This window comes from Fictibacillus nanhaiensis (assembly GCF_036213205.1).
GTDB classification, from domain to species: Bacteria; Bacillota; Bacilli; order Bacillales; family Fictibacillaceae; genus Fictibacillus; species Fictibacillus nanhaiensis_E.
The window spans coordinates 513,623-626,147 of sequence record NZ_JARMFC010000006.1; the positions used below are offsets into that span (position 1 = coordinate 513,623).

The following is a 112,525-nucleotide window of genomic DNA, read 5'->3' on the forward strand; positions in this document are numbered from 1 at the left end:
TACGTATAAAGCTCGTCCAGAACTTCCTTTAATCGCGCAGCTTTTACAGTCTGACGCAAGTAAAGCAGGAATTAAAATTAACATTAAGACGGTTGAGAATGCAGATACGCATCTAGCTGAAAACAAAGACTGGGATCTAGCGACGTACAGTAACAATACCTCTCCAAGAGGAGACGGAAGCTACTTCTTTAACACGGCATTTACAGAAACCGGAGCATTAAATGTTGGAAAGATTAACATTCCTGAACTTAACACTCTAATACAAGAGTTAAACCGAACAACAGATTTAGATGAACGTACAAAGCTAACTCAAGAAGCAGCAAAGGTAATCAACAAAGAAGTTGCCCACAGCTATGCAGTTTATCCAAATATCATTATTGGAATGAACAAACGCATTGTGAACTGGGAGCCTACGGCAGAGGAGTATTATATTCTAACACACAATATGGATGTGAAATAATGTGTTTACGATTATAAAGAATAGGGTTATACAGCTGATTGTTGTTTTATTCATTCTATCCCTATTTACGTTTACATTGATGAAGATGGCACCAGGAGATCCTGTTCTTACCATCCTAAATGCCGATGAAATGGTCGTAACAGAAGAAGATCAAGCTGAGCTTAGAAATAAGCTCGGCTTTGATCAGCCTCTGTATATACAATATGGCAGATGGATGCTCAACCTAATGCAGTTTGATCTAGGAAAATCATATATGACGGGCAAACCGGTTGTCGAAGAATTGTTAACGCGACTACCCATTACAGCTGAACTTACTTTTTTCGCTTTGACCCTCATGCTTTGCATCACAGTTCCACTTGGCGTGTGGTCAGCGAAATATGTGAACAGATGGCCAGACCAGTTCAGTCGAATCCTAGCATTAGTTGGGGCATCTATTCCTAGTTTTTGGCTAGGCCTCATTTTAATCTATTTTTTCGCATTTAAGCTTGGTGTTCTACCTTCCTCAGGTATCGGTTCGTATCCTCAAATCATCTTACCTGCTTTCACGTTAGGTTTTACTTATGCTGTTATTTATGCGAGATTGCTACGAGCAGGTCTTCTGCAAAGTTTGTCTGAAGACTATGTTTACGCAGCAAGAGCAAGAGGTGTAAAAGAGTGGAGAATTTTGTGGTTGCACGCGTTTAGAGCAGCTATCCTTCCTGTTCTCACGATATTTGGTTTGAGTTTAGGAAGCTTTCTAGGTGGAGCAGTAGTGGTTGAGATTCTTTTTTCGTGGCCAGGATTAGGTAGTCTAGCTATTGACGCCATACTTAATCGGGATTATCCGGTCATTCAAGGGTACGTCCTATTAACTGGAGTATTTGTAGTTCTAGCAAACTTAATCGTTGACCTATCTTACTATGTGATTGATCCAAGAATGAAACGAAAAGAGGAGGCATTATGATATGAATATTCAGATGCCTAGAATAAATCAAATTCCATTTTTCTTCAAGAAACAAAATTTACTGATTCAGTGTGGTATCATATTTTTTATTATTATCATTTTAATCACATTAATTGGACCATTTATCGTTCCAAATGATCCCTTCACAGCGAATATGTCTGAACGACTTTCCCCACCGAGTAGCGTTTACCCTTTAGGAACTGACCATATGGGAAGATGTATATTTTCAAGACTCATAGTCGGTGCCCAGTCAACACTTGGTATAACGGCTCTTGTTGTAGTGACTGTTGCACTAATCGGAATTCCCATCGGTCTCGTAATCGGTTATATCGGTGGTCGATTGGATACAGTGTTTATGCGTTTAGCAGATGGTATACTTGCTCTTCCGGAATTTATTTTAGCGATTGCAATCGCAGGATTCTTAGGACCAAGTTTAACGAATCTCATGATTTCAATTGTTTTTGTTAAGTGGATTGCTTATACAAGGGTCGTCAGAAGTATTGTCATTTCTGAACGAAATAAAGATTACGTTCTAGCTGCAAAAGTTGGGGGAAGTTCTAGCTGGAAGATTATCCGAAGACATATGTTTCCGCAAGTTGTTTCTCCTGTACTTGTCCTTGCTACCCTTGATATCGGAAAAGTGATCCTTACAATCTCTTCCTTATCCTACCTTGGACTAGGTGCGCAGCCTCCAGCTCCAGAATGGGGAGCGATGTTGAATGATGGAAGACCTTATTTTCAGAGTGCACCAGAATTAATGATCTACCCAGGTTTAGCCATCTTTTTTGTAGTATTAGCTTTTAATTTGATGGGTGAAGGATTGCGAGACAAATGGGATGTTAAAAGTCGATAGAGAGGAGGTTTGCAATGGCTGAGAACAAAACGACAACAACTGGTGAAAATAATCTGCTGCTTGTGGAAAACCTTTCAGTGACTGTGCGCAACAGCGGGAAAAAGCTAATTCAAAATCTGAATTTTTCTATCCCAAAAGGTGAAATATTTGGCTTAGTAGGAGAGAGCGGCAGTGGGAAAAGTTTAACTGCCACTGTGATTTTGGGAATGCTTTCTAAGTCTTTGGAAGTAACAAGCGGAACTGTTAAACTTGGCCAATCAGAGATCACGTCGTTAAGTGAAAAAGAGCTAAGAAATATACGTGGACATGATAGTGCTTACCTCTCACAAAACTATCAAAGTTTTTTCACACCATTTATAAAAGTTGGAAAGCAGTTTATAGAGATTATTAGATGTCACACTAACATGAGTAGAAAAGAAGCAAAGAAAGTGGCGATTCATTGGTTGAACAGAGTTCACTTACCTGCAGAACGTGTATTTAACAGTTATCCCGATGAACTTAGTGGCGGACAGCTGCAGAGAGCTTCTATCGCGTCAGCCATCATGTTTCGCCCAAAACTAATTATTGCAGATGAACCAACAACAGCTCTAGACGTTTTAACCGGAGAAAGAATTCTTGATCTCCTTTGTGAGCTTAAAGAAGAGTTGAATTGCTCTATTCTTCTAATCTCTCATGACCTGAGACATATTATTAACCGAACACAAACAGTGGGTGTCATGTACGGTGGACAAATTGTAGAAATCGGAAAAACCAGTGCTGTAGTAGCGGATCCTATCCATCCTTATACGAATCTATTACTTCAGTCGAGACTTAAACTAAGTAATCAACCTCCCCTTGAATTACAAACTATGCTTGGTGAACCTGGGCTAATAGCTGAAGAGGGGTGTCCTTTTTCTAAAAGGTGTCCAAGTGTTATGAAATCCTGCAGCAACTTAGTGCCAATGAATAGCATTGGAACACACCATTCGGCCGCTTGCCATCTGGTGAAGGCAGAAAGGGAAGAACGATATGTTACACATTAATTCAATCTCTAAGACGTATCACTCAAAACCAGCTTTAAGTGATATTTCACTTACCGTTCAACCTAGTGAAAGTATAGGAATCATTGGAGAGAGCGGTAGCGGTAAAAGTACTCTTGGTAAGATCATTTTAGGGTTAGAGAAACCGGATCAAGGCGATGTTCATTTTAGAGGGAGTAACCTGCACACGCTAAAAGGACAAGCTATAAAAGCACTCAGGCGTCACCTTCAAATCGTGTTTCAAGATCCTGCCGGGTCATTAAACCCTAAACTTCCTGTGTGGAAGTCTGTGGTTGAACCTTTAGAAAATTATCCAGACGTTATCCCTTCATTTTTAAACGAAGTAAGACATGATCGTAAGAAGATGGCGGAAGTCTTGTTTCAAAAAGTGGGCCTGTCACCTGAACTTCTGGAGAGATATCCACACCAACTAAGTGGTGGACAAAAACAAAGAATAGCCGTAGCGAGGGGAATTAGCTTAGAACCAGATCTGCTGGTTTGCGATGAACCTACTTCAAGTCTAGATGTTTCTGTACAAGCACAAGTGCTCAACCTGTTAAAGAAGTTACAGCGAGACTTGAACCTCTCTTTTCTATTCATCTCGCATGATATCGCTGCTGTTCAATTCATGTGCGAACGAATTGTAGTATTAAAAGAAGGACTCGTAGTTGACTCATTTTTAACGAAGGATCTTTTTTCACAGTCTCGTCATCCCTATACCAAACTTTTGGTAGAGATGAGTATGGACCAAGAGTATAAATAGAAGTGAACCAACACTTTTACATGTGAAGTGCTGGTTTATTTATTTTGGAAGGATGAACTTCTTTGAATCATTCAAGATATCTTAGCTTGGCACTACCGCTGATTCTTACAACCATCACGACTCCTCTCCTTGGTGCAGTTGATACGGCTGTTGTTGGACAGCTGGATGATTCCTCTTACATAGCTGGAGTGGCAGTCGGCACGATTATCTTTAATACGATGTATTGGCTGTTTGGATTTTTGAGAGTGAGTACATCTGGATTTGCTGCACAAGCGCATGGAACAAAAAATGAGGAAGATATTTTACGTTCACTCAGTAGACCTTTGCTCCTAGCACTGAGCATAAGCGCAATTTTAGTAGCACTCCAATATCCGATAAAAGAACAGTTTCTACCGCTGTTGACATCTGATCCAGTCGTTCAGTCTCTAGCAATAGATTACTTTGCGATTCGTATATGGGGTGTACCATTCGGACTGCTCAATTATGTAATCATAGGATGGATGATGGGACTGGCAATGATTAAGAAAACCTTGTTCCTTCAAATGTACATGAACGTAACGAACATTGTACTTGATATTCTATTTGTTAAAGTCTTCTCATGGGGTGTGGGAGGGGTTGCAGCGGCTACATTGATTTCGGAGGTCTCTACTTTCGTAATCGGTCTTGTTATTGTTTGGAAAGCTATTCCCGCAAAGCAACGTAAAAAGGTTCTCCAAATAAAATCAATCGATCTATCTTCTTATAAAAAAATGATGAGAATGAACAGGGATTTATTCATTCGAACATTATGCTTATTAATTGTGTTTAATATTTTTACGGCAAAGGGAGGCACGTTCGGTACAGAGATCCTTGCGGCAAACGCAATATTGATACAGATTCATTACATCATGGCATATATGTATGATGGATTCGCCAATGCTTCAAGTATATTAACAGGAAGAGCAATAGGTTCTAACGATAAGACACTTTATCAAACAACGATAAGACTCACTTTTCAATGGGCAGTTATCTCATCACTCATCATTTCAAGTGTATATTACTTATTCAATGATCAGATACACCAAATGTTCACCTCGATACCTGAAGTACTTCATGAAGTAGGTATGTACGAAGCTTGGATGGTATGTTTTCCGCTCGTCTCAAGCTTTGGAGTCGTACTTCATGGAATTTTTGTAGGAGCAACAGAAGCCTCTTCATTACGTAATACTATGATTCTAGCATTACTCGTTTTCTTAATTTCTCTTTTCTTAGCAGCACGTTTAGATAATCATGGATTATGGTTAGCTTTTATTCTTTTCAGTTCCGCTCGATCGTTGTTCTTAATTTTACATGTGCCAAAGTTAACGAGGACACTAGGATTTCGTGAAATTCGCTATAGTGGAGAGAGTGAAGAATTTTAACAAACTAAAGGACAAATAAACAAAACACGGGGCACTAATAAAAAATGCCCTGTTTTTTTGGGGTAACACCCTTGTAATGCGATGTACATCGTATTAAAATGTAATTAGAAAATATTGGAGGTTGATCATGGATAAAGAACTATTGAAGGGGAGCATAGAAATATTGCTTCTTTCACTATTAGTTGATCGAGATAGTTATGGCTACGAAATGACAAGGAATTTACGAATATTAAGTAACGAAGAATTCTCCATGAACGAGGGAACCCTTTATCCTGCTTTAAAAAGGTTAGAGAAAAAAGAGTGTGTGACTTCTTATTGGAAACACGGACCTGATGGTAATCGGCGTAAATATTATTCTTTAACATCAACTGGACGAAAAATCCTAACGGAAAAGCGAAAAGATTGGAAACAAATTAATGAGCTTATGGATAAAACGTTGGAGGGCTTGTTATGAAGAATTTAGATCATTATATCGATGTAATCGTAGCAGGTCTTCCATTAGAAGAAAAAGAGGAGATACTAGAAGAGATAACACAGCACATAAATGAACACATGAATGAGTTGATGATAAAGGGATACTCAGAACAAGAGTCATTACAGATTGCCATAAAGGCATTCGGAAACGAGCAAAAGATGAATTGGGAAATGAAAAAAGCAGTTTATCCCTTTTATAAAATTTCACGTTTTCTTTGGAACACCTTATTCGTTACCTTCATTTTTTGTCTACTTTCTTATTTTATCATGGAGCATTACTATCCAGGCGCCGATAACATAGCACCTTTATCAAGTGTTTTAGGAGTTTTCTTTATTATTTTCTTCATAGCTGGGATGGCTGAACTAGTTTATGAAGCCATACAATTAAGCTCAGTGAAGATGAAATATATAATGAATCCATGGGTATTCTTTTTTACTCCCTCAATTTTTATCGGTGGAATAATGTTTCTTACTTACTTTCAGCAGCCAGAAAACTATCAAAATGGATTGTGGGTTGATCTGTTGGTTGTTCCAATTGGAGCTTTTTTCTACGTGATAGCGAGACAAATATTCAATCAACTTTTTAATCGTTCCATTTAATTTGTAAACGGGAGAGGAGTAGGTGCATGAAAAAGCAATGTCTACATGTGTTAACAGGTTTCTTGTTTATCATTTTATTGACCGCATGTATTGCAGAGGATTATGATGCTGGACCACCAGAATTAAGACTTAGTGTCAAAGAAAATCTATATGCTTTAAAAGAAGCAAATGTTGACTGGAAAACAGAAGAAAAGGAATTTAAGAATAAAGTAAATAACTTCTTAACGCTAGGCAGTGAACAAAAAGAAATCAAACTTTCACCTAATCAACCTGCTGAAATAATCTTACTTGAGAATAAAGAAGATGGCGGAGAATACACGAACGAGACAATGAAAGTATCTCTATGGAAGGGGAATGAGAAGATAGAGTTGACGACGAAATCATCAACTGATTATTCTTTTTCCTTTCCAAGTAATCCTGGTAAATATGTTCTAGAAGTTAATTTTCAAACCAGAAAGGGTAGTTCGCAATATGTAGGTAATATCACATTAAAATAACGTAAGCTAAACCCCCAGAATAGAAGGGGCAACCGCTAAATTGCCCCCTTCACGTCTATTAATGACAATCCCAGTTAAACAATACGCTAGAAAAGTCTTTTTTTCTTAAATCTTCTTTCGTAATAAAAAAGTTGCCTACACCTGCATCTCCCCACATGATGTCGTTTTCACCTTCATCATCTGTATCGATCTGAAGCAACGTAATTCGGTAATCATCAAATTGCGTGCCATAATCACGTGGATCTGTTTGTGAAAAGTATGCGTATCCGCCTATTTTGTGTCCCATGTTCTCAACGTGTTCACAGAAAAGGTCATAAAGTGTTTCTTCTCCCCACATATTCTCTTCACCAGTTGCCTGATCCATATCAATTGATTCATAACTTTCTTCAAACTGAAAATCACTGACACCAAGTGCTTCTTTTGACAAGGAAAAAGATAAACGGTATTCACCATTAAAAGGAAGGTGCTCCTCTAATGAATCTTCCGGAGTAAAAGAGTTTGTTGCATGAGGGTGTTCACTATTCTCATGATAGATGACGCGGAAGTTACTCTGATTAGTAGGATTATTAAAATCCATACCCATCACATCATCATTTTTAGAAAGATAGAACTGTAAAATCCCTGTCGTTGGAAAGTGTTCAAGGTGAGGAATTTCCTCGAAATTAAGTTGGCAGAGAAGAGCCATTGGTATTTCAGAAGAATCTAAGGGATAAGAAAATCCATCAGGCAAGTAAGGAGTCCCTCCAATCTTACTGTCTTTAACAGAGGTGGACTGACGTGTAGCTTGTATTGAAACAAAAGGAACAAGCGTTTCCTCTATGCTACTTCTATAAGGTTCTAACGCTTTTGGAAGTGATAAAGTCATAATGTACTATTCTCCTTTTTTCTTTTAAGTGTAAGTTTCCTGTAATCATATTACAATAAAAAAATAACGTTATATAATGTACATTAAGTACGTGGTAATGAAGCATAAATATGTTTTTACGAGGTGTGAAGATGAGGAGAGTCAAAAAATATCTATTTTATTTTGTACCTATTTATTTAACATTAATTGCTTTCGACTTTTTCAGATATAAAGAACTGCAATTAGTAGAAAATCTCATTATACCCTTGCTTTATGTAATTGTTGTGTACATTTTAGATTGGTCAAAAATAAAGAATCAGGAAACAAAAGCTGAATGACTTAAGGGGATTTTTGCAGGTAATGCCGTTACTTCCTTGAATGTATAGGGTAACTTGTAACTGAAATGGAGGGATTCGTTTGAAAGAGAAGCATTCAGTACTGGCTGACGCTCAACCTTTTTATTTTGAAGGCAACAAGGTGGGAATATTAATTTCTCATGGCTTTACTGGTTCTACACAAAGTATGCGTCCTTTAGGAGAGGCATACAGCAAGGCAGGATATACAGTCTGTGGTCCGAGACTGAAAGGGCATGGTACCCACTATGAGGATATGGAAAAGACTACATATCATGATTGGATCGCTTCCATTGAAGAAGGTTACCAATGGCTAAAAGAACGTTGTGACACGATTTTTGTAACCGGTCTCTCTATGGGAGGAACTCTTACGTTATATGTTGCAGAAACATATCCAGATATTAAAGCAATCATTCCAATTAATGCAGCGATCGACATCCCCGACATGGACACTATGCAACATTCCAATGACCGATTTCTAGACGCAATAGGTTCAGATTTGAAGAATCCGGATGTGAAAGAACTTGCCTATGACAAAACTCCGGTTCAATCTCTTAAAGAAATTGTATTGTTAATGAAAAAAGTAAAAGAAAATCTCCATACTATCACATGCCCCACGTTAATTTTTGTTTCAACAGAAGATCATGTTGTTCCACCTGACAACTCTCAAATTATTTATGATTCCATTTCATCTCGAGATAAACATGTCATACATTTAAAAAACAGCTACCATGTGGCTACACTCGACAACGACCAACAGCTAATTATTGATGAAACACTGCAGTTCATAGACAAAATATGTAATAAAGTTAATGCGTAAGTCAATCAAAAAAAACAAACCGGAACCGCCAGCAACAATTCGGGTTTTCATTGTGTTTATAACCGAGATTCTTTATTCATATAAAGGATTGCAGAATGAGATGGAGAGAAAAGAACGGTGTAGGTGCCTTTGAGCTCTTTCTGTATTTTTGATGAAAGAGATTGACCCATTTGATTATGCTCTGTTTCGAGCTCTAGACCATTTTCACGTAATTTATCGTTATCCCAATCGATCCATTCTCCGTATTGAATAGCCCAATCTCGCAACTTCTTTTTTAGTTCTAAAGAAATAGGTAGTTCATCAAGTTCTAAGTTACAGCCGCACCGATTACACCAAACAGGATCAGTATCAACATCAGCTTCTAATTTTAGTTCATAGATTTTCATATTTTCGCAACAACATTCCATATGCAACACTCCATCTAACGTCTTTTGATAATGTTTCCTAATTTATAATAATCCCTAAATATTATAAAGGAAAGAAACGGAGTAACTAGAATGGATCGAATAGACATAAATGAAAACAGTTAGTCAAATAGGTAGGAGAGTGAAACGTATGGTTCATGTAAAACATCTTTTAGCCGATCAACTGTTAGCCAATGCCAACGATGCTAGCTGGTATCTGCCCTTTAATGAGTCAGTAGAAAATCTTTCGGAAAGTGAAGCTTTTTGGAAACCGAACAATCAATGTCACAGTATCGCTGAAATTGTTCAGCATCTTCTATATTGGAATAAGACGTGGCAAAAGCGTTACGATGAGGCTCATGTACAAGCAGTGCCTTCGATTGGGGATAATGACAAAAGTTTTGTGATTTCAGAACATGAAAGTTTCTCTCATTTAAAAGAAGAGCTGCTGGATGTTCTTTTGAGATGGCAAGGTCTTTTGTCAGAAGAGAAAGCAGAGCTGGAAGTAAATGGTTTTCCTGTCCCTGCAAAATGGTGGGAACTCATCGGGAATGCAGCTACACACAATGCTTACCACATCGGACAGATTATCATGATTCGAAAGCTGCAGAAAAGTTGGAAAGTGGATAAGGTAGAAGTTAAATAGTAAATGAAATCAAGGCTGCATCTCCATCAATAGAAGGGAGGTGCAGTTTTTTTATTCCCTAAAACTTAAGAAATCTTAAGGATTATTCCTCTTAATTCTTTAGGTTTGAATTATAGAATGACTATACATTCAAACAATCGGAGTGAATAATTGTGAAACTTTTGTCCTTTTTAGCACAGTATATAAGTAATCCCCGATCAGTAGGAGCCATTCTTCCAAGTTCAAGTTATCTAGCTGATAAGATGGTAAAGAGTATCAATTTTGAGCAAGCAAGATACATTTTAGAATACGGGCCGGGTACGGGTGTTTTTACCGAAAAGGTGCTACAAAATCGTAAGCCTAAAACGATTATCATCTTATTTGAAAGCAATGAGGAATTCTACAAAATACTTGTACAGAAATACAAAGAGGTTGATAATCTCTACATATACAATGGGTCAGCTGAAAAGGTTGACTGGTACCTTGAAAAATGCGGTATTCCATTTGTAGATTACGTCATATCAGGACTTCCCTTTGCGAGCTTACCAAAGACCGTTTCAAATCGTATCCTGTTTAAAACTTCGAAAGTGTTAAGAAAGAATGGAAAGTTTGTTACGTTTCAATATTCAAATGTAATGAAAGCATATATTGAACAGTTCTTTTCAAAAGTGGATGTAAGTATTGAGATACGAAATGTTCCACCTGCTATGGTATTATGTTGTTCATTAGAAGAAGAAAAGATGGAGGGGACTTATGCAATCTAGAGTCTTAATCGTTGATGATGATAGTGATATTCGGAATTTGATTTCCGTTTATTTAGAAAATGAAGGAATGTATACAGTTCAGTCGGAAAATGCAATAGATGCGTTAGAACAATTGGAGAAGAAGGATTTTGATCTTATCATATTAGATATTATGATGCCTGAGATGGATGGGATCCAAGCGTGTATGAGAATAAGGCAGGAGAGAAATATGCCTATTATTATGCTCTCTGCTAAGTCTGAAGATATGGACAAGATTCAAGGACTGGCTGCTGGTGCAGATGATTACTTATCCAAACCGTTTAATCCTTTAGAATTAATGGCACGTGTTAAATCCCAGCTCAGAAGATATCGAAAATACAATCAAGATACTGATCCAAGTAGGGAATTCATTGAGATTGGAGATCTGAAGATCAATACAGAAACCCGTCAAGTATGGGTGAGAGGGAATGATGTCAGACTCACACCGAAAGAGTTCTCTATTCTAGAGCTGCTTGCCCGTAATAAAGGTATTGTTATGAGCATTGAGAAGATATATGAAGCTGTATGGCAAGAAGATTTCTATAAGTCAGACAGTACTGTCATGGTTCATATAACAAAGATAAGAGAAAAAATTGAAGAAGATCCGAAGAGACCCATCTATATCAAAACGGTTTGGGGAGTCGGCTATAAAATATGAGAATAAAGCGGATTAAAATATCGTTACTTGTAAAACTCCTGGTAGCAGTTGCTGTTAGCTTTATTGTGTCAACTGTGGTTATGATTATCATCTCTCAAATTATTTTGCATCTCTATAATCTTCAATATCTTACTATTGAAGATATTGGTGCAACTACCTATAATTTTATCGTTTTTCTGATTTTTACTTTTGTTATTTTTTCTTTTATTGTTACCTTCTTAGCATTGATACGAAACAAAATCATTTATATAAAGCGTATTACAGAAAGTATTAATGAAATCGCCAACGGAAAATTGGGAATGACGATTGAATTGCAGGGAAACGATGAATTAAGCAAGCTTGCCCAAGATGTTAATAGTATGTCTAAGGAATTATCAAGTAAGTTTGAATATGAAAGACAACTTGAAATAGCGAAAAATGAACTGATTACAAATATATCCCATGATCTGCGCTCCCCTTTAACATCCATTATTGGGTATCTAGACTTGCTGAGAAAGGGGCATTATTCGAGCCAAGATCAACTAAAAGAATATCATGATACGACTTACTCAAAATCAAAGCGGCTTGAAGCACTAATCAATGAGCTTTTTGAATATACTCGTTTAACAAGTCCAGATGTGAAATTAGACATTAATGATGTAGACATGACGGGTTTATTAGAACAATTGATCGGGGAATACGTTCCTATCTTTGAAAAGGAAAACCTAACTGTTATAAAGGAGATACCAAAAGAAGAAGTTCTAACTTCTATGGATATTGAAAAAATGGTACGTGTTTATGACAATCTTTTTATGAATGCCATAAAGTACAGCGCGAAACCTTCTATTGTTAAAGCTACTTTAGACATACAATCCAATTATGCTGAATTTAGGCTGTCCAATCAAACAGAAAGACCAGAAGTACGAGATATTAATCAATTATTTGAGCGTTTTTTAGTAGGAGACAAAGCCCGAAGCGAGCATGAAGGAACGGGACTTGGACTTGCTATTTCAAAAAGGATTGTAGAACTACATGGAGGTCATATACAAGCGGAGTATATGGCTGGCTGGCTCACGATTATTATCAAACTTCCAATTTGATCAAAGCTTATGAAGCAGGCTTCATAAGCTTTTTTAGTTGGAAAAAGTTAAGAATCGTTAAGAATTTTCCTAAGCTTTTCTTAAGATTTGTTTTACATAATAAATGTAACAGTAAGAAAAGAGGTTGGATGTTAAATGAATTTAAAAACACAACGAGGTACGTTATCTTATAAAATCGTTAATCCGTATAGGTATGGCTTTATCATGCATTTAGGAATACTGTTCGCTTCAATATACCTTCTTTCTCAATCACTAGCTACAGTTGAACCATCATATAAAGCATTTTTTCTAATCATCGGGTGTAGTGTTATCTTCCTGTTAATAGCATCTTATAGTTTGAAGTGGGACACATTTTTCGAAAAAATGAAGACGGTCTCGATTGTGTATAGCTTATTAATGGCAGCCATTTTTCTCACATATGGTTTGAGTCGCATGATTGTTACTCTTGATAACAAAGGGTTAGAGACGATCCTAAACGAGAACCTGGAACTTGCCAAACTTATCTATTTTTCTGTATGTTATGCTCAACCCATTATCTTGCCCGTTCCAGAAATAGTAACTGTCGTAGCGGGAAGTGCTGCTCTAGGCCCGTTCACCGCTTTTATCTTAGGATTCATGGGCGCTGTGTTAGGGATTCTTACGATGTTTTATTTATCTCGAACTTTTGGAATGAAAATGGTACAACGTTTAGTAAATGAAAAACAATTAGTTCAATATCATCGTTTTGTTAAGAAGAATGAAATGTGGATCATCGTTTTGTTGTTCATCGTTCCTGTGTTGCCAGATGAAATCATTTGTGTCGGTGCTGGAGTGAGCGGTGTTAAAACAAGACGCTTTATAATGATTGCTGTATTAGCAAAGCTAGTTACTACATTCTCGTTGGCTTATTCTTTACGAGTGACGGATCTATTTTAACTTATGTGGTTATTGCCCGCTCGGCTGAAAGCGAGCTGGATCAATTAAAGTAATAAAGCTCGCATACACCAATAGACCGAGCTTTATTACTATTCGTATCAAACTAGATTTAAACTATCAGACATACATCCAAAGGAAGAATATCTCCTTTACTTCCATAATGGTTTATTCGTAAATATTCTCCCCACACACGCTTTCTTCCTATTTCTGTTTCCATCCAATTGTTTCTGTTCACTTCGGTTCCTTTGTAAACAGTATTGAATGTAAAAGGAATGTACTCAATTTGATTTGGCAAATGCTTTTTTAAGGTCCTTATTTGTCTGCCAGTAGCATGACTTTTACAAACCACCATTAACGATTGAATCTTCGTAAAGTCAAAAACTTCTAGAGCGCATATAACATTTTCAAGAGAGTTAGTAGATTTTTCTTCAGTAAAAATAATGTGTGAAGGTATTCCTGCACTTATTAAAAATGAGACAATAACTTGTGCCTCAGAGACTTCGCGATCTGTATTCACGTCCCAATCGGGATGGGGAATACCAGTTAAGCTTCTTCCTCCAGTTACTATAATCTTGTCTACGTAGTTAAGATTATAAGCTTCAATGACTTTCTCCCAATGCCCACTATGAGTACCACTAAATACAAAAAGTGCATCACATTTTTGAGGACGTAACTCCTTTTCGAAGGTAATAGCGGTTAAAAATTCAACGTCACTTTCGGTAAATTCTGGAATAATGGGTTCTTTAGGAATGATAGGATTCATATTTGGGCTCCTTAATTAGGCTTTAATTCTATATTTAACAATATATTACATATAAGGGTTTTTGCAAGTATTAATTCTTGTTTGTGCGTGTTTTTGCTACTTTATGACCGAATGAGTTTAGTAATGAATTATTAACTGTTGAAAATCAAATAGAGTGGGGAATAAAGGACTATAAAAAGAGCTTTAAAATCAAAAGGCCGATTCAATAAAATGAATCGACCTTTATGTGTACTTTTATAGAGAGTGAATCTTAAGTTTTAGGAAAAGTAAATCCTTCTCCAAATACATCTCTTACATCATGGACTACAACAAATGCTTTTTCGTCAACACGTTGGATCATCTTCTTTAACAGAAATAGCTCTTGTTTATTGATCACAACGTATAAAATATCTTTAGCTTCGTTTGAGTAATGACCTCTTGCATTAATAATGGTAACGCCACGATCCATTTCATCGCTTACTTTCTTAGCAATTTCGTCCGTGTTTTCAGAAATGATCGTAACAGCTTTTCTAGTATCAAAACCATCAATTAAGTAGTCCAAAATCTTTGTGCTAATATAAATGGAAATTCCTGTGTACATCGTATTTTCGATCCCGATGACAAATGCGGAACCAATAACGACCAGAATATCAAAAACAAACATAGTCGTACTTACACCCCAGCCGAAATGCTGATTCAGCATTCGCGCAATGATGGTCGAGCCACCTGTTGTTCCGCCTGAACGCAACACGAGCCCCAACCCGATTCCGATGAATACACCTGCAAAAACAGTGCCAAGCATAATGTCAACAGGGTTACCCATACCTTCTGTTAAATGAATAAATAGAGAGGTAAAGAAGATAGCAACCATCGTATACCATGTCACTCGTTTATTTAAGACTTTATAACCTATGGCTAAAAGGAAACCGTTCATAATAAAGTTTGTAAGACCTGGTGACCAGCCTAATACATAATATAGAGTCATCGAAATACCGGTAACGCCGCCCTCACCTAATTCGTTTGGGATGGCGAACCAATTTACCCCTAGTGCAAAGAACAGGGATCCTATAATAATTAATGTAATTTCTTTTCCTGTATGGTTCATATTATCACTCCGTTCAACCTGAATACCTAGGATAATATATCATAACGAATTCCTTCGAACAAGATTGTTCTACAATTTTGTTCAATTATTTAGATCTATGTTAGAATAAGGCAAAAGAACGGTTAGGCAGGTAATTTTAAAATGCGTAAAGAAACAGTAGAACAAAGAGTTTATCACTTAATAAAGAACGCAATCTTGAATAGACAAATTGCACCAGGTAACCAGTTATTTGAAAGTGCCATTGCTGAGAAGGTCAATGCGAGCAGGACGCCAATTCGAAGTGCAATCATGAAGCTGAAATCAGAAGGGTTAGTGAATGTTATTCCAAACAAAGGAGCATTCATTGTTCAACCAACGATCGAAGAAATGATTCAAGCGTTTGAGATGAGAAAAACGCTTGAGGAAATGTCGATTCAGAAAGGGTTCTCCAATCTTGGCTCGGATGACGTTGAACAACTTAAACAACTTCTTATTGAAATGAGGACCGCTTTTATAGAACGAAAGATCGTTCCGTATCAAGAGAAAAACAATGCTTTTCATCTAGTCTTAGCAACAGCAAGTGGAAACAGGTATTTAATTGAATTTATGAAGAAAATTTTGAGTCAGATAACAATTTATATGGTGCTCTATGATGTCTTTAATGAAGATTCTAGCAATGAAGAACTAGATATCCTTGAACACGAGCGAATGATCCAATACATTGAAAAGGGAGAAGAAGAAAACTTACGAGCTTTACTTCTGCAGCATCTTGATAACAGTTTAACCAAGCTTCAGCAGGATAAACTAAATTATCAGTCTCTTACAACTTTGTTTTAAATAGGGAGCACACCTTGCCTTTGAATGACTTGATCAAAGACAAAAGGAGTTTTAGTATGGATCAAACAGAAATACAGGGTAGGATTATTATCCTAAATGGTACGCCTCGATCAGGGAAATCGAGCATTGCCTCAGTGATTCAAAATGAATTTGAAGGTGTATGGATGAATATTGGGGTGGACCGAATCATGGATATGACACCTGAGAAATTTCAACCAAGCATAGGTTTAAGACCAGGTGGGGAAAGGCCAGATTTGGAACCAATTATACAGAGAATGTATCTTGCTATGTACAAATCAATTGTAGCTTTCAGTCGTGAAGGCTTGAATGTCATAGTGGATGTTGGTCATCATGATGGTTATTCTCTAGAGCGTAATATTATTAAGCAAGCTGCACAGATTCTTAACGGGACACCAGCATGGTTGATTGGTGTGCGCTGTCCAATTGAAACTGTGATGAAACGACGGATAGAAACCTGGCAAAAAGGCTATACATCGGAAGGAAAGATACCAAGACCAATAGAACTCTGGCAGAAACTTGTTCATATTCCTGGTATTTATGATTTAGAGGTGGATACTTCCTTATATACTCCAGAAGAATGTGCAGCAAAAGTTCATCAAAGGGTTTATGAAGGTTCTCCTCCTATAGCTCTTCAAAAAATACGGAGTGATAATTAAGAACAATTACCTAACAAGCCATTTTTAGTAAAAGTTACTTAATTCATCATACGAAAACAGAGAAAAGACTGATCAAAGGGATGTTTTGTAACCTTATGTTTCAGTCTTTTTTTGGTTTTCCTATTCTGTTTATTTAACTTAAAGATTTATCCGATACGGGTGATGAAAGTCTGATTAACGTAGAAGGTTGTCCAAATGACATGGATTCATCTATGAAACTTTCCAAGGATTGTACGGAATGGGTAACGATTTTAATCAGATAGTTATACTGCCCAGCTAGGCGGTGACATTCGATCACATCACGGTGGTCTTTACAGAAATCAACAAACTGCTTGCATTTCGTATTGTCATATAAGATAAAAGCCATAACCGGTTTATTCATTTTTTCAGGATTAATAATTGCCTTATAACCCTCAATAATCTGCTTATCCTCCAGCTTCTTAACTCGTTCATGAACGGCAGGGTTTGAAAGACCAACTTTCTTACCTAAAGCCGTAATCGATACTCGAGCATCTTGCTGCAAATGTAAAAGGATCTCTTTATCAATTTCGTCCATATCTTTCTCCTCGACTTTAAAAATTTAGGAGCATTCATTCTTTTTCCGATGTTTTCAAAGAAATCCATAAGAAATAGCGTTAATATTCCATGTTAAAACAGTTCTGAGGAAAAATATAATATATGTAAGAGATAATTACAACAAAAAGGGGTTAATAAAATGTTAGAGATGAGAAAGCAATGTGAAAAATGTTCTGTAGAGCTTCATGAAAAGTCGGATGCTTACATTTGTGTCCATGAATGTACGTATTGCCCAACATGCACAACAGAGATGAATCATATTTGCATGAACTGTAGCGGGGAACTCGTTAGACGTCCAAAAGCGGGGTCACAAATAATAAGTTGTGTATTAAGTAAATGAGGCATCTTTTATATCACAATCAAGCAAATCAAAAAAATTTACTAAAATGAGTTTAATAGCTTACCAGTTTGGTAATAATACTAATAACAATAAACTCATTTTAGGAGGAACTAAAATGCTAATGACGACTGTGAAACTAAGCGAGTATGCAGGTAGCAAGGATTTTGATTTAAAAGGTTACATAACTCAGCTAATATCTACACCTTCACAAACGAAATAAATGTATGGCAGCCTATATGGCTGTTTTTTTTGTTTTAGAAAAATTCTGCAAATTACATAAATCTGTTAGAGAGGAATCATATGAAAACCTTACAACTTTCATTATTCTTAAAAGAAAGATTTTAATTATAGGAGGGAATATGATTCTAGAAACAGATTATAAGTGGTTTATGTTAATTAACAAAATCGTTTCAAGCTATCCGCTAATCGATAATTTCATGATTTTCTTTGCGGAATACGTTCAGTATGCATTTGTTTTATTATTGATCATGCTGTGGTGGAGAAATAAAAAAACTGACAGGATAATCGTATTTCAAGCGTTGGTTGCATTTTCATTATCTTACTCAATAAATCGATTGATTGAGCAATTCCTTTATCGAGAGAGGCCATTTATTACGCATGACATCGTTCAATTGGTAGAGCATGCTGCTAACTCTTCTTTTCCTAGTGATCATGCATCTGCTGCAATTTCAATTGCTGTAACCTTAATGTTGGTAACATTTAGGTATAGATATATATGGTGCTTTTTCGCAATCTTAATCACATTTTCAAGAGTATGGGTGGGCGTTCATTATCCATTTGATGTGATAGCTGGAGCATTGAACGGAATACTAATCGCACTTATTACCCATTTTCTACTCATTAGAAAGAAACCAATAGATGTACTGCTTAGAAGACCTATTTTTAACTGTAAGATATAGAAAAAAGAATACCAGATGCCAATTTTTTATCTTGACGTCTGTTATAAGCTTTAATGAAAAATGTTTTACACCTTTACACCTTTACACCTTTACACCTTTGATAGAAACTGTATGAAAACCCCGAGAATCAGGTCCTCCTACTAAGGAAACCTTCTCAAATCCAATATCTATCATGAACGGCATCACTTGATTTTCTGAGACTTCCTTCACACTTTCCCAAGTTTCATTATCTTTACCATTAGAAAAAGTAATAACCACCAATCCACCAGGCTTAAGAACTCTATAGATTTCTGAAATGATGGTATTGACCTCACTCCAAAAATATATGGTTTGGATAGTATACAACTTGGTAAACATATCGTTACTAAATGGAAGTTTATTAAAATTTGCTTGAACCAATTTAGCTCTTTTATTATTGATTTCCTTTTTATTACGTGCCGCAGCCGACCGTATCGCAGTTGAAGACAGATCTAAACCTACAATTTCCTGAACACGATATGTTCCTGTGATCATTTGTATGGCATAACCTGCACCACAACCAAGTTCTAACACTTTATCTTGTTCTTGTAGCTCCAATTGTCCTATTGTCCACTCTGTTTCAGGTTTGTGTTGTCTGACCATCTTTTCTACGATATATGTACCAATCAATCCCTTTGGTATGTGATAGTGTTGATCTATATACTCTTTTACTGAATGAAGTAGTTTCATCATATTCTCCTTTACCGCTGTTTTAAAACATTTGAGCTCTCCCTTCTTATTCGCTTTAGTTCTAGGTGAACCCTCTTGATTCTGTTTTAAATCAATTGTTAGCTTTATAATTGGGAAGAGTGATAATGCTTTTTGAAGGGAGAGATTAAATTGAAGGGACTACATTTTAATATCATAACCTATTCATCTGATTATGCTGAACAAACCGTTAAGATGTGGCGTGATAGTAAATTCGAGGCAATAGGTGTAAAAGAGTCTCATAGTTTTGAAAATCATGTGTACTTTCTGAATAGTATTCTAACTAAAGAGTTTGTCGTCGAATTAGCGATTGTTGATGCAATAGTTGTTGGATTGATTGCTTATAATCAAACAGAAATCAGCCAGCTGTATGTTCATAGCGACTATCAAAAAATGGGTATTGGCCAGGCATTGCTTCAACTAGCAAAGAAGCACTCCTGCGGCAGGTTAACGTTGAGGACATTTGAAGTAAACATGAATGCACAACGCTTCTACGAGAAGAACGGGTTTAAGGTTATTGGAAGAGGAAATGAGAATGAAGAGAATTTGCCTGATCTGCTGTATGGGTGGAAGGAAAGTTATTGAAAACTTTTTATTGTTTGGAAAAAGGACAAAGGTTGGAGCGAAGAATAACGCATCACCTTTGGAATTCGCTCCATCTATTATCAAATCATATACGAAACTTATAAAATGGTTGCAATTACTTCCTTTAGAGATCGATAAGTTTTTATACTACTTGATGAAATGATGTCTATATCAATTGAGTTCATTATCATATCTGGTGAGATCCCAGATATAATTAATTCTGATCCAAGTAGCTGTATTATTTGGTATAATTTTACAATATAACTTAAAATCTCCTTATTGAACTTTTCTATACCTGATACATCTATAACAAGTATATCAATTTCGTTTTTGACGATTTCATTTGAGACAGTTTCAATCAGACTAGTTAATCGCTCATGAGTCATCTTGCCTATTAACGGCATGACTGCCATGTTGTGAACAAGTGGAACGATCGGACAAGCTAATCTCTTAACTTCTTCAAGAGCTTCTAAATAATTTAGTTCAACATTCTTTATTTTTGTTATGTCTTTTTGCACGCCAACGAAATATGTTTTGTTATCTTGATCATTAATAATGGGATCTATAGTTAATTTGTTCCAAAACGGGGTTCCGTTTTTTTGGTAGTTCAAAATTTCAACATTCACACTTTCAAATTTCTTGAGCGCACTACTTATTTTCTGCACATCTTTTTGATCTGTATTCTCACCCTGTAGGAAACGACAATTGTGACCTAAAATATCCTCTTGATTGTAAGCGGTCATGTCCAAAAAACCTTGGTTAACGTATACAATTGGATTATCTTCTAAAGTAGGATCAGTTACGACGAGACCCACTCCTGTATGGTTAAGAGCTTTAACGAAAAAATCCCCATCTAAATTATTCATTTATCCTAACCTTTCTTAAATGATTATTACCATAGTCTACACCAACTGATCGTATAAATCGAACTATAAATTGAATTTAACTTCTACAAACATTTTAAATATCTTATATTTTATGAAAAATTAACTTTTAGTAGCGCTCAAATAGAGCGTAGAAAGCAATCTTTAATGAATTATTTATATTTTATAAAAATGTGTTGTATAAAATTCATTTTGACATACTCATTATATAATGCTAATATAGCTAATAATTTCAAAACTTTCAAAAAAATATAACTCTTATTTAGAGAGGTGGAGGGACTGGCCCTATGAAACCCAGCAACCATTCAACAACTATGTTGAAAAGGTGCTAATTCCTGCAAAGCAACAGATTGCTTTGATAGATAAGAGAGGATTACATAAGTAATAAAAGCCTCTCTATATTTTGATAGAGGGGCTTTTTGTATTTTTAAAAAACTGCATATGAAATGCACCAGGTGCTTTGTAAGTAATTTACACAGCTTAAAAGGGAAGACCGGTTAAATGCCGGCACGGTCCCGCCACTGTGATGGGGAGCGATTTATCAATAGCCACTGTTTCATATTGAATGGAATGGGAAGTGGTAAATTGCTGTGAACCTAAGTCAGGAGACCTGCCTGTTGTGTGCGCTTGTACTCTACGGATGTATAGAGGGGGGTGAGGATTCGTGTTGAGAATACCACAAGGTCTCAACTCTAGTTAACTATGGATGAATCTCTCTTTTCCTATTTGAAAAGAGAGATTTTTTGGTAAAAGAAAGAAAATAAAAATATACAAGGAGTGTGTAAATATGGTTAACAAGGTGCAAAGCTCAAATTTAGGATATCCGAGAATTGGTGAAAACCGTGAATGGAAAAAAGCTCTTGAACAGTTTTGGTCAGGTAAAATTGAACAAGAGGAATTTTTAAAACGAATAGAAGAGATTCGTCTGCAGCATCTTCTTAAACAAAAGGAGCAAGGTATTGATCTAATTCCGGTGGGAGACTTTAGTCTGTATGATCATGTACTGGACACAGCTGTTATGTTCGGTCTTGTACCGAAGCGCTTTAAATACGACGGCGGAAAAGTATCACTTAAAACCTATTTCGAAATAGCCCGAGGTACAGAAGGAGCGGTTGCTTCTGAAATGACAAAGTGGTTTAACACAAATTATCACTATATTGTGCCAGAACTAAATGAAACCTTGCCTGCTCTTGTTGAGAACGGTCCACTTCAATTTTATAAAGAGGCTAAACAAAAACTAGATATTGACGGAAAACCTGTTATCTTAGGACCAATAACATTCGTTAAATTATCTAAAGGATATAAAGACAATGAGTTTAAAACAAAAGTTAATCAATTTGTACCCATCTATGCACAAATTTTACGTGAATTGCAAAAAGAAGGCGTAGAGTGGGTGCAAATCGATGAGCCTATTTTGTCTACAACGATCTCAAAAGAAGAAATTGCTTTATTTCAGGATGTTTATCAAACTTTGAATAATGCAGCACCAAACCTAAAAGTCATTTTACAAACCTATTTTGATAGTTTGGAACATTACGAAGATGTCATCTCTCTTCCAGTTCATGGAATCGGACTAGATTTTGTTTATGATCATGGTCAAAACCTTACGTCTCTGAAGAAATCTGGTTTTCCAAAAGATAAAATTCTTGCTGCTGGAGTAATTGACGGGCGTAATATTTGGCGAGCAAACCTAGATCATAAACGATCCTTACTTAAAGAAATTACGGAATTTGTGCCGATAAATCATCTCATTGTACAACCTTCTTCAAGCTTATTGCATGTACCTGTTTCAGTGAAAAATGAAGATTCAATTATTAGGATTTTAAAAGATGCGTTATCATTTGCTGATGAAAAATTACACGAAATAGTACTTTTAACAAAATGCATCCAGGTTGGGGTAGAATCAATAGAGTCAGAAATAGATGCGAGTGTAACAGCTATTTCTGCATTAAATCATTCATCTGATCGAAACAATAAAGAAGTTCAGAAAGCCGTTCAGAGCCTTGATAATTATAAAGCAGAGCGCGAGGCGCCGTTTATAGTTCGTAAACAATTTCAAGCAGACATATTTCAATTACCACTACTCCCAACTACAACTATTGGAAGCTTTCCTCAAACACAGGAATTAAGAAAACAACGGTTAAGTTGGAGAAAAGGGAACTTGACAAATGATGAATATGAAAAATTTATAAAAGCAGAAATTAAAAAATGGATTGACATTCAAGAAGATCTTGGTTTGGATGTGTTTGTCCATGGAGAATTTGAACGTACCGACATGGTTGAATATTTTGGAGAGAAGTTAGCTGGATTTCAGTTCACAAAATTTGGCTGGGTCCAGTCATATGGCTCCCGTTGTGTGAAACCTCCGCTTATTTATGGTGACGTTGCCTTCAAGAAACCAATGACTATTACTGAAACGCTTTATGCTCAATCGTTAACAACTAAACCGGTTAAAGGAATGCTGACCGGTCCCGTTACCATATTAAACTGGTCGTTCGCACGGGATGATATTTCACGCTTTGATGTTGCCAATCAAATTGCACTTGCGCTGAGAAAAGAAGTAGAGTTACTTGAGGAAAATGGAATTCAAATGATTCAAGTTGATGAACCTGCACTTCGTGAGGGGTTGCCATTAAAGCAGGATAAATGGGAGAGCTATCTTGATTCAGCCATTTACGCGTTTAAACTTGCAACATCATCTGTCAAAAACGAAACACAAATTCACACTCACATGTGTTATTCAGATTTTAAAAATATTATCAATGCGATTAAAGCGCTCGATGCGGATGTTATTTCCATTGAAACTTCAAGAAGTCAGGGAGAGTTAATTTATGCCTTTGAAGAAAATACTTATGACAAAAGCATTGGCCTTGGTGTTTATGATATCCACAGCCCACGTGTACCACAACTTGAAGAGCTGACAAGAAATATTGATCGTGCCCTTCAGGTCCTTGACCCAACTTTGTTCTGGATCAATCCTGACTGCGGTTTAAAAACACGTGGAATTGACGAGACCATTGCAGCATTGAAGAAGATGGTTGAAGCAGCAGTAAAAACAAGAGAAAAGCTACTCGTGATTAAAAGTTAAATGCACACGAGGGATTTAAACAATGCAGAATCAATAAGAAGTTTGGATGATTGGATATCTATTATGAAGTATTACTTGAAGATAATCAGCTGGAATGAAGGCTGATTATCTTTTTTATTTTTATTTGTAAATTTTCTAAATATTTGATATGTTTGAAATGAAAACTAAATATGTGTAGAAATAGGTGCAGATGATTTTTTAAAATCAACTGCTTAAAAGGGAAGTTCGGTTTAAGCCCGACGCTGTCCCGCAACTGTATTTGGGAGCGATTCGAAACATCCACTGCCTTCAGCTATATGAAGGTGGGAAGGTTCGAAAAGCGATGATCATAAGCCAGGAGACCTGCCTGTTTCAGCATACATCAATACCTACGAGGATAGGGGGTGTTAAGTGCGAGCGATAGGAACATGTTTTTTAATTAATGAAAAACATGTTTATTTAACCATCGGTTCATCTTAACAACTTCTTTCAGGAAGTTGTTTTTTTATTGGCATTTTTTAAGTAGGAAAGATTAGAGGTGGACTTCTTTGTTTGGAACAGTAGAGTATTTTATGGATTATTTTAAGACGTGTATTATGAACAATTTTAGTGGTAATAATCGCTTTATGCTGCCTTTTTATTATGAGGAGCAGTTGGAAGAAATTGCGATGCGAACAGGATTGAGTGAGGAAAAAGAATTTTTTTCGAGCAATCTTGAAAGGGCTTACAAATTAATAATGGAAGAGCTATTTGGAGATGGGAGGAAGAAGATTGGGAGCGAATGAGAAATTTTTTCCTGGGTTAGATGGTGTCATTGCAGCAGAAACGAAGATTTCGTTTTTAGATACGGTGCAAAGTGAAATTGTCATACAAGGCTATGATCTTATTAAACTATCTCAATCGAAAGAATATCTAGATATTGTCCATCTTCTGCTAGAAGAAAGATTGCCTGATTCTGCAGAAAAAGCAACATTGGAACAGAAGTTAAAAAGTGAATATGAAATTCCTTCAGAGCTTTTGAACATCTTTAAACATCTTCCGGAGAATACTCATCCGATGGATGGACTTCGAACAGGAATTTCAGCACTTGCAGGATATGACAGTAACCTTGATGAGCGCTCGCTATCCGTTAATAAAAATCGAGCGTATCAGCTGCTCGGAAAGGTGCCAAATATAGTGGCGAACAGCTATCGGGTCATTCAGAAATTGGAACCGATCCGCTCTAACGAAAGTCTTTCCTATAGTGCCAATTTCTTTTATATGATCACAGGACGTATCCCTACGCCATTAGAAGAAAAAATATTTGACCGTTCCCTAGTCCTTTACAGTGAACATGAGATGCCGAATTCTACATTTACAGCAAGAGTTATCGCTTCTACACAGTCCGATCTGTACGGTGCGTTAACCGGTGCAGTCGCATCCTTAAAAGGAAACTTACACGGAGGCGCCAATGAGGCTGTCATGTATATGCTCAATGAAGCAGGCAATGTAGAAAAGTTTGAAGAATTGCTGGAAACTAAGCTATTCAAAAAAGAAAAGATCATGGGCTTCGGTCATCGCGTTTACATGAAAAAGATGGATCCACGGGCTTTGATGATGAAGCAAGCATTAAAGGAGCTGTGTGATCTAAAAGGCGATCATACCTTATATGAAATGTGTGAAGCAGGTGAAAGAATTATGGAGAGGGAGAAAGGCATCTATCCGAACCTGGATTATTATGCAGCTCCAGTCTATTGGATGCTGGGGATTCCGATTCCGCTATATACACCGATCTTTTTTAGTGCAAGAACTGTAGGGCTTTCTGCACATGTTATTGAGCAGCATTCAAACAATCGGCTGTTCCGTCCGCGCGTACATTATACAGGTGAGCGACGAGTATTTCATTCAACAACTGGGGAGTTGTGATTGCCGCCCACCGAGCAAAAATGGATATTTTGGCGAATACCCATTTTCATCATAATCAACTTAGAACAGAAAAGGAAGGTATCCCATGCTAAAAACAAACGAAAATACAAAAACAGACGTTTTATTGGAAGAGATTGCAGATTACGTATTGTATAAAGACATCACTAGTACAGAAGCGTATCAAACAGCGCACTATGTATTACTCGATACACTCGGTTGTGGAATTCTTGCATTGAAGTATCCAGAATGCACAAAGTTTTTAGGACCAGTCGTACCTGGTACAGTTGTACCTAATGGAACAAGAGTGCCAGGCACACCATATGTTCTTGATCCTGTAAAAGGTGCATTTAACATTGGGTGCATGATTCGATGGCTAGACTATAACGATACATGGTTAGCCGCTGAATGGGGCCATCCTTCTGATAATCTTGGGGGTATTCTTGCCGTTGCCGATTACTTAAGCCGAGTGCAGATTGCTGAAGGAAAAGAACCACTCTTAGTTCGGGATATTTTAGAGATGATGATTAAGGCACATGAGATTCAAGGTGTTCTCGCATTGGAAAACAGCTTGAACCGTGTAGGTCTCGACCATGTCCTTTTTGTGAAAATCGCAACGACTGCTGTTGTAACAAAGATGTTAGGCGGAACGCGTCAGGAAATTATCAACGCACTTTCAAATGCCTGGATTGACAATTCTAGTTTAAGAACCTATAGACATGCTCCAAATACTGGTTCACGCAAATCATGGGCGGCAGGTGATGCAACGAGCAGAGGCGTCCACTTGGCTATGATGGCGGTAAAAGGAGAGATGGGCTATCCGACTGGACTATCTGCACCAGGTTGGGGCTTTCAGGATGTCCTTTTTAATAAGAAAGAACTAGTACTTGGCCGTGCGCTTGATTCCTATGTGATGGAACACGTTCTATTTAAAGTATCTTATCCAGCTGAATTCCATGCCCAGACAGCAGCGGAATGTGCAGTTAAGCTTCATCCACAAGTTGTGAACCGACTTGATGAGATCGAAGAGATTAAAGTTATAACACATGAATCAGCTATTCGTATCATTGATAAAACTGGCCCGCTACATAACCCGGCGGATCGCGATCATTGTTTGCAGTACATTACCGCTATTGGATTGCTAAAAGGCGATATTAAAGCAGAAGACTACGAGAATGAAGCAGCAGAGGATCCAAGAATTGATGCATTGCGTGAAAAGATGACAGTGGTAGAAAACAAACAATATAGTGAAGATTACCTCAATCCGAGCAAGCGCTCAATCGCCAACAGTGTACAGATTAAATTCACAGATGGAACAGTAACCGAAAACGTGGAATTAGAGTACCCATTGGGTCATCGTTTCCGTCGTGAAGAAGCGATTCCGAAGATTAAGGAAAAATTCATGAACAATATTAAAACACACTATTCAGGCAAACAGCAGCGTCTAATCGAAGAAACTTGCGATAACTTGGAAAAATTAGAAACTGTGAGAGTAAACGAATTTGTTGATTTGTTCATCTAAATAGGAGGTGGCCAAAAGATGGCATGGATTGTAGATCAACCGTTATCACAAAAAGAACTTGCTGTTCAATTTCAGAAGCTGATATCCAATGAATCGATATTGCAGATTCCAGGTACACATGATGCCATGGCTGCATTGGTTGCTAAGCAAGCAGGCTTTTCAGCTCTTTATTTATCCGGTGCAGCCTATACAGCTAGCAAAGGGCTTCCCGATCTCGGTATCATCACTTCAACAGAGGTGGCAGACCGTGCGAGAGATCTTGTGCGAGCTACGAATCTACCAGTGTTAGTAGATATAGATACCGGGTACGGTGGATACTTGAATGTAGCTCGAACAGCTAGAGAAATGATGGAAGCATGTGTTGCAGCTGTTCAATTGGAAGATCAGCAGCTTCCTAAAAAGTGCGGTCATCTCAATGGAAAACAGCTAGTATCGATCGAAGAAATGGTACAAAAGATAAGAGTGATCAAAGAAGTTGCTCCGTCATTGATTGTAGTTGCGAGGACGGATGCTCGCAACAGTGAAGGATTAGAAGGTGCGATCCAAAGAGCATCTGAGTATGTAAAGGCAGGAGCTGACGCAATTTTCCCTGAAGCACTTGAATCAGAAGAAGAATTTCGGGTGTTCCGAAACCGAATTCAAGTACCTCTTCTTGCCAACATGACCGAGTTTGGCAAGACACCTTACTATACAGCGGAAGAATTCCAGGATATGGGCTTTCAAATGGTCATCTACCCAGTAACATCGTTACGAGTGGCTGCCAAAGCATTCGAACGAGCGTTTCAGCTGATTAAAAAGGAAGGTACACAAAAAGAAGCCCTCAAGGATATGCAAACAAGAAGTGAGCTGTATGACACGATATCCTATTATGACTTTGAAAAATTGGATAATGAAATGGCAAAAACGGTCCTTACAGAAGAGCATAAATCGTAAGAACTTTCCATGAGCTAAGAAGGCGATGATTAGTACCCAGAACAAAGAGGTGAGCTAAAATCATCGCCTTTTTTTAAGCTGATTTTTTTAGTGGAAGTGAGGAGGAAAGTAATGGGCGAAGCAGAGTTACGATGGAATGAATCTTTCTTTTCTCATCTGGAATCCGCTGCTGAAGGATTTACTCCAGAAGATTTTAGTGAGGAAGATCAGCTTATTGCAAAAACTACAGAGTTATTTGTTAAAAACGAAGTGACTTCCCTGCTTGAATCAATAGATCAGCACGATCACGAGAGCGTAAGAAAACTATTTAGAGAAGCGGGCGAGCTTGGCTTACTCAGCATAGAAGTTCCAGAAGAATATGGCGGTTTGTCTCTTAGTAAGAAAATTTCAGGGATTGTAGCCGAGAAGATGGGAGCTGGGGGATCGTTCAGTGTCTCTTTTAATATTCATGCAGGTGTAGGGACATTACCTTATATTTATTATGGAACTGAACAACAAAAACAAAAATACTTGCCGAAGCTTGCATCCGGAGAATGGATCGGAGCGTATGCTCTAACAGAGCCTAACGCAGGATCTGATGCATTAAACGCCAAAACATTAGCTGTTTTAAATGAACATGGAACGGCATGGATTTTAAATGGTGAAAAACAATGGATTACTAACGCGCAAGTGGCTGATGTATATGTTGTATTTGCGAAAACCTATGAAGGGATGACCGCATTTATCGTAGAGCGGTCGTTTAAAGGCGTTTCTGTCGGACCCGAAGAAAAAAAGATGGGAATTAAAGGGTCATCCACAGCAACCTTGGTACTTGATGAAGTCAGTATCCCCATAGAAAATGTTCTAGGAAAAGTCGGAAAAGGTCATTACGTGGCATTGAACATATTAAATATGGCCAGATTAAAGCTCGCGTTCTCGAACATCGGAACATCAAAGCAAGCATTAAAGCTTGCCGTAACCTACGCCAAACAGCGTAAACAGTTTAATCGGCCAATTATCAATTATTCAATGATCCAAGAAAAGATTGCAGATATGGCAGTCTCGATTTATGGAGCTGAAAGTGCAGCCTACAGGACGGCAGATAGCTTGGACCATGTTTTTGACTCTGCTGAGTCTATAGACGAAAAACTTCGTAAACTAGCAAATCATGCGTCTGAATGTGCGGTTAATAAAGTAATCTGCTCTGAAGTACTCGATAGGATTGTCGATGAAGCCGTACAGATTCATGGCGGCTATGGATACATGCAGGAATATGAAGTGGAACGATTATATCGGGATGCACGAATCAGCCGAATTTTCGAAGGAACAAACGAGATCAATCGACTGACAATCGCCAAACTATTGATGAAAAACGTGGATCAAATCACAAACACAGGTTATGAAACGATACTTAATAATCAAGGGAATCGTAACCTTCAATTCATACAGCTCTCATACGGGCTTCTTTACAGATCTTTAAAAGCATTGGCATTCTCTCGTATTAACATCCAGCAGGAGCAAGAATATTCGAGATTGCTAGCTGACATGAAGAAAGAAATTTATGTCATGGAATCCTCATATTTAAGAACGGGGAAAGCCATACAGAAAAATAGCAAAGAAAAAGAGAAGCTAAAAGTGATGATGATAAACGTGATTTGTGAAGAAGGCTACCGCAGAGTTGAAGAATTGGCGGTCTCCCTCTTATCGGGTATAGAAACAGAAGATGAAAAAATACTCGTATTGAATGAGGTACGCAATCTTCCTGTCCCACTCTACAGAAACTTGTTTACTCAAAAACGTGAAATTGCTGAAAAAATGGCTGATCAGGAAAAATATATCGTGTGAACGGAGTGAAGTTCTGTGAAAAAGATCGGGTTTATCGGTTTGGGCAATATGGGTCTTCCTATGTCGAAAAATCTACTTATGTCAAACTTTACTGTGTATGGAATGGATCTGAACAAAGAAGCTGAGATGTCCTTTCATCAAGCGGGGGGCACGATAGGCATATCCGTTGAAAAGATGATTGACCTATGTGATGTTATTCTTACTAGCCTTCCTTCATCAAACGCAGTAGAAGAGGTTTTTTTAGGAAAAGAGGGGCTTGTTCACCTGGCTGAAGCTGGCATCCTCCTGATTGATACGAGTACGGTCTCGCCAGAACTAAATTTGCGCATTGAAGAGGAAGCCCAGAAAAAAGGTATTTATTTTCTAGCTGCACCCGTCAGCGGTGGTGTGATAGGGGCGATAAACCGGACACTTACTTTTATGGTAGGAGGTTCAAAGTCCGTTTTCGATAAGGCGATGCCCGTTTTCAAAGCGATGGGCGAGAATATTTTTCACGTGAACGAAAGGGTCGACAGCGGTACGAATACAAAATTAATCAACAACCTCCTGATTGGATTTTATACAGCAGGCGTTAGTGAAGCTTTACACCTTGCTAAGAATAGTAATCTCGATCTTGACCGGTTGTTTGAGATGCTGAACGTCAGTTATGGTCAGAGCCGTATCTATGAGCGGAACTATAAGAGTTTCATAGCCAATGACAACTATGAACCTGGCTTTTCTTTAAAGTTGTTGCGAAAAGATCTTGGCTTTGCAATAGATTTAGCTGAAAAGAACAACGTAGATCTTCCGGTAAGTAAAATTCTCTTCGACTTGTATGAAGATGCTGAAAAGAACGGCTATGCAGAAAATGATATGTCTGTTTTATACAAAAAAATAAGTGGCCAGAAGACAACCATTTTATAAGGAGAGGTGAGAAAGTAGATGATTATTACCAATATAAAAAAGTTGCAGAATAACATTAATGGAGAATGGGTTGATTCCACAGGAACCGAAGTGGAAGAAGTAGTGAATCCAGCAAACGGAAAAGTGATTGCCTATGTCCCTCTTTCTACGAAAGCTGATGTAGATAACGCCGTATTGGCTGCTCATAACGCTTATAAGACTTGGGGAGCAGTACCTGTACCAAACCGTGCAAGACTGTTATACAAATACCTGCACCTCCTTCAAGAACATAAAGAACAGCTGGCTGAAATTATTACAACGGAAAACGGCAAAACGTTAAAGGATGCGCGAGGAGAAGTACAGCGTGGTATCGAAGTGGTTGAGCTTGCAACAGCGGCACCCACTTTGATGATGGGCGAAGCTTTGCCAGGCATTGCTGAAGGAATAGATGGATCAATCTGGCGCTATCCCTTAGGAGTGGTTGCTGGTATCACACCATTTAACTTTCCGATGATGGTGCCTTTGTGGATGTTCCCACTTGCCATTGCATGCGGAAATACGTTCGTATTAAAAGCTTCAGAACGCACTCCTATACTTGCAGAAAAGCTAGTAGAGCTATTCTATGACTCAGGATTTCCGAAAGGTGTCTTGAACCTCGTACATGGAGCTAAAGATGTTGTGAATGGCTTATTGGAGAACGATGACATCAAAGCCATTTCCTTCGTTGGCTCAGAGCCGGTCGCTAAATATGTGTATCAAACCGGAACGGCTAACGGGAAGCGGGTCCAAGCATTGGCAGGAGCAAAAAATCATGCTGTTGTTCTTGCAGATTGCCATCTTAAAAAAACGGTTCAAGGAATTATTGGAGCGGCGTTTGGCAGCAGCGGAGAACGTTGTATGGCATGTTCAGTTGTAGCAGTCGCTGATAAGGTCGCGGATGAATTTATGGAATTGCTCGTTTCTGAAACACGCAAGCTAAAAACAGGAGAAGGTACATCGGAAGATCACTTCGTTGGCCCATTGATTCGTGAAGTTCACAAAAACCGTGTCCTTGATTATATTGACAGCGGTGTAAAAGAAGGAGCAACATTAACTGTGGATGGTCGCGACCCAAGTAAAGAGGAAGGATACTATGTGGGTGCTACGATTTTCGATCACGTGAAACCGGATATGAAAATATGGCAGGACGAAATCTTTGCACCTGTATTAAGTGTCGTTCGTGTAAAAGACCTTGATGAAGGAATTGAACTAGCCAACCAGTCTAAATTTGCGAACGGTGCAGTTATCTATACGTCGAGCGGCAAAAGCGTCCAACAGTTCCGTGAAAATATTGACGCCGGCATGATTGGGGTAAACGTAAACGTGCCAGCTCCAATGGCGTTCTTTTCATTTGCCGGAAATAAGGCTTCGTTTTACGGAGACCTAGGAACCAATGGTAAAGATGGTGTGCAATTTTACACACGTAAAAAAGTAGTAACGGAACGCTGGTTTTAAAATTAGCAATCAATTTAATTGCCCTCTCTAATGGTAGAAAAAAGGATAATTAGAGGGGGCTTTTCTATTTAACTACCATTTTCATCAGGAGGGAAAATCTTGAACTATCAATACGCTACACTTAAAAATGAAAATTATATTACGACAATTACATTGAATAATCCACCTGCAAATACACTTTCTACTTCTTGTATTCAAGAATTAAGAACGCTTTTTCAGCAACTGGAGCGTGATGATGAAACAAGGGCTATTGTCATTACAGGTGCGGGCCGCTTCTTTGTGGCTGGAGCAGACATAAAAGAATTCGTTTCAAAACTTGGTGATCAGAAACAGGGGTTGGCTCTTGCTGAAGGGGGTCAAGCGCTATGTGATGAAATTGAAGCTCTAAAAAAACCTGTCATTGCTGCGATAAATGGACCGGCACTTGGAGGAGGACTTGAACTGGCGATAAGCTGCCATTTTAGAATCATATCGGATCAGGCGACAGTTGGTCTTCCAGAGTTGAAACTTGGACTGATTCCCACATTTGGAGGTACACAACGACTTCGCAAGATAACAGATACTGCCACAGCATTGGACCTCATACTTACGAGCCGAACTCTTTCGGCAGATGAAGCAGTAGAGCTTAAAATTGCACAGCTCGTAGTAAAGAAAGAGGAACTAATAGAAACAGCAACTGCTGTAGCAACGTCATTTGTTGAAGGAAAAAGTATGACTAGTGTAATGCGGGCTGTGGATTGTATTATACAGGGGAGCAACGAGAGTATGGAACAAGGGTTGGAAAGAGAACGGAAAAGATTTGCCGAGCTGTTCCTTACAGATGATGCGAAAGAAGGAATCCATGCATTCGTAGAGAAACGTAAACCTGACTTTAAACATTCATAAAGGAGTAGATGAAATGTCTGAAGAAGTTTTGTTTTCCGTCAACTCAAATGGTGTAGCAACAATTATACTGAACCGGCCGAAAGCTCTAAATTCACTCTCTCATAAGATGGTTCTGACTATCGGAGAAAAATTAAAGAAATGGAAAGCGGATGATAAAGTATCTGTTGTTATATTGAAGGGTGCAGGGACCAAAGGACTTTGTGCGGGTGGTGATATTAAAACACTCTATGAAGCACGTTCATCTAGAACTGCTATGCAGGAAGCAGAAAGATTCTTTGAAGATGAATACGAAGTCGATATGGAGATCTACCTTTATCCGAAACCAATCATTGCATGCTTAGACGGAATTGTAATGGGTGGAGGAGTTGGACTTACATATGGAGCAAGCCACCGGATCGTTACGGAACGTACGAAATGGTCCATGCCAGAGATGAATATAGGATTTTTTCCAGATGTAGGCGGCGCTTATTTTTTAAATAAAGCTCCAGGATATATTGGCCGTTATCTCGCTTTAACTGCCTCAGTTATAAAGGCTCCAGATGTTTTGTATATGAAGGGTGCAGACATCTATATGAACAGTGAGACAATGTGTAACTTTCTTGAAAAGGTAGAAAATATGGATTGGACCGATGGGGAGGTTGAGGAGAAGCTGAATTATTTAATCAATAAATATGAAGCACAACCTTCCGAAGAGAGCAGGCTTGCATTATTGCAAAAAGAGATTGATGAACATTTTTGTTTTAAAACAATTGAGGAAATTCTTGATTCATTAGAAAGTCAGGAAAATGATTTCTGTCGGAATACAAAAGAAATTCTTCTTTCCAAGTCTCCTTTTTCATTGAAAGTGACCTTACAACAATTGCTCGAAGGAAAACAAAAAACAATGAAGGAATGCTTCGCAACAGACCTTTTTTTAGCTAAAAATTTTTTAAGACACAATGATTTCTATGAGGGAATTCGTTCACTCCTAATAGACAAAGATCAATTACCAAACTATGAATATAAGCGAGTTTCTGATGTTACAGATGAAATCGTTAATACATTTTGCAGGTCTCAAACAATTATATATAACCTGTCTAAAACTGAATAGGTTTCATTCAAGCAGTGTATTGTACTATATAGAAGAGATGAACATTGCTCGAATTTACTTGTTCATATAGACATCGATTTGTATATAAAAAAGGTTCGCTTTTAAGAGTAAAAGCGAACCTTTTTTTACATAAATGAAAAATTTGAAATTATAGCGCAAGAAATACATGTTAAAAGTTATGAATGAATATAAGAAATGTAACAACTATGTAAATTGGTGGAAGGAGATGAACAAATGTTTGATGAAATACTTAGTGATATGATGAAGGATGAGCTAGATATAGCTAGTCCATTAATTATAATGATGTGTGGTGTGGCAGGTTCTGGGAAAACCACCTTTTCACAACAATTAGAGAAGAAGGGTTTTGTGCGTCTTTCGATCGATGAAGAAATATGGTCTACTAATGGTCGATGGGGCGTTGACTTTCCGATGGATAAGTTCGAGGAATACAGAAAAGAAGCAGAAAGTAAATTGCGACAGCGTCTAATAAAACTAATTTATGATAAACAACAAGTAGTCATTGACTTCAGCTTTTGGGATCGATTAAGAAGGAACGAATATAAAAAGCTGATTGAGAATTGTGGCGGTAAATGGAAGCTAATCTATTTAAAAGTCCATCCTGATGAGTTACGGAAGCGGTTAAAAATACGTAACCAGCGCTTTGATGCAAATTCTTTCCCGATTTCAGAGGAACGATTAACTTCTTATCTTAAAGGTTTTGAAATACCTAGTGATGAAGGGGAAATTGTGGTAGAAAATTAAATCAAGCATGTCATGGGAAAGGGAGCGTTAGTATGTTATCAATTGGAGGAAACGTTTATAAAACCAAAAGTGGGAAAACCGTAACAGTAAGGGAAGCTTCCGTACTCGATGCGGAAGTGATGTTAAATGCTGCACCAAAAGCATTAGTGGATGCTCCATACATGTTAAGTACTTTGGAAGATCTTGAAAATTTAAGTTTAAAGGATATCAAACGCGAGTTAGATTATTATTCTGCCAACCCAAATTATCTTAAACTTCTTGCTGAATATGAAAATGAGCTTGTCGGTGTAATTGATTTTAGAAACGGAAACAAAGAAAAAATAGCGCACCAAGGCTCTTTTGCGATGACCGTGTTACCCCAATATCGAAATCATGGCGTTGGAAGAGCATTGGTAGATTCCCTGATTTCTTGGGCTTGGAATAACGAAACGATCGAAAAGATTTGTCTTGAAGTCATGGAAGACAACCATGGAGCAATACAATTATATAAATCCATGAATTTCGTGGAAGAAGGACGAAAAGCGAAAGCTGTGAAAATGGAAGGTCGATATCAAGATTTAATTTTGATGGCATTGTTTGTTTAATAGTTTTAATTTAGATGTTAAAAGCTTAACAGTTTCAACACATCCACATAGAATATACACGACATATATGAAGAGGTGAGTAATTATAATTGCATTTGTCGTTGCTATAGGTATATTAGTGGTATTAACATTTATGGCAATAGGTTTTACTAAAGGAAAAACAACAAAAAGAAAACTTATCGTTTGGGGCTCTTTTATTATGGTGGGTTTTAACCCGTTTTTAACATTCTTGATTTCTGTTCCAATTGGTATAGCAGTTGGTGACGGTTTTGCCGCGGTGGGAATGATGATGATATTGTTACCTGCTTTCTTTATCATTGGATTGATTACATTGTTAGCAGGAATTTTTGCAACTAGCAAGGTTGAAAACGTGTAAGAATGAGCTCTAAATACATTTTAATATAACATTATATAAGAAATCTTGAGGTGAAAATGAGCGAAATTAAAGAAATCTGGGAACCACTCTCGGTTACCGAAATTCAAGAAATATTTAGCGGAACACCTGTACGATGGTGGATTGCTGGTGGATGGGCATTAGATTTATATTTAGATGAAATAACACGAAAGCATGATGATATTGATGTTGTTATTTTAAGATCTCAACACCTGCTTCTACAGAATTTTTTGTCCGCTGACTGGGAAGGGTACAAAGCGTTCAAAGGAAAATTAATACCTTGGAACATGAACGAAAAGCTAGATTATCCATTTGATAATCTATGGTTTAAGAAAAAAGGAGAGTCCACATGGGCTTTTCAAGTAATGATCATAGATTGTGAGGATGATTATTGGATTTACAAACGAAATGGTACAATAAGAAGGAAACGATCTGATATTGGTTTGACATCTTCTGCTGAAGTTCCTTATTTAAGACCTGAAATTCAGCTTTTATATAAGGGTGGAAGTTCATTGGTTAGGGAAAAAGATAATTTGGATTTAGAGAATGTCTTGCCAGCATTGGATGAAGTAAGTAGAGAATGGTTAAGAAATTCATTATTGATTCAATACCCAAATGGACATCAATGGATCAAACGAATAAATACGTACATAGATAGCTCGCAAAATATGAAACTAGAGTAAGGGTGGTGTAACGCTTCCCTTATTTTCTTTTTCTTTAAGTAAAAAATTTCAGTAAAAAGGTGAAGTACTATGAGTAAAATCGTTATTTTGGCAGAAAAGCCATCCCAAGCTAAGGCTTATTCAGACGCCTTTTCAATAAAAAAGAAAGATAAATCGTTTATTGAATTAAACCCATGCAGCATCTTTCCAAATGGCGCGACCATTACATGGGGTATTGGGCATTTAGTTGAACTGAAACAACCTAAAGAATATAAATCTGAGTGGGGAACGTGGCGCTTGTCTTCTTTACCGATCTTGCCTGACCGTTATGAATTTAAGGTCGCAACTGGGAAGTATGAACAGTTTAATGCGGTAAAACGGTTATTTAAAGAAGCGGACATCATCATTAACGGATGTGATGTGGATCGTGAAGGTTCGAATATCTTTTATTCGATTTACCATATGACAGGTGTGAGAGACAAGACCATTAAACGACTGTGGATTAACTCTCTTGAAGTGGATGAGGTACGTAAAGGATTCTCTAATCTAAATAACAACGAGAAAGATCTTTTGCTTTATGCCGAAGCCAAAACACGCCAAATCTCTGATTGGCTCGTTGGCATGAACGGAAGTCGCCTCTATACGTTACTGTTACAGCAAAAGGGACTTACGGATAGCTTGAGCATTGGTAGGGTGCAGTCGCCAACAACGTATTTGATCTACCAAAGGCACCTCGAGATCGAGAATTTCGTGGCTAAACCTTTTTATGAGATAGAAGGGAACTTTACGGCAGCAAACGGAAAGTATAAAGGCAAAGCGAAAATAAAAAGTGAAAAACAAGAAGAGGTCCAACAGCTGCTAGACAAGCACAACATTTCTGGCAAAGATATGGGTATCATTAAGGCCGTTTCAAAAAAGGAAATGCGAATCAAATCACCTAAGTTACATGCGCTCTCGACGTTGCAAGCAACAGCGAACAGAAGATGGAAATACAGCCCGAAAAAGGTGTTGGATACGGTTCAGAAGTTGTACGATAAGAAGATTCTAACCTATCCAAGAACCGACACTCAATACATTACAGAGAATGAGTTTAATTATCTATCAGCTAACCTTGAGTCTTATCAAGGTCTCATAGAGAATCGTTTTGCTGCTGCTTCTAAACGACCTAGTAAAAGATATGTAGACGGATCAAAGGTTCAAGAGCACTATGCGATCATTCCAACAAAAAATGTTCCAACCTCTGTAAAAATTCAAGGGTTATCAATCGAAGAGAGAAACATTTATTTTGAAGTGTTGAATACGACGCTTGCTATGTTTCATCACGATTATGTGTACGAAGAGACGAAAGTTACAACGAGCGTGAATGATTTAGACTTTGAATCTGTAGGAAAAACAGAGATTAGCAAAGGATGGAAAGAACTTTTTAACTACGGATCAAAGGACAAAGAAAACACAAATGCTAAGAAAGATGAGAACACAGCACAAGCTCTCCCTAAACTTGAAAAAGGGGAGGAAGTGAAGAGTATCGTCAAAATGAAAGAAGGGATGACGACCTCTCCGAAACCTTATACAGAAGGTCAACTTATTTCGATGATGAAAACGTGTGGTAAGTCGGTCGAGAATGAAGAAGAAATGGAAATTTTAAAAGAAGTAGAAGGTCTAGGTACGGAAGCGACACGAAGCGGGATCATTGAAACGATAAAAAAGCACCAATATATTGAAGTAAAAAAGAACGTTGTTCACATAACAGAAAAAGGGAAGATTCTTTGTCAGTCTATAGAAGGCAATCTGCTTTCCAGTCCATCCATGACTGCTAAATGGGAAACCTATTTAAAGAAGATTGGAAACGGAGATGGAACACCGCAAGCTTTTTTGGGAAGCATCGCAAAGTTTCTCAATAAACTGATTGAAGAAGTACCTGCGCAATTGAACGCTGCACCTATCCAACAGAGTATTGATGGAGTGAAGAATGTAAGTCAGAAACCGATTGCTACTTGTCCGAGGTGTAAAAAAGGAAAAATCAGCGTAAGTCGATCGTATTTCCGATGCTCAGAACATGCTAATGGTTGTAAACAAACTTTTCCAGGGAAATTACTTAGTAAGACGATTACAGAAAAACAGGTGAAGGATCTGTGTACAAAAGGGAAAACAAGTCTTATTAAAGGTTTTAAGCCGAAAGCGAAAGAAAAGAAAAAATTTAGTGCGATGCTCGTTTTAAAGGATGATTTTACAATAGGGTTTGAGTTTGCCAACAATCAGTTTGTGAAAAAATGAAGTTTAACATAACTCGAAGGCTCGTCATTGACGAGTCTTTTTTAACAAGTAAGAATTTATTTTTGGAAAACAGTTGACATTTCTGGTACTCAGTCATACAATGTAGAGGTAATAAGTAATACTGAATAGTAATAGAGATTTTGAAATTTTTTACTACGGTACTAAGTCATACTTATTATAAGTCAGATGAAATAAAGGAGGCTTTTGACATCGAAAATTTAACAGAAATGCTAAAAGGTTCACTTGAAGGCTGCGTGCTGGAAATTATCAGTCGTCATGAAACCTATGGCTACGAAATTACACGCCGCTTAAACGATCTAGGGTTTACAGAAGTGGTTGAGGGTACAGTATACACAATTCTCGTCCGATTGGAAAAGAAGAAATTAGTAGACATCGTCAAGAAGCCGTCAGATATGGGACCACCTCGAAAGTTTTACACACTTAATGAAGCCGGAAGAGAAGAATTACAATCATTTTGGCGAAAATGGGATTTCGTATCTTCTAAAATTAATGTATTGAAATCACAATAAACTCATAAAGTGTTTTGGTGGTCTTATGAATGGTAGGGACAAAAAAGGAGGAAAACAAAATGTTGGAATGGATTAAAAAAATGATCGGTGATAAGAAAGAATACAAAATGATGATGGCTCGAGTTGAAGCACTTCCGGAAGATTATCAGTTTGTATTTAAAAAGATTCAAACGTACATGTGGAACTTTTCATCTGGAAACGGGATGGATATGCTTCACATCCAGTATGAATTGATTGATTTGTTTGAAGCAGGAGCAGCTGAAGGGAGACCAGTGCTAGACATTACAGGGGAAGACGTGGCATCTTTCGCAGATGAACTCGTAGCAAACGCCAAAACCTATTTTGCTAAATATCGCGAAGATCTGAATCAAAGTATTAAGAAGGAATTAGGAAAAGAGTAATAATTATGGCTGAATAGAATGTACTGGGAACTATTCAGTTATTTTTTTGCTCAGTACTAAGTAATACTTATTATCGGTGATACTAAATAGTAAAATTATTATTCATTAGGAGGAAAAACATGAATCAAACAGCGATTTCTATAAAACGCTTGAAAAAATCTTTTAAAGATAAGGAAGTTTTAAAAGGAGTAGATTTTGACGTGAAGAAGGGAGAGATCTTTGCGTTGTTAGGTTCAAATGGAGCGGGAAAGACAACGATCGTCAACATTCTCTCCACATTGATGAAAGCGGATGATGGGGAAGCACGAATCTGCGGGTTTGATGTTAATCGTCAACCCGATGGAGTTCGCCAGAGCATCAGTTTAACAGGGCAGTTCGCAGCACTAGACGGAATGCTTAATGGGCGTGAAAATTTGACGATGATTGCAAAGTTAAGAGGTGTTGCGAGTCCAGCTAGAGTCGCAGATCAATTACTTGAAAGATTCAGCTTAACAGAAGCTGCGAACAAACGCAGTGATCAATATTCTGGTGGTATGAAACGGAGGCTTGATATTGCCATGAGTCTGATTGGGACACCTGATGTTATTTTTCTAGACGAATCAACGACTGGACTTGATCCTGAGGCCCGTATTGAGGTTTGGGATACGATTAAGGAACTTGCTATTAGTGGCACAACCATATTGCTGACGACTCAATACTTGGAAGAAGCTGAACAGCTCGCGGACCGTATCGCGATATTACATGAAGGTAAAATCATCAAGAGCGGCACCCTTTCAGAACTAAAAGAGATGTTCCCGAAAGCTAAAGTGGAGTACGTTGAGAAGCAGCCAACACTCGAGGATATTTTCCTCAACATCATCGGAAAAAAGGAGAGAGTTTAAATGAAAAGTGTAACAGGAACGTTATTAGGACGGTTAATGCGTAATATCATGCGTAGTCCAGATACGATTATTACGGTGGCTATTACGCCGATTATGATGATGTTATTGTTTGTCTATGTCTTTGGTGGTGCGATTGAGACAGGAACAGAGAACTATGTTAATTATTTATTACCAGGCATCTTGCTTATGGCGATCGCATCTGGAGTGGCTTATACATCTGTTCGGCTATTTACAGATGTGAAGAGCGGGTTAATGGCTCGTTTTGTAACCATGCCAATCAAACGTTCGTCAGTTTTGTGGGCACATGTTTTAACCTCACTTGTTTCTAATGCTTTAACGATCTTAATTGTAATCCTTGTCGCCTTGCTCATGGGTTTTCGTTCTAACGCAGGATTTCTAGATTGGCTTTATGTAGCGGGGATACTCGGATTATTTACACTCGCGCTTACATGGCTCGCTGTTATTCCGGGTTTAACAGCAAGTTCAATGGAAGGAGCAACAGCTTATTCGTACCCGCTCGTATTCCTACCCTTTATCAGTTCAGCTTTTGTTCCAACCGAAACAATGCCTAAGATCGTGCGTATTTTTGCTGAAAATCAACCAGTAACATCCATTGTGAACGCAATTCGTGCTCTCTTGTATGAGGGACCAGTTGGAAATGATATCTGGATTGCACTTGCTTGGTGTATCGGAATTATGGTGATTGCATACTTCTTTGCTAGTAAAAAGTTTAAACGTCAGTTGGGATAAAAAATTGCTAAGAAAAGAGACAAAGCCATGATTGGCTTGTCTCTTTTAGTTATTTATGAAAAGGATTAAGAGAAAAACCAACGAATACTACTAAAGAAAACAGGCTACATCAATCAAAGAGTTATTTAATGTTATTTAGGAGCTGTTGAAATATGAAGATTAATAGAATTGATCATGTGAGTATAAACGTAAACAATCTTTCAGAAGCGAAAGCATTTTTTCTTGATATAGGACTTGAAGTGAAAGCGGAATGGGAGCTGCAAGGAGATCAATTAGACAGGATTGTTGGACTAAAGAATGTTAGAACAGGTTGCGTAGGACTAGGGATGCCAGAAGGGAACACTTGGATAGAGCTCGTTAAATATTATACGCCATCCGATGATTCAGATCTTCAACTAGCATCTCCAAATACGTTAGGCATTCGGCATATCTGCTTTGCTGTTGAGGATCTTGAGGCCATCGTTGCTATTTTGAAAAAGAAGGGCATGGAGACCTTTAGTGAGATCGAGCAATATGAAAATAGCTATAAACTTTGCTATGTTAGAGGTCCAGAGGGGATTATTCTAGAGTTAGCGGAGAAAATTGGATAATTAAAACGACCAGACTAGTAATCTAGTCGGGTCGTTTGATTACGGTTTGTCCCAGCTTACGATCAAGAAAAACAATGTGATTATTACGATTAATCCAGATAAGGTTAGTGTCAAAATACTAGCCATTTTCCATTTCCCTTTACCAGAAAAAAGTGTTAAGATCCACCCTACAATATAGCCACATAGCGCAAACCATGCATAAGAAGCTGCAAAGAATCCAATGTACTTTCCAAGCCATGTAGGAATCAAACCCACGATAAAAATGATTATTGCAAATAAACCCATGTACTTTTTCATAAGTGGCTACACCTCAGTTTATGATATATGTATTAAATTACCATATAATGTATGTTAGTGGTGAGAAATTTGGTGTGTTTCATTGATTAATTTCTGTAAGAATTAAAGACGTTAAATAGTATTAAGAAATGAACGACCTTGCATGGTAAAATAAGGTATACATAAGAATGAGAGGGAATGCTAGCTATGTCGTACATGATTCAGTTTGCTTTATCAACTTTTAATGACCTGAAATTATCTGGTCATTTTTTATTCATTTAATTTGCATGTAGGTTGACAATAAGAAAATATATACAACAGATTAGCAAATATTATTAAAGGTGAGCAGCAGGATGTATAGTGAAGTTACAAAGAAGCCCATTCGTTACATTGAAGAACATTTGCAAGATGACTGAATAAGTAGACGAATCCTAAAATACTATTATGATGGGATATGAAAAGACAGCTAAACCTAGCTGTAGATGAATAACCATTTCTCCCAATTATATTATTAAGAAAAATAAAAGACTCGGCTTCCATTTTTAATTTACTAATTACTATGACATACATACTAAATATTGAAAAATATGGTAAATTAGTAGAGTGACAAATACTTAACGACTGGAGCTGCGGTAAATGATTTTACATACATACACAGCAGGAGATGGAGAACCTATTGTATTCATTCATTCAGGAGGTATGACGGGTTTAACAGAGTATGAGGAACAAAAGGATTACTTTGCAGAAAATCATTTTAAAGTGATTAGACCTGACTTGAGAGGTCATGGGAAATCTAAAGGATCTCTAGAAGATTACTTTAATCAATGTGTGACTGATTTAAAGGACACACTCGACTCATTAAACATTGAAGAGTGCCATATTGCGGGTGTGTCTATTGGTGGAGTTGCCGCATTAATGTTTGCCAAAAGATATCCGTCGAGAGTTAAGACATTAACATTTTCTGGGATATTCCCAAAACAACCTGACAATTGGGAAGAACTTAGTAGACAAGAAGCAGAACATCATAAAAATCTATTCGATAATCCAGAGATTGTAGAAGCACTTAATCAAATGCATGGAAACAATGATTGGAAAGCATTGCTTACTTCATTTAACTCAGATGATTTTTATCCTTTTCACGAAACGGGTGAACTTTCAGATGTGACAGCTCCCATCTTGTGTATGGTAGGAGAAAGGGAAGAACTTGAAGTTGAAGCAGCGGTTACGTATAAGAAATTACATGCTAACACGCAAATAGCTGTAATCCCTTATGCTGGGCACTTGGTACATAGAGATCAACCGGATTTATATTCAAGAACTTTATCTGCGTTTATACAGAATCACAGTAAAGTAATCTAAGAATGAGGTTATTTATATGAAAGAAATCATTCTAGTAGGTACGTATCATTTTGAACAACACGAAGAATTAGTAAAAAATAAAATAAACGAAATAAAAGAATTGGTTGGATATTTAGCGAAATTTAATCCATCTATAGTAGCACTGGAGTGGAAAAAGACACAGAATGACTGGTAAATAAAAAATATAAGCATTCAAATGGTAACTACTCCTTATGCGAAATACAGCAGATAGGATTTAGGTTAGCACATTAATTACAACATGAGCAGGTATATGCAATAAATTGTACAGGTAATTTAATAAATGGATTGAAAGAGAACTTAGAATTTGCAAGAATTTAGTTGATATTTTAACAAACCAAGAAGATGAATGTGTAATGTTATTAATTGGCAGTGATCACCTTTGGATGTTAAAGAAGTTATTTGAAGGAAGTGGTTGGAAGGTTACAAATCCTTTTGTTAATAATTAATTTTTAATAATCAGCCATTTAAGAGCCTTGAATATCCTCTACCTGAGATAAATAACTCTAGGTGTTGCTAAGTTAATAGATTATGTACTATAAGCCTAACTTCAAATGAAGTTAGGCAATTGGTTGTTAGCCAATTCTTTTCTTGTTCTTTTTACTCTTACGCACTTTTTTATCAGCCAACAAACCGTTTAATAAACTTAAGAAACTTCGCATAAAAGACACCCCATTATCTTTAAATACATTCTAGAGAATGAAATACTCTCTATTTTCATAGTTTATGATGAACATCTTTGAGGGGATTGGACAAACTCATTAAATTATTTATAATTTCTACTCTATAAAACTACTTTTTGTACAAACCTTTTCATAGATTCCAACATATGATAGATAACAGGGGTGATGAAAATGGTGAAAATTTTTATAGATCCTGGTCATGGTGGTACTGATCCAGGAGGGGTTGCTAATAACCTAACAGAAAAGGCGCTTACTTTAAAAATAGGAGTTCGAATCAGAGATATTTTACTTGCGGAATATAACAATGTTTCAGTCTTAATGAGTAGAACGACTGATGTAACGAAGTCTTTAACAGAACGAACAGATGCTGCAAACGCATGGGGAGCAGACTTCTTTTTATCCGTTCATACGAATGCAGGTGGTGGAACTGGGTACGAGGATTACATCTATCCAGGCTCTTCAGCACCAACAACAACTTATCAAGATAATGTGCATGTCGAGATTTTGAAAGTCGTGAATTTTAGTGATCGTGGTCAAAAGACAGCAAACTTTCATGTGCTTCGTGAATCGAACATGCCCGCTCTTTTAACTGAGAACGGCTTTATTGATAACGTGAATGATGCGAATAAGTTAAAAACAGCTTCATTTATTGAAAGTATTGCGCGTGGACATGTGAATGGCATTGTGAAAAGCTTCAACCTTCCTAAGAAGGCAACTTATCACACAGTTGTGAGTGGAGATACGGTCTATGCTCTAAGTCAACAATATGGAAGCACCATACAACAGATCAAAACCTGGAACAATCTTGATAATAACTACAGCATTTATCCTGGTCAGGTTTTAAGAGTAAAGTAACACCAAATACACCGACATGAAGTGTACTTGGTATTTTTTTTGGCCTTAAGTCAACTTTATACCTTTTCGATAAGCTTCAATAAATGCGAATGCCAAAAACGTAAAAGCTCCCCATAAGATCCATGCCGCACCATAACTGATCTGGTCTGAATTCGTACCATAAACCCAAGTTCCCCAAGTTAAAACAATTCCATCAAAAAATGTGGCTGTTGCAAGACCAAAACCGATACCTGGAACAATTTGAATGGGCTTAAGATCTGCACCTTTTACGATAAGCAGAACAGAAAGCCAAGATATCGGTAAAGCAAGTACAAAGGAAATGAGACTGCCCATTTTACTGAATAAGCCGACGGAGTATCCAAATTGGACAGCCATTGCTCCACTAAACCAAAATACAAGTCCAAATGCGATTAAAATTCCTGTTTGTTTTTTACTAAAAAAACGAGCTGTTTCTACTACGTGTGCTTCTTCTAACTTACTATTCATCTGAATTCCTCCCCATATAAGAAAATGTAGCACTTGCTACATAATAAAAATGTAGCATATACTACATAAAAAATGCAACGAGGAAAAAATGATGAAAAAAGGCGAATTACGAAAACAAGAGTTACAAGAAAAAATGTCCATACACATTCTTACTAACGGCCTTCAGTCAGTAAGCTTAAGAAATTTAGCGAAGGCGGTAGGCACTAGTGACAGAATGCTGCTTCATTATTATCAAGACAAAGAAGAGCTGATGACAGAAGTTTTGACACAGATTTCTGATAACCTGATTACCATTCTTGAACAGGCAAGAACGGTTGCTATTCCATTTAATCAATTAGTTCCACATCTTTATCAACTGATTAAAGATCCAGTTGTGAAACCTTACATTCAGCTTTGGCTTGAGTTAATTGCACGAGCTTCAAAAAATGAAGAGCCTTACTTTTCAATTGCTAAACAGATTGGAGATAGTTTCATCAATTACTGTTCCGAACTCATTCAAGCGGATGAAGAAGAAAAAGAGAAGTTGGCACCTTTAACATTCATCATAATAGAAGGAATTGCAATGCTAGATGCGATTGATTTTGAGTCTAATATTGAAAAAGCGTTGGACGGACTTTCAGGCTTTCAAAAATAGTTATAGTAAACATGTTGTTAGAAAACCGTACTTAAAGCTTGCAGCAAATTTGCCTGCAAGCTTTTTGGGGAAAAAGTTATAGGTTTTTCGCCTCATGATAAAAACGGAGTATCATGTTTTCGCTTTTCGTCCTTTAAAATTAGTCCTATTTACTCAATAAATTAACCCAACTCAAATCCCCTTCCTATTTCTAGAAGTTTTTGAGATGATTAATCCAGTGGTAAAAAACATAATTTACCAAGTGTGATAATACGCAGATTCTAATCATCCAGTTGGCAGGAAAGGGAAGGTAGAACAAATGAAAAGTACGGGGATTGTGAGAAAAGTAGATGAGTTAGGAAGAATCGTGATTCCGATCGAATTGCGACGAATGATGGATCTAGACATTAAAGATGGCATCGAGATTTTTGTTGAGAATGACCGCATTATTTTAAAGAAATACATACCGAATAACTCGTGCGTAGTTACAGGAGAAGTGACTGATCAGAATGCTACTTATGCTGGAGGGAAGTTCGTACTAAGTCCGAATGGCGCAAGAGCACTATTAGAAGAATTAGAATTAAAGTTTTAAGTGTGGAGGAACATCTGTGACACATGAAGATGCAAGGACTGTTTATCTCCTGTCAGGACCAGCAGGAGTCGGGAAGTCAACAACTGCGATCGAGCTTGTAAAAAGTATGAGAAACAGCGCTTATCTATCAGGCGATGATATTAGTCATATGCACATTAACGGAAGAGAGAAGCCTTGGGAAAGTGAACAAGAACATAATTTGATCTGGAATAACATCCTCCAGCTTACGAAGAACTTCATTGATTATGGCTGTGACGTTGTGATCGACTACATAACCTTTCCAAAGGATGCTGAGTGGTTCACAGATCAGTTAAGGAAATCCGATGTAGTTATTAAGTACGTTGTCCTTTGGGCTGATGAAAAGACGTTGGTAAAAAGAGATGCTCTGCGGGATGAAGAGGAACGAATGGGCGAAAGATGTTTGGCTCTTTTTCGTGAGTTCATAAACTCTGGCTTAGATTCAAAGTATCTTCTTCATACAAGTTTACTAACTCCCAAAGACATACATCAAGTTGTCCAAGAAATAACGCATGAGAACAGATTCATTCTAATATAAAAAACATGCGGCCAGAAGAGGCTGCATGTTTTTGTGTGGAAAGTCGTGCGGAAGATCCTTATTTTTTAAAAAGTTGTACCCAAGCTCCCTCAAAATAACCTACCCCGATGGAGTCATAGTTAGAGCTTAAAATGTTTTGGCGATGGCCAGGGCTATTCATCCAATCTGTCATAACAGCTTGTGGAGAAGTTTGCCCTTTAGCAATGTTCTCACCTGCAGCTGTGTAATCGATTCCAAAGCTGCGCATCATGTCAAACGGAGAACCGTAAGTCGGTGAGTTATGATCGAAATAGTTATTCTGAATCATGTCTTTGGCTTTTGCCAAAGCAACATTGCTAAGTTCAGCATCAAGTGTTAATGGGGCAAGGCCGGCTTTTTGACGCTCTGCATTCACAAGCTGTGAAACTTGTGTAGCAGTTGAACCGACAGAAGGTTGTGTTGGAGCTGTAGCTTTAGGTGCTGGCTGTTGTTTAGCAACAGAAGCAGGTAGCTCAATCACTTGTCCAGGATATACCCAGTTGATCTCTTTGATCTGTGGGTTTGCCTGTTGAATTGCCCATAAACTAACATTTGACGCCGAAGCGATTTTGTTAAGTGTTTCTCCATTTAATACTTTGTGTAAATTTGAAGATGACGGAATGTATAACGTTTGACCAGGATAGATGTTATGGCTAGTCAATCGATTCATTCCAATTACATTTGATACGCTTACATTTTTATGCTGTGAGATCTTCCACAGTGTGTCATGTTGCTGAACCGTATATGGTGTAGAAGCATGTGCCGCAGTTGTCATTACGAGAAAAGCAGCCAGTGATAAAGATAATATTTTTAAACGCATAATATCCCCCAAATATCCAGTTCCCCCAACGACTTTCACTATTTAAATGTTCACATAATTTAGACCGCGAAACAACTGGGAATGAGAGAAAAATTTTGTAAATAAATGTATACAAAAGGGTTTTCGTGTCGGGAAGTCGAAGTAGTCTTACAACAACGATCAGAAAGGGTGGATACTATGAATCTGCACCAAGCAGCAATGGATGGGAATTTAACAGTGGTTGAGGAACTTTTGAAAAACGAAGAAACAAACATAAACACATTGAGTGAAGGGTGGTCACCTCTTCATCTAGCCGCACATTTTGGACATATTGAAATTGTGAGGCTGTTGCTCGAACAAGGAGCTGATGTTCAAGTGAAGTCAGGAAACAACATGGCGAACACGCCACTTCATGCAGCTGCAGCGAATATGAAGAATCGCCAAGAGATGATCAGTCTCCTATTATCACACGGAGCCGACATTAACGAAAAGCAAAGCGGAGGCTGGACGATTCTACATCAAGCCGCTCAGCATAACGACCCTGAGATGATCGCTTACTTTGTTGAAAAAGGAGCAGATCCCTACCTTGCCAAAGAGGACGGAAAAACAGCCCTTGAACTGGCGGAAGATGAAGAAGCACATGAGGCAGCGGATATCTTAAGAAACTGCACATTAAATAAAATCTAAAATACAGGATGCGTCCTGTATTTTTCTTTTTCTCATAATTTGTTATTATAGGTAAGGTAGTTTTTTAAGATGCATAAGTAGGTGGTAAACATGGAATTTCAAATATTATTGTATTATAAATACGTAACGATCAAAGACCCAGAAGCGTTTAAGGAAGAACATCTAGCTCTTTGTAAGGAGATCGGACTCAAAGGCAGAATTCTTGTAGCGCACGAAGGGATTAACGGAACTGTATCAGGAACGGTGGAGCAGACAGAGTCATACATGCAGATGATGAAGGATGATCCTCGTTTTGCGGATACCGTTTTTAAAATAGAGAAATCGAACGAACATGCTTTCAAAAAGATGAAGGTTCGTGTACGTCCAGAGCTTGTTCACTTAAGCTTGGAAGATGATGTGAATCCGAACGAACTTACTGGTAAGCACCTTTCTCCAAAAGAATGGCTAGAAGCGATGGAGTCAGAAGATGTCGTGATCCTAGATGCACGTAACACGTACGAGTACGATCTTGGTCATTTCAAGAATGCGATCAGACCGGACGTGGAAACATTCCGCGAGCTGCCGCAATGGGTACGAGAGAACTTCAGTCAGTTCAAGGATAAAAAAGTTCTAACGTACTGCACAGGCGGTATTCGTTGTGAGAAGTTCTCAGGTTTCCTGGTAAAAGAAGGCTTCAAGGACGTTTCACAGCTCGAAGGCGGAATCATCTCCTACGGATATGATGAAGAAGCCAAAGGAAAGCTATGGGACGGAAAATGTTATGTGTTCGATGAGCGGATCTCCGTACCTGTTAACCGAACAGGTGAAGAGGTTGTCGTCGGCAAATGTTATCATTGCGGTAATCCTGAAGAACGCTATGTAAAATGCGGGAACCCAGAATGCAACGCGCATCTGTTGATGTGTGAAGAATGTGAGCATGAACACAAACGTTCCTGCAGCACAGAGTGCAGAGAGCATCCATGGAACCGTTATATAAAAGAATGTGAAGCAGAAAGCGAAAGTTCTCCTTTGTAGGGGGACTTTTTCTTATTTGTGAGTGAGTTGATGACAAAGTGTCCACTCGTGGCGGAAAATGCTGTTTATGTCTGTATGGAGAAAACATCGGATATTAATTACGTAGTAAATACCATTTTTTACGTAGTAATCTTGTTTATTTACGAGGTAATTTCATTTAATTACGTAGTAAATCCATTTTTATCCGTAATCCCCCGAATTGTTGTTCCTAATATTGGATGATCTGCAGTAATATGAGATGTAGGGGGAATAACAATGAAAACAACTTTGAGTTTATGTATATTTATCTTTGTAAGTCTTTCGTTTTACAGCTCAAGTTTCATAACAACTTTCGATTCGAGTTTGAGAGAGCTTGTTTTGAGTCTCAGATCGGATTGGTTAAATGAAATCGTTCTAACCTTCACGCATGTAGGGGACGCCAAAGTGCTGGCAGGACTCTGTTTACTCGGCGCGATCGGTCTTATCATAACGAAACAATGGAGAAACAGTTTGTTGCTGATTGGAAGTATTCTTGTTTCTTATGGTCTGAACTTGCTAGTGAAATTCACGTTTCAGCGGGAACGACCGCAAGATAACCGTTTATTAGAAGATGACGGATACAGTTTTCCGAGTGGAAACGCAATGGTTGGAACAACATTTTATTTATTTGCAGCTGTACTCCTCTATCAGCGGTATCAAAAGCGCTGGATTTTAGTAGCCGGTGTCATCTATCCGTTCTTACTCGGTTTGAGTCGGGTTTATGTTGGGGTTCATTATCCTTCTGATATCTTGGCAGGCTTTGCGTTAGGAATCGTCCTTGTCATCGCACTTAACAAACTAACAGCTCAACGTCGCAAACAAATAAGCGTTAACAGAAACAACACAAATAGAGCTGTATAACATATCAATTATTGTTCGTTTTTGGTATAATAAGACGGAATTGTTTACCGAAAGGGTGCAAAGATATGTTGCCAATCGTATTTCCAGAGAACAAACTTGAGTACATACCGGCTTTAATTACACTTGCCCTCTTTACGATTTTTGCATGGAGAACTGTAGTCTTTTTTAAGAAACATTCTGCCAAAGAGTTAAAGAGAGCACAATTAATAGAAGAAGATTTGTTAAGCAAAGAGTTGAAAAACAAGGACTTGTGACGAGTTCTTGTTTTTTTTTGAAAAAAATTTATATTTCTATGAATAGGTTTTCATATTTAACCCATACTACATTTAACGGAAAACAAATAAGTTTTTCGTACATATTATCCCAAAGGAGGGAAATCGCATGGCACGTAATAACAGCAACCAAATCGTGGTTCCTGGAGCACAAGGAGCTCTTGACGCAATGAAACAAGAGATCGCTGCTGAGTTCGGAGTACATCTTGGACCAGACACAACTTCTCGTGCAAACGGATCTGTAGGTGGCGAAATCACTAAGCGTCTTGTAGCACAAGCACTAGGCGGACTTCGTTAATCAGTAACCTCCTTGTAAGAAAAAACCCGGAATTCGTTCCGGGTTTTATTTTTTTTTTTGTTCCTCAAGTATTAAAAATCACTTAAATCCAAATTTTTCTAAAAAAGTGTGTTCAATTTCGATTAGATAACGTATGATGAAATAAAATGAATGAACCGTTCATTTATTTTATCAAAAGGAGTTGAATTTACGCATATGAAAATCAACAATAATGTTTGGAATTTAAATGACAAATATGCAATCATTACAGGAGCGACAAGTGGGATTGGATATGCAGCAGTCCAAAAATTGGCACATAAAGTGAAGGGGTTAGGCTTGATCGCACGAAATGAGAAGAAGGCAAGAATGGTAGCTGATGAACTTAGAAGAGCAACGAATGGGAAAGTGCACGTTGATGTTTTCATAGGCAACATGTCATCCCAAGATTCAATTCGTGAAGTAGCACATCAAATTCTTTTAAAGTGTACGAAATTAGATATTCTAATCAATAATGCTGGAGCACTTTTTGAAAATCATGAGATTACAGAAGACGGAATAGAAATGACATGGGCACTCAATCATTTAGGTCCTTACCTTCTTACCATGCTTCTGCTGGAAAGATTGAACGAAAGTGATTCGGCACGAATTATTACAACGTCCTCTCACGGTCACAAAATGGCCAAAAGAGGAATAGATTTTGATGATCTGAACGCAGAGCGACATTATCGACCTTTTAAAAAAATGATGGGAGGCGCAACACTTCGATATGCGGAGACTAAGCTTGCCAATATTCTATTTACGGCAGAATTGGGTCGTAAACTTAAGAACACAGGTGTAACGACATATTGTTATGATCCAGGATTAGTGGCGACAAACTTTAACCGTAACAATGGAAAACTTGCTCATTTAACGATGGATGTTATGAAATTCTTCTCTATATCTCCAGATCAGGGGGCAGAAACTCTATTGTGGCTAACAGAATCTAAAGAAATTTCGAGTCAAACAGGTTGTTATTACGCAAATAAAAAGATTAAGACGCCTGCAGTTCCAGCTCAAGATAAGACAGCCAGAGAACGATTATGGAGAATAACGGAAGAACAGACGAAGGTTTGTTTTCCTTTTATCGGATAAAAAAACTCATGATAGACTAAAGAGAAAGGGAGTGGGGTAATTGTTGCCAATAAATGAAAAGAAGGTAGACATTCGCCGAGAACAAATTAAAAAAGCAGCATTAAAAGTGTTTGCGGCTAAAGGGATTAGTGGGACCAAAATGAGTATGATCGCAGACGAAGCAGGGATTAGTCAGGGTCTATCTTATCGCTATTTCAAATCAAAAGAAGAGTTATTTACAACCTTAATACAAGAAGCGCTAGAAGAATCTAAATCGGCCATGAAAAACGTACCACTTCTCCCAGGAACACCTAAAGAACAAATTAGAATCATGACGAAAACCATTCTGGATGAAAGCAATAAGCTTTCTTTCATGTTGATTCAGCAAGCAAATGCGACATCTGAAGGTGTACCGGATAACGTAAAGAAAATGATAGAGCAATATACTTCAACGAATCCTATTGAAACATTGATTCCAATCGTTGTTAAAGGGCAAGTAATAGGAGAATTTTGCGAAGGTGATCCATACCAATTACTGTTATTCTACTTTTCTCTAATAACAGGAATGATGTTGCAAGACCTTTCAAGTATAGAATGTGATATCGATTATCACGTTGAATTATTGCTAAAGATATTAACAAGATAATACCCAGAATTCGTTCTGGGTATTATTTTTTTATGTAGACATGATTCGCATTACATGTTACCTTTAAGTCACATAATTAATATGTTACCTTTTAGTCACTTAATGAGAAATGGAGAGCAGGTGAAGGATCAGCCCAATGGTTAATGAAGATTTAGTTGACGTATTTAAAGCATTATCTCATCCCATCCGGATCGATATTTTGGATCATCTAAAAAGTCAGCCACTCACGACGGGAGAATTGAGTGAGAAATACGATGTCTCAAGGTATGCCATCATGAAGCATTTAGGCGTCCTGGTCGATGCTAACCTCATTACAATCCGTCGCAAGGGTAGATTACGACTAAATTATTTGAACGTTATTCCACTTCAAGAGCTGTATAACAGGTGGGTAAGTAAATACGAGGCACCGCATGCAAATTCATTGCTTGCGATCAAAAATTTAGTAGAAGAAAGGGAAGATAATAAAATGGAACAAACAAAAGAAACCAAGATCGACTCGTTTCAAATCGAGCAAGAAGTTGTGATCAAAGCTAAAAAAGAAACAGTATTTAAAGCATTAACAGAAGACATAAGCAACTGGTGGCATTTTAGAGTGGGAGATAAGAATTCGAAGTTGATCCTCGAGCCTCGACTAGCAGGACGTTTTTATGAAGATTGGGGAAATGGCGAGGGAGCTCTTTGGGGAAATGTTACGTATTACAAAAGGAACGAAGAGATTCGATTGAATGGTTTATTAGGGATGAGTGGTTCCGTAAATAGTTCTTATTCTTATAAACTGATTGAAGAAGAGAACCAGACCGTACTGCAACTTTCTCACCAAGCTGTTGGGATTCTTGAACCACATTGGGAAGAAGCACATCGCCATGGATGGAACGAACTGCTAGAAGAAAATTTAAAAAAATTCGTTGAACAAAAGTAGGAGAAAATGATGGTTGATGTAAGAACAGAAATATCCATTGATTGTCCGATTGAAATAGTTGCTCACTATGCTGCTGATCCGGATCATGCGCCAGAATGGTACGATAACATTAAAGCAGTTGAATGGGTAACAGAAAAACCTCTGCAGTTAGGTTCAAAAATGGCGTTTATCGCCTTCTTCTTAGGACGAAAACTGGAATACGTATATGAAGTTATAGAATATGTTCCGGGCAAAAAGCTAGTGATGCGAACAGCAAATGGTCCTTTCCCGATGGAGACCACTTATACGTGGAATACGGAAAATGTTGGAGTAACTCGAATGACGCTCCGTAATAATGGTGTTCCAGCAGGATTCTCAAAAATGGTCACTCCTTTTACCGCGCTTATGATGAAAAAAGCAAATAAAAAAGATTTACTAAAGATAAAACAGATACTCGAACAGTAGATATAAGATGAAAGGCTGTGTTGGTGCACAGTCTTTTTTTTCTATAGAATTATCAAAAGTGTTACGTAAAATCATGTATAATGAAAGCGATAACAATCAAGTTACTTGTCCGGGGGAGTGGATTAGAATGACAGAACAGAAAAAGTTGGACAGCAAAGAAACAGAAAAAGGAATTCACACGGATTTTATTAACCAAATGACGTACGGAGAATATCTGAACCTTGATAAAATCTTATCCGGTCAGAACAGACTTTCCGGTCATCACGATGAAATGTTGTTTATCGTGATCCACCAAGTTTCAGAGCTTTGGATGAAACTCATTCTGCACGAAACACGCTCTGCGATTTCTTCTATTGAAAGCGGAAGTCTTCATTCAGCATTCAAAATGCTCGCGCGTGTGTCCAAAATTCAATCTCAAATTATCGAGTCATGGGATGTACTGTCTACTCTGACTCCAGCAGAATATATGGAGTTCCGTGATAAGCTTGGACAAGCATCGGGCTTTCAATCGTATCAGTACCGCATGATTGAATTTGCGCTCGGCTATAAGACACCGCACATCTTAGAAATCTACAAAAAAGACGCAGACCTTCACGAACAATTAACAGCTGCTCTGCATACACCAAGTTTGTATGATGTTTCCATCCAGGCACTCGCAAAAGCGGGACTTCATATCGACGAAGAAGTTCTAAACCGTGATGTAACGAAACGTTATGAATACAACGCATCTGTAGAAGCAGCATGGTTAGAGGTATACCGAAACGTTGAAAAGTATTGGGATCTCTATGAATTAGCAGAGAAACTAGTAGATATTGAAGACTGGCTGCAGCAGTGGCGATTCCGCCATATGAAAACCGTAGAACGCATCATCGGCTTCAAAGTAGGAACAGGCGGATCTTCAGGCGTGAACTATTTGAAAAAAGTGTTAGATCAACGCTTTTTCCCAGAGCTTTGGGATCTGCGTACGAGTATTTAAGGTGGGTTTCTTGGAGTAAAATTACTTTCAAATCACATACTGAATCGTTAAAATCGCAGCTTATTTCGTTGCGATTTTTTTATATATAAATATTACATAAAAAGACATATAAATGGATTAATATTACAATTACGAATGATACAATACAGATATAGAAGTACTGTGTTCTCATATTTTTACACTTCTAAAGCTACTCATAATAAGGGAGATGTTTATGAAAGATGACATCATGGTATTATCTGATGGAAGACGATTAGGATACGCCATATATGGTGATCCAGAAGGAATTCCATTATTCTTATTTCACGGAACACCAGGTTCAAGAGTATGGTTTATTGACGATGATCCGATTGCACAAGAGTTAGGCATTTGTCTGATTGCTACAGATCGTCCTGGCTACGGTTTATCCGATAAGAAACATAACCGTAAACTACTTGATTATGCTGGGGATATTGAAGAGCTTGCAGAGCATTTGCAGATAGAAAAGTTCTCCGTGTTAGGTGTATCGGGAGGTGGTGCATTTGCTGCAGCTGTTACATATGCTCTTCCCAATAAAGTTGACTCGTGTATTCTTGTTTGTACTGCTACACCATTTATAAATGGAAACCCTCCAAAAACGATGTCAAAGGAGAATCGCATCGCTTTCTATATGACAAAGTACTGTCCGTGGTTACTTAAGCAGTTTGAAAAATCGAAGAAAAAATTAATTGATCAGAAACCCAAGCTATACATAGAAACTTTGAAAAAAGGTGGATCTCATCTCTCAGAATGGGACAACAATGTACTTCAAAATGAAGACGTCCTTGAAAATGGCTTGCTGCATTCTAAGGAAGCCTATCGTCAAGGGGTAGATGGAGTTATCGATGAAGGAAATTTATTAACGAAAGATTGGGGGTTTAAAGTAGAGGAGATAACAAGACCTGTAATCGTTTGGCACGGGGAGAAAGATACATTTTCACCTGTCATTGAGGTGAAAAACATGGCTAAAAAGATTCCTGAAATAGAGACCCATTATCTAATAGAAGCTGGACATTTCTTAACAGAAAGTGATGAGGTTTGGAAGTCCATTTTAGTTAGCTTTAAAGGATCACAATCCTACATGGTTAACATCCTATGAATTCTTAAAAACATACTTTAATGGTTGAAGAAATAAAGTTTTGTAAAAAATGAGAATGATGAGGAAGGAACTCGATGAAAAATACCCTTATCGCTTTTTATATCATTCTATGTGCAGGTATAATCGGCTGTAGTTTTTTAATATATCCTTTTGCATACGCTTTATTTCTTTTGTGTGTATTTTTATTGATGTACTCAAATATTTTTAATAAGAATAAGCCAATGTTAACTGTGTTTTTATCATCTATATTTAAACTGTTCCTTTTTCTGGTAGGAGGATACCTTTATATAGAAAACGTAAGTAGTGACAGCATAATGGTTATAGATCTTCGCTATCCTTTGATGGTGTTTCTTCCAGGGGTATTGTACTTTGTGTTAGGTTTACCTTTCTTGTTACTCCGTAGGAAAAAACGAGTGCTCTAATTTAAGGTTAAAGAAAAGTGACCTTAAACTTGAGGTCACTTTGATGGATCAGCATCTCTTTTTGTTGTTTTCATAGTTTTAAAAAATAGGATCGTTCCTACTATATTTAGAACAATGCTTGCTCCTAGTAAACATGCCCATAATATAAATGGCTCAGAGAAAGTAAAGGTCACCATTAGAAAGGTACATCCAGCTAATGTACATATTAATCCCATAGTCATGCTATTCAAAAAAATCACCTCTTTTTTGTTTTATTCTACCAAAAAAATCCTCTAAACAGATTAAAACCTACTTATATTTTTAGGAGGTGACTATTATTACTACTACTGTTGGTATATTAGGTATGACTCATGATGAAGAATTGCAGAAGAAGTATAACTTTCCTTTGACTCTCGTAAAAGAATTAATTTTAGAATTTAATCCTGATGTAATCTGCGGTGAAGTTCATCCACTAAGCTGGGAGCTATACTTAAATGAAAGTGAACCTGCTGGGGTTTTAGGAGAAACACAAAACGAATATCCTAGATTGATATTTCCTTTGTGTGAAGAAAAGGACATTGAGTTTGTTCCTGTAAATTGGTTTGAAGAGGATGTCTTTGAAGAAGGTCCTTTTGATAGGTACGATTCCGAAGTTAAGAAGATCTTAGAGAGTGAATTGCATCGTTGGAATGATAAACAGCTTTTGATATGTAATAAAGCGACTATTCCATTTAACTCGTTTGAATACGATGCTGTTACCAAAAATATGTATGATTGGTTACATACTATAAATTGTGATGTTCAAAATATTGTATGGAACGCTAGACACTACATAATGACTGGGAGAGTAAAACAAACGATTAGAAAGCATACAGGTAAAAGAATTCTTTGTATTCATGGAGCCGATCATAATTATTGGTATTATGAATCTCTCATGAAAGAGAAAGATGTACAGGTAATATATCCTTTAAGGTAAGAAGAGAGGAGAAGAATAGAGAAGTAAATTTGGTTAATGTAAGTATTTTTGACTATTTGAAGAACTGTTATAAAGGCATTCCCCAGTGATTGAGGATGTCTTTTTTAGCGCCGGTCAACTTTAATTAAACAACCAATTATTTAAACGCATGAACCAAAACGCCACAAAAGGTATATGATGGATAATCTCTCTAGAACCTGAAGAAAGAGGTGCATGTTTGAAGATATACTTTTGGTTTTTCTTGTTGATATCCACGTACAACGTTCTGTGGATTGATATGAGCAATTTCCGTGAGTTGATGGATCTAATCATTACAGTGATAGGTCTTTTAGGTATCTACGGATATGTTTACAAAAAAGAATTCTTACGAAAGAGCTTTTGGAAAATTTTCTTTGTATGCGACCTTCTCTACACGATAGGTTTTATGTTATTGGTTTCACGAGAGAAATACAGTCTAATTCAATCAAATGATGAATTCATATTCTCATCTTTGGTCGTTTTAATTTTTCTCTTCGTCTATTTCAGAACCCTCTATAAATACGCATTTATGGAAACAGGTTGATAACTGATTAAAGGAGTACAGCAAGCTGGGTACTCTTTTTCGAGCTATAACAGCTATGATTACATAAAAAAATCTGTAGTTGTGGAAGATGAACAAAATTCTTTTTCTAACTATCCCAACTACAAAAAAGTACAATCATTATTTATATAGAAATAGTGCAGATTCTGCGATTTCTTTAACCGATTCAATCACCGAGGTTGGATAAACGATTTTCATTTGATCACCAAACCCTATGATATAGGATGCAGCTTCTTGCTCTGTATCAAAGGTTAGCTTCACGGGAAACCATCCGTTTTCATTCGGTGCACCAGTACTCATAACTTGAGCAAAGCGTCCGCTAAATGTTAAACGTTGAATAATTGCTGGAGAAGCCACTACCTCTACTTCGTATACAGGTAAACTCTGAACAAAATTTAGTTTCGATTCAGCCCAGTACTCAGCAAGTTGAAAATCAGCTGGTCGGATGAATACTTCGTTCAATAATTCCACAGATTTTATTCGAGAAACTCTAAAATTCTTTATATCTTTGTTGGATACGGCAATCACGTACCATGTACGTCCTTTGGCGACAAGCCCTAATGGTTCTACTGTTCTCTCTGATGTTTCCTTGTTAGCTTTTTCATAAGCAATCTTTATCTTTCGTTCTTCCCATATTGCTTGCTGTAGCAAACCGAGTGCAGTGGTCTCTTGACTCGATTGCCTCCATGTATCGGTATCAATATGGATGCGGTTCCATAAGTTATCTGTTTGTGTTTGAAGTGTGTTTGGCAAAGCGGCTAACAGCTTTTGCCGAGCTTCTTTCCAGTCTTTTGTAATCCCTAGATCACTTAAAAGCTGAAAAGAAGGGGAAAGAAACAACGTTTTTAGCTCGCTGTCTTTTAATCCGGTTAATTTGGTTCTGTACTGATCAACAAGCCGCCATCCGCCATGTTTTCCTCGCTCAGCCAGAACTGGTATCCCTGCGACACTCAACGCTTCCATGTCACGATGTATCGTTCGTTCTGTGACCTCTAATTCTTTGGCTAACGCTTTGGTTGTCATCTTACCTTGATTTTGAAGTAACAATAAAATGCTGAGTAATCGGTCTGCTCTCATCTATATACTCCTGTTTTTTAATATGACATTAGATGTCAACTTTAAAGGATAAACTAAAGATAGATCAAAAAGGGAGTGAATGCAAATGAAACCTTTAGAAGGAAAAATTGCACTAGTAGCTGGAGGAACACGAGGGGCAGGACGCGGAATTGCAATGGAGTTAGGAGCAGCAGGAGCTACAGTCTATATCACAGGAAGAACAACACGAAAAGAAGCTTCAGAATACAACCGACCAGAAACGATTGAAGAAACAGCAGAATTAGTAAACGAACTAGGTGGTATCGGAATCCCAGTTCAAGTCGATCATCTTGTGACAGAACAAGTACAAGCTTTAGTGAACCGAATTGAAAAAGAGCAAGGGAAATTAGATATTCTAGTGAACGATATTTGGGGAGGAGAGAATTTAATTGAATGGAGTACACCTGTGTGGAAACATTCTCTTGAAAAAGGGTTGCGCATGCTCCGTCTCGCAGTAGATACACACCTTATAACTAGCCATTACGCACTTCCATTGTTAATTAAAAACGAAGGCGGACTCGTGATTGAAATGACAGATGGGACAAAAGAATACAACGATAACAATTATAGAGTGTCCATGTTTTACGATTTAGCCAAAACGTCAGTTAACCGAATGGCCAAAGCTTTGTCACATGAACTTTCACCTTATAAATGCACAGCTGTTTCCCTATCACCAGGATGGATGCGTTCAGAAATCATGCTTGAAGTCTTTGGTGTAACAGAAGAAAATTGGCGGGAAGGGATTGAGAAAGATGCGCATTTTGCCATATCTGAAACACCTCGTTTTGTTGGAAGAGCCGTGGCAGCATTAGCGGTGGATAATAACCGACATGAACTAAACGGGCAATCTTTTTCAAGCGGAGAACTCGCTAAGAAATATGACTTCTATGATTTAGATGGCTCACAGCCCGATTGTTTCCGTTATTTGGTCGAAGTCGTCGAGACAGGAAAGCCAGCTAATGTGGAGGGATATAAGTAACAAAATGAGCTATTACGGATGGACGTTAAGTTATCACTCTCACCGATTGTACGAGTACAGACAAGTTTATTTATCAAACGCAATACACGTTATCATCTTACCGTGATGTGAAAATGGATTATCAGTTGGAAAGTAAATAGCAAGAAAAGAAAAAAATCGAGCTTGTTGTGACTCGCAACAAGTTTGTTTTTTTATGATGTGCAAATTATCAAGCTTATCGCTCCCAAAGAATTATAAACTATAATAAGAATACAACTATAATAGGGGGCTACTCATGCATACGGAAGATGAAGTTGAATTAAAAGTTGAGCAATTTAATGATAGTGATGTTTCAAATTTAATAGAACTTTCTTCATCTGTTTGTTGGGACTATGATGATCAGGAAATAAAAACGATACTGTCATCAGGAAAAATATTTGGTCATAAAAATTCTAAAGGTAAGATCGTCTCAAGTGCAGCGATCGTTCCATATGATACGAATTTAGCCTCAATTGGTATGGTCATCGTACATTCAGATTATAGAGGCTTCGGATTGGGAAAGAAAGTCACTCAACAATGTATAGCTAGGGTCTCCAAAGAGACATCAATCATGCTAATCTCAACGGAAGATGGGAAACCGTTATATGAGAGCTTAAACTTTAGAACGGTAGATGCTGTACATAAGTTTTTATGCGAAGATTTTGTCTGCGCCACACTGGAAGTTAATAACGAATTTACATTAGAAACTTACAAAGTAGGTGACTTTCATCAAGTGATGGTACTAGACTCAGCTGCTTTCGGTGGTAAGAGAAGCAAATTTCTACACAATCGAATTGAACAATCGAAACGATGTATCGTTGTAAAAAATCAGAACAGAGAGATTGTTGGCTTTGGTCTATCTGTACAAGGCCCTATAAATCTATTAGTAGGACCGGTTGTAGCGCCAGACTTCAAAACAGCCGCTTCTATCATGAAAGAGTTAGCTGCCAACCATCATGGAAATCTTAGGATTGATGTGCCATCAGGTCATCATGATTTCATGACTTTCTTACATACATGTGGTTTTAATAAAGTTAATGAGCCTCCAGTAATGATGAAGAATTCAAGCACAATGCCACACAGGGATGGAAGGTTATATGGGATCGCTGCTCAAGTTTTTGGATAAAGCGGCATGGTTCAACCTTTGAATAGTCTTTCAGATTCGGGTGCACTTCTTAAGAAGGAGATGTGCTCTTTTTTATTGAAGTAAAGGACATGTTAGTTCCAAGAAGTTTATCAAGGTGTAATCCGAATGGAGGGCTTTAACAATGAGTGATCTGAAGTTAATTGAAACCTATAAAAGCTTTTTACAAAACTATTCAAACGAACAAATCAGGTATATACCTGAAGAAAGGGTTTGGTCGATCGCTCAAATGTATGACCATTTGATTGTGGTAGCTCATGAATATCTCGATCGTGTAGAAGATTGTGAGAAAGCTGTTGAAGAGCAACATCAGGGAAAGTCCGAATTCGGTGAGTACCTATTTAATATTGGTGGATTTCCTCCCATTAAAATTAAATTACCTGAAGAACTAGATGTCCAACCAGATAACACAAAAAGTAAAGAAGACATTATGCTAGAGCTCGATCAATTAATGAGTAGAATGAAAGAATTGGAAATGAAAGTAGGTACTAAAAACCCGAATTACAAAATAAAACACGGTGGTTTTGGGTGGCTGAATGCAGAGGAGTGGTTGGCTCTAGTCGGTATGCATTTTCGTCATCATCTGCGTCAGAAGTATGAACTCGATCAGAAACTTGCGTTGAGCACATATATTGAGGAAACAACATCTACATAAATAGTGAGGTAGTAAAATAAGATATGAAGTTAAATAGAGATATAATGTCTAATCCTATAGAGGTTATGTTTTGAAAAGAACCCATCTATTTTTTGCGATAGTAATTTTCTTATTTTGCATAACAGGGTGCTCGATTGCTACAGAGGAAAATAATCAGCAAGCAGAAGAGAATATGAATGGTGATTTCCCTCCAGCTATGACGGGATTCATTTATGTTAACGGAAAAAAGTATGAAATGACGGCAGGAAATTATAAATGGGAAAGAAAAGTGGGGTCAGACACTGAAGCCGTAAAAACCGATGCAGCATCTCCATCACAAATTGCTGAATCTTTTAATCCCATCGGTATTGAACAGAACACTAACATTTATATTGAAATTCAAGATCATCCTAAGATTTACGTTTATCAATGGTATGAAAACGATAGAGATAAAGAAGTCATATTAAAAAACAATCAAATAGCTGTTCCGTCTAGTGAAGGTCGGTACATCTATGAGGTATTAGCTAAATGGTCAAATGGTGAAGTATCTTACACTTTTGTAGTTGAAGTTAACTAATCAACGTTGGCAGCTATGTAACGAGGAAAATTCAAGGTGGATTAGTTAAACTGTTTGCCTAGGGAGTTGCATAAGATGACAGCTACATTTAAACCGATGACATTGGAGTTGGAAACTGAGCGACTGTACCTTAGTCTGTGGAAGGATTCAGATGCATCATGGTACAGGGAGCTTGTTGCCGAACGGGGCAAAGGTATGCCGACTATGGCTACTGCTCGTGAAAATATCGCCATATTACGCAATCGAGCAACAGAAAATGGAATTGCCTTACTCACTATTCGTCGTAGAGATGAAGGTGATTATATCGGATACTGCGGATTAATTATTGGTCGTTCCACACTTGAAGAGCCGGAGGTTGCATACGAGTTGTTCCAAAGAGTTCATGGTAATGGCTATGCGACTGAGGCAGCAACCGAAATCGTAAATGCTGCAGTTGCAACCGGACGACACAAGCTTTGGTCGACAGTACGCGCTTGGAATGCTCCATCCTTCCGAGTACTTGAAAAGTTGGGATTTGAACGTCACCACAGTACATGGGACGAGAGCGGAGAGATTGTTTGGAGCGTACGGGAACTTTAGAAAAATGAACCTATACCGCTACGGAAAATTCATAAAAATTCTTTTATAATGAAAGATGTTTAAGAGTTCGGAGGATAGAAGAAATGCCAGAAATAAATCATAAAACCTATATAAAAGTAACAGTAGAAGACGTGTATCGTACAATTTCAACTGCTCAAGGTTGGAATGCTTGGTTTACGGACGAAACTTCTTTAGAGATCAATCCAGATGGAACTGGTGAAATTCGCATGAGGTGGACAAACTTCGGTAGTGAAAATGTTACGGTTGAAGATGGAGATGAAATACTTGAAGCTATTCCAAACCAAAAATTTGTGTTTCAGTGGTCACCAGGAGAACAAAGTTCAACAGTAACCATTAATCTTGAACCATATAGAGAAGGTACATTGGTTATCCTTAATGAATCTGGCTATACGAATTCAGAAAAAGACTTAAGTGCTTGCATTGAATGCGCCACAGGTTGGGGAGAAGCATTAACCCTCTTAAAGATATACCTAGAGTATGGAATCGTATACAAGCAGGATTTATAATTCTTCATAAAAGAGCTGAAGTAGGGTGTGTTAATCCATATATTAATGTTAAGGCTTCAATCACTGTAAAAATTTGATCTGTTACCATCGTATTTATTAATAGAAATTTTCTCATTTTTTACAATAATTTGGAAAGATTGTCTATGTAGAAAGCAAAACCAACGTTGTTTTATGGACGTTGGTTTTTAACTACTTATGAACTTTAATAACAGTTAACGAAATTTGTTAATGGAAAGAGGCCCCCTCCTCACTCTCTAAATGTCTTCTTGCTTTACATTTTGCTGTTTTTCTCGAGCTTTCATTGAAAAATAGGCATTAATCCACGACGTAATCGGTATTATCAGTGCTACCCCAATACCTGCACAAAAGATAGTAATCATTTCGGAACCAAAGATTCTAGAATTCACGATTTCACCGAGCGTGTAATGTAAATCTTTAAACCAAATCAGCAAAGCTAAATAGCCACCAAAAAAAGCAAAAAACAATGTATTCGTATCCGTACCAAGAATATCCTTTCCAATTCTCATACCAGACAAAAATAATTCTTTCCTGCTAATAGCAGGGTGATGCTTTAATGTTTCTCCCATTGAGGAAGTGATGGATATCGCCACCTCCGTTATGGCGCCGATTGTGCTTATAATGACAACAGAGGCTCCGATTTTAGCAAAATCAACACCAACAAATAGGGAAAATGGAGCAAGTGCATCTGATTGTTCTTCACCGAATCCTTGAGTCATGGACACACTTGAAACAAAATCAATAAATAAAAGTAATATAACAATCGTAACAATAGTTGAAAGAAATGCAGTTCCTGTTTTTCTATTCACATCATTAATAAAAAATAGATTGATGCAACTAATAACGGCACACGAAACAATCGTAATAATCATTGGATTCACATCGGAGTCCAGCATTAGGATTACAGTAAGCATTAGTATGCCAAAATTTATAAACAAAGAAATAAAAGACCGCACTCCTCTGTTTCCCCCAATGAGTATCATCAATACAAATAAAATAATTGATAGTAAAGTCAATGTATTCATATTCTTTTCCTCTTTTTATGTACGAAATAAATAGACGTATACACAGCTATTGGGATGGTTAGTATAATTCCAATTCCTCCAGCCACAGCTCTCGCAATCTCCAGAGAAAGGTTCATTGAAATGGTAACATTTAATGAAGAAGCATTCTTCAGATACAGAATCATGGAGGGGATGGATCCAGCAGCATAAACAAAAAATAAGATGTTTGTTAAAGCTCCCATTAAGTCCTTTCCAATATCCATCCCCGACTTTTTTAGTGCATGTAAGCTGATATCGTGATTCTTTTCATATAGCCCAAAGATAGATGATGAAATTGTAATCGCAACATCCATCACAGCCCCCAGTGACCCAATCAACAGACCTGCCATGAATACTAATTCGTACGGACGAGTTAAAAACTGCATCTCTTCATATCTTAAACCGTTTCCGGTTGTGAATTTGATAGCCATATAAGTAACGGCCAAAGTAAGAAAGATACCTAGCAGAGTCGCAGTGATGGCTGCATATGTCATTTCATTTAAACCGTTGAGAAGTAACAAAGAAATGACTGTAAACAAAATAACTAATATGCCACAAATCAATACCAAGCTTTTGTATGATTGATGTACGTAGACATCCAATGCAATGGACAATAAAGCAGCGTTAACCACCAAACTGATTAATGAGAGAAATCCTCGCTTTTTTCCAACCAAAAGTAAAGTAAAGATAAAAACCCACCCGACAAGTAGGATATACTTGTCGCGCTTTGCATCAATGATAGATCCGGTTATTTTCTGTTCAGAACGCTTATCAATTGATATAAATAACTCGTTGCCAACCACGTATTCTTGATCATAAACACCAGAAGAAGAGTATTCGTTCGTTAATTGGACGAATTTCCCTTTGTCTTTGCCATTTTTTATTTCAGCTGTAATACGCTGTGTAAATAGTTGATCTTTGTTATTATTCATATCTGTTACTTGCTGTTTGTCTTGTAGCTCTGTGTTAATTACCTTTGCCACCGTTCGTTTGTAAAACGAACTATTATTGTGGACAAAAAGGACGGAAGAAACAAAACATATTACAATAATTGCGTATAAGGAAACTTGTGTAATAGGCATTTTTTTATTTATTTTAACATTCATCAAAATGTCTCCTTTCAGAAGGGACACAATATAAAGGTTCTTAAAGTGATCTCTTCTATTGCTAAGTATGGACCCGTATAATATAGAATTATGCATTTTATGATAACAACGGAAAAAAATAGAGGTATTGCTTTGTCAATACCCTTGATTCAATGATATATGTAATTAATGACTAATGATTTCTTCTTTTGTTAAGTGAACTGTCATGTTGCCCGTCTATCTATCTTGCTTATTCTTCAAATCTTTTGTATGTAACATGCCTGTTTCAGTAAGTTGAATAGTGACAACACGTCTATCAATCTGGTTGTATGCTCTCTCGATAAGTCTATTCTTAATTAGCGTGTTTGTGAGCGCTGAAACGAAAGGAGGCATAACATCCATTTGTTTACACTATCAGATTAAACGTAACATGTTGATGTCGCTGCTTGATGTTTCATCGGACTGACTTAACATGATTTCCGTTAGCAAAGTGTCATCGTATACAGTCTATGAAAAACTGTTTCAATAAATAAAAGAACAGATTTGAAGTGACGATGACTTCCGACCTGTCCTTTTTCTTTACAATTGTTCCTTCGCTTTTGCTTCTTGGATCATTTTATACACATACAACGCACCGTAACCACCCGCTAAACCAAGCGGCAGAATGATGAAAGGTGCAAAGTTCTTCGTGTGCCATCCTAATAAAAAGAATATCCCATAAATGATGACCATCGACATGATGCTAAACGCTAACCGGATAAAATAAGCTTTCAAACAAAACGCTCCTTCAGTTCTTCATCTTTCACTTGCTTACATTCATTGTTTTTTAGTGGTCCAATTACGATACACATACCACCCAAACCATCCACCACATATTATAGAAAGTACTATGATTAGGTTTGAACTCTCACCTTCATATAAATCAAACATTACTAGAATTCCATACGTAACGAAGCCAGTCAATATCCCAAATAACAATCGAATCAAATAGTTCTTCAGAGATAGCCCTCCCCGTTTATTTTCTTTTTCCATTTTAACACAACACCTATATGATATTCGTTTATATCCCAAATAGAAGGAATTTCTTCCATAACAGAGAACCCCCTTTAGAGAAGGAGTGTTGAAATATGTCGTATTGCCAAGTACAGAAAGCGAACATCTATTATGAAGAATACGGAAGTGGGACACCGATTGTGATGATCCATGGGTTCTCACCCGACCACCGCCTAATGAAAGGCTGCATGGAACCGATCTTTCAAGAGAGAGAAGCTTACAGACGCATCTACCTCGACCTGCCAGGAATGGGGAAGACGAAAGACTATGAAACGATTCAAAACTCTGATGAGATGCTGGAGGCGGTTATTCAGTTCATTGATACCTTATTACCTGACCAATCGTTCTTACTGGCAGGTCAATCATATGGTGGTTATATGATGAGAGGTATCATCGCGAAAATGCCACAGCGTGTAATGGGCGCAGCATTCATCTGTCCTATGATCCTGCCTAACCACAGTGACCGAACATTGCCAGAACAAACAAACATTGAAGTTGATCACGAATTCCTAGCTACACTAACAGAAGAAGAGAGAGAAGATTTCAAAGGAATTCATGTAAAGTTAAACGAATACACGTGGAAAAGGTACAGGGATGAAGTAGTCGTTGGATTGAAAGTCGCAGATCCAGCGTTTCTAGAGAAAATCTCAGAAGCTTATGGGTATAAATTTAAAATTGGCCAAGAAGTGTTTGAGAAACCGTGTGTGTTTATAACAGGTAGGCAGGACCATGTTACGGGTTATAAGGATGTCTACAATATACTTGATAAGTATCCTAACGCTACGTTTTCGGTTTTGGATGTTGCGGGGCATAATTTGCAGATTGAGCAGGCTTATGGATTAAATGCACATATAAATGAATGGATTGACAGAATAAATCCCTCTACTATTAATAAATAGTTGCTAGTAAGAAAAGTGATGCATTCGATTACTGAAATCCATCAAACTCTTTGCAACTCTAGATACTGGGAAAAAAAGTGACAAATATATTTAATAAGTTTTTTTTATTTAATATAATTTATAAGTATTTAGTTCTCGTAAATATTCTTAAAAGTTTTAGAAGGGGAAAAGCGGGAAAAAGAGAACGTATATTAGGATAATTCATTAAATTAAAGAGGTGTATAAAAATGTCAACAGAAACTATAGTTGAGGAAGAAAATCAAACAGTTGAAGAATTCTATGAAAATGAAGAAGGCAATGAAACAGAGGCAAATAGCTCCAATAATAATTCTGATGAAAGAAAATTAATTTGGCAAGCCAAAGATTTTAGTATTAGAGAATTTCAGGCAATGAAACAAGATGGTGAACTTGAATTACAGCCAGAGTACCAAAGAAATTTTGTAATGGACTCTGCCCGTGCTAGTAAATTAATTGAATCAGTATTATTAGATGTACCAATCCCAGTTATTTATTTAGCCGAGGAAAACGATAGTGTGTATAGTGTAATTGATGGTCAACAGAGACTTACTACTTTTATTTCATTTTTAGAAGGTAAATTACCAGATGGCAAGGATTTTAATTTAACGGGGTTAAAAGTATTAAAAGAATATAATAGAAAACAATATATTGACCTGCCTAAAGAAATGCAGATGAAAATTAAAAAAACTACGATACATACTATTATTATTAAGAATGAATCTCACGAAAATATTAAATTTGAAATTTTTGAGAGGCTAAATACAGGTTCTATTAAATTAAATGAAGATGAGATTAGAAACACAATTTATCGAGGTTCTTACATAAAATTATTATCAGAATTAGAAAACAATGAAACATTCCATATGCTTGTAAGAAAGGACAATTTTAAAAATAGAATGATCTATAGGGGAATGATATTAAGGTTTTTTGCACTATCAGAAAAGACTTACTTAAATTATAAACCCAGTATGAAACAATTTAGTAATAAAGAACTTCGGGATAACAGATATATGAGTAAAGAAAAGTATGAAGAATATAAAAAGAGATTCCTTAAGGTAGTAGATTTGGTGAAATTAGTATTTGGAGATAAAGCCTTTAGAAGATTTATACCAGGTGATTCAGAAAATGTTAATGGAAAATGGTCAACTAGTAAAATTAATATGGCATTATTTGATATACAAATGTGTGGCTTTGTTATTTACGATAAGTACCAAATCATCTCTAAAGCTGATCAAATAAGAGAAAGACTAATTAAGTTAATGAGTCAAAACGAAGAATTCATAAATTCAATTGAAATTAAGACAAGTGACAAAAATGTTCTTACAAAAAGATTTAGAATTTGGTTGGATGTTTTAGATGAGATTATCGGAGACACTGCAGTAGATGCAAGAATTTTTGATTATTCGATTAAAAAACAGCTCTTTCAAAATAATCCAACTTGTCAGCTTTGTCACCAACAAATTTTAGCTATTGACGATGCGGAAGTTGATCATGTTATTCCTTATTCTGAAGGTGGTAGAACGGATTTAAATAACGCGCAACTAACACATAGATATTGTAATAGAAGGAAGAGCAATAATAATTCATAATTATTAGGATTAGTCCGAGGTTAAATATAACTCGGACTTTTTTTATTTTGATTTTCCGTCAATATTTTAATCCTTTTTTTGGTATAAGATTATTGATACTATTAACATATATACGAAAATGTAAAGGGGTAATAGCTATGCCTACATACAACAAACTTGTCCGTGACCGTATTCCAGAAATCATTGAAAGAACGGGTGCATCTTTTAACACTACTATTCTATCTGAAACTGACTACATAAAAGAGTTAAAGAAAAAATGTTATGAAGAACTAGATGAATATGCTGCAGCTGATAATGACAAAGATGCTGTAGAGGAACTGGCTGACCTTCTAGAGTTAATGTATGCACTTGCTAAAATTCATGGAGTAGATTTTTATGAGATTGAAAAAGTTAGACAGGAAAAAGCAGAAAAACGCGGAGGATTTCAGGAACGCATCTTCTTGATTGATACAGAATGAAGTCTATCAAACTTGTAACAAATAACCTCTATGAAGAACTTCTTGAAGGTTTACAGAGTGCTAGATCCATTCACATTCTGACTTCTTTTGTAATGAAGTCAGGTGTTGATGTACTTGCACCACACTTAAAAGCTTCTGTAGAACGGGGAGCTGAGATTCAAGTCTGCACTGGTGATTATCTGTTTGTCACTCAACCAGAAGCACTTGAAAGGCTAATTACAATCCATCCAAATATTTCCGTTCGACTGTTCAAAAGTAACGGGAAATCGTTTCATCCAAAGGCGTATCTTTTTGATATACCAGATGAACATGGTTATTTCATAGTAGGGTCATCCAATTTATCTAGATCAGCACTTAAAACGGGGACGGAATGGAGTCTTTCTTTAGCTGAGGGTGTTAGTCCAGAAACATACTTAGAGGCATTAGATCAATTTCAAAAAACGTTTCTTCATGATCAAACAATGCCAGTTAATAAAGAAACGTTAGAAGAATATCAATTGCAATATGAGAGTTATCACCAAAAACATCTTTACTTAGTTAGAACATGGACAAAAGCAGAAGAGCAAGAAATGACATTGCCAAAGGTCGAGCCTATACAGGAACCACAGACAATAGCAGATCCTGCAGCACCATACATAATAACGCCAAGACCTTCACAACAAGAAGCTTTAGAGTTGCTTCAAAATACCTTTGAAGAAGGCTATGACAAAGCGATGGTTGTCATGGCAACGGGACTCGGTAAGACCTATTTAGCTGGATTGTTTGCACAAAACTTTAAAAGGACCTTGTTCATCGCTCATAGGGAAGAAATCTTAAAACAGGCCAAGCAATCATTCCAGCATATTATGCCTGATAAAACGTATGGCCTTTATTATGGATCAGAAAAGCAAACAGAAGCGGATGTGATATTTGCTTCTATATATACACTCGGAATGAAGAGGCATTTAGAAGTCTTTTTTCCCGATGACTTCGATTTAATAGTTGTGGATGAATTTCATCATGCTGCAGCGCAATCTTATCAACGTGTCATCGATTACTTCAAGCCAAAGTTTTTACTAGGAATAACAGCGACTCCTAATCGAATGGATGGTAAAGATGTTTATGCGATATGTGACGGAAACGTAGCTTATCAGATTCATTTTATTGAAGCTATTCAGAAACAGTGGTTAGCTCCTTTCCGTTATTTTGGGGTATATGATGATACTGATTATCGACAGATAACTTGGCTAGGAACTAAATATGATGAAGAAGAATTGTTGGCTGTTCAATTAACAGAAGAAATGCTAGAGAAGGTGTACGTGAGTTGGGTCGATCATAAACAAACAAGAACAATCTCATTTTGTTCATCCATAAGACAAGCAAATACCTTAGCAAATTATTTTAAAACAAAAGGTGTAAGAGCGGTTAGCCTTAATTCTAAAACTGTTGATATTTCTCGAGGAGATGCAATACAGCAGTTAAATGATGGTCAATTAGATATTATCTTCACCGTAGATCTATTTAACGAAGGAGTAGATATTCCTTCCGTAGATACACTTTTATTTGTAAGACCTACTGAATCATTAACTGTATTTACACAGCAAGTTGGTCGAGGTCTGCGTCTTCACAACGACAAATCACACTGTGTCATTATAGATTTAATCGGTAACTATAGAAACGCTGATGTCAAAATGCAATTATTTAATACAGAACTTATTAAAGGAAAAGGACCTGTGAACATAATTCCTTCAGTTCCAGAGGGATGTTTAATAGATTTTGATATTCAAGTTATAGACCTATTAAAAGAGCTGCAAGCAAAGAACCAGCCACGTAAAGAAAAGCTATTAAATGCTTATCATGAAATAAAGAGAGAACTTGGAAGGAGACCGACCTATCTAGAATTACATTTACAAGGAAAAGCTCCAAGTCAGGAATATAAACAGGAGTTTAAATCATATGTAGGCTTCCTATATTGGACTGACGAACTGACTGAGCATGAAAAAGAAGCATTTAAAGAAACGGAAGACTGGCTAATAGAAGTAGAAAAAACCGGTATGGCCAAAAGTTATAAAATGGTTGTTCTAAAATACATGCTCTCAAGAGGTGTAGATCACTGGTTAGATCCAGTAACACCAGAAGAATTGGCTCCTTTCTTTCATAGATATTTAACTGAAAAAAAGTATAGAAGACGTATAGATTTTTTTGATAAAGCAGCTAAACAAATGTGGGAGTATGACGAAAAAAAGATTGCCAGATTAATTGCTACAATGCCTATGAGTAAATGGAGTGGAAGTTCAAAAGGTAAGGTTATGTTCAACGAAAATCTATTTAGATTCAATGTTAAATTTAATGAATCTATAAATAAATTAGTTTTTAAGTGGACAAAAGAAATATGTGAATTTAGGTTACATTATCATTTTGAAAGAAAGGATGAGAGGTAAAAAAATGAAAACAAAAAAATGCATAAGATGTGGTATTCGACTACATCCAACTGACTGGATTATTTTAAAAGAGATGAACACATTACCAATTTGTGATAACTGTTCATTAAGTAAAAAGGAAATTAACAATACAGTTATACAAAATAAAGATAAAGATTAAAGATAAACGAATTAAAGCAGATTTATAGAGACAGCACTTTAATCCAAGGTTGAAAAAATTCTAAAAATTACTTATCTTAAATAAGTTTAAGTTTAACTAAGGGGAACCGTACCACAAGTGATGGTAAAGCAGAGAGTAGAAGTTATTCTTTATAAAGAAGTAATAGTAAAGACTAATTTAAATTGAAGGAGACCGTTCATATAATTTAGATGGTCTCTTTTTAGTTTCTCAATAAGATTTACATTTTTTAATCTTCTGTTTTAGGATATTAAGTCTTTAAGACACTTATTAGTTCTCTAAGGTTTATTTGTGTATCAGAGCTAAATAATGCCCTTTGCCACCAGTAATGGAAAAAATGCTGCCTTTAAATACCATTCGTGTTTCTGTTTTTCCCATTTTCATTTCTATATCCTGCTTTGTTTAACTGATTAGTTATAGCTTTCAGACCCTTCCCTTCTGCGTATAGTTTAAAGATTATTCACGCTTCCCTTGTATTAATAACAAGTTCTTTTTCTATAGAAATATATCCGAAACCGCCATTCCAGCTTGATTGTGAAAGCTTAATATAGAGTGTCGCATACTACCAAAAAAAGTTATGAAACCTTAGAGTTTATAGAACTCAAGATTTTGCACATATCACTATTCATTTATAATTGCAATGGCTTACCGTTTTTAAATTCTACTATGATATAATAAAACAATTGGATAAATACTCGGATTTTGCTATTAAATTTATAGAATACTGAATTAATAGGATGTTGGAAGGAAGATGACTATGCTTTATGATAGTTCGGAGGAAAAGATTAATGTGTGCGAGCCATCATTTGCAGATAATAAAATAATTAATGAGATTAATTTCACTTATAATCTAAAGAACACCATACGTGAACAAATGCCTGATATCTTAAATATTTTGTTGATAGATAGAACCTCATCAACTACAAAGACTAATAAAAATATAATTTGGGCGAACGAAAATTATATCAGTCAGGGTTTAAAAGCGTTTGCTGCAACTGCACAAATTCAACCAGAATTGGTGACGGGAAAAAATGGACACTTAATTATGGCACGTGCTTTGAAAACTCGTGAACTTAGAAAAGAACGTACCAAGTCAAAAGCAGAAGTATTTACACCAGTTTGGGTTGTTAAACAGCAGAATAATATAGTCGATAATAATTATATAAATGATGACTTAGAAACTTATGTGAAGCGGAAGTGGCTTGAGATTACTTGTGGGGAAGCACCGTACATGGCAACTCGCTATGATATGGAAACAGGCGAATTAGTGCCAATAAGTGAACGTGTTGGATTTGTTGATAGAAAACTGGCACGTATAAACGCTGAAGTTTCAGATAAAGCTGAATGGCAACGTTTAGTCGAATTAGCCTATCAAGCAAGTTATGGATTTGAGTGGAATGGGGATTCATTATTATTAGCTCGAGAAAATCTTCTATACACATACCGTGATTATTACTTTGAAAAGTGGCAGGAAGAACCATTATATGGGCTTTTTAAAAGAATAGCAGAGATTATTAGTTATAATATTTTCCAAATGGATGGAGTTGCAAAAAAATATGGAAAACCTAAGAAAAGAAAGGGACCATATTATATATTACCATTGTCTGAAAAGAAAGTAAGAAGGCTAGAAGTTCAAATGTCTTTTGATTTAGAGTTAAATGATTCTTCGGAAGATAATAAAGATAAGTTTATGATTATTCCTGGTAAAAGAGTAAAAATAATGAACTGGGAAACAAACAGAATGGAATATTTTGATAAAGGGGCTAAGTAAGCATGAGCGAAGTGCTTGATAAACTAAGTGTGCAACTTAAAAGTTCAAACTTTGAATTCATGAAATTAGATAATGATTTAGCATCTTTCTATAAACTTGTTACAGAAGCTGAATTACAATTTGCACTTCAAGACTATGAAAATACTATAGAAAATGTGAGAAAAGTAACGGAGTCATTGACGGAATTAATAATTGTTTTGAATTATGATACAGTCCCATATAGAGCATCATTTAAAGATAAATTATCAATTATAAAAAAATATGATATTCCAGAAAAAGTAATAGATAACTTTTGTGAAATAAAAAGTAGCAGGTATAAAGAGGTTTATTCGATTGGCGAAAATATGGTTTTATCTTATACGATATTAGGACAGTTAAGAGTTATTTTGTATTGGTATATGGACACATACAACAATGTGGAAATAAAACGAACCAAATTTATAGAACCCACGGTTATTCAAAGATTTAAAAGTAGTCAAGAACGTAAAATTGTCTATATTCAATCAGCTGACAACAGTAGTGGGAAATGGCCAGCGTATGAAGGTGCAGAAAAAATAGGGGAAACAACAGCTCCTGAAGAAGACCAAGAAGAAGATTGGTCACCTAATAGTGAATTTTTAAGATCTGTAACACGTAAGAGGATTAATAGTTACATGCGTACTGCTGGTGTTCCGGCGAGAATTGATTGGGCGGAGCTTGCTTGGATAAAAGAAACAAAATCTTGGTTTGGAGATAAAGACGTTCATGAAGTTTTAACTCGTTCAGGATATAACCAAAAAGAAGAATTAGATGGCACTGAGTGGTTTCAAGTAGATTTGGAAACAGCTAAAGCTGCAATAAAAGCTGTAAAAGAAGGACGAAACTCTCTTAAACTTGAAAATAAGGAAGGGCCACAAAAAATAGTTTTACGTCCTGAGCAAGAGGCTGCTGTTAAGCAAGCGACTAAAGCATTCAAAAAACACCAAAATGTACTTTGGAATGCGAAAATGCGATTCGGGAAAACACTCTCTACCTATGAGCTAATTAAACAAAACAATTTTAAAAAAGTTTTAGTTATGACTCACCGCCCAGTCGTTTCAGATTCATGGTTTGATGACTTTAAAAAAATTAAAATGGAAAAAGCAGGTTACGAATATGCTTCTAAAACTATGGGAGAAAAAGATCTTAAGAGACTAGTCACAGGAAATTCTTCTTTCGTCTACTTTATTTCTATTCAAGATCTTCGCGGTGCTACAGAAGTAGGAGGGAAATTCAAAAAAAACAGCGAATTTTTTGAGATTGAGTGGGATCTAATTGTGATCGATGAGGCCCATGAAGGGACCAAAACAGAGCGGGGCACCAAGCTTTATGAAAGGTTAAAGAAAGACAACACTAAGATATTAGAATTGTCAGGTACACCATTTAATATTCTTGATGAATTTAGTGAAGAACAAGTATTTACTTGGGATTATATTATGGAGCAACAAGCGAAAATTCGATTCTCTGTAGAACATCCAAATAAAGTTAATCCTTATGAAACATTGCCAGAAGTTGAGATGTACACATTTGAAATGATAACGGATAAAAAATATCAGAATAATGATAAGTATTTCGACTTTGCTGAATTTTTTAAGGTTGATGATAATGGGAAATTAGTACACGAAACTTCAATAAAAAAATGGTTAGACCAAATTTCGTCAGATGGTAAAACTAATTATCCATTTTCTACTAAAGAGTATCGGCAAAGTATTCGTCATACTTTGTGGTTACTTCCAAGTAGAGCTGCAGCTAAATCATTAAAAGTTTTACTTGATAATCATCCTGTTTTTAGCGAATATTCAATTTTGAATATTGTTAATGATAACGATAACGCAATTATTAGTGAAAATGATGATGATATGGTTCGTATCCGTGCTACGATAACTGACAAACCGTCAGAAACAAAAACAATTATTCTCACAGTAAGAAAAATGACAACAGGTGTGAATATTCCTGCTCTGAATGCAGTTGTATTCTTAAATAATACAACAAGTGCTCAAAACTATCTTCAAGCCGCATTTCGATCTCAAACTCCTTTTTCGGATAATGTACTAGGGATGAAGAAAAAAGCATATATTTTTGACTTTGCACCAGATAGAGCTTTAAATATTTTAGCTAAATCAGTATCAATGTCTCATAAAGCAGGCGCATTAAATACTGCGGAGCAAAAAGATAAACTAAGGACACTCCTTAACTTCTTACCTGTTCTTGAGCAATCCGGTCATGAAATGAAGCCATACTCAATTGATACTATGATGCGTCAATTAAAAAAAGCATATGCTGAAAAGGCTGTATTGTCTGGGTTTGATGATTCTTCTATTTACAATGATGAGTTATGGAAAGTTACTCAAGAAGATATAGGATTGTTCAATGAGTTGAGTGGAAAAGTAGGTAAAACACAACAAACTAAGCGTACAAACAAAATAGACATTAATATAAATGGACTTACTGAACAGGAACAAGAAAAAGCGAAAAGAGGCAAACGTAAACCTCAAGAAGAACGCAGTGAAGAAGAAAAAGCAGCAATTGAGGCAGAACAAAAATTACGTAAAGAACGCAATAAAATGATTTCTATTTTACGTGGAATCTCAATACGTATCCCGTTAATGATATATGGAATGGATTTAGATTTAGATAAAGACATTACTCTAGATGACTTTGTGAAAAATGTTGATGATGTATCATGGGAAGAATTTATGCCAAAAGGAATTACTAAAAGAGATTTTGAGAATTTCAAGAAATTCTATGATTCTGAGATTTTTGTTGAAGCTGGCCACCGTATTCGTCAAGCTGCTTTATCAGCTAATAACTTAAGTTATCAGGAAAGAATTGAAAAAATCACTTCTATTTTCTCTGGATTTAAAAATCCTGATAAAGAGACTGTTTTAACGCCATGGCGGGTAGTAAATTTACAATTAGGTAAAACATTAGGAGGCTATAATTTCTTTGATGAATCTTATAGAGAGCCGCTTAGTGATGCAAGATACAGAGAAATTGATAATGGTGAAATTACAGAAGAAGTTTTTGCTAAAGATGCAAAAATATTAGAAATAAATAGTAAAACAGGTCTATATCCCCTTTATATGGCATTTAGTATTTATCAACGTCGGCATTTGCAAGAAAGTGAAAGTTGGGCCAAAGCTGAGTATGTAAAAAAAGATAAGGAACTTTGGCAAGAAGTACTTGAAAATAATATTTTCGTATTAAATAAAACACCTATGGCTCGAACTATTACTTATCGTACTTTGAATGGTTACGAAATAAATAAGAATTTCGCTAAAAATTTGGTTTATATTGATGATTTACAAAAAAAGATTAGAAAAAACTTAGTAGAAACAAAAAGTGAAATACTTACTAAATTTGGAGGTGAGAATGTGAAATTTGATGTTGTTGTTGGTAATCCACCATATCAGGAAGCCTCAGATGTAAATAATAGACAAGAACCAATTTATCAGTATTTTTATGACTTATCAGAAACAATGGCTGGGATATACTGCTTAATTTCACCAGCACGTTTTTTATTTAATGCCGGATTAACTTCGAAACCTTGGAATCAAAAGATGCTAAATGATCCGCATTTAAAGGTTGAGTATTATAATCAAAACTCTAATGAAATCTTTCCTAATACAGATATTAAAGGTGGAGTGGTTATACTTTATCGTGATGGAAACAAAGAATTTGGAGCAATCAATGAATTTATTCCAGAGAAAAATTTGCGTAAAATCGCGTCGCATTTTACTCCGGATTTAGAAAAAAATCTACCATCAATTATGTTCGGAGGAAGATCGGATTTAAAATTCAATGAAGAGTTTTTAAGAGATTTTCCAAATTCTAAAAATGACAGATTGCTTTTCATTCAAGAAAAGCGGTCCGAAGTAAAGGAACTTGGTCCAAACGAAGAATATGAAATTAAATCGTCCACTTTTGAAGCACTTCATTATGCCTTTGAAGAAAAAGTACCTATTAATTCAGAGGATTATTATAAACTTTTGGGGCTAATTAATGGAAAGCGAGTTTGGAGATGGATAAGCAAGAAATATACATCAGCTCGTTATCCCGAAAAAAATAATATTGATAAGTGGAAAGTTTTTATTCCTAAGGCAAATGGCAGTGGATCATTTGGAGAGATTTTAAGTACACCGGTGATTGGCCGCCCGTTCGAATCAGCGACCCCTACTTTTATTAGTATTGGTGCATTTAACACTGAAAGTGATGCAAAGAATGTAATGAAATATATAAAAACTAAATTTTTAAGATGTCTATTAGGGATACTGAAAATTACTCAAGATAATCCACCTTCTAAATGGGCATATATTCCACTTCAAGATTTCACAAATAATTCTGATATCGATTGGTCAAAAAATATTTCTGCAATAGACCAACAATTGTACAAGAAGTATGGATTAAGTCAAAGTGAGATTGATTTCATCGAAGATAAAGTGAAAGTAATGGACTAATCATAAATTTATTGAACTATTCAAATTGTATAGGGATTAAAGAAGTATATAGCAGTTATAAAAGTGCATTAATAGAGTGTTTATGGAATATTTAAGGGCACTCTGTTCATCATATTTTAAAATAGAGACTTAAGTTCTGAATATACTGATATTATTGGTATTTTTTATGGTAGTTTACTCACTTAGTCACAGCTCATTCTTCCTTAATAAGCAGGTGTTAGTCTAGTTAAAATACCTTTGTTTGTATCTATACTGAAATGCCAATCATACCAGCCTTCAATTTTTTTTGCCAGAGCAAACTACTGCAACATGGTTGCTTGGGTGTGTTGTTACATAAGAAAACAGATAATGTTCTGGGGGAGAGACCTGGAACTTTATTTCCCCGCAACAGTAAAGTAGGTTAATTTGTCTGGATAATTTCCTTCTCCAGATAAGGCAAGAATCACATTTTCTGTAGGAAAATACCGTGTTGTATCTATGTTAGGACAAACCCGATTTTTAAAAGACCAATGTAAGTGATTTTTTCCAACCACTATTTTTCCATTACTTCACCAACTTTACATTTGTTAATAAGAATCTTAAAGAAATTATCTTAAATATAATAGTAACTATAAAAAAGCTTAAGGAACAATACATATTCCTTAAGCTTTATTAAAATCATCATATATTAGCTTTCATCACCATCCCATCCAACTGCTTTTCCATACTTCGTTCCAACCATTTCGCTGTTTCTACTAAACCTTCGAGATATGTTCCTGTTTCCACATTCATCCCATTAAACATGTTTACCATATCCTCTGTACAAACATTGCCAACGGCTTTTGGTGCAAACGGGCAACCTCCTAATCCACCGATTGATGAATCAAAGCGGGTTACTCCAACTTGATAGCCGGCAAGGATGTTGGCTAAACCTAATCCACGTGTGTTATGGAAGTGCAGACCGAGTGTCAAATCTTTTCCGAATTCTTGGTGAAAAGCTGCTACAACGTTCTGCACCTGCAGGGGATTCCCCATACCGGTCGTGTCTGCAAGTGTGATCTCGGTACACCCTGCTTTTAAAAATGATTCTGCAACATTCAAAACTTTAGAGAGCTGAACTTCACCTTCAAACGGACAACCAAATGCTGTTCCGAGAACTCCGGCAACTCCTTTAGATGTTGCACCTTCCTCAATAACTTTGGTCAGTTCCTCAACTGCCAGGTCCACTGTTCGTTTAGCATTTCGTAGATTAAAAGAGTCACTAGTCGTTGTGACGACATGAAGAAAGTCGACGTCTGTATGTAGCGCGCGTTCAAGTCCTGATCGGCTTAATACAAGTCCTGCATAACGTACATCATCTCGTTTTGGAACAAGACGCATCACGTCTTCAGCGTCTGCCATCTGTGGAACAACTTTTTTGTTCACGAATGATACGGCTTCAATGATTCGTATACCTGAGTCGATGAGCTTGTTGATGAGTTCAACCTTTGTTTCCGTAGAGACGAGCTTTGGTTCGTTCTGCAACCCGTCGCGTGGTCCTACTTCACAGATTTCAATCATGAGTATCCTCCTTCAACACATGGATTTTCTTGATTTCTTCTAAATGAGCAAGTACTTGATCTCGACCTTGATAAATGTGTTCTGTCATGGCAACACGTGCACGTTCGGAATCTTGGTTCTGAATTGCTGATAGTATTGTTTTATGAACTTCTAATGAACGCTTCAGCTCGAACTCGTCATACCAATAAAAAGAACGGAAAACGAGCGGTACCACGACAACTTTTGATAGATGAAAGTAGATATGCGGGTTTTTACATGCAGAAATGATAACTTCGTGAAACTGTTGATTGAAGTTAACAATCTCTTTAATAGAGTTTAAGTCTGCTTCCTTATAGCGTTCAATCGCCTCTTCATAACGGTCGTTCGCTTCTTTCATCTTTTCGATATCCTCATCTGTACGATAAAGGGCAGCCTGGCTTGCTGCGTAACCTTCTAATAGAGTACGAAGATCATAGATTTGCTGAATGTCTTCCCGTGTGAAATGTCGCACACTCACGCCGCGTTTAAGCGGAGTAACTAGCCCTTCAGACTCGAGCTGCTTGATGGCTTCTCGTATCGGTGTTCGGCTCAGCTTTAGTTCCTTCGCAAGAGATTCCTCTCCGAGCCTCATCCCAGGCTCATATTTTCCGTGTATAATGGCTTCTTTTATATATTTATAAGCATCCATAAGTACCACTCCTTAATTTGTATTGTATACAAACGAAATTTAAGTTGCAATAATTTTCTGACAATAAATAATTTAAACGACGTTAAATCAACGTTTAAAGAACATTTTTAAAATAAAATTAAAATTACCCATTGACCTTTTGTATACAAAGCGTTAATTTGATATAAAGATTAAGAAAATTATGATTCTTCTTAAAATAAAACAAACGGAGGGATAATATGTCCGATCAACTTCCTTTAGGTGATATTCGTGTCATTGAGCTGGGAACCCTTTTGGCCGGTCCTTTTTCCGGAAGGCTGTTAGCGGACTTTGGAGCTGAAGTGATCAAGGTGGAACCCCCGGGCAAATCAGATCCGATGAGAAACTGGGGACAGTCAAAAGACGGTGTTGGACTATGGTGGCCGATTCAGTCACGGAACAAGAAGTCCATCACGCTGAACTTGAGAGTAGAAGAAGGTCAGAACATCTTAAAAGAGATGGTGAAAGACGCAGACGTAATCATCGAGAACTTTCGTCCGGGAACGATGGAGAAATGGAACCTTTCCTATGAAGAGTTATCTGCCATCAATCCGAAGCTCATCATGGTCCGGACTTCCGGATACGGACAGACGGGACCATATAAACATCGGGCTGGTTTCGGAAGTGTTGGGGAAGCGATGGGAGGTCTCCGGAATGTGACAGGATTCCCAGACCGTCCACCATCAAGAATAGGTGTTTCAATCGGTGATACGCTCGCAGCACTCTTTTCAACGGTCGGCTGTTTAGTTGCACTGCATGAAAGAGAGCGTTCAGGCGTGGGGCAAGTCGTAGATACGGCTCTCTATGAATCGGTCTTCTCGGTCATGGAAAGTCTCATTCCCGATTATCTGTTTGCCGGCTATATCAGGGAGCGCATGGGGAACATCCTGCCAGGTGTCGCACCATCAAACATCTATTTTACGAAAGACAAGACATATATCGTGATTGGAGCCAACGCAGATAATGTGTTCCGGCGATTATGTGAAGCGATGGAGCAGCCGTATCTTGCAGATGACCCAAGATTCTCCACTCATCACGCAAGAGGCGAGAACATGAAAGTGCTCGATATGCTGATTGAGGATTGGACGAAATCGCTCGATGCGAAAGACGCCTTAGAGATTTTAGATGAAAAAGGTGTACCGTCTGGACTCATTTATACAGCAAAAGAAATCCTAGAAGATCCACATTATCAAGAACGCGAAATGATTGTGAACGTGGAGCATCCAGAACTTGGTGAATTTCCGATGCCGGGAATCGTGCCGAAACTTAGCCGTACACCAGGGAAAGTGAATCACGTTGGTCCAGAGGTGATGGGCAAGCATAACGATGAAGTGTATAGAAACTGGCTTGGATACAGTGAAGAGGAAGTCGAGAGGTTAAAAGAAACGAGCGTTATCTAAATCGGGGGTGAGAAGAACGTGGGGAAGACACTTTACGATAAAGTTTACGACAGGCATGTGGTCTACCAAGGAGAAGATCAGCCATCTATTCTGTATATCGATCTTCACCTCATTCATGAAGTAACGTCACCACAGGCATTTGAAGGACTGCGGATGAACAACCGTGTTGTCAGTCGTCCGGATCGAACACTGGCGACGATGGATCACAGCATTCCGACAACCGATCGTTCACTTCCGTTTCGGGATGAAGTGGCGAAGAAACAGGTGAAGACATTAGAAGAAAACTGCCGAGAGTTTGGAATCCAACTGTTTGACCTACAGAGCGAAAATCAAGGAATCGTCCATGTAATTGCACCTGAACTCGGGCTAACGCAACCCGGTCAGACAATCGTATGCGGAGACAGCCATACGTCAACACATGGCGCGTTCGGAGCACTCGCTTTTGGAATCGGAACGAGTGAAGTGGAACACGTTTTAGCGACACAGACTCTTAAACAGGATAAGGCGAAGACACTCGCGATCAACATTACGGGTGAGCTGGCAAAAGGAACATCTGCAAAAGATTTGATTCTTTCAATCATCAGTAAATATGGTCACGACTTTGCGACAGGTCACGTGATCGAGTACAGGGGAGAAGTCATTCAAAACTTAACCATGGAAGAGAGAATGACGGTCTGCAACATGTCGATCGAGATGGGTGGACGCGCCGGATTGATCCAGCCTGATGATGTTACGTTTCACTATCTAAAAGATAAACAATACGCGCCAAAAGGTGAACAATGGGAAGAAGCCTTATCAGAATGGCGGTTATTGTACACGGATGATGATGCTGTTTTTGACCAAACCGTTGAATTTGATGCTTGTGAAGTAGTACCTCAAGTCACGTGGGGAACGAACCCAGGTCAAGGTGCCGGAATCACAGATGTTGTGCCATCACCAGAAGATTTGCCGATCAGCCAAAGAAAAGCAGCGGAAAAAGCTATTCAATATATGGGGCTTCAATCAGGAACACCTTTTGACTCGATAAAACTCGATAAAGTATTCATCGGCTCGTGTACGAACAGCCGGATCGAAGACCTTCGTAAAGCGGCTAAAATCGTAAGCGGTTACAGAGTGGCGGATTCACTCCATGCACTCGTAGTTCCAGGTTCTCAAACGGTAAAACGTCAAGCTGAAGAAGAAGGGCTGGATCAAGTTTTTATAAAAGCAGGATTTGATTGGCGTGAATCTGGCTGCAGCATGTGCCTTGGGATGAACGAGGATATCGTGCTTGAAGGGGAGCGCTGTGCTTCAACTTCGAACCGGAATTTTGAAGGCAGACAAGGAAAAGGTGCACGCACACACTTGGTGAGTCCAGAGATGGCAGCAGCGGCAGCGATCAAAGGACATTTTGTCGATGTAAGGAATTGGGTCACGAAAGAACGTGAGGAGGTGGGATCGTAATGGAACCTTTTACTTCATTTACCGGAACCGCTGTACCGCTCGATGTGGATAACGTCGATACGGATGCGATTATTCCGAAGCAGTTTCTGAAACGAACCGAGCGAACAGGCTACGGGCAGTTTCTTTTCTATGATTGGCGGTTTAAAGATGGAAAAGAACGACAAGATTTTATCCTGAACGAGGGCCGTTATCAAGGGTCGTCTGTTCTGCTAGCAAGAAAGAACTTCGGGTGCGGCTCGTCCCGTGAACATGCACCATGGGCTCTATCTGACTATGGTTTTCGGGTGATCATCGCCCCATCATTTGCAGACATCTTTTATAACAACTGCTTTAAGAATGGGATCCTGCCCATTGTTCTATCTGAAGATGATGTGGATATGCTGTTCCAGCGGACGAATGAAAAGCGAGGATATCAGTTATCCGTTGATCTAGAGAGTGAAAGAGTGATAGATTCACTTGGTTTTGAAGCATATTTCGAGGTTACTCCTTATCGGAAAAGGCTGCTTCAAAAGGGTCTTGATGAGATTGGTTCAACATTGGAATTTAAGGATAAGATTACGAGTTTTGAAGAAAAACACCGCATCTATTACACAATAGACAGAAATGAAAAGGCTTCCATCTAAGGCTGTACTGCATCATAGATTATCAGCTCCATAGAACTTAATTTCTTTTGAGGAGGATATGATATGAAAACCAAGTCAGTGAAAGAACCGATCCGCAAAAAATGGATCTGGATTGTGTTGTTTATTAATGTTGTTTTAATCGTTCCCTGGTATTTTCCGAAGGGAGCGGTTGAACCTTTTGTCTTCGGATTCCCGCTCTGGGCATTTATTTCTACCTTTTTCACACTTATCTTGGGAGCTTACCTAAGCTGGCTATGTATCTCTCAGTGGAACATCGTCGAGGATGAAGAGGAGAATGCCAAGAGGAAGGAGGATGTGAAGCATGGATAATTTAGTTTTTGCCGGTATGGACGGCATTATTATCTTGAGTGTGTTCGCGATCGTGATGCTCGTAATAGGGTATTATTCTGGTAAAGGAGATACGAATCTTCATCATAGTCTATCAGGCTACTATTTAGCTGGAAAAAATCTCGGATTCATCGCGTTATTCTTCACACTCTACGCCACACAGTATAGCGGGAACACGATTGTAGGTTATGCGCCTACTGGTTACCGTACAGGATTTTCGTGGCTGCAGTCGATTTCCTTCATGACGATCATCATCGGAATCTATCTGCTGTTCGCGCCAAGGCTTTACGTGGTGTCGAAACGTCGAAACTTTGTAACCCCTACGGATTGGCTGGAGTTCCGTTTTAAATCGAAGGCTGTTACACTGCTTTCTATCTTCTTGATGCTTTGGGGTCTAGGAAACTATCTGTTGGAGCAGCTAGTCGCGATCGGACAAGCTGTTGCTGGAATGACAGGCGGAACAATTCCTTATGAAATTGCCGTTGTTGTTTTCGTTCTCGTCATGCTTGCCTATGAGTGGATGGGTGGTATGAAGGCCGTTGCGTTCACGGATGTTATGCAAGGGATTGTCCTGATGATTGGTATCTTCGTATTCTTGGCGGGTGCCCTTTACTTGGTTGGAGGGAACTTTGCTGAAGTGACACGGTTCATCGCAGACAATGAACCTGCAAAACTAGGTGTTCCTGAGATGGAAGTGTCGGTGAACTGGTTCAGTATGCTCGTGCTTGTAGGACTCGGGGCATCCATTTACCCGCATGCTGTACAGCGTATCTATTCTGCTGAAAGTGAAAGAACGTTAAAAAAGTCTTTCGCTCGTATGGCGTGGATGCCGCCGATCACAACAGGCCTTGTATTTGTTGTCGGGATCATCGGAATCATGCTCTTCCCAGGATTGGATACAGCGGGGTCTGAACAGTTAGTTGGTTTGATGGCAAATAAGATTGCGGCGATCAACGGGTTTTATTATTGGATGATGATTATCTTCTTTGGTGGAATCGTTGCGGCGATCATCTCTACGGCAGACTCTGTTCTGCTTAGTTTTTCATCGATGTTATCAAACGATGTATATGGTAAGTTTGTTAATCCTGGAGCTACTGAATACAAGAAAGTTATGGTTGGAAAAATCGGCGGGATCATCGCAATCTTCTTCCTTTTAATAATCGCATGGAACCCACCAGGTACACTTTACCAAATTTTCGTCCTGAAATTTGAGCTCTTAGTACAAGTATTCCCGGCGTTTGTTCTAGGACTATACTGGAAACGTCTCGCTGCTAAACCAGTATTCTGGGGAATGCTTATAGGCGCTATCGTAGCAGGTTTGTTAACGTTAACTGGCTATAAGACGGTGTTCGGCATCCATGGCGGAGTGATCGGGCTTACGATAAACTTTGTCGTTTGTATCGTTGGATCGATGCTTGTTACGGTTTCTGCTGAAAAATCATTGAAGAAGGACGAACTTGCAGTATTGGAGCTTGAAGCATAATATAATCGATAAAAAAGAGTTGAAGTTGACATGGCAAATTTGAGTTTGAGCGTTAAGCGTAGTGGTCTTGAGCCACATTGGCAGATGCTGATCTGGCTCTTGATTGTTCAAATATTGGTTGCCTTTGTAGGACGCGGACTTGTACCGTTAGGAGTTTTGATTGGAGCAGATCTTTCGCTCTCAAAAGCTCAAATCGGCATGCTTCCGGCCGGTCTCTTTTTAGGACAGGCACTTGCTTCGATTCCTGCCGGTTTCTTAGTGGACCGGCTCGGATCGAGGAGGCTACTTCTTGCTTTGTCCATGTGTTTAGGGGTCGGGTTCATGTTCTCGACCTTTTTTACACATTTTTGGTCGATGCTCCTATTCGTGGTCATCGGCGGTATCGGATACGGAGCGATGCACCCGGTCTCGAACAGAGGCATCATCTATTGGTTCACACAAACACAGCGCGGCACAGCCATGGGCATCAAACAGATGGGCGTCACACTCGGATCTGCTTTATCTGCCGTGATCTTACTTCCAATCGCAGCATCTTATGGCTGGCGGAAAGCTGTAATCGGCGCAGCATTACTTTTGATTCTGATTGGGGTCCTGTCCTTTTTTCAGTACCGCGATTCAGAGTCCGCACCACAAGGGAAAAGTGATCAGAGGTTGTCTGTTTTTTATAAAGCGATGTGGAAAATGATTCAGAACAAGCCTCTTTTGCTTGTCAGTTTAAGTGCACTCGGACTGAACGGCGCCCAGATGTGTTTGAACACGTATCTCGTGCTCTTTGCGTATGAGAAGATGGGAATATCACTGTTTTTGTCAGGGTTATTGCTCGTCATATCAGAAGCATGCGGATCGTTTGGAAGAGTCGCGTGGGGGGTGATCAGTGACCGGATTTTTAACGGAGAACGTGTGATTATTATCATCGTTATCGTCATCATCTCTTCACTGTCCAGCAGCACATTGGCGTTGTTGCCTGAACATACGCCGTTTGGTTTTCTTGTTCCGATCATCGCCGTCTTTGGCTTTGCGGTTTCCGGATTCAACGGGATCTGGATGAACCTGGCGAGTGAACTCGTTCCACCTGAACAGGCTGGTATATCGAGCGGATTGAGCATCACGATCGGGTCACTAGGTGTCATCGCGGCACCGCCTGTCTTCGGATTTATGGTGGATATGAACGGGAGCTACACTTCAGGTTGGTTTTTTATCACAGGGTTGTTATGTATCGTTTTTGCGATATTGCTAGTTTTGTTACGCGTTAATAAAAAGAGAAAAGCGAGGGTGAGTGAACGTGCAATTTGATCCGAAAGAGCTGTCAGAAAAGGATGTATACAAACTATTGATTGGATCAGTCGTGCCAAGACCAATCGCCTGGGTATCGACCATTTCAACAGAAGGAGTGGTCAACCTGGCACCGTTTAGCTTTTTTAACGTAGCCTCCAGAAACCCTCCTATGCTTTGTATATCAATTGGACCTGGAGTGGGAGAAAGAGAAGGAACGGAGAAAGATACTCTCGTAAACATACGGAACCAAAAAGAGTTCGTGATAAATGTGGTCACGTCATCATTGGGAAATGAAATGCAGAAGACATCCGAGAACCTTCCGAGTGATGTGGATGAATTTGAAGCAGCAGGACTGACAACGTTGGACAGCACGGTTGTAAAACCAAAGCGCGTAAAAGAAGCGCCGATCCAGATGGAGTGTCAGCTAGAGCAGATTATTCAGCTAGGGAGTGATCATATAGTGATAGGCAGAATGGTACGGTATCACATCAATGATGAGTATTATCTTGGTAATTATAAAGTGGACTTAGAGAAATTGCAGCCGCTTGGAAGATTTGCAGGGAACTATAGCGAGAGCAGAGCATTCTTTTCTCTGCCGAGATAATGAGAAAGCTTAGAGAGAATCAAATCTCTTTAAGCTTTTTTATGTTAAAATTATACAACAAGAAGAACGGTCATGTTTATTCCATTTAAAATGGGGAGCGGGTAACAGGTTTTATCGAAAAACTATTGATAACAGACAGGAGTTAGAGAAGATGATAAAAGGTTTTGGAGGAGTATTTTGGAGAACTAAGAATCTTGAAGTTGTGAAGAAGTGGTACAGTGAGGTCTTGAACATAGAAATAGAAAATTGGAATGGAACTATTATCAAACCTCAATCCGGTAATGAAACAATCTTTTCATTCTTTACTGAGGATAACGATTATTTTCCAACTGAGCAACAAGTGATGCTAAACTTCCAAGTACATAATTTAGACGAGACAATTCAGCATCTTGAACAAATTGGTGTACCTCTCGCAAAGAAAAAAGAGGTTAGTGAATATGGAAAGTTTATTTGGGTTGAAGATCCTGATGGTCGACTGATCGAGCTTTGGGAGAAATAAAAGCTCTAACTCGTTTGCAGTCTGAGCTAAGAGTTATAGAAAAGTGTATTATTAGCAGAAATAACTGAAACAATAAGAAAACTTTAATAATAAAAGAGACTGAAAACAATTATAGGAAAAACCTAGTGGATCAGTCTCTTTTTTTTTACTTTTCGTCCTCAACCAGATGTTTAAGCATAGATAGCTTGTTCTCCCAGAATTTTTCGTAATAAGATAGCCACTGCTTCACTTCTGTTAAAGGCTCTGGATGCAGCTGATAAATCTTTTCCCGGCCTTCTTTACGACCAGATATGAGTTCAGCCTCCGTTAAAATTTGCAGATGCTTCGTCACAGCTGTTCGGCTCATATCAAAGTGATCTGCAATCTCCGAGATCGGCCGTTCATTTTCTGCGAGCAGCCTCAATACTTCACGTCTTGTTGGATCGGAAATCGCTTTAAAGACATCGTGTTTTTCTGCTGGTGTTGCCACTTAACCTTCAACGACCTTTTTCAGTCTCTCATTCACGATACCAACCCATCCGCCGTTCATACGGTCACGCACATCTTGAGCCTTTTGATTGGCTTTTCCAACGATTGCGTCTTCTTCTTTCCAGCCGCTGTGGATTAGTGTGAACCCTGTCTGATCTCCTTTTTCCTCTAACAGGAACGTCACGACCCAGCCGTCTGTGTCCCATGCAAACGATAGCTTATGCGGTTCATCGATCTCGAGCACTTTACACGGTGAAGGACCAAAAGGGGACTGGATGTGAAACTCATGACCTTCTTCTGCTTTAAAGTCATTCGGCATGAACCACGCTGACATGCCTTCTGATGTTGATACAGCATCCCACACTTTTTGAATCGGTGCGTTAAAGGTTGCGGTTTGTTTAATATCTGGTAGTGTTGACACAAGCATTCATCTCCTAGTCTAAATATGTAACCATTTGGTTGTACGTTTAGAATATAACACCTTTTGGTTATATGTCAATTCATTCTGAGGTGATTGGATAAATATGCTAAAATATAGGAATACAACGTGTTCATGAAAAGAGGCTAACGGTATGACCCAAACGCAAACAAGAAATGAACCAAAACGTATCCCTGAAGAAGTAAAGGAAGTATTAAATTCATACTTTGAAAAAATAGAGAAGAAGCTGCCTGATAAGTTGGAGTCACTTTACCTATTCGGCTCTGTTTCAATTGGAGCTTATCAAGAAGTATTAAGTGACATCGACTTTTACGCGGTAATAAAAGAAAAGCTAACACAATCAGATGTTGAGAAATTAAAAGAAATTCACCATGAGATGAGAAAAGAGTATCCGAAGCCAAGCTTAGATGGCATGTATTTAACGCGAGAAGATCTAGAGAGTGAAAACAACGGTAATTCTTCATGTCCTTATTTTAATGAAGGAAAGCTTCAAAGTTATCGAACTTTTCACTATAATTGGATCGATGCTTACCAACTTCAGACATATGGCATCGTCGTTAAAGGACTGCCGATCGAAACATACAATCTATCTGTAGATTGGACAAAATTGAAATCTAACTTGGTCGAGAACATTAACGGTTATTGGCTGAACTGGGTGAAGAATTGTGAGCGTTTTCCGTCTCTTCAATATATAGCACTATACATGAGTGGAAGCATGATTGAGTGGGGAGTGCTCGGTGTGACGCGACTCTATTATTCGTCAAAAGAGAAAGACATCACGTCAAAAGTGGGAGCTGGTGAATACGCACTCCGAACGGTTCCTGAAGAGTATCACCAAATCATCCGTGAAGCATTGCGCATCCGAAGCGGAAATAAGTTCTCGCATTATAGCTCTATGCGGAAGAGAAGAAATGATGCGTTGAACTATATGAAGTATATAATTAAAGAATGTAATGATTTGTAAGATTCATAGAGAAGGATGGGAACTAAATGGCGAAATTAGTGTTTAAGAGAGACAGTCAGTTCATGAACAAGATGAGAAAGTTTGATATTTACTTGAACGAGAGCAAGACAGAACAGATCAAAGACGGAGAAACGAAACAACTGGATGTAGCTCCTGGTGAGTATATTGTGAAGATGCAGATCGACTGGGTTGAGAGCGCAACGCACAAGATCCAGATCGGTGCAGATGACACCGTTCATTTTCAGTGCGGCAGCCGATTAAAAGGTATGAAGATTCTAAAAGCCTCTTCTGCCATGAACACGGTGGATGAGTACATCTATTTAGAAAAGAAGTAAGGTGAATAAGGAGGGGATTCCGATGAACAGAATGCAGCATCTGCTTTATGGATTTCTAGTCGGACTTGGGTTTATGTCACTAAGTCTAGTAGATCTGGAACGTTTTGGTCCATTTGGCGCCTTAATCTGGTTTATAAACATAGTTTTGTACTATGTAGGTTACGGAGTTGTGGTCGTTCTTGGAGTCTGGATCATATTCAACGTCATGGGAGAACTTGGCGAACAGTCACAAAAGGAGCGGGAGTAGTGGATAGCAGAATACAAGCATTCGTAGATCAAGCCCAAATAACGTTCGGACTCGTAAACTACTATTTACATCATCATAGTCTCTGGAGAAACGTGAACCACTTCAACGAAACGAGTTACACACTTTGTTTGGAGTGGTTTCCGAATGGAACGGAGTCCGATGAAGATGGTTCGAATCCAGAAGGTACAGCGAGCATTGAATATAATGTGAACACCGGAAAATTGAATAATGCGATCTTTGTGATGGGTGAGACCTATGCACAAGATGGAATCACATTTAATGGTGGAACTGAGGAAGTCATTAAGTGGATCGAACAAGAAACTGGATTAACACATAACAAGCAGTTCCAAATACATAAAGAGACAGAAAATGAAATAGAATTTCGTTCATTCATAGACAATATTCCTATTTCGCCGTCTGGGATGATTGAAGTGAAATGGAATGATAAACGACAGCTAACCTTCTTTTCCTTTCATGGAGAGTTTCCGGCAAGTGATAGGGTAAAGCTTGAAACCTATAATCTTTCACTAGAAAAAGCGGAACACATAGCAAAAGAACAAATGAGGAGACTGGAATATCCGTCTTTTGAACAGAAGAAATTATTTGCTGTGTATGGTGTTGAAGAGATATACATAAGAAACAGAGATTTGACGACTAAACCATTTGAAATGCTTCAAGATGGCGGAACTACTAAAAAAGTAAATCACATTCTTCGCTGGGATGAGCCAATCTCTAACGCTTTTTTTGAACGAGAAGAAATTGATTTGCAAGAAGAAATCACGCTTGATGAAGCCTTTTCCTGCACACCTTCTCCACCCACCCTACCTATTACAGAGGAAGATGAGAAAAGTTGTGTGCGATCTGTAGAACGTTTGTTACGTCAGGAGTACCCTGAAGACTCTGGGAAATGGCGTGTGACAAATCTGCATCGTGACAAGAAATTTTTAGTTGCGACACTTAGAACAGACCAGCATGAAACACGAGTGTTTGAAAGAAAACTTTCAATACTAGTTGATCCCAACTCAATCGACGTTGTGAACTACATCGACAATCAGTTCATGTTAGAAATGTATGATTCCTTAGAAGCACCTGGCAATGTAACGGTCACACAAGAAGAAGCGTATGAGAAATTGAAAGATTTGCTTGAGCTTAAGCCTTTTTATGTGTATGACGATGAAGAGAAGCAATACATTCTCTGCGGCAAGTTGGACTGTCATCATGGAGTGAACGCTGAAACAAGTGAAGTGGTTTTGTTGGATGATTTAGGGTAAAGATATCAAATCATTCATAGAGTAATCGGAATTTGAAGGAGTACCTTGAATGAGAAAATATAGCTTTACTATTATATGGGCCATCATCGCAATCTCATTGTTCGTATACTGGTACATAACAAAATAGCAGTTGAATTGATGTGTATGAGGTGTATAAATGATTAACTATTCAGGAACACCCGTTATAGTAACAGACCGACTACTTCTACGTCCTTTAAAACAATCGGACACTCAAAGCATATTTGATCATTGGCTTTCAGACGAACGAGTGGCTGACAATCGAGTGAACGCTGCTCACACGAGTATCACTCAAACAGCAGAGCGTGTAAAAAAGATTGTCAGTGAATATGAAAATAAGGAATTTTGTTATTGGGGCATCGAGTTGAAAGATACAGGTGAACTGATCGGAGAAATTGATCTGTATGATTTTGATGACTCGACAGATAACTGCGAGGTAAGTTATTCGCTTGGGTTCAAGTGGTGGAATCATGGGTATGGAACCGAGGCGCTACAAGCTGTAGTGAAGTTTGGCTTTCGTCAGATGAACATACATAAGATCTCTGCCGCACATAACACCGACAACCCTGCTTCTGGAAGAATTATGGCCAAAGTTGGCATGAAACAAGAAGGGGTGATCCGGCACATGATTCGCAATGCGAAAAATCAGTATAAGGACTGTGCGGTGTATGGAATTTTTCAAGATGATGTATAGCTTTTAATTTTTAAAAAACTAAACAGCACATCAAATTAATGATGTGCCCTTTACATTTTATTAGTCGCTAATTGCAGTACCTGTAAAGCTTTCTGGTCCGATACGAACTGTGCCTAAAAGGTTAGAAGAGACGAACATCGTGTAAATTTGTTGAGGACCTGCTGGAGCATTGTAGTCAGATGCATTGAAGGATATGATTTGAGGCGCTAGAACATCTAAATTAAATGTTTGAGTCGCTGAGAATACCGTTTCATCTGTAGGAAGTGTACCTCGAACAACTGTAATTGTAATACCAAGAAGTGCTAATGGAAGTTGTAGTGCGATCGTACCTTGAAGATCCACACGAAGATTAGGACCAGCATTCTCAGTGTTTAAACCGATTTGTCCAACTAATTGTGGAGCATTAACTACTAGAATCGGAATCGCAATAGAGTTAGCATAACTAGCATTCTGACTAGTTCTTAAATCTAGAAATTGAGTCAAACTATCACCCCCTTTCTAATTCTAGTGTATGCCGCTTTTATTTAAGTGCTTGTACATGTTAAAAAATAGGTTGATTAGTAAAAATAGTTACTTTTCCTTTGGTACAGTTGTTATAATTATGTTTGGAGAAATGCAAAGCCTCCGTTTAAAATCTTTAAATGGTGTAGCTGATCGGCTTTCTCATCTTGTGGCAACTGGTATACCTTTATGGAACCGGTTTTGGGTTCGAAGCCCTACATGAAGCCACTCAAAGGCTAAGGATGAAACAATTTTGCAGGTAAGACCTCCATTGTTCAATCCATGTCTGTTGGGTGGTTTCACATGTTTAAATAGTAAGGGGAAATTGGAATGGTTTCATTTTTAGAATCTCTTGTAGTAATGGGATTTGTGTTTATTGTTGTTTTTGCAATTCTAGCATTCATAAAGAAATTCTTTGCTTCAGTTACCGTGTACGAGTATGAACGTGGTGTGAAGTTTCATCATGGGGCATTTCAGGAGATTGTGGGTCCTGGTAAGCATAAATATTCTCCATCTTCTACTGAAATTATGGTTTTTGACATGCGACCAACGATTCTGCAGCTGAACGGACAAGAGTTATTAACGGCTGATCATCTTAGTGTAAAAATTAGTGTTGCCGTAAAATATCAGATTACTGATCCGCAAGTCCTCATTTCTGAATATGAAGATTATGAAGAGCATGTGTACATGAACGTGCAGCTAAAACTACGTGATGTTGTATCTTCGTTAGAATTAGATGATTTGTTAGGAAAGCGAAATGAAGTGAATGATTCGCTTCAACAACTTCTTGTAGAGAAATCGTTTGCAGGACTATCCATCCTTTCAGTAGACATAAAAGATATTATGTTATCTGCTGAACTTAAAAAAGCTTTTCTTGAGGTAATAAAAGCGAAAAAAGAAGCTCAGTCTTCACTTGAGAGAGCAAGAGGAGAAGCAGCAACTTTAAGAAGTCTAGCGAATACGGCTAAAATGCTGGAAAATAATCCAGAACTAGCAAAGCTTCGCCTGATAAAGACAATCGAGAATGCGAAAGGCAATACGTTTGTGATCGATATGGTAAATGGTAATCACAGTACAAAAGAGCAATCCAACGAGTAACAAAGAACGTGCATTTTTTCTAGAAGGAGAAGTGCACTTTTTTATGGAAAGAGATAGTTGGAGAGGGCGATAAACATACCGATAATAGTAATGTATGGAAAAGGATGGTGTTAAAATATGATTGTTTTAATTGGATTTGGATTAGCGATTATCATGATTTTTATTTTGTTAGGGATACGTGGTCAACTTGTTAAAAATAACAAACAGAATGAAGAAGTCTTACGGTTACTAAAAAGGCTAGTAGAATTAAATCAATGAAGCGGTGATCAGTCATGGAAATTAAAGTACAAGCAGAAATCTACCGTTTAGGTCTCTGTATCGGTTTCTTTCAAGTGAAAAATGTCATCGAGTGGGCCGATCAATTAATAGAGAAGTTGGATCAGCCTCCATACGAAATACTTGAAATCTCGTTATCTTCTAATTCAACAATAGCATCTGTTTGCTCAAAATTAACCGACGTAAAAGGAGAGTGTGATGAGGCCCGTCCCATTCAAGGATTTCTAAGTATACTTTATGATGAGTTAAGTCAAACAAGGGATGTAACCGAAATATGTACATATATGTATCGTCTTGTTGGTCACATTCCAGAGAGCTGTGATGATATTGAAAGGTCGATTATCAACTTAACAGATGCTTGGGCAATGGCAGTTGATGGATACTATGGGGATGTTGAGGAACTCCGAAGAGAGATCTATGACTTTCTAGAAGAATTTGATTCGTTAGAAGATTAACTCTTATAATCTTGTATATCATTTGAGCGTTAAGGGATGTTTTATTAGAAATGAAAAATGTAATCAAATACACTACGATCTTTATTTGGGCTGTCTTGTTTCTATACTTTTATGATGAATTTATGCCAAAAGGATTACTCTACTTCGTTATCGGAATTCCTGTACTTTATTTAAGTGTTAGGGGAATATTTTATTTTAAGGAAACAAGCAAATGAAAAAGCGAAAAAAGCATATAGCTTTCTTCGCTTCATTACTTATTTCATTTCTTTAAGTAATTCTTCTAGCTGGTTCCAAGTCATCGTCACACCTTCAAGCATACCCATGTCTAGAACTGTCTTTACATCATCAGCAGAAGCATATTCTGCACGGTTGATCAGTTTTGTTTGGTTGCCTTCTGAAATAAAGGTTAAAGTGACTTGTGTTTGCGGCAATTCTTCAGAAACATTACCTTCAGCATCTGAAAACGCGTCTACGCTCTTAATTTTTTCTGGTGCGACGATTTCATGAAATACCGCTCTTCCCCAAGACTCGTGTCCGAAGTATTCTTGATTCTCGTCTGTACATTTCATGCAATAATGCCAAACCCCTTCAGGACGGAATTCGAACTGTTTGATCGACATCGTCCAGCCACCTGGAGCCCACCAGCGTTTCAAATGCTCTTCTTCAGAAAAAGCTTTGAACACAAGTTCTCGTGGCGCATTAAAAGTACGTTCTAGCACCAATACATTTCCTTCTACTTTAGAAGTTAATTGATTCGTTTTGTTTTCAACAGTCATTTTTTATTCCTCCTTGTTTTATGTAGTGCCTAATATCATTTATTTCATTTCTTTTAAATAATCATCCAAGCGGTCGAACCGATCTTCCCAAATGCTTCGAAAGGTATCAAGCCATTCCTCAAGTTCTAAGAAAGGTTGTGACTGCAGCTTATAAATCCGACGATTCGCGATAGGTTGAACCTCAACAAGCCCAGAATCACTAAGTACACGTAGATGCTTTGATACCTGTGGTTGGCGCAGCTTAAGGCTGTCAGCAATTTCTCCTACAGTGAGAGGACCAACTCTCAAAAGCTCAACAATGTGAAAGCGATTGGGCTCGGCAAGTGCATGCAATGTTGTTAGTTTCTCGCCCATAAACTGTTCCTCCTTTCATTTATAATATAACTAACGAGGAATATTCTCGTAAAGGAATATTAAAAAAACATTTCGACATTACAGTCAAACTAATTAAAAATAAGATAGGATGGGTTTAAATGCTATGTAAGGTGAAGAGCGGAAGCATTTATTATGAAGCGATCGGTGAAGGTCTTCCATTAATTATTCTTCATTCAATGGGAACGGACCATCGTTCTATGAAGGCATGGCTGGAACCTATTTTTCATAACAAATGTGATTATCAAAGGATATATGTGGATTTACCTGCGCACGGACATAGTGAGATTGATTCAACCGTGAAATCAACTGATGACATACTTTCAAATGTACTCGAATTTATAGATGTTGTGTTGAAAGATGAGGAATTCGCCTTAAATTGGTTCATCTTATGGGGGATACATAGCACAAGGCATCGTTCACAGAAAAAGAAACAGTGTAAAAAAGCTTGCATTATTGGCTCCGGCTATTCATCGAAAAGAGCGAACCGTACCGGAAAAAGTATTGCTCGAAAAGAATCAATCAATACTTCACGCACTAGATGTGGATACGAGAGCTGCTTATGAAACCTTAATGATTTGTCAGAATGAAGTGAACCTAAAATGCTTTTTAGAAGAAGTTCAACCAGGAAGACTATTAGCAAATCGTAAATTTCTGAGTTCCAACTGGAAAGAGGAAGGGTATTTTCTTTCTCAGGAACCGTTTTCTGATGGTTCAACATTACAGCAGAAATTACTGTTAATTCTCGGGAAACACGATCATATCTGCGGCTATCAAGACTTTGAGTTTTTGTTGGAAAAATTCCCTCATTCAAATCGAGTGATTTTGGATTATGCAGGTCACATGCTACATATTGAACAGCGTAGAATCGTTCAACAACTAGTTGGTGATTGGCTAAACAATTAACGATTGTTCCGAAGTTGATTGCCAACTCCAATAAGTAAATAAAATATACCCATACCAAGAGGAACATTTACCGGGATATTAATGGAGGAGTTATTGTTAATCAAGATCATACACAAAGTTACTAGGATTACAGTTAAAGAGAAAGAAATCCACCAATTACGTATTTTGTATGTTAGATATCCAACGGTGAATGATAAGGCTAGTAAAGTTAATGTGAGAATTAACCAATCAGTTACTGAAAGAAAGGGAAGAAGAAATAAACAGATAATAAAATAAATACACGTAATGTAAAATGCTTGTTTCAATACAAACTCTCCAATCTCATAGGCTTAAAGAAATCACATTGGATGAAACCTAGTACAATCTGTAAACGACTAATTGTATAAGAACTGATTTAATATGGGGGAGTAAAAATGAAAAAAACAGGGGTCTTAGGTCTTGTTCTTGCCTTTTTACTGATTTCAAGTTTCTTCACTTACTACATCATGAACGCGAAGCCGCCAACCGCAAGTGCGATAACAGAAACAAACGCCTCAATTCCCGTTAAGCAAGGCAGTTATTGTTGGGATGGATTTTTGAGTGGGGAGTGCAGAGATATGGTCGAACCTTTTATGATGAATGACATTGAGGCTGTAACTGTTGCACCAGGAGAGAACATTACGGTTTCATACAATCGCAAACCTATCAAAGTTTCAAAAGAAGTAAGCATTTGGTTAAAGGGGCAGTCTGATTCTGAAAGTGAAACATTGTTAGAGGATGGAACATTTGTAGCCCCTCAAGAAAGTGGCATCTATGCGGTGAGTACTTACGGAAATTGGAAACGCGGATCAGCTAGCTACGTGTTTTATATTAAAGTCAAATAAACAGCGAAATTATTGTAGCTAAAGCAAAAAAGTAACCCATCTCTCTTCACTTAGGATGGGTTATCTGAATGGCCTTTTATCAGTATTACTTCTTCTTCCTTTTTTCCATTTCCTTTTTAACTAAAGGAACAACTTTGTCTTTTATACCTTTTTGAACTTTCGGATTGCTGAGCACTTTCTTTATTTGTTCTTTCATATAACGTTCCCCCTTAAAATAGTGATAATCATAATTTCCCCTTTTGAAGTGACAGTTAAACGTATATGTAGCTGTTTATAAATATGAAAAGCCGCCCCTAAAGGCAGCTTTCTAATTAACCGATTCTCTTTTTGTTTTTCTTGCTCTTACGTGCTTTCTTGCAAGCCAATAAGCCATCTAAAATGCTAATGAAACTTCTCAAAAGAAGACACCCCCATCTATCTCATGCTGAGAAAAGAATAAGAATCTCAATAATCCCTATTCCCTATATTTTATGCAAAGCTTGTCTTATTGGATTGGACAATTTGTGAATCTCGTAAATATGAATTTAAGAAGGAATGATTCTATGTTTATAGAAATTAATGCTAGATGATATGTGGGGGTGGTCTTTAATGGAAGAAGATCTTCAAAAAGTGAAACAACGTATTGATCAACGGCTAAAACAGTTCGATAGTCAGAATAAAACCGACGCGCCGTTTAATGATGCCATAGATCATTATGGAAAGATTGAAGGCTATCCAACTAAAAATCTATTCAAAGTGAATATGCAAGGCTTTCCTATGCCAATCCGCATTCTCGGTTACTTTTTCGTTGGAACAATGGGTGTGGGGATGATTACAGTTCTACTTTTAACGCTGTTTAAATAAATCATAATAAACATACGATGGTGAGGTGTTCTCATTTGGATAAACGCGTACAATTTGATTTTGAAATTGATTTTTCAAATGGTGGAGGATTACAGGGGCAAGAATTCCGTCTCGATCTTCATGGTGATGATATTTCAGATGAAGAGCTGGCGAAGTATATTGTTGAGGATATGAGATTATTGATGGTTGGGGAAGTCAGGATTTTAAATAAGAAGATTATTGAGGAAAAGCATAAACGGGAGTCGTAAGTTTAGAAAAAGGGTGTCTTTTGCTGATAAGCAGTATTGGACACCCATTTCTATTTAACTTATTCTGAAAATGCCTCTGAATAATGCACAACACCATTTACATCAGCCAAGGAATCCTCATGTAACTCAATCGCCATAAAGACTTCATCAGATACATCAAATGGAGCTTTAATCCCCCATGTGCTAGCCCGTTTGAATCCAAACTTCGGATAATAATCTTGATGACCCAGCACAATAACGGACTGATAGCCTAAATTCTTGGCAGATGTTAGCGCTGCTTTTATGAGTTGACTCCCGATTCCTTTATTTTGATACTCCGGAACAACAGAAACGGGTGCGAGTGCCAGTGATTGAATCACTTGCTCATCGTTAACAATTTTTACTTTTGAAAGAAGAACATGCCCGATAATCTCTTGTTCCTCGTTTTCAGCGACTAAAGAAAGTTCAGGAACGAATGCTTCTGTTTTCCTGATTCGGTTTACTAAAATATGCTCTTTCTTATCACTGAATGCCTCTGATTCAAATGCACTTCTAACCACTTCTTCGCTTTTCTTATAATCTTGAGTAAGTTCGATACGTATTTTCAAATCCATTTATAGTCTCCTCATCTTTTCATAATTTCTATAAATAGCACCTTCTTCATCAAACGAACGAAGAAGGTTTACTTACTCAGCTCTAAACATAAGTTGAACAAACAAAAACCTCCAAATGAATATGTTCTATCCTATAAAGTTTCTGACCTGTCGTCAACTTTAGAAGATGTTTCTTGAAGTTAGCTTTTTCAAAAGGAATTATTGTGGTTTCATAGAAATGATAGAAGTTGATTAATTGTAAATGCCGAGGGGGCTAAACGATGCCAAAAGACATGTTGAATCCGAAAGTGGATGAGTTTTTGAAAGAAGCGAAATCGTGGAGGGAAGAGTTTGATCAGTTACGACGAATCGTATTAGACTGTGGCCTCACGGAAGACTTTAAGTGGATGCACCCGTGTTATACGTTAAACGAAAAGAATGTCGTATTAATTCATGGATTCAAAGAATATTGTGCACTATTGTTTCATAAAGGGGTTCTGTTGAAAGACGAGAAAAAGATCCTAATCCAACAAACCGCGAATGTACAATCTGCGCGTCAAATTCGATTTACGAATGTTCAAGACATTTTAAATATGGAAAGCACGCTTAAAGCATATATTCATGAAGCGATTGAAGTAGAAAAATCGGGGCTAACCGTACAATTGAAGAAAACGTCCGATTTCTCCATACCCATTGAATTCCAGAATAAAATGGACGAAATCTCTGATTTAAAAGAAGCTTTCGAAGCATTAACGCCTGGCCGCCAAAAAGCGTATATGCGATATTTTGCAGAAGCAAAACAGTCTAAAACGCGAGAAGCACGGATTGAAAAATACATGGACCAAATCCTTGATGGAAAAGGATTGAATGACTGTACGTGCGGGTTTTCAAAACGGATGCCGAATTGCGATGGCTCACATAAAAGTATTTGGTAATAAGGTTGTCTGTGAAGTGAAGGAGCCTACGAAATGTCAAAGTGGAAGACGAAATTAGTATCTACGGCAAGAGGAACGTTTGAAGTGTTTGTTAAGGGTGAGGGATACCCGATCTGTGTGACTCATCATTATTCGGAGTTTAACGATTCTGGTGATTATTTTGCGGACACTTTTACCAATCGTTATCAGGTGTATCTCGTAAACCTGAAAGAAGCGGGGAATTCATCTAAAGCTAATTATCCTCACGAGTTGAGCATGTTTGACGCGGTATATGATTTAGAAGCTGTTCGAGAAGCGTTGGGATTCTTTGTATGGACGTATGCTGGACACTCAACAGGAGGCATGATTGGATTGTTATATGGCATTCACTTTTCTTCAAGTCTCTCCTCTCTAATTATCGTCGGATCGGCAGCGAGAAAATATGCGAATTCTTCTCCCGCGTGTATATATCATAGTGAGCACCCGAAGTTTGAATTCATGCAAGAACTTATTGAAACGCTTAAGAATCCTGTTTTGTCACCAGTTGAAAGGGCTGAGATTTCAAAACAGAGAACAAAGCTTTCTCTACACAAGCCAGAGAAGTATGACAAGTATTTCTATTTATCTATCACGAAGAAAATGTCAGCGTCTCGCATGAATTTTTTTATTAGAGAAGAAATGATTTTCGATGTTACGAGGCAGCTATATAACATAACGACTCCCACATTAATTATGGGTGGTGAGCATGATGTTCAATGTCCGATCTCGTTTTCTGAGGAAATGAAAGAAGGGATTCCAGATTCCACTTTCGTTCGTTTCTATGATAGTAATCACTATCCTTTTCTTGAGGAATCACGTTTATTTAAAGAAGAAATTCAGAAGTTCATGAACAAGGTTTTGTAAGAATCGTTTAGGAGAGAAAACTTATGTATTCACATATGCCACCGAACTATACGTGTCCTTTTTGTTTAGTCGTTCAAGGGGTTGAGGATCCTAACAATAAGCTGGTTCAAAGCAAGCAGCAAGATATTATTTATCAGGATGAGTATGTTACCGCGCTAATCGCAACGTTATGGTGGCCTAATAACAAAGGTCATGTGATTATAATACCTAATCTTCATTATGAAAATATCTTTGATCTGCCACTCGACATTGCCGCTCACATCCACAAGATTGCTCAACAGGTATCCTATGCTCTTAAAGATTGCTACAAGTGCGAAGGAATTTCCACAAGGCAGCATAACGAACCAGGTGGGAGTCAAGATGTTTGGCATTACCACTTACACGTGTATCCGCGGTATTTCAACGATAATCTTTATCTGACCCATGGCAGTCTTAGCAATCCAGAGGAACGTGCAGGTTATGCAGCAAAACTTAAAGCTTGGTTTCAAGGACACACATACATAAAACAAAGAATATAAAGGGTGTCATTCATGAATACACATAACGATTTAAAAGAAATTAAATCCTATTTACTGAAGAGGTATGATTGCCACACCATTATTTTGTACGGATCATATAGTCGAGGAGATTATACAGAAGAAAGTGATGTTGATTTAATCTGTTTTTCAGATTCCGTTGCCGAGGATACGAATGAGGTTGAGTTTATCGATGGAAAGCAGTTAGATGCATGGATTTATCCTACTGAAAAGATGAAGCAATCTGAACCGTTTTTGCGAGTCCATATGGGTGAGATTTGGGTCAACAAGAAAGGGCTAGCGGAAGAATTTTTAGCAAATATTCGAAGTACTTATGAAAAAGGTCCGAAACAATTAACTCATGATGAGAAGAACTTCCTGAAAAGTTGGCTTAAAAAGATGCTTTTGAGATCGGCTAAGAATGATTTAGAAGGAAACTATCGATTTCATTGGATGCTAAAAGACAGTTTGGAAATCTATTTTGAATTAAAAGGTGAGTGGTTCATGGGGCCAAAGGTTTCTTTTCAATGGTTGAAAGAGAACGATCCTAAAGCTTTTCGTCTATTTGAACATGCACTAGCAGAAGGTTCTAAGGATAAGAGTATTCGAGAATTAATTGATTACTTATGTGAGTTGTGAGCATGAGAGTTGATTACCAGTTTACGAAACATAACGGCTATGAGTTTGTGGACTTTATTAGTGTGACGGAAGAGCAGTTACATGATTTCAATCCACTTTCTTGTTCATATGCTTTAATCAAATGTGAAGGCAAATATCTTATGTGTTATAACCCTTTGCGAGAGCAGTGGGAATTGCCAGCCGGAAAGAGAGAATCGGGTGAAAAACCAAAAGAATGTGCAGTTAGAGAACTGTATGAGGAAACGGGACAAAGGGTTACAGAACTGAGTTTAATAGGTTTAGTAAAATCAAAAAGAATAGCTGACGGAGCTATTAAACAAAATCCTGTTTACTTTACTGAAATTAAAGAATTGCAACCGTTTGTAGAGAATGCTGAAACTACTAGGATCACACTTTGGGATACAGAAGAACAGATTGGTGTTGTTGATGCGTTAGATATCAAAGTACTAGAGTTTGTAACTTAAAAACGATGGTTTTAGACTTTTGGCTGCACTATTTATGTAAGGGTGTGTAACATGTGGAACTTTAAGACTCTATTACGTTCAATCGTAATCTCTAGTTTATTCTTTATTAATGGTGGTTGTTCTACTTATGAAGAACATACAAAAATGATAACCAAAAAACTTAGTTATGAAGACCTTTATTTAATGGAACGCAAACAAAGAGAGTTAGCCGATAAGTTAATAAAAGAAAACCAAAATGAAGACATTATAAAAGAAGTGAAAGATGGTGCAGTAAAAATAAGGTTTAATCTCGACTTTATGAAAGATCACCCGGAGTATGATTTATTTGAAATTGAGTTGCCTATTACCACTTATATAGTAGAGGGTACGACTATTGAGTTTTTGTCGGATGAGGGAGTATTAAAACGTGTCCGTTCAATGGAAAAGGGTTGGGAGGAATATAAAGAGTAGAGTCACTGGAGATAACACTGTTATTGATTAACTAACAGTGATTTTTTTGTTGGGATCGACTAAGTAATACTCAACAATCGGGCGTATTAACGGAATAAGGGTTATACGGGAATCGGCCATTTAGTATGAACTTTTGAGAAGGATATAGAAATTATAAAAAAATTTTAAGGGGACCCAAAATATGAGTGGAATTGCAAAAACTCCCCAACCACCGTATTATGCAGTGATATTTGCTTCACAGCGAACTGAAGGTGACGGTGGTTATGGGAAAATGGCAGACAAAATGGTAGAGTTAGCCTCTAAACAGGAGGGGTTCTTAGGTGTGGAAAGTGCTCGTGATGAGGGATTAGGAATCACAGTGTCATACTGGGAATCTATAGAGGCGATAAGAGAATGGAAGGAAAATTCAGCACATCAAGTTGCCCAAGACAAAGGTAAAACAGAATGGTATAAAAATTTTGCCCTTCGAGTTTGTAAAGTGGAGAGAGACAAGTTTTTCGAAATGTAATACACATGTTGTATTTCTTCAGTTAAAGAATGCATTTCTTCAAGAATGAGAAGTGCTCTATTTGTATTTTCTTGAATGAAGAACATTCTTTTAACTAGTAGATTTGTTAGATAGATTATGAAAAACAAAGGATAAGACAGGTTGCATAAGGCGACTGCCATTACTCATGAAAAGTAGAGAGTAGAAGGATTGTTGAATAATTAAAACGGTAAATTGGTTATAGCTGTCTTATTGTTTATACATTGAAATTAAGTTTTCTTGTGCTCTTGTCCATGCACATTCTTAAAAACCCCCATATACTTATAAAGAAAATTTATTTTAAAACAGAAAGGTTTGCTTTTGTGTTTCAACATACAAGATTGAGTGCTCAAGAAGTAAAAAATATTTCTAATTCTGAAAACCTTTACGGAATAACCAATATTAAGGGGTATGGTCAGGTCATAGTTAAGTTTTATGGTTATAGTGGTTTAAATATTGCTCAAAATACGGGAACTGTTTTCTTCAATATATTTACTCCTTCAGAAGACTTATATGTAACTGTTCCTATTCAAGATGTATTAGGATGGACACCATATACCGGTCCAATTCCTCCACAATTTGGACACCAAGGTGGTCTTCCAGGGGGCATGGGTGGTCAAGGATATGGTCAAGGTCAAGCTTTTCCTTCACCATTTGGAGGTCAAGGAACTTCAGGCGGCTGGGGTACCTGGGGTTATTAATTTGCAGTTATGGGCAGAAAAACAAAAAATGATCATAAATCAACAAACGAAGGCGTAGATCCAAGAAGGATAAACGCCTTCTTTATTGATCTTGTTGAACAAACGTGAAGTATTATTGAAGAAGGGACTTCTCTAAGTTTATGGAAATGTAATAGATTAGTTTCCAAACAAGGAGGGAACGTATGAGTTTCTATCAAATTACTCAACAAGAAAATCACATCACCTTTAATTTATTTTATTATTTAAAACTGGATTAATCTTTCGTCTAACAGCTCCTTTAAAAAATTGAACCATAAGAAAGTTTAGGTTTTGTATAGGTGCTATAGTAATAAAAATGCCTACAGCAGCTGTATTTAAGGGGTGGTATAGATGGTTAATAAAGAAGTTCATAAAAATAGCTAGGAAAAAGTACGGTCAGAAAAAATCAAGGTAATTTCTGTAATGACCAATACATGTAAAACAGTAACTGATTTAAGAGGGAAAATCGAAAAACTCCGCTCGCTATTATACCTAGTTCATGGACTAATGGGGGTTGAAAAAGATGACCCCGGAACAATACCGAGGTCAACTACTAGCTGCTTAAAAGGCACTTTTTATAAACCAATGAGCCACCAAGATAAAATGATTTGGACATTTTTTGTTTTGGTACAATTATTTATAAAATCTATCCTCTGACACTACTTAACTAAGGGAAAGCTGAGTGGATTCGTTTGAACAAATTACTTCAATTATCTTTTTTTAGTCAGCGTCGCATGCTCAATAACTTTCTGTTTACACCTTATTTAAGAAGCGTTTAATTCCTTCAACTGCATAGTCATGATCAAGTTGAGGAGTAAGTCCAGCCACTGTAACAGATCCAATTACTCCTACACCTTTAATCCGTATAGGAAAAGAGCCTCCTACAGCTTGATATTCTGATGGTGCAAGAAGAGAGCTTTCATTATGAGTTGTTCCTTGCTCTTTAAATCTCCCTGAAATGAAATGTGAACTTTTGTTGTAGTGATCGACTACGCGTTTTTTTCGGTATAGCCAAAATACGTTTTCTTCAGATGTGCCATCCATTAGATGCGTAAACAAAGGTACTCGATTCCGCTCAATATGAATCGCTACTGCCTTATTATTTTCTTTTGCATAATTCACTAATGTGATTCCTAGATTTAGGGCATCATCATTTGTAAATGATTCAAATTGCAATTCAGTTTCTAGGATTTCTAATTGTTGTAAATTCATAATAAACTCTCCCTTAAAATAGTTTTTGTTTTTTATCTAATTTATAATTCAGTACGGAAAGGACGAAAGCGAATGCTACCATGATGGCACCAATCCATGCCGTATCTAAATACGTTAAATAGTCTACTGCTGCTCCCCCTAGTGTAGATCCTGCAGCGATTCCTACATTAAAAGCCGAGATATTTAATGCGGATGCGATGTCTATTGCAGATGGTACTAATTTTTCAGCGAGTGTTACAATGTAAGCTTGTACCCCTGGAGACATCATAAAAGCGAATAACCCCAATAGAATAATTCCTACGATACTTAAACTCTTGCTTGGCAGTAGTACCATCTGCAGCAACAAAACAATTCCTTGTAAGAAAAATACAAATCGGAGTGATCGAACCGGATGTTGATTGGCCATTTTTCCTCCTGCAATATTTCCTATTGCTACAGCGACTCCATAAACTAAGAGTAGTAATGAAATAGATCCAGAAGAATATCCACTAATGTCTTGAAGGATTGGAGTTAGATAAGTGAATAAAGCAAATGTCCCGCCAAATCCTAAAGCAGTCATAAGTAGAGCTAATACAATTCGCTTGTTTCTTACCAATTGTCCTACGTCTATTAATGTAGGGGGATTGGCTTGTCTCTTCACCTTATCAACAGCAAATAAGTTTGCAACGAGACCAATCAAACCCAAAATTGCGACTGCTCCAAAAGTAGCGCGCCAGCCATAATGCTGGCCAACATATGTGCCTAATGGAACACCAGCTATGGTAGCTACCGTTAACCCAGTAAACATAATGGAAATGGCTGTTCCCTTTTTATCCTCTGGTACGATATCAGCAGCCACTGTAGCTGCAATGGCAAAAAACACACCATGTGCGACAGCTGTAATAACTCGTGAGATCATTAATATTTCGTAGGTATCTGCAATAGCAGCTAATGCGTTACCTAAAATAAATACGATCATCAAGATAAGCAAGAACCCTTTTTTGGGAATCCGTCCAGAAATCGCTGCTACAATAGGGGTGCCTACAGCTAAAGCTATTGCATAGCCTGAGATTAACGTTCCAGCTTTTGTCACAGAAATGGATAGATCATCAGCGACTGTTTGAAGTAGCCCTACGATAACGAATTCTGTCGTTCCGATCGCAAAAGCACTAATCGCTAACGATAATAAAGCAATATATACTTTTGTTGTCATTGTCTTCAACCTTTTTCCCCTCCTATTATCTTAATCATCCATTAGAGCATTTCAGAAATACGTGAACTACATCGAATAAGTTTTTTACTAAAAGCCTTATCCATTTTTTTATTTAAACGGGTAGATGGACCAGAGATTGCTATGGCTGCAATCACATTCTCTTCAAGAACGACCGGAGACGCTATACACCGCAAACCTATTTCTGTTTCTTCGTCGTCCACAGCGTATCCTTGATTACGAATGACTTTTAAATGCTCCTTTAATAGATGCAAATCCACAAATGTGTTCTTTGTTTTCTGTACCAAAGTTAATTCTTTTAGGACTTCTTCTAGTTTGTGTTCTTGTAAAAATGCCAATATGACTTTTCCTAAAGCACTTAAGTGGACAGGAGCACGGTCTCCAACTTCAGAATGAGCCCTTATGGCATGGGGCCCTTCAACAACTTGAGCGGTCACCACATCAGTTCCATAAAGGATACCTACATACGCTGTCTCTCCGGTTTCCCTACTCAAATCGTGGAGAGGTGGAACGGATAACCAATTTGTTTTGGCGTCATAAGGAGTAGACAAAGCTCCGATTTTATTCGTAAGACTATAATAATGGCCGATTTTTTTTACATATCCCATTCTTTCAAGCGTGAACAGCAAGCGAAAAGCTGTAGATTTATTGAATGAGAATGTTTGTATAACATTCTGAAGAGTCATGTCACCATTTTGCAACGCATCTAAAATTAGTAGCCCTTTTTTCAATGTAGCCACTTCGTACTGACTCAATGAATTCACCTTCTTTCGTACGTGATTCATGATAATATGACAAAAAAATATAATCAAAAAAAGATAAAAAGTTTCTCTATTTGAAACTTTTTATTTCATTCCGGAAGTTACTTCAAGAGAAATGAATCTGAAAAAACTAGGGGTATTGGTAGGATAGGCATTTCAACAAAAGCTATTCTTACATACTTGCAGACATTGTAAATCTTGATGCAAAGCACCTTTAACATAAACCAAAGTAATAGCTCCGATTCAAATAGTACCAGCCATTCCTTCAATCATGTTTATCATTGTTAACATTCGTAATGTTTTATTACTCCAAATATGCACACATGTCTTTCTTCAGGAAGGAGTAGTGACTTTTTTATTGAACTATAAGGTGTTGGTTAAATATGACATCTACTTAATTCAATAAAAGATTTGAGGGGAAATTATAAAGGCTTTTCAGAGTATACGGATAAAGCTCGAATCGACGATCATTGTGTCTTCGAGATGATCCTTATCATATTCGGCTACAGACTTGTTGGTGGCTATCTGCACACAGAGAGTGATGACGAAAAAGCCAAACATGTTCTTACTTTAGAAAGAATATACGAAATGGTAAACATATCCTTAATCCTTAAATAAAAATAATAGGCTTATCAGCTTTAAATTTGAGCAGCGCCACAGGAAAAATCAAATCTTTTGGTGCTGGTCTGAGTTTTTTTAAAAACGGACAAATCACTTATATTTGAAAAATAATATATTGGATAATATAGGGGATACTTTTCTGAAAAGAACGATTAATGAATTTTATTAGATTTCAAATATTTTTTCTGGTATATGTAGTACACTAATAGTAACAAGGATTATTTCAGTAAAGTAAGGTGACTATACTTATTGAGTAGATTTTCTTTAAGATATATGAGAAGTAGGTGAACATAGTGGGGAAATATCAATTGGATCAAAAAGGAAAGGTTGCTGTGACAAAGTTTCATGAAAAACAGTCGCCTGCCAAATTTGATAAAAAGAAGCATCTTGAAAAGCTACGTGCGGAGTTTTTGAAAAAGAAGCAAAATCAAACAGATTAATAATATGAATGAAAACATAGGAAGATCAAATCTCCCTATGTTTTTTTATAAGATTTAAGCGGTTATAGCCACTGCATGTATTAATGACTACAAGATGTCGTATATTTCTAATTAGTACCGGGAGCTTGTAACTGATGTTTCTCAATATAATACTCTTTTTTAGATGACTGGGTATTAAAGATAAATAATATAACCGTTACTGCAAACATTATTAATGTTCCAATTATGATGACAAACCGAATAGATACCGATTCAGCTATGATTCCAAAAATTATAGTCCCAATAATAATGAAAAATGCTTGGATGAAACCATAAACACTACCAACTCGCCCCATAACCTCTACAGGAACATTGTTTTGATAGAATGTATTAAATCCTGTGTTAATAAATGCCATTGAAAATGATAGAAAGAAAAAACCAACTGCTGCTATCAAAAATGTACCCGAAAAAGCATAGATAAGATAACCACTTGAAACCATCAAAGATCCTAGACCAATCAGCCAAGAGGTAGCAACTTTTTCAACGACTATCATGTTTACTAAGGCGCCTACAACGATTCCAACACCTGCAATACTTACCAGTAATCCATAATCTCCCTCTGATATGGCAAGAACTTCTGTAGCAAATGCTGCCTCCAGTGAATCGACTACAGTTGCCAAAACCATTACAGCACTAAATAGTAAATAAATGACCATTACATACCCGTGATTACGACTAAAATCAACAACTAATTTCCAGTCTTCTTTCAATACTTTTAAGGTTATTTTTTCGTCTTCTGTTTCAATTAGATCCCTTTTTTCAATATTCGGCAGGAACAACGTGATCAATGCTGCTAAAAATAAGGCTATGGCGTTCATATATATTGCATGATTAGGAGTACCACTCATAAAAATAAATCCCGCAATCGCAGGTCCGGTCACAAATGCTCCAGAATCAATTAAACTAACGAGAGAGTTAAATCGTTTTCTTTGAGCTTGAGGAATTAACTTCGTCATGTAAGTCAATGTTGTAGGATTAGCAATGGAACTAGCTATACTTATTAAAAAGACAATACCGTAAATTGCCCAAATAGATGAAAATGAGGGGAGTAAGGCAATAAACATTGATTGAAATATGGCAAGCCACACCATAAGATGCTTTTTATTCGATCGATCAACTAAACTACCCGACCAAATGTTAGTAAATAAAGTAGATAACGCTCTAAGAATATATAAACCTGAGACAGCAAGTACTCCCATCATATCAAGAACAATTAAATTTAATGCTAAAAAATATATCCATTCACCAACACTGGAAACACCAATAATAGTCAATAAAATGGAAGGGTATTTCCACGACTTCACAAACATTTTTATACGCATATTTTATTTCCGCTCCTCTTTGAATGTAAAATTGGACAATAAAAAAACTCACCTCCAAGACTTTTGTCTTGAGGACGAGTTATTGCGCGCCGTGGTGCCACCTCAGTTTGGTAATATGTCACCATACTACCCTTTTTAGGTACGTTATAAAGAACATACATATACCCTAGCTCTATAACAGGAGCTCCTGTCACACTATCACCTGCGAGGATCCAATGTGCTGCTCAGAGGCTTGCTTCCAACCATTAATTCTTACTCCTTTTCACCAACTGGAGCTCTCTTTGAAGAATTGCCGATTATACTCTTCTCTTCATAGCATTTTATTTAATTGTGGATAATACTACCAAATGATTAGTGGTAAAGTAAAGAACTTTTTAGATTTAATTTTTAATTATTGAATACAGGGTAGATATATAAGTGTGGTTGCCAAAACAGCAATAACAAAAAAGATGATCCGGTTGTAACCAAATCATCTGAAAACGCAATATCATTCTTTCTACTTTAATTATACTTCTACTGCTAGATAATTAATAGACTACTCTTTCTAGGGTTTTACTCATATACTGATGTAAACAAATCATAAAAAGATAGAGGTGTCTAAGGATGAATGATAATAAAGAAGTCTTAGATAAAGGTCCTTTCTTTCATGGTACAAAAGCAGAACTGAAAATTGGTGACCTATTAGAACCACTATACCTATCAAATTATCAAGACAAAAAATCAAACTATATCTATTTCACAGCTACATTAGATGCTGCTAAATGGGGTGCTGAATTGGCACGATCTCAATCTAAAGAGAGAATCTATATTGTAGAACCTCTAGGTGAATTTGAAAATGACCCGAACGTAACCGATAAAAGATTTCCTGGAAACCCAACAAGATCCTACAGATCTAAATCGCCTCTGAAAATTATAGCTGAATTAAAATCATGGGAAAGGCATTCAGACCAGGAAATTAATCAAATGCTTACTCACTTGAAAACCTTAACTGAACAAGGAAAGAATGTAATATACGATTAACCTTTCAATATAAAAGAGTACAAGTTGAATCACGGTGAATATATGGATGATGTGCTTATGTACAAATTTGTGTAATAACATAATGTGGCGTTTATGAAACAATCAGGTGCGTGTGCGGCCGAGCC

At 37.5% G+C, this 112,525-nt stretch carries 128 protein-coding genes, 3 riboswitches and 1 other annotated feature (1 of these 132 only partly in view); of the genes, 101 read left to right on the top strand and 27 right to left on the bottom strand.

All coding sequences use genetic code 11. The annotated features are described in order from the left end of the window. The 9 genes from nikA to P4V41_RS09715 all read left to right on the top strand — a co-directional run. Positions 1-460 carry the final stretch of a nickel ABC transporter substrate-binding protein gene (gene nikA, locus P4V41_RS09675; RefSeq protein ID WP_328084623.1) on the top strand. Its footprint begins 1,088 nt before the window's first position, so only the last 460 of its 1,548 coding nucleotides appear in the window; its start codon lies off the left edge, out of view; it ends in the stop codon at positions 458-460. 1 nt (position 461) lies between these two features. Continuing rightward, complete coding sequence (gene nikB, locus P4V41_RS09680; RefSeq protein WP_328084624.1) at positions 462-1,403, top strand: nickel ABC transporter permease; 942 nt, start codon at positions 462-464, stop codon at positions 1,401-1,403. Between the two features lies 1 nt (position 1,404). After that, positions 1,405-2,256: a nickel transporter permease gene (nikC, locus tag P4V41_RS09685; RefSeq protein WP_328084625.1), complete on the top strand. Its 852-nt coding sequence runs from the start codon at positions 1,405-1,407 to the stop codon at positions 2,254-2,256. A gap of 14 nt (positions 2,257-2,270) precedes the next feature. Continuing rightward, positions 2,271-3,278: an ABC transporter ATP-binding protein gene (locus tag P4V41_RS09690; RefSeq protein ID WP_328084626.1), complete on the top strand. Its 1,008-nt coding sequence runs from the start codon at positions 2,271-2,273 to the stop codon at positions 3,276-3,278. Further along, the gene (locus tag P4V41_RS09695) at positions 3,265-4,038 is read left to right on the top strand and encodes a dipeptide/oligopeptide/nickel ABC transporter ATP-binding protein (protein ID WP_328084627.1); all 774 of its coding nucleotides are present in this window, start codon (positions 3,265-3,267) and stop codon (positions 4,036-4,038) included. The genes P4V41_RS09690 and P4V41_RS09695 overlap by 14 nt, the downstream gene beginning before the upstream one ends. A gap of 62 nt (positions 4,039-4,100) precedes the next feature. Next, complete coding sequence (locus P4V41_RS09700) at positions 4,101-5,438, top strand: MATE family efflux transporter (protein ID WP_328084628.1); 1,338 nt, start codon at positions 4,101-4,103, stop codon at positions 5,436-5,438. Between the two features lie 127 nt (positions 5,439-5,565). Beyond that, positions 5,566-5,892: a PadR family transcriptional regulator gene (locus P4V41_RS09705; protein ID WP_197191580.1), complete on the top strand. Its 327-nt coding sequence runs from the start codon at positions 5,566-5,568 to the stop codon at positions 5,890-5,892. Continuing rightward, on the top strand, positions 5,889-6,512 hold the full coding sequence (locus tag P4V41_RS09710; RefSeq protein ID WP_328084629.1) for a permease prefix domain 1-containing protein: 624 nt from the start codon (positions 5,889-5,891) through the stop codon (positions 6,510-6,512). The genes P4V41_RS09705 and P4V41_RS09710 overlap by 4 nt, the downstream gene beginning before the upstream one ends. A 26-nt stretch (positions 6,513-6,538) precedes the next feature. Further along, entirely contained in the window at positions 6,539-7,009 is a 471-nt protein-coding gene (locus tag P4V41_RS09715) for a hypothetical protein (RefSeq protein ID WP_328084630.1), read from the top strand. A gap of 58 nt (positions 7,010-7,067) precedes the next feature. On the opposite strand, the gene P4V41_RS09720 is transcribed toward P4V41_RS09715, so the two are convergent. Next, entirely contained in the window at positions 7,068-7,874 is an 807-nt protein-coding gene (locus P4V41_RS09720; RefSeq protein ID WP_328084631.1) for a YwqG family protein, read from the bottom strand. 396 nt (positions 7,875-8,270) lie between these two features. On the opposite strand from P4V41_RS09720, the gene P4V41_RS09725 reads away from it, so the two are divergent. Beyond that, entirely contained in the window at positions 8,271-9,026 is a 756-nt protein-coding gene (locus P4V41_RS09725) for an alpha/beta hydrolase (RefSeq protein WP_328084632.1), read from the top strand. A 56-nt stretch (positions 9,027-9,082) separates the two neighbouring features. On the opposite strand, the gene P4V41_RS09730 is transcribed toward P4V41_RS09725, so the two are convergent. Further along, complete coding sequence (locus P4V41_RS09730) at positions 9,083-9,433, bottom strand: hypothetical protein (RefSeq protein WP_328084633.1); 351 nt, start codon at positions 9,431-9,433, stop codon at positions 9,083-9,085. 148 nt (positions 9,434-9,581) lie between these two features. On the opposite strand from P4V41_RS09730, the gene P4V41_RS09735 reads away from it, so the two are divergent. The 5 genes from P4V41_RS09735 (at position 9,582) to P4V41_RS09755 (ending at position 13,489) form a co-directional block, all read left to right on the top strand. Further along, positions 9,582-10,076 (top strand): DinB family protein, encoded by a 495-nt coding sequence (locus P4V41_RS09735; RefSeq protein WP_328084634.1) that lies wholly within the window; start codon positions 9,582-9,584, stop codon positions 10,074-10,076. Positions 10,077-10,228: 152 nt separating this feature from the next. Next, positions 10,229-10,819 (top strand): class I SAM-dependent methyltransferase, encoded by a 591-nt coding sequence (locus P4V41_RS09740; RefSeq protein WP_328084635.1) that lies wholly within the window; start codon positions 10,229-10,231, stop codon positions 10,817-10,819. Then, a complete protein-coding gene (locus P4V41_RS09745; RefSeq protein ID WP_328084636.1) occupies positions 10,809-11,495 on the top strand; it encodes a response regulator transcription factor in 687 nt (228 codons plus the stop codon). Before P4V41_RS09740 ends, P4V41_RS09745 begins: the two co-directional genes overlap by 11 nt. Next, on the top strand, positions 11,492-12,574 hold the full coding sequence (locus tag P4V41_RS09750) for a HAMP domain-containing sensor histidine kinase (RefSeq protein ID WP_328084637.1): 1,083 nt from the start codon (positions 11,492-11,494) through the stop codon (positions 12,572-12,574). The genes P4V41_RS09745 and P4V41_RS09750 overlap by 4 nt, the downstream gene beginning before the upstream one ends. Before the next feature lie 135 nt (positions 12,575-12,709). Then, a complete protein-coding gene (locus P4V41_RS09755; RefSeq protein WP_328084638.1) occupies positions 12,710-13,489 on the top strand; it encodes a TVP38/TMEM64 family protein in 780 nt (259 codons plus the stop codon). 109 nt (positions 13,490-13,598) lie between these two features. Here P4V41_RS09755 and P4V41_RS09760 read toward each other — a convergent pair whose 3' ends face one another. Further along, positions 13,599-14,252 (bottom strand): YdcF family protein, encoded by a 654-nt coding sequence (locus P4V41_RS09760; RefSeq protein WP_328084639.1) that lies wholly within the window; start codon positions 14,250-14,252, stop codon positions 13,599-13,601. 250 nt (positions 14,253-14,502) lie between these two features. Next, a complete protein-coding gene (locus tag P4V41_RS09765; RefSeq protein ID WP_197191591.1) occupies positions 14,503-15,336 on the bottom strand; it encodes a YitT family protein in 834 nt (277 codons plus the stop codon). Positions 15,337-15,477: 141 nt separating this feature from the next. Here P4V41_RS09765 and P4V41_RS09770 point away from each other — a divergent pair, with 141 nt between their 5' ends. Both P4V41_RS09770 and P4V41_RS09775 read left to right on the top strand, forming a co-directional pair. Continuing rightward, a complete protein-coding gene (locus tag P4V41_RS09770) occupies positions 15,478-16,152 on the top strand; it encodes a GntR family transcriptional regulator (RefSeq protein WP_198770743.1) in 675 nt (224 codons plus the stop codon). Positions 16,153-16,208: 56 nt separating this feature from the next. Next, positions 16,209-16,829 carry a chloramphenicol phosphotransferase CPT family protein gene (locus P4V41_RS09775; protein ID WP_328084640.1) on the top strand — a complete coding sequence of 207 codons (621 nt, stop codon included), beginning with the start codon at positions 16,209-16,211 and terminating at the stop codon, positions 16,827-16,829. Between the two features lie 133 nt (positions 16,830-16,962). On the opposite strand, the gene P4V41_RS09780 is transcribed toward P4V41_RS09775, so the two are convergent. After that, positions 16,963-17,385 carry an Lrp/AsnC family transcriptional regulator gene (locus P4V41_RS09780; RefSeq protein ID WP_328084641.1) on the bottom strand — a complete coding sequence of 141 codons (423 nt, stop codon included), beginning with the start codon at positions 17,383-17,385 and terminating at the stop codon, positions 16,963-16,965. A gap of 168 nt (positions 17,386-17,553) precedes the next feature. Here P4V41_RS09780 and P4V41_RS09785 point away from each other — a divergent pair, with 168 nt between their 5' ends. Both P4V41_RS09785 and P4V41_RS09790 read left to right on the top strand, forming a co-directional pair. Then, complete coding sequence (locus P4V41_RS09785; protein ID WP_197191809.1) at positions 17,554-17,745, top strand: DUF1272 domain-containing protein; 192 nt, start codon at positions 17,554-17,556, stop codon at positions 17,743-17,745. A gap of 359 nt (positions 17,746-18,104) precedes the next feature. After that, positions 18,105-18,665 carry an undecaprenyl-diphosphatase gene (locus P4V41_RS09790; protein WP_328084642.1) on the top strand — a complete coding sequence of 187 codons (561 nt, stop codon included), beginning with the start codon at positions 18,105-18,107 and terminating at the stop codon, positions 18,663-18,665. An 81-nt stretch (positions 18,666-18,746) separates the two neighbouring features. Here the strand turns inward: P4V41_RS09790 and P4V41_RS09795 are convergent, their stop codons facing one another. After that, positions 18,747-19,373 carry a class I SAM-dependent methyltransferase gene (locus P4V41_RS09795; RefSeq protein ID WP_328084643.1) on the bottom strand — a complete coding sequence of 209 codons (627 nt, stop codon included), beginning with the start codon at positions 19,371-19,373 and terminating at the stop codon, positions 18,747-18,749. Between the two features lie 213 nt (positions 19,374-19,586). Between P4V41_RS09795 and P4V41_RS09800 the strand changes: the two genes are divergently transcribed. Next, positions 19,587-19,976 carry a GNAT family N-acetyltransferase gene (locus P4V41_RS09800; RefSeq protein ID WP_328084755.1) on the top strand — a complete coding sequence of 130 codons (390 nt, stop codon included), beginning with the start codon at positions 19,587-19,589 and terminating at the stop codon, positions 19,974-19,976. Between the two features lie 98 nt (positions 19,977-20,074). Here the strand turns inward: P4V41_RS09800 and P4V41_RS09805 are convergent, their stop codons facing one another. Further along, positions 20,075-20,842 carry an STAS domain-containing protein gene (locus tag P4V41_RS09805; RefSeq protein WP_328084644.1) on the bottom strand — a complete coding sequence of 256 codons (768 nt, stop codon included), beginning with the start codon at positions 20,840-20,842 and terminating at the stop codon, positions 20,075-20,077. Positions 20,843-21,115: 273 nt separating this feature from the next. Further along, a riboswitch (SAM riboswitch) is annotated at positions 21,116-21,229 on the top strand. Between the two features lie 67 nt (positions 21,230-21,296). Beyond that, positions 21,297-21,492, top strand: a riboswitch (cobalamin riboswitch). A 155-nt stretch (positions 21,493-21,647) separates the two neighbouring features. Between P4V41_RS09805 and metE the strand changes: the two genes are divergently transcribed. The 20 genes from metE (at position 21,648) to P4V41_RS09905 (ending at position 42,287) form a co-directional block, all read left to right on the top strand. Beyond that, the gene (gene metE, locus P4V41_RS09810) at positions 21,648-23,948 is read left to right on the top strand and encodes a 5-methyltetrahydropteroyltriglutamate--homocysteine S-methyltransferase (RefSeq protein ID WP_328084645.1); all 2,301 of its coding nucleotides are present in this window, start codon (positions 21,648-21,650) and stop codon (positions 23,946-23,948) included. 165 nt (positions 23,949-24,113) lie between these two features. After that, positions 24,114-24,312: riboswitch (cobalamin riboswitch) on the top strand. A gap of 163 nt (positions 24,313-24,475) precedes the next feature. After that, entirely contained in the window at positions 24,476-24,712 is a 237-nt protein-coding gene (locus P4V41_RS09815) for a hypothetical protein (protein ID WP_328084646.1), read from the top strand. Next, positions 24,699-25,832 (top strand): citrate synthase, encoded by a 1,134-nt coding sequence (gene mmgD / locus P4V41_RS09820; RefSeq protein WP_328084647.1) that lies wholly within the window; start codon positions 24,699-24,701, stop codon positions 25,830-25,832. The genes P4V41_RS09815 and mmgD overlap by 14 nt, the downstream gene beginning before the upstream one ends. A gap of 85 nt (positions 25,833-25,917) precedes the next feature. After that, a complete protein-coding gene (locus P4V41_RS09825; RefSeq protein ID WP_328084648.1) occupies positions 25,918-27,351 on the top strand; it encodes a bifunctional 2-methylcitrate dehydratase/aconitate hydratase in 1,434 nt (477 codons plus the stop codon). A gap of 18 nt (positions 27,352-27,369) precedes the next feature. Further along, positions 27,370-28,284 (top strand): methylisocitrate lyase, encoded by a 915-nt coding sequence (gene prpB, locus P4V41_RS09830; protein WP_328084649.1) that lies wholly within the window; start codon positions 27,370-27,372, stop codon positions 28,282-28,284. Between the two features lie 111 nt (positions 28,285-28,395). Next, positions 28,396-30,108 carry an acyl-CoA dehydrogenase family protein gene (locus P4V41_RS09835; RefSeq protein ID WP_328084650.1) on the top strand — a complete coding sequence of 571 codons (1,713 nt, stop codon included), beginning with the start codon at positions 28,396-28,398 and terminating at the stop codon, positions 30,106-30,108. Between the two features lie 15 nt (positions 30,109-30,123). Beyond that, a complete protein-coding gene (locus P4V41_RS09840) occupies positions 30,124-31,011 on the top strand; it encodes an NAD(P)-dependent oxidoreductase (RefSeq protein WP_328084651.1) in 888 nt (295 codons plus the stop codon). An 18-nt stretch (positions 31,012-31,029) separates the two neighbouring features. Next, a complete protein-coding gene (locus P4V41_RS09845; RefSeq protein ID WP_328084652.1) occupies positions 31,030-32,484 on the top strand; it encodes a CoA-acylating methylmalonate-semialdehyde dehydrogenase in 1,455 nt (484 codons plus the stop codon). 99 nt (positions 32,485-32,583) lie between these two features. Further along, entirely contained in the window at positions 32,584-33,369 is a 786-nt protein-coding gene (locus P4V41_RS09850) for an enoyl-CoA hydratase-related protein (protein ID WP_328084653.1), read from the top strand. A gap of 13 nt (positions 33,370-33,382) precedes the next feature. Beyond that, the gene (locus P4V41_RS09855) at positions 33,383-34,459 is read left to right on the top strand and encodes an enoyl-CoA hydratase/isomerase family protein (protein WP_328084654.1); all 1,077 of its coding nucleotides are present in this window, start codon (positions 33,383-33,385) and stop codon (positions 34,457-34,459) included. A 234-nt stretch (positions 34,460-34,693) separates the two neighbouring features. Next, complete coding sequence (locus P4V41_RS09860) at positions 34,694-35,221, top strand: AAA family ATPase (RefSeq protein WP_328084655.1); 528 nt, start codon at positions 34,694-34,696, stop codon at positions 35,219-35,221. A gap of 119 nt (positions 35,222-35,340) precedes the next feature. Beyond that, the gene (locus tag P4V41_RS09865) at positions 35,341-35,805 is read left to right on the top strand and encodes a GNAT family N-acetyltransferase (protein ID WP_328084756.1); all 465 of its coding nucleotides are present in this window, start codon (positions 35,341-35,343) and stop codon (positions 35,803-35,805) included. A 199-nt stretch (positions 35,806-36,004) separates the two neighbouring features. Then, positions 36,005-36,181: a hypothetical protein gene (locus P4V41_RS09870; protein WP_328084656.1), complete on the top strand. Its 177-nt coding sequence runs from the start codon at positions 36,005-36,007 to the stop codon at positions 36,179-36,181. Between the two features lie 56 nt (positions 36,182-36,237). Then, positions 36,238-36,882, top strand: coding sequence for a nucleotidyltransferase domain-containing protein (locus P4V41_RS09875; RefSeq protein ID WP_328084657.1), 645 nt, complete (start codon positions 36,238-36,240; stop codon positions 36,880-36,882). A 69-nt stretch (positions 36,883-36,951) separates the two neighbouring features. Continuing rightward, positions 36,952-39,135, top strand: coding sequence for a DNA topoisomerase III (gene topB / locus P4V41_RS09880; protein ID WP_328084658.1), 2,184 nt, complete (start codon positions 36,952-36,954; stop codon positions 39,133-39,135). A gap of 209 nt (positions 39,136-39,344) precedes the next feature. Then, positions 39,345-39,665, top strand: a complete 321-nt coding sequence (locus P4V41_RS09885) for a PadR family transcriptional regulator (protein ID WP_328084757.1) — start codon at positions 39,345-39,347, stop codon at positions 39,663-39,665. Positions 39,666-39,724: 59 nt separating this feature from the next. Further along, a complete protein-coding gene (locus P4V41_RS09890; protein WP_328084659.1) occupies positions 39,725-40,066 on the top strand; it encodes a DUF1048 domain-containing protein in 342 nt (113 codons plus the stop codon). Between the two features lie 119 nt (positions 40,067-40,185). Beyond that, the gene (locus tag P4V41_RS09895) at positions 40,186-40,947 is read left to right on the top strand and encodes an ABC transporter ATP-binding protein (RefSeq protein WP_328084660.1); all 762 of its coding nucleotides are present in this window, start codon (positions 40,186-40,188) and stop codon (positions 40,945-40,947) included. Continuing rightward, positions 40,948-41,697 carry an ABC transporter permease gene (locus tag P4V41_RS09900; RefSeq protein ID WP_328084661.1) on the top strand — a complete coding sequence of 250 codons (750 nt, stop codon included), beginning with the start codon at positions 40,948-40,950 and terminating at the stop codon, positions 41,695-41,697. A gap of 152 nt (positions 41,698-41,849) precedes the next feature. Next, entirely contained in the window at positions 41,850-42,287 is a 438-nt protein-coding gene (locus tag P4V41_RS09905) for a VOC family protein (RefSeq protein WP_328084662.1), read from the top strand. Positions 42,288-42,326: 39 nt separating this feature from the next. On the opposite strand, the gene P4V41_RS09910 is transcribed toward P4V41_RS09905, so the two are convergent. Further along, positions 42,327-42,584, bottom strand: a complete 258-nt coding sequence (locus tag P4V41_RS09910) for a hypothetical protein (protein WP_328084663.1) — start codon at positions 42,582-42,584, stop codon at positions 42,327-42,329. Positions 42,585-43,199: 615 nt separating this feature from the next. On the opposite strand from P4V41_RS09910, the gene P4V41_RS09915 reads away from it, so the two are divergent. From P4V41_RS09915 to P4V41_RS09925, 4 genes are all read left to right on the top strand, one after another. After that, entirely contained in the window at positions 43,200-43,922 is a 723-nt protein-coding gene (locus P4V41_RS09915) for an alpha/beta hydrolase (RefSeq protein ID WP_328084664.1), read from the top strand. Positions 43,923-43,938: 16 nt separating this feature from the next. Beyond that, complete coding sequence (locus tag P4V41_RS09920; protein WP_328084665.1) at positions 43,939-44,097, top strand: hypothetical protein; 159 nt, start codon at positions 43,939-43,941, stop codon at positions 44,095-44,097. A 130-nt stretch (positions 44,098-44,227) separates the two neighbouring features. Then, complete coding sequence (locus tag P4V41_RS21660) at positions 44,228-44,389, top strand: DUF5694 domain-containing protein (protein ID WP_419181301.1); 162 nt, start codon at positions 44,228-44,230, stop codon at positions 44,387-44,389. 405 nt (positions 44,390-44,794) lie between these two features. Beyond that, on the top strand, positions 44,795-45,478 hold the full coding sequence (locus P4V41_RS09925; RefSeq protein ID WP_328084666.1) for an N-acetylmuramoyl-L-alanine amidase: 684 nt from the start codon (positions 44,795-44,797) through the stop codon (positions 45,476-45,478). Positions 45,479-45,523: 45 nt separating this feature from the next. On the opposite strand, the gene P4V41_RS09930 is transcribed toward P4V41_RS09925, so the two are convergent. Further along, complete coding sequence (locus tag P4V41_RS09930) at positions 45,524-45,964, bottom strand: hypothetical protein (protein WP_328084667.1); 441 nt, start codon at positions 45,962-45,964, stop codon at positions 45,524-45,526. Positions 45,965-46,055: 91 nt separating this feature from the next. Here P4V41_RS09930 and P4V41_RS09935 point away from each other — a divergent pair, with 91 nt between their 5' ends. From P4V41_RS09935 to P4V41_RS09945, 3 genes are all read left to right on the top strand, one after another. After that, positions 46,056-46,598, top strand: coding sequence for a TetR/AcrR family transcriptional regulator (locus P4V41_RS09935; RefSeq protein ID WP_328084668.1), 543 nt, complete (start codon positions 46,056-46,058; stop codon positions 46,596-46,598). Between the two features lie 298 nt (positions 46,599-46,896). Then, entirely contained in the window at positions 46,897-47,169 is a 273-nt protein-coding gene (locus tag P4V41_RS09940) for an AbrB/MazE/SpoVT family DNA-binding domain-containing protein (protein ID WP_328084669.1), read from the top strand. A 16-nt stretch (positions 47,170-47,185) separates the two neighbouring features. After that, positions 47,186-47,725 (top strand): AAA family ATPase, encoded by a 540-nt coding sequence (locus P4V41_RS09945; RefSeq protein ID WP_328084670.1) that lies wholly within the window; start codon positions 47,186-47,188, stop codon positions 47,723-47,725. Between the two features lie 58 nt (positions 47,726-47,783). Here P4V41_RS09945 and P4V41_RS09950 read toward each other — a convergent pair whose 3' ends face one another. Next, positions 47,784-48,563, bottom strand: a complete 780-nt coding sequence (locus tag P4V41_RS09950; protein ID WP_328084671.1) for a LysM peptidoglycan-binding domain-containing protein — start codon at positions 48,561-48,563, stop codon at positions 47,784-47,786. Positions 48,564-48,740: 177 nt separating this feature from the next. On the opposite strand from P4V41_RS09950, the gene P4V41_RS09955 reads away from it, so the two are divergent. The 13 genes from P4V41_RS09955 to P4V41_RS10015 all read left to right on the top strand — a co-directional run bounded on the left by P4V41_RS09955 (position 48,741) and on the right by P4V41_RS10015 (position 58,822). Next, positions 48,741-49,229 carry an ankyrin repeat domain-containing protein gene (locus P4V41_RS09955; RefSeq protein WP_328084672.1) on the top strand — a complete coding sequence of 163 codons (489 nt, stop codon included), beginning with the start codon at positions 48,741-48,743 and terminating at the stop codon, positions 49,227-49,229. 90 nt (positions 49,230-49,319) lie between these two features. Next, a complete protein-coding gene (locus P4V41_RS09960) occupies positions 49,320-50,243 on the top strand; it encodes a rhodanese-related sulfurtransferase (RefSeq protein WP_328084673.1) in 924 nt (307 codons plus the stop codon). Between the two features lie 357 nt (positions 50,244-50,600). Further along, positions 50,601-51,122, top strand: a complete 522-nt coding sequence (locus P4V41_RS09965) for a phosphatase PAP2 family protein (protein ID WP_328084674.1) — start codon at positions 50,601-50,603, stop codon at positions 51,120-51,122. A 65-nt stretch (positions 51,123-51,187) separates the two neighbouring features. Next, positions 51,188-51,376 carry a hypothetical protein gene (locus P4V41_RS09970; protein WP_197130365.1) on the top strand — a complete coding sequence of 63 codons (189 nt, stop codon included), beginning with the start codon at positions 51,188-51,190 and terminating at the stop codon, positions 51,374-51,376. A 127-nt stretch (positions 51,377-51,503) separates the two neighbouring features. Then, positions 51,504-51,692, top strand: a complete 189-nt coding sequence (locus P4V41_RS09975; RefSeq protein WP_066395381.1) for an alpha/beta-type small acid-soluble spore protein — start codon at positions 51,504-51,506, stop codon at positions 51,690-51,692. Between the two features lie 195 nt (positions 51,693-51,887). Continuing rightward, on the top strand, positions 51,888-52,802 hold the full coding sequence (locus tag P4V41_RS09980) for an SDR family NAD(P)-dependent oxidoreductase (protein ID WP_328084675.1): 915 nt from the start codon (positions 51,888-51,890) through the stop codon (positions 52,800-52,802). Between the two features lie 40 nt (positions 52,803-52,842). After that, positions 52,843-53,427, top strand: coding sequence for a TetR/AcrR family transcriptional regulator (locus P4V41_RS09985; protein ID WP_328084676.1), 585 nt, complete (start codon positions 52,843-52,845; stop codon positions 53,425-53,427). A gap of 136 nt (positions 53,428-53,563) precedes the next feature. Then, the gene (locus P4V41_RS09990) at positions 53,564-54,346 is read left to right on the top strand and encodes a metalloregulator ArsR/SmtB family transcription factor (RefSeq protein ID WP_328084677.1); all 783 of its coding nucleotides are present in this window, start codon (positions 53,564-53,566) and stop codon (positions 54,344-54,346) included. 9 nt (positions 54,347-54,355) lie between these two features. Next, the gene (locus P4V41_RS09995; protein WP_328084678.1) at positions 54,356-54,790 is read left to right on the top strand and encodes an SRPBCC family protein; all 435 of its coding nucleotides are present in this window, start codon (positions 54,356-54,358) and stop codon (positions 54,788-54,790) included. Between the two features lie 127 nt (positions 54,791-54,917). Continuing rightward, positions 54,918-55,766, top strand: coding sequence for a tryptophan 2,3-dioxygenase (gene kynA / locus P4V41_RS10000; RefSeq protein WP_328084679.1), 849 nt, complete (start codon positions 54,918-54,920; stop codon positions 55,764-55,766). 214 nt (positions 55,767-55,980) lie between these two features. Beyond that, on the top strand, positions 55,981-56,883 hold the full coding sequence (locus P4V41_RS10005) for an alpha/beta hydrolase (protein ID WP_328084680.1): 903 nt from the start codon (positions 55,981-55,983) through the stop codon (positions 56,881-56,883). A gap of 765 nt (positions 56,884-57,648) precedes the next feature. Then, positions 57,649-58,260 carry a hypothetical protein gene (locus P4V41_RS10010; RefSeq protein ID WP_328084681.1) on the top strand — a complete coding sequence of 204 codons (612 nt, stop codon included), beginning with the start codon at positions 57,649-57,651 and terminating at the stop codon, positions 58,258-58,260. A gap of 217 nt (positions 58,261-58,477) precedes the next feature. Next, complete coding sequence (locus P4V41_RS10015) at positions 58,478-58,822, top strand: hypothetical protein (protein WP_328084682.1); 345 nt, start codon at positions 58,478-58,480, stop codon at positions 58,820-58,822. A 138-nt stretch (positions 58,823-58,960) separates the two neighbouring features. Here the strand turns inward: P4V41_RS10015 and P4V41_RS10020 are convergent, their stop codons facing one another. After that, positions 58,961-59,917 carry a YafY family protein gene (locus P4V41_RS10020; protein WP_328084683.1) on the bottom strand — a complete coding sequence of 319 codons (957 nt, stop codon included), beginning with the start codon at positions 59,915-59,917 and terminating at the stop codon, positions 58,961-58,963. An 85-nt stretch (positions 59,918-60,002) separates the two neighbouring features. Between P4V41_RS10020 and P4V41_RS10025 the strand changes: the two genes are divergently transcribed. The 6 genes from P4V41_RS10025 (at position 60,003) to P4V41_RS10050 (ending at position 64,393) form a co-directional block, all read left to right on the top strand. Then, complete coding sequence (locus tag P4V41_RS10025) at positions 60,003-60,914, top strand: SDR family oxidoreductase (protein ID WP_328084684.1); 912 nt, start codon at positions 60,003-60,005, stop codon at positions 60,912-60,914. Positions 60,915-61,188: 274 nt separating this feature from the next. Then, entirely contained in the window at positions 61,189-62,058 is an 870-nt protein-coding gene (locus tag P4V41_RS10030; RefSeq protein ID WP_328084685.1) for a GNAT family N-acetyltransferase, read from the top strand. A gap of 142 nt (positions 62,059-62,200) precedes the next feature. Continuing rightward, positions 62,201-62,731: a DinB family protein gene (locus P4V41_RS10035; RefSeq protein WP_328084686.1), complete on the top strand. Its 531-nt coding sequence runs from the start codon at positions 62,201-62,203 to the stop codon at positions 62,729-62,731. A 70-nt stretch (positions 62,732-62,801) separates the two neighbouring features. After that, positions 62,802-63,287: a hypothetical protein gene (locus tag P4V41_RS10040; RefSeq protein WP_328084687.1), complete on the top strand. Its 486-nt coding sequence runs from the start codon at positions 62,802-62,804 to the stop codon at positions 63,285-63,287. A gap of 75 nt (positions 63,288-63,362) precedes the next feature. After that, a complete protein-coding gene (locus tag P4V41_RS10045; protein ID WP_328084758.1) occupies positions 63,363-63,866 on the top strand; it encodes a GNAT family N-acetyltransferase in 504 nt (167 codons plus the stop codon). An 83-nt stretch (positions 63,867-63,949) separates the two neighbouring features. Then, a complete protein-coding gene (locus tag P4V41_RS10050; RefSeq protein ID WP_328084688.1) occupies positions 63,950-64,393 on the top strand; it encodes an SRPBCC domain-containing protein in 444 nt (147 codons plus the stop codon). Between the two features lie 254 nt (positions 64,394-64,647). Here the strand turns inward: P4V41_RS10050 and P4V41_RS10055 are convergent, their stop codons facing one another. The 3 genes from P4V41_RS10055 to P4V41_RS10065 form a co-directional block, all read right to left on the bottom strand. Further along, positions 64,648-65,436 (bottom strand): YibE/F family protein, encoded by a 789-nt coding sequence (locus P4V41_RS10055; RefSeq protein ID WP_328084689.1) that lies wholly within the window; start codon positions 65,434-65,436, stop codon positions 64,648-64,650. Next, complete coding sequence (locus tag P4V41_RS10060; protein ID WP_328084690.1) at positions 65,433-66,560, bottom strand: YibE/F family protein; 1,128 nt, start codon at positions 66,558-66,560, stop codon at positions 65,433-65,435. Before P4V41_RS10060 ends, P4V41_RS10055 begins: the two co-directional genes overlap by 4 nt. Positions 66,561-67,118: 558 nt before the next feature. Further along, positions 67,119-67,313: a hypothetical protein gene (locus tag P4V41_RS10065; RefSeq protein ID WP_144699609.1), complete on the bottom strand. Its 195-nt coding sequence runs from the start codon at positions 67,311-67,313 to the stop codon at positions 67,119-67,121. A 353-nt stretch (positions 67,314-67,666) separates the two neighbouring features. Here P4V41_RS10065 and P4V41_RS10070 point away from each other — a divergent pair, with 353 nt between their 5' ends. From P4V41_RS10070 to P4V41_RS10085, 4 genes are all read left to right on the top strand, one after another. Next, positions 67,667-68,491 carry an alpha/beta hydrolase gene (locus tag P4V41_RS10070; protein WP_328084691.1) on the top strand — a complete coding sequence of 275 codons (825 nt, stop codon included), beginning with the start codon at positions 67,667-67,669 and terminating at the stop codon, positions 68,489-68,491. Positions 68,492-68,718: 227 nt separating this feature from the next. Further along, positions 68,719-70,098 (top strand): GmrSD restriction endonuclease domain-containing protein, encoded by a 1,380-nt coding sequence (locus P4V41_RS10075; protein ID WP_328084692.1) that lies wholly within the window; start codon positions 68,719-68,721, stop codon positions 70,096-70,098. A gap of 137 nt (positions 70,099-70,235) precedes the next feature. After that, positions 70,236-70,556 (top strand): nucleoside triphosphate pyrophosphohydrolase, encoded by a 321-nt coding sequence (locus P4V41_RS10080; RefSeq protein ID WP_328084693.1) that lies wholly within the window; start codon positions 70,236-70,238, stop codon positions 70,554-70,556. After that, positions 70,553-72,976: a DEAD/DEAH box helicase family protein gene (locus P4V41_RS10085; RefSeq protein ID WP_328084694.1), complete on the top strand. Its 2,424-nt coding sequence runs from the start codon at positions 70,553-70,555 to the stop codon at positions 72,974-72,976. The genes P4V41_RS10080 and P4V41_RS10085 overlap by 4 nt, the downstream gene beginning before the upstream one ends. Positions 72,977-73,500: 524 nt before the next feature. Here P4V41_RS10085 and P4V41_RS10090 read toward each other — a convergent pair. Then, positions 73,501-73,614 (bottom strand): recombinase family protein, encoded by a 114-nt coding sequence (locus tag P4V41_RS10090; protein ID WP_328084760.1) that lies wholly within the window; start codon positions 73,612-73,614, stop codon positions 73,501-73,503. Positions 73,615-73,911: 297 nt separating this feature from the next. Between P4V41_RS10090 and P4V41_RS10095 the strand changes: the two genes are divergently transcribed. Continuing rightward, positions 73,912-74,925, top strand: a complete 1,014-nt coding sequence (locus P4V41_RS10095; RefSeq protein ID WP_328084695.1) for a restriction endonuclease — start codon at positions 73,912-73,914, stop codon at positions 74,923-74,925. Positions 74,926-74,927: 2 nt separating this feature from the next. After that, the gene (locus P4V41_RS10100) at positions 74,928-79,400 is read left to right on the top strand and encodes an Eco57I restriction-modification methylase domain-containing protein (protein WP_328084696.1); all 4,473 of its coding nucleotides are present in this window, start codon (positions 74,928-74,930) and stop codon (positions 79,398-79,400) included. A gap of 660 nt (positions 79,401-80,060) precedes the next feature. On the opposite strand, the gene P4V41_RS10105 is transcribed toward P4V41_RS10100, so the two are convergent. Together P4V41_RS10105 and P4V41_RS10110 are read right to left on the bottom strand one after the other, a co-directional pair. Then, on the bottom strand, positions 80,061-80,939 hold the full coding sequence (locus P4V41_RS10105; protein ID WP_328084697.1) for a hydroxymethylglutaryl-CoA lyase: 879 nt from the start codon (positions 80,937-80,939) through the stop codon (positions 80,061-80,063). Next, complete coding sequence (locus P4V41_RS10110; RefSeq protein ID WP_328084698.1) at positions 80,932-81,606, bottom strand: GntR family transcriptional regulator; 675 nt, start codon at positions 81,604-81,606, stop codon at positions 80,932-80,934. The genes P4V41_RS10105 and P4V41_RS10110 overlap by 8 nt, the downstream gene beginning before the upstream one ends. A gap of 218 nt (positions 81,607-81,824) precedes the next feature. Between P4V41_RS10110 and P4V41_RS10115 the strand changes: the two genes are divergently transcribed. From P4V41_RS10115 to P4V41_RS10150, 8 genes are all read left to right on the top strand, one after another. Then, positions 81,825-83,024 (top strand): CaiB/BaiF CoA-transferase family protein, encoded by a 1,200-nt coding sequence (locus P4V41_RS10115; RefSeq protein ID WP_328084699.1) that lies wholly within the window; start codon positions 81,825-81,827, stop codon positions 83,022-83,024. A gap of 18 nt (positions 83,025-83,042) precedes the next feature. Continuing rightward, positions 83,043-84,467, top strand: a complete 1,425-nt coding sequence (leuC, locus tag P4V41_RS10120) for a 3-isopropylmalate dehydratase large subunit (protein WP_328084700.1) — start codon at positions 83,043-83,045, stop codon at positions 84,465-84,467. Next, entirely contained in the window at positions 84,467-85,090 is a 624-nt protein-coding gene (gene leuD / locus P4V41_RS10125; RefSeq protein ID WP_328084701.1) for a 3-isopropylmalate dehydratase small subunit, read from the top strand. The genes leuC and leuD overlap by 1 nt, the downstream gene beginning before the upstream one ends. 63 nt (positions 85,091-85,153) lie before the next feature. Next, positions 85,154-85,420 carry a hypothetical protein gene (locus tag P4V41_RS10130; protein WP_328084702.1) on the top strand — a complete coding sequence of 89 codons (267 nt, stop codon included), beginning with the start codon at positions 85,154-85,156 and terminating at the stop codon, positions 85,418-85,420. Further along, positions 85,413-86,921 (top strand): sodium:solute symporter family protein, encoded by a 1,509-nt coding sequence (locus tag P4V41_RS10135; RefSeq protein WP_328084703.1) that lies wholly within the window; start codon positions 85,413-85,415, stop codon positions 86,919-86,921. Before P4V41_RS10130 ends, P4V41_RS10135 begins: the two co-directional genes overlap by 8 nt. A gap of 30 nt (positions 86,922-86,951) precedes the next feature. Further along, positions 86,952-88,214 carry an MFS transporter gene (locus P4V41_RS10140; protein WP_328084704.1) on the top strand — a complete coding sequence of 421 codons (1,263 nt, stop codon included), beginning with the start codon at positions 86,952-86,954 and terminating at the stop codon, positions 88,212-88,214. Beyond that, on the top strand, positions 88,204-88,800 hold the full coding sequence (locus P4V41_RS10145; RefSeq protein ID WP_328084705.1) for a flavin reductase family protein: 597 nt from the start codon (positions 88,204-88,206) through the stop codon (positions 88,798-88,800). The genes P4V41_RS10140 and P4V41_RS10145 overlap by 11 nt, the downstream gene beginning before the upstream one ends. Positions 88,801-88,951: 151 nt before the next feature. Then, complete coding sequence (locus P4V41_RS10150) at positions 88,952-89,299, top strand: VOC family protein (protein WP_328084706.1); 348 nt, start codon at positions 88,952-88,954, stop codon at positions 89,297-89,299. 145 nt (positions 89,300-89,444) lie between these two features. Here P4V41_RS10150 and P4V41_RS10155 read toward each other — a convergent pair whose 3' ends face one another. Both P4V41_RS10155 and P4V41_RS10160 read right to left on the bottom strand, forming a co-directional pair. After that, on the bottom strand, positions 89,445-89,768 hold the full coding sequence (locus P4V41_RS10155) for a metalloregulator ArsR/SmtB family transcription factor (RefSeq protein ID WP_328084707.1): 324 nt from the start codon (positions 89,766-89,768) through the stop codon (positions 89,445-89,447). After that, positions 89,769-90,188: an SRPBCC domain-containing protein gene (locus P4V41_RS10160; RefSeq protein WP_328084708.1), complete on the bottom strand. Its 420-nt coding sequence runs from the start codon at positions 90,186-90,188 to the stop codon at positions 89,769-89,771. 151 nt (positions 90,189-90,339) lie between these two features. Here P4V41_RS10160 and P4V41_RS10165 point away from each other — a divergent pair, with 151 nt between their 5' ends. The 5 genes from P4V41_RS10165 to P4V41_RS10185 all read left to right on the top strand — a co-directional run bounded on the left by P4V41_RS10165 (position 90,340) and on the right by P4V41_RS10185 (position 93,735). Continuing rightward, a complete protein-coding gene (locus tag P4V41_RS10165; RefSeq protein WP_328084709.1) occupies positions 90,340-91,170 on the top strand; it encodes an aminoglycoside adenylyltransferase domain-containing protein in 831 nt (276 codons plus the stop codon). A gap of 26 nt (positions 91,171-91,196) precedes the next feature. Further along, complete coding sequence (locus P4V41_RS10170; protein ID WP_144699638.1) at positions 91,197-91,505, top strand: hypothetical protein; 309 nt, start codon at positions 91,197-91,199, stop codon at positions 91,503-91,505. Between the two features lie 22 nt (positions 91,506-91,527). Next, positions 91,528-91,752, top strand: a complete 225-nt coding sequence (locus P4V41_RS10175) for a hypothetical protein (protein WP_328084710.1) — start codon at positions 91,528-91,530, stop codon at positions 91,750-91,752. Then, positions 91,752-93,023 (top strand): hypothetical protein, encoded by a 1,272-nt coding sequence (locus P4V41_RS10180; protein WP_328084711.1) that lies wholly within the window; start codon positions 91,752-91,754, stop codon positions 93,021-93,023. Before P4V41_RS10175 ends, P4V41_RS10180 begins: the two co-directional genes overlap by 1 nt. Before the next feature lie 157 nt (positions 93,024-93,180). Further along, positions 93,181-93,735, top strand: a complete 555-nt coding sequence (locus tag P4V41_RS10185; protein WP_328084712.1) for a GNAT family N-acetyltransferase — start codon at positions 93,181-93,183, stop codon at positions 93,733-93,735. Positions 93,736-93,795: 60 nt separating this feature from the next. Here P4V41_RS10185 and P4V41_RS10190 read toward each other — a convergent pair whose 3' ends face one another. Then, on the bottom strand, positions 93,796-94,218 hold the full coding sequence (locus tag P4V41_RS10190; RefSeq protein ID WP_328084713.1) for a hypothetical protein: 423 nt from the start codon (positions 94,216-94,218) through the stop codon (positions 93,796-93,798). Between the two features lie 348 nt (positions 94,219-94,566). On the opposite strand from P4V41_RS10190, the gene P4V41_RS10195 reads away from it, so the two are divergent. Beyond that, positions 94,567-95,334 (top strand): slipin family protein, encoded by a 768-nt coding sequence (locus tag P4V41_RS10195; RefSeq protein WP_328084714.1) that lies wholly within the window; start codon positions 94,567-94,569, stop codon positions 95,332-95,334. Positions 95,335-95,606: 272 nt separating this feature from the next. Beyond that, entirely contained in the window at positions 95,607-96,065 is a 459-nt protein-coding gene (locus P4V41_RS10200; RefSeq protein WP_328084715.1) for a hypothetical protein, read from the top strand. 254 nt (positions 96,066-96,319) lie between these two features. Here the strand turns inward: P4V41_RS10200 and P4V41_RS10205 are convergent, their stop codons facing one another. Continuing rightward, positions 96,320-96,841: an SRPBCC domain-containing protein gene (locus tag P4V41_RS10205; protein ID WP_328084716.1), complete on the bottom strand. Its 522-nt coding sequence runs from the start codon at positions 96,839-96,841 to the stop codon at positions 96,320-96,322. Between the two features lie 39 nt (positions 96,842-96,880). Then, a complete protein-coding gene (locus P4V41_RS10210) occupies positions 96,881-97,195 on the bottom strand; it encodes a metalloregulator ArsR/SmtB family transcription factor (protein ID WP_328084717.1) in 315 nt (104 codons plus the stop codon). A gap of 432 nt (positions 97,196-97,627) precedes the next feature. Between P4V41_RS10210 and P4V41_RS10215 the strand changes: the two genes are divergently transcribed. From P4V41_RS10215 to P4V41_RS10230, 4 genes are all read left to right on the top strand, one after another. Beyond that, positions 97,628-98,119 (top strand): alpha/beta hydrolase, encoded by a 492-nt coding sequence (locus P4V41_RS10215; protein WP_328084761.1) that lies wholly within the window; start codon positions 97,628-97,630, stop codon positions 98,117-98,119. A 413-nt stretch (positions 98,120-98,532) separates the two neighbouring features. Further along, positions 98,533-98,982, top strand: a complete 450-nt coding sequence (locus P4V41_RS10220; protein WP_328084718.1) for a hypothetical protein — start codon at positions 98,533-98,535, stop codon at positions 98,980-98,982. Positions 98,983-99,570: 588 nt separating this feature from the next. Further along, positions 99,571-99,825 carry a hypothetical protein gene (locus P4V41_RS10225; RefSeq protein WP_328084719.1) on the top strand — a complete coding sequence of 85 codons (255 nt, stop codon included), beginning with the start codon at positions 99,571-99,573 and terminating at the stop codon, positions 99,823-99,825. Positions 99,826-99,860: 35 nt separating this feature from the next. Next, complete coding sequence (locus P4V41_RS10230) at positions 99,861-100,073, top strand: cyclase (RefSeq protein WP_328084720.1); 213 nt, start codon at positions 99,861-99,863, stop codon at positions 100,071-100,073. Positions 100,074-100,132: 59 nt separating this feature from the next. Here the strand turns inward: P4V41_RS10230 and P4V41_RS10235 are convergent, their stop codons facing one another. After that, positions 100,133-100,666, bottom strand: a complete 534-nt coding sequence (locus P4V41_RS10235; protein ID WP_328084721.1) for an N-acetyltransferase — start codon at positions 100,664-100,666, stop codon at positions 100,133-100,135. A 260-nt stretch (positions 100,667-100,926) separates the two neighbouring features. Here P4V41_RS10235 and P4V41_RS10240 point away from each other — a divergent pair, with 260 nt between their 5' ends. The 8 genes from P4V41_RS10240 to P4V41_RS10275 all read left to right on the top strand — a co-directional run bounded on the left by P4V41_RS10240 (position 100,927) and on the right by P4V41_RS10275 (position 105,757). Beyond that, entirely contained in the window at positions 100,927-101,580 is a 654-nt protein-coding gene (locus P4V41_RS10240) for a DUF1801 domain-containing protein (RefSeq protein WP_328084722.1), read from the top strand. A gap of 33 nt (positions 101,581-101,613) precedes the next feature. Further along, positions 101,614-102,462, top strand: coding sequence for an alpha/beta hydrolase (locus tag P4V41_RS10245; RefSeq protein ID WP_328084723.1), 849 nt, complete (start codon positions 101,614-101,616; stop codon positions 102,460-102,462). Positions 102,463-102,485: 23 nt separating this feature from the next. Next, positions 102,486-102,980: an HIT family protein gene (locus P4V41_RS10250; protein ID WP_328084724.1), complete on the top strand. Its 495-nt coding sequence runs from the start codon at positions 102,486-102,488 to the stop codon at positions 102,978-102,980. Between the two features lie 12 nt (positions 102,981-102,992). Next, positions 102,993-103,616, top strand: a complete 624-nt coding sequence (locus tag P4V41_RS10255) for a nucleotidyltransferase domain-containing protein (RefSeq protein ID WP_328084725.1) — start codon at positions 102,993-102,995, stop codon at positions 103,614-103,616. A 2-nt stretch (positions 103,617-103,618) separates the two neighbouring features. Beyond that, positions 103,619-104,080, top strand: a complete 462-nt coding sequence (locus tag P4V41_RS10260; protein WP_328084726.1) for an NUDIX hydrolase — start codon at positions 103,619-103,621, stop codon at positions 104,078-104,080. A gap of 51 nt (positions 104,081-104,131) precedes the next feature. Then, positions 104,132-104,530 (top strand): hypothetical protein, encoded by a 399-nt coding sequence (locus P4V41_RS10265; RefSeq protein ID WP_328084727.1) that lies wholly within the window; start codon positions 104,132-104,134, stop codon positions 104,528-104,530. A gap of 181 nt (positions 104,531-104,711) precedes the next feature. Further along, on the top strand, positions 104,712-105,038 hold the full coding sequence (locus P4V41_RS10270; RefSeq protein WP_328084728.1) for an antibiotic biosynthesis monooxygenase: 327 nt from the start codon (positions 104,712-104,714) through the stop codon (positions 105,036-105,038). 272 nt (positions 105,039-105,310) lie between these two features. Further along, positions 105,311-105,757, top strand: coding sequence for a hypothetical protein (locus P4V41_RS10275; protein ID WP_328084729.1), 447 nt, complete (start codon positions 105,311-105,313; stop codon positions 105,755-105,757). Positions 105,758-106,528: 771 nt separating this feature from the next. On the opposite strand, the gene P4V41_RS10280 is transcribed toward P4V41_RS10275, so the two are convergent. From P4V41_RS10280 to P4V41_RS10290, 3 genes are read right to left on the bottom strand one after another with little or no spacing between them, the layout of a single operon-like run. Further along, positions 106,529-106,987 carry a heme-degrading domain-containing protein gene (locus tag P4V41_RS10280; protein ID WP_328084730.1) on the bottom strand — a complete coding sequence of 153 codons (459 nt, stop codon included), beginning with the start codon at positions 106,985-106,987 and terminating at the stop codon, positions 106,529-106,531. Between the two features lie 13 nt (positions 106,988-107,000). Then, positions 107,001-108,179, bottom strand: coding sequence for an MFS transporter (locus P4V41_RS10285; protein WP_328084762.1), 1,179 nt, complete (start codon positions 108,177-108,179; stop codon positions 107,001-107,003). A gap of 41 nt (positions 108,180-108,220) precedes the next feature. Continuing rightward, entirely contained in the window at positions 108,221-108,952 is a 732-nt protein-coding gene (locus P4V41_RS10290) for an IclR family transcriptional regulator (protein ID WP_328084731.1), read from the bottom strand. Between the two features lie 935 nt (positions 108,953-109,887). Between P4V41_RS10290 and P4V41_RS10295 the strand changes: the two genes are divergently transcribed. After that, complete coding sequence (locus P4V41_RS10295; protein ID WP_328084763.1) at positions 109,888-110,019, top strand: hypothetical protein; 132 nt, start codon at positions 109,888-109,890, stop codon at positions 110,017-110,019. A gap of 107 nt (positions 110,020-110,126) precedes the next feature. Here P4V41_RS10295 and P4V41_RS10300 read toward each other — a convergent pair whose 3' ends face one another. Next, on the bottom strand, positions 110,127-111,380 hold the full coding sequence (locus P4V41_RS10300) for an MFS transporter (RefSeq protein ID WP_328084732.1): 1,254 nt from the start codon (positions 111,378-111,380) through the stop codon (positions 110,127-110,129). A gap of 67 nt (positions 111,381-111,447) precedes the next feature. Then, positions 111,448-111,703, bottom strand: a binding site (T-box leader). A gap of 280 nt (positions 111,704-111,983) precedes the next feature. Here P4V41_RS10300 and arr point away from each other — a divergent pair. Continuing rightward, the gene (gene arr, locus P4V41_RS10305; protein WP_328084734.1) at positions 111,984-112,400 is read left to right on the top strand and encodes an NAD(+)--rifampin ADP-ribosyltransferase; all 417 of its coding nucleotides are present in this window, start codon (positions 111,984-111,986) and stop codon (positions 112,398-112,400) included. Positions 112,401-112,525: the final 125 nt, after the last annotated feature.

Coding starts and splice junctions, on each gene's coding strand:
- nikC (WP_328084625.1), top strand. CDS start 1,405: ATGAATATTCAGATGCCTAGAATAAATCAAATTCCATTTTTCTTCAAG.
- P4V41_RS09690 (WP_328084626.1), top strand. CDS start 2,271: ATGGCTGAGAACAAAACGACAACAACTGGTGAAAATAATCTGCTGCTT.
- P4V41_RS09695 (WP_328084627.1), top strand. CDS start 3,265: ATGTTACACATTAATTCAATCTCTAAGACGTATCACTCAAAACCAGCT.
- P4V41_RS09705 (WP_197191580.1), top strand. CDS start 5,566: ATGGATAAAGAACTATTGAAGGGGAGCATAGAAATATTGCTTCTTTCA.
- P4V41_RS09710 (WP_328084629.1), top strand. CDS start 5,889: ATGAAGAATTTAGATCATTATATCGATGTAATCGTAGCAGGTCTTCCA.
- P4V41_RS09715 (WP_328084630.1), top strand. CDS start 6,539: ATGAAAAAGCAATGTCTACATGTGTTAACAGGTTTCTTGTTTATCATT.
- P4V41_RS09720 (WP_328084631.1), bottom strand. CDS start 7,874: ATGACTTTATCACTTCCAAAAGCGTTAGAACCTTATAGAAGTAGCATA.
- P4V41_RS09730 (WP_328084633.1), bottom strand. CDS start 9,433: ATGGAATGTTGTTGCGAAAATATGAAAATCTATGAACTAAAATTAGAA.
- P4V41_RS09735 (WP_328084634.1), top strand. CDS start 9,582: ATGGTTCATGTAAAACATCTTTTAGCCGATCAACTGTTAGCCAATGCC.
- P4V41_RS09745 (WP_328084636.1), top strand. CDS start 10,809: ATGCAATCTAGAGTCTTAATCGTTGATGATGATAGTGATATTCGGAAT.
- P4V41_RS09750 (WP_328084637.1), top strand. CDS start 11,492: ATGAGAATAAAGCGGATTAAAATATCGTTACTTGTAAAACTCCTGGTA.
- P4V41_RS09755 (WP_328084638.1), top strand. CDS start 12,710: ATGAATTTAAAAACACAACGAGGTACGTTATCTTATAAAATCGTTAAT.
- P4V41_RS09760 (WP_328084639.1), bottom strand. CDS start 14,252: ATGAATCCTATCATTCCTAAAGAACCCATTATTCCAGAATTTACCGAA.
- P4V41_RS09765 (WP_197191591.1), bottom strand. CDS start 15,336: ATGAACCATACAGGAAAAGAAATTACATTAATTATTATAGGATCCCTG.
- P4V41_RS09770 (WP_198770743.1), top strand. CDS start 15,478: ATGCGTAAAGAAACAGTAGAACAAAGAGTTTATCACTTAATAAAGAAC.
- P4V41_RS09775 (WP_328084640.1), top strand. CDS start 16,209: ATGGATCAAACAGAAATACAGGGTAGGATTATTATCCTAAATGGTACG.
- P4V41_RS09780 (WP_328084641.1), bottom strand. CDS start 17,385: ATGGACGAAATTGATAAAGAGATCCTTTTACATTTGCAGCAAGATGCT.
- P4V41_RS09785 (WP_197191809.1), top strand. CDS start 17,554: ATGAGAAAGCAATGTGAAAAATGTTCTGTAGAGCTTCATGAAAAGTCG.
- P4V41_RS09790 (WP_328084642.1), top strand. CDS start 18,105: ATGATTCTAGAAACAGATTATAAGTGGTTTATGTTAATTAACAAAATC.
- P4V41_RS09795 (WP_328084643.1), bottom strand. CDS start 19,373: ATGAAACTACTTCATTCAGTAAAAGAGTATATAGATCAACACTATCAC.
- P4V41_RS09800 (WP_328084755.1), top strand. CDS start 19,587: ATGTGGCGTGATAGTAAATTCGAGGCAATAGGTGTAAAAGAGTCTCAT.
- P4V41_RS09805 (WP_328084644.1), bottom strand. CDS start 20,842: ATGAATAATTTAGATGGGGATTTTTTCGTTAAAGCTCTTAACCATACA.
- metE (WP_328084645.1), top strand. CDS start 21,648: ATGGTTAACAAGGTGCAAAGCTCAAATTTAGGATATCCGAGAATTGGT.
- P4V41_RS09825 (WP_328084648.1), top strand. CDS start 25,918: ATGCTAAAAACAAACGAAAATACAAAAACAGACGTTTTATTGGAAGAG.
- prpB (WP_328084649.1), top strand. CDS start 27,370: ATGGCATGGATTGTAGATCAACCGTTATCACAAAAAGAACTTGCTGTT.
- P4V41_RS09835 (WP_328084650.1), top strand. CDS start 28,396: ATGGGCGAAGCAGAGTTACGATGGAATGAATCTTTCTTTTCTCATCTG.
- P4V41_RS09845 (WP_328084652.1), top strand. CDS start 31,030: ATGATTATTACCAATATAAAAAAGTTGCAGAATAACATTAATGGAGAA.
- P4V41_RS09855 (WP_328084654.1), top strand. CDS start 33,383: ATGTCTGAAGAAGTTTTGTTTTCCGTCAACTCAAATGGTGTAGCAACA.
- P4V41_RS09860 (WP_328084655.1), top strand. CDS start 34,694: ATGTTTGATGAAATACTTAGTGATATGATGAAGGATGAGCTAGATATA.
- P4V41_RS09865 (WP_328084756.1), top strand. CDS start 35,341: ATGTTAAATGCTGCACCAAAAGCATTAGTGGATGCTCCATACATGTTA.
- P4V41_RS09870 (WP_328084656.1), top strand. CDS start 36,005: ATGGTGGGTTTTAACCCGTTTTTAACATTCTTGATTTCTGTTCCAATT.
- P4V41_RS09875 (WP_328084657.1), top strand. CDS start 36,238: ATGAGCGAAATTAAAGAAATCTGGGAACCACTCTCGGTTACCGAAATT.
- topB (WP_328084658.1), top strand. CDS start 36,952: ATGAGTAAAATCGTTATTTTGGCAGAAAAGCCATCCCAAGCTAAGGCT.
- P4V41_RS09890 (WP_328084659.1), top strand. CDS start 39,725: ATGTTGGAATGGATTAAAAAAATGATCGGTGATAAGAAAGAATACAAA.
- P4V41_RS09895 (WP_328084660.1), top strand. CDS start 40,186: ATGAATCAAACAGCGATTTCTATAAAACGCTTGAAAAAATCTTTTAAA.
- P4V41_RS09900 (WP_328084661.1), top strand. CDS start 40,948: ATGAAAAGTGTAACAGGAACGTTATTAGGACGGTTAATGCGTAATATC.
- P4V41_RS09905 (WP_328084662.1), top strand. CDS start 41,850: ATGAAGATTAATAGAATTGATCATGTGAGTATAAACGTAAACAATCTT.
- P4V41_RS09910 (WP_328084663.1), bottom strand. CDS start 42,584: ATGAAAAAGTACATGGGTTTATTTGCAATAATCATTTTTATCGTGGGT.
- P4V41_RS09915 (WP_328084664.1), top strand. CDS start 43,200: ATGATTTTACATACATACACAGCAGGAGATGGAGAACCTATTGTATTC.
- P4V41_RS09920 (WP_328084665.1), top strand. CDS start 43,939: ATGAAAGAAATCATTCTAGTAGGTACGTATCATTTTGAACAACACGAA.
- P4V41_RS09925 (WP_328084666.1), top strand. CDS start 44,795: ATGGTGAAAATTTTTATAGATCCTGGTCATGGTGGTACTGATCCAGGA.
- P4V41_RS09930 (WP_328084667.1), bottom strand. CDS start 45,964: ATGAATAGTAAGTTAGAAGAAGCACACGTAGTAGAAACAGCTCGTTTT.
- P4V41_RS09935 (WP_328084668.1), top strand. CDS start 46,056: ATGAAAAAAGGCGAATTACGAAAACAAGAGTTACAAGAAAAAATGTCC.
- P4V41_RS09940 (WP_328084669.1), top strand. CDS start 46,897: ATGAAAAGTACGGGGATTGTGAGAAAAGTAGATGAGTTAGGAAGAATC.
- P4V41_RS09950 (WP_328084671.1), bottom strand. CDS start 48,563: ATGCGTTTAAAAATATTATCTTTATCACTGGCTGCTTTTCTCGTAATG.
- P4V41_RS09955 (WP_328084672.1), top strand. CDS start 48,741: ATGAATCTGCACCAAGCAGCAATGGATGGGAATTTAACAGTGGTTGAG.
- P4V41_RS09960 (WP_328084673.1), top strand. CDS start 49,320: ATGGAATTTCAAATATTATTGTATTATAAATACGTAACGATCAAAGAC.
- P4V41_RS09970 (WP_197130365.1), top strand. CDS start 51,188: ATGTTGCCAATCGTATTTCCAGAGAACAAACTTGAGTACATACCGGCT.
- P4V41_RS09975 (WP_066395381.1), top strand. CDS start 51,504: ATGGCACGTAATAACAGCAACCAAATCGTGGTTCCTGGAGCACAAGGA.
- P4V41_RS09980 (WP_328084675.1), top strand. CDS start 51,888: ATGAAAATCAACAATAATGTTTGGAATTTAAATGACAAATATGCAATC.
- P4V41_RS09990 (WP_328084677.1), top strand. CDS start 53,564: ATGGTTAATGAAGATTTAGTTGACGTATTTAAAGCATTATCTCATCCC.
- P4V41_RS09995 (WP_328084678.1), top strand. CDS start 54,356: ATGGTTGATGTAAGAACAGAAATATCCATTGATTGTCCGATTGAAATA.
- kynA (WP_328084679.1), top strand. CDS start 54,918: ATGACAGAACAGAAAAAGTTGGACAGCAAAGAAACAGAAAAAGGAATT.
- P4V41_RS10005 (WP_328084680.1), top strand. CDS start 55,981: ATGAAAGATGACATCATGGTATTATCTGATGGAAGACGATTAGGATAC.
- P4V41_RS10010 (WP_328084681.1), top strand. CDS start 57,649: ATGACTCATGATGAAGAATTGCAGAAGAAGTATAACTTTCCTTTGACT.
- P4V41_RS10020 (WP_328084683.1), bottom strand. CDS start 59,917: ATGAGAGCAGACCGATTACTCAGCATTTTATTGTTACTTCAAAATCAA.
- P4V41_RS10025 (WP_328084684.1), top strand. CDS start 60,003: ATGAAACCTTTAGAAGGAAAAATTGCACTAGTAGCTGGAGGAACACGA.
- P4V41_RS10030 (WP_328084685.1), top strand. CDS start 61,189: ATGCATACGGAAGATGAAGTTGAATTAAAAGTTGAGCAATTTAATGAT.
- P4V41_RS10035 (WP_328084686.1), top strand. CDS start 62,201: ATGAGTGATCTGAAGTTAATTGAAACCTATAAAAGCTTTTTACAAAAC.
- P4V41_RS10045 (WP_328084758.1), top strand. CDS start 63,363: ATGACAGCTACATTTAAACCGATGACATTGGAGTTGGAAACTGAGCGA.
- P4V41_RS10050 (WP_328084688.1), top strand. CDS start 63,950: ATGCCAGAAATAAATCATAAAACCTATATAAAAGTAACAGTAGAAGAC.
- P4V41_RS10055 (WP_328084689.1), bottom strand. CDS start 65,436: ATGAATACATTGACTTTACTATCAATTATTTTATTTGTATTGATGATA.
- P4V41_RS10060 (WP_328084690.1), bottom strand. CDS start 66,560: ATGAATGTTAAAATAAATAAAAAAATGCCTATTACACAAGTTTCCTTA.
- P4V41_RS10070 (WP_328084691.1), top strand. CDS start 67,667: ATGTCGTATTGCCAAGTACAGAAAGCGAACATCTATTATGAAGAATAC.
- P4V41_RS10075 (WP_328084692.1), top strand. CDS start 68,719: ATGTCAACAGAAACTATAGTTGAGGAAGAAAATCAAACAGTTGAAGAA.
- P4V41_RS10080 (WP_328084693.1), top strand. CDS start 70,236: ATGCCTACATACAACAAACTTGTCCGTGACCGTATTCCAGAAATCATT.
- P4V41_RS10085 (WP_328084694.1), top strand. CDS start 70,553: ATGAAGTCTATCAAACTTGTAACAAATAACCTCTATGAAGAACTTCTT.
- P4V41_RS10095 (WP_328084695.1), top strand. CDS start 73,912: ATGCTTTATGATAGTTCGGAGGAAAAGATTAATGTGTGCGAGCCATCA.
- P4V41_RS10100 (WP_328084696.1), top strand. CDS start 74,928: ATGAGCGAAGTGCTTGATAAACTAAGTGTGCAACTTAAAAGTTCAAAC.
- P4V41_RS10105 (WP_328084697.1), bottom strand. CDS start 80,939: ATGATTGAAATCTGTGAAGTAGGACCACGCGACGGGTTGCAGAACGAA.
- P4V41_RS10110 (WP_328084698.1), bottom strand. CDS start 81,606: ATGGATGCTTATAAATATATAAAAGAAGCCATTATACACGGAAAATAT.
- P4V41_RS10115 (WP_328084699.1), top strand. CDS start 81,825: ATGTCCGATCAACTTCCTTTAGGTGATATTCGTGTCATTGAGCTGGGA.
- leuD (WP_328084701.1), top strand. CDS start 84,467: ATGGAACCTTTTACTTCATTTACCGGAACCGCTGTACCGCTCGATGTG.
- P4V41_RS10130 (WP_328084702.1), top strand. CDS start 85,154: ATGAAAACCAAGTCAGTGAAAGAACCGATCCGCAAAAAATGGATCTGG.
- P4V41_RS10135 (WP_328084703.1), top strand. CDS start 85,413: ATGGATAATTTAGTTTTTGCCGGTATGGACGGCATTATTATCTTGAGT.
- P4V41_RS10140 (WP_328084704.1), top strand. CDS start 86,952: ATGGCAAATTTGAGTTTGAGCGTTAAGCGTAGTGGTCTTGAGCCACAT.
- P4V41_RS10150 (WP_328084706.1), top strand. CDS start 88,952: ATGATAAAAGGTTTTGGAGGAGTATTTTGGAGAACTAAGAATCTTGAA.
- P4V41_RS10165 (WP_328084709.1), top strand. CDS start 90,340: ATGACCCAAACGCAAACAAGAAATGAACCAAAACGTATCCCTGAAGAA.
- P4V41_RS10170 (WP_144699638.1), top strand. CDS start 91,197: ATGGCGAAATTAGTGTTTAAGAGAGACAGTCAGTTCATGAACAAGATG.
- P4V41_RS10175 (WP_328084710.1), top strand. CDS start 91,528: ATGAACAGAATGCAGCATCTGCTTTATGGATTTCTAGTCGGACTTGGG.
- P4V41_RS10185 (WP_328084712.1), top strand. CDS start 93,181: ATGATTAACTATTCAGGAACACCCGTTATAGTAACAGACCGACTACTT.
- P4V41_RS10195 (WP_328084714.1), top strand. CDS start 94,567: ATGGTTTCATTTTTAGAATCTCTTGTAGTAATGGGATTTGTGTTTATT.
- P4V41_RS10200 (WP_328084715.1), top strand. CDS start 95,607: ATGGAAATTAAAGTACAAGCAGAAATCTACCGTTTAGGTCTCTGTATC.
- P4V41_RS10205 (WP_328084716.1), bottom strand. CDS start 96,841: ATGACTGTTGAAAACAAAACGAATCAATTAACTTCTAAAGTAGAAGGA.
- P4V41_RS10210 (WP_328084717.1), bottom strand. CDS start 97,195: ATGGGCGAGAAACTAACAACATTGCATGCACTTGCCGAGCCCAATCGC.
- P4V41_RS10220 (WP_328084718.1), top strand. CDS start 98,533: ATGAAAAAAACAGGGGTCTTAGGTCTTGTTCTTGCCTTTTTACTGATT.
- P4V41_RS10225 (WP_328084719.1), top strand. CDS start 99,571: ATGGAAGAAGATCTTCAAAAAGTGAAACAACGTATTGATCAACGGCTA.
- P4V41_RS10235 (WP_328084721.1), bottom strand. CDS start 100,666: ATGGATTTGAAAATACGTATCGAACTTACTCAAGATTATAAGAAAAGC.
- P4V41_RS10240 (WP_328084722.1), top strand. CDS start 100,927: ATGCCAAAAGACATGTTGAATCCGAAAGTGGATGAGTTTTTGAAAGAA.
- P4V41_RS10245 (WP_328084723.1), top strand. CDS start 101,614: ATGTCAAAGTGGAAGACGAAATTAGTATCTACGGCAAGAGGAACGTTT.
- P4V41_RS10250 (WP_328084724.1), top strand. CDS start 102,486: ATGTATTCACATATGCCACCGAACTATACGTGTCCTTTTTGTTTAGTC.
- P4V41_RS10255 (WP_328084725.1), top strand. CDS start 102,993: ATGAATACACATAACGATTTAAAAGAAATTAAATCCTATTTACTGAAG.
- P4V41_RS10260 (WP_328084726.1), top strand. CDS start 103,619: ATGAGAGTTGATTACCAGTTTACGAAACATAACGGCTATGAGTTTGTG.
- P4V41_RS10265 (WP_328084727.1), top strand. CDS start 104,132: ATGTGGAACTTTAAGACTCTATTACGTTCAATCGTAATCTCTAGTTTA.
- P4V41_RS10270 (WP_328084728.1), top strand. CDS start 104,712: ATGAGTGGAATTGCAAAAACTCCCCAACCACCGTATTATGCAGTGATA.
- P4V41_RS10275 (WP_328084729.1), top strand. CDS start 105,311: ATGCACATTCTTAAAAACCCCCATATACTTATAAAGAAAATTTATTTT.
- P4V41_RS10280 (WP_328084730.1), bottom strand. CDS start 106,987: ATGAATTTACAACAATTAGAAATCCTAGAAACTGAATTGCAATTTGAA.
- P4V41_RS10285 (WP_328084762.1), bottom strand. CDS start 108,179: ATGACAACAAAAGTATATATTGCTTTATTATCGTTAGCGATTAGTGCT.
- P4V41_RS10300 (WP_328084732.1), bottom strand. CDS start 111,380: ATGCGTATAAAAATGTTTGTGAAGTCGTGGAAATACCCTTCCATTTTA.
- arr (WP_328084734.1), top strand. CDS start 111,984: ATGAATGATAATAAAGAAGTCTTAGATAAAGGTCCTTTCTTTCATGGT.